Annotated in this window: 105 protein-coding genes, 3 tRNA genes, 1 pseudogene and 1 other annotated feature (2 of these 110 running past the window's edge); of the genes and pseudogenes, 67 read left to right on the top strand and 42 right to left on the bottom strand. The window is 52.6% G+C overall.

Annotated features, from left to right (window positions below; genetic code table 11):
- Nucleotides 1-1,357, top strand: partial view of a fructuronate reductase gene (locus IB196_RS19330; protein ID WP_188232419.1) — the 3' portion only. 119 nt of this gene lie to the left of the window's left edge; 1,357 of the gene's 1,476 nt are visible here — the last part of the coding sequence; its start codon lies off the left edge, out of view; its stop codon occupies nucleotides 1,355-1,357.
- Nucleotides 1,358-1,578: 221 nt separating this feature from the next.
- Nucleotides 1,579-2,352 (top strand): Uxu operon transcriptional regulator, encoded by a 774-nt coding sequence (gene uxuR / locus IB196_RS19325; RefSeq protein ID WP_003033268.1) that lies wholly within the window; start codon nucleotides 1,579-1,581, stop codon nucleotides 2,350-2,352.
- 645 nt (nucleotides 2,353-2,997) lie between these two features.
- Here uxuR and IB196_RS19320 read toward each other — a convergent pair.
- The 6 genes from IB196_RS19320 to IB196_RS19295 form a co-directional block, all read right to left on the bottom strand.
- Nucleotides 2,998-3,249: a DUF3343 domain-containing protein gene (locus IB196_RS19320; protein WP_040230245.1), complete on the bottom strand. Its 252-nt coding sequence runs from the start codon at nucleotides 3,247-3,249 to the stop codon at nucleotides 2,998-3,000.
- The gene (gene yjiL, locus IB196_RS19315; protein WP_040230242.1) at nucleotides 3,246-4,013 is read right to left on the bottom strand and encodes a putative 2-hydroxyacyl-CoA dehydratase activator YjiL; all 768 of its coding nucleotides are present in this window, start codon (nucleotides 4,011-4,013) and stop codon (nucleotides 3,246-3,248) included. The genes IB196_RS19320 and yjiL overlap by 4 nt, the downstream gene beginning before the upstream one ends.
- Nucleotides 4,014-4,022: 9 nt before the next feature.
- Nucleotides 4,023-5,174, bottom strand: coding sequence for a double-cubane-cluster-containing anaerobic reductase (locus tag IB196_RS19310; RefSeq protein WP_005134125.1), 1,152 nt, complete (start codon nucleotides 5,172-5,174; stop codon nucleotides 4,023-4,025).
- 95 nt (nucleotides 5,175-5,269) lie between these two features.
- Entirely contained in the window at nucleotides 5,270-5,734 is a 465-nt protein-coding gene (locus IB196_RS19305; protein WP_188232420.1) for a GNAT family N-acetyltransferase, read from the bottom strand.
- A 13-nt stretch (nucleotides 5,735-5,747) separates the two neighbouring features.
- Nucleotides 5,748-7,028, bottom strand: coding sequence for a DUF445 domain-containing protein (locus tag IB196_RS19300; protein WP_188232421.1), 1,281 nt, complete (start codon nucleotides 7,026-7,028; stop codon nucleotides 5,748-5,750).
- A gap of 75 nt (nucleotides 7,029-7,103) precedes the next feature.
- Complete coding sequence (locus IB196_RS19295; RefSeq protein WP_005134122.1) at nucleotides 7,104-8,030, bottom strand: LysR family transcriptional regulator; 927 nt, start codon at nucleotides 8,028-8,030, stop codon at nucleotides 7,104-7,106.
- A 219-nt stretch (nucleotides 8,031-8,249) separates the two neighbouring features.
- Here IB196_RS19295 and IB196_RS19290 point away from each other — a divergent pair, with 219 nt between their 5' ends.
- The 3 genes from IB196_RS19290 (at nucleotide 8,250) to IB196_RS19280 (ending at nucleotide 11,487) form a co-directional block, all read left to right on the top strand.
- A complete protein-coding gene (locus tag IB196_RS19290) occupies nucleotides 8,250-9,482 on the top strand; it encodes a dicarboxylate/amino acid:cation symporter (RefSeq protein WP_188232422.1) in 1,233 nt (410 codons plus the stop codon).
- A gap of 20 nt (nucleotides 9,483-9,502) precedes the next feature.
- Nucleotides 9,503-10,693 carry a cystathionine beta-lyase gene (gene metC, locus IB196_RS19285; protein ID WP_188232423.1) on the top strand — a complete coding sequence of 397 codons (1,191 nt, stop codon included), beginning with the start codon at nucleotides 9,503-9,505 and terminating at the stop codon, nucleotides 10,691-10,693.
- 233 nt (nucleotides 10,694-10,926) lie between these two features.
- Nucleotides 10,927-11,487 carry a DUF1440 domain-containing protein gene (locus IB196_RS19280; protein ID WP_005134119.1) on the top strand — a complete coding sequence of 187 codons (561 nt, stop codon included), beginning with the start codon at nucleotides 10,927-10,929 and terminating at the stop codon, nucleotides 11,485-11,487.
- A gap of 72 nt (nucleotides 11,488-11,559) precedes the next feature.
- Here the strand turns inward: IB196_RS19280 and mdtM are convergent, their stop codons facing one another.
- Nucleotides 11,560-12,801: a multidrug efflux MFS transporter MdtM gene (gene mdtM, locus IB196_RS19275; RefSeq protein ID WP_005134118.1), complete on the bottom strand. Its 1,242-nt coding sequence runs from the start codon at nucleotides 12,799-12,801 to the stop codon at nucleotides 11,560-11,562.
- A gap of 499 nt (nucleotides 12,802-13,300) precedes the next feature.
- Here mdtM and IB196_RS19270 point away from each other — a divergent pair, with 499 nt between their 5' ends.
- Nucleotides 13,301-14,275: an Rpn family recombination-promoting nuclease/putative transposase gene (locus tag IB196_RS19270; protein WP_188232424.1), complete on the top strand. Its 975-nt coding sequence runs from the start codon at nucleotides 13,301-13,303 to the stop codon at nucleotides 14,273-14,275.
- 14 nt (nucleotides 14,276-14,289) lie between these two features.
- Here IB196_RS19270 and IB196_RS19265 read toward each other — a convergent pair whose 3' ends face one another.
- On the bottom strand, nucleotides 14,290-15,702 hold the full coding sequence (locus IB196_RS19265; protein WP_040230236.1) for a PLP-dependent aminotransferase family protein: 1,413 nt from the start codon (nucleotides 15,700-15,702) through the stop codon (nucleotides 14,290-14,292).
- 177 nt (nucleotides 15,703-15,879) lie between these two features.
- Here IB196_RS19265 and IB196_RS19260 point away from each other — a divergent pair, with 177 nt between their 5' ends.
- From IB196_RS19260 to IB196_RS19245, 4 genes are all read left to right on the top strand, one after another.
- Nucleotides 15,880-16,044 (top strand): DUF1127 domain-containing protein, encoded by a 165-nt coding sequence (locus tag IB196_RS19260; protein ID WP_072041408.1) that lies wholly within the window; start codon nucleotides 15,880-15,882, stop codon nucleotides 16,042-16,044.
- Nucleotides 16,045-16,192: 148 nt separating this feature from the next.
- Nucleotides 16,193-16,657: a MarR family transcriptional regulator gene (locus tag IB196_RS19255; RefSeq protein ID WP_005134110.1), complete on the top strand. Its 465-nt coding sequence runs from the start codon at nucleotides 16,193-16,195 to the stop codon at nucleotides 16,655-16,657.
- 6 nt (nucleotides 16,658-16,663) lie between these two features.
- On the top strand, nucleotides 16,664-17,731 hold the full coding sequence (locus tag IB196_RS19250) for an HlyD family secretion protein (protein ID WP_155021498.1): 1,068 nt from the start codon (nucleotides 16,664-16,666) through the stop codon (nucleotides 17,729-17,731).
- On the top strand, nucleotides 17,721-18,785 hold the full coding sequence (locus tag IB196_RS19245) for a DUF2955 domain-containing protein (RefSeq protein ID WP_149691166.1): 1,065 nt from the start codon (nucleotides 17,721-17,723) through the stop codon (nucleotides 18,783-18,785). Before IB196_RS19250 ends, IB196_RS19245 begins: the two co-directional genes overlap by 11 nt.
- Before the next feature lie 296 nt (nucleotides 18,786-19,081).
- Here IB196_RS19245 and IB196_RS19240 read toward each other — a convergent pair whose 3' ends face one another.
- The 4 genes from IB196_RS19240 to btsT all read right to left on the bottom strand — a co-directional run bounded on the left by IB196_RS19240 (nucleotide 19,082) and on the right by btsT (nucleotide 24,540).
- Nucleotides 19,082-20,929 carry an NERD domain-containing protein/DEAD/DEAH box helicase gene (locus IB196_RS19240; RefSeq protein ID WP_005134107.1) on the bottom strand — a complete coding sequence of 616 codons (1,848 nt, stop codon included), beginning with the start codon at nucleotides 20,927-20,929 and terminating at the stop codon, nucleotides 19,082-19,084.
- A gap of 186 nt (nucleotides 20,930-21,115) precedes the next feature.
- Nucleotides 21,116-22,072 (bottom strand): GTPase, encoded by a 957-nt coding sequence (gene yjiA, locus IB196_RS19235; RefSeq protein WP_040230234.1) that lies wholly within the window; start codon nucleotides 22,070-22,072, stop codon nucleotides 21,116-21,118.
- Nucleotides 22,073-22,084: 12 nt separating this feature from the next.
- Nucleotides 22,085-22,279: a YbdD/YjiX family protein gene (locus tag IB196_RS19230; RefSeq protein WP_003830038.1), complete on the bottom strand. Its 195-nt coding sequence runs from the start codon at nucleotides 22,277-22,279 to the stop codon at nucleotides 22,085-22,087.
- A gap of 110 nt (nucleotides 22,280-22,389) precedes the next feature.
- Entirely contained in the window at nucleotides 22,390-24,540 is a 2,151-nt protein-coding gene (gene btsT, locus IB196_RS19225; RefSeq protein ID WP_188232425.1) for a pyruvate/proton symporter BtsT, read from the bottom strand.
- A gap of 355 nt (nucleotides 24,541-24,895) precedes the next feature.
- On the opposite strand from btsT, the gene tsr reads away from it, so the two are divergent.
- Nucleotides 24,896-26,560, top strand: a complete 1,665-nt coding sequence (tsr, locus tag IB196_RS19220; protein WP_005134628.1) for a methyl-accepting chemotaxis protein — start codon at nucleotides 24,896-24,898, stop codon at nucleotides 26,558-26,560.
- An 85-nt stretch (nucleotides 26,561-26,645) separates the two neighbouring features.
- Here tsr and IB196_RS19215 read toward each other — a convergent pair whose 3' ends face one another.
- The 3 genes from IB196_RS19215 to IB196_RS19205 all read right to left on the bottom strand — a co-directional run bounded on the left by IB196_RS19215 (nucleotide 26,646) and on the right by IB196_RS19205 (nucleotide 29,718).
- On the bottom strand, nucleotides 26,646-27,161 hold the full coding sequence (locus tag IB196_RS19215; RefSeq protein ID WP_188232472.1) for a GNAT family N-acetyltransferase: 516 nt from the start codon (nucleotides 27,159-27,161) through the stop codon (nucleotides 26,646-26,648).
- 65 nt (nucleotides 27,162-27,226) lie between these two features.
- Nucleotides 27,227-28,588, bottom strand: a complete 1,362-nt coding sequence (locus tag IB196_RS19210) for an MFS transporter (protein ID WP_040230231.1) — start codon at nucleotides 28,586-28,588, stop codon at nucleotides 27,227-27,229.
- Nucleotides 28,589-28,803: 215 nt separating this feature from the next.
- Nucleotides 28,804-29,718 (bottom strand): GntR family transcriptional regulator, encoded by a 915-nt coding sequence (locus IB196_RS19205; protein WP_005134644.1) that lies wholly within the window; start codon nucleotides 29,716-29,718, stop codon nucleotides 28,804-28,806.
- 137 nt (nucleotides 29,719-29,855) lie between these two features.
- Here IB196_RS19205 and IB196_RS19200 point away from each other — a divergent pair, with 137 nt between their 5' ends.
- Nucleotides 29,856-30,878: a zinc-binding alcohol dehydrogenase family protein gene (locus IB196_RS19200; protein WP_188232426.1), complete on the top strand. Its 1,023-nt coding sequence runs from the start codon at nucleotides 29,856-29,858 to the stop codon at nucleotides 30,876-30,878.
- Nucleotides 30,879-30,890: 12 nt separating this feature from the next.
- Nucleotides 30,891-32,336 carry a tagaturonate reductase gene (locus tag IB196_RS19195; protein WP_040230230.1) on the top strand — a complete coding sequence of 482 codons (1,446 nt, stop codon included), beginning with the start codon at nucleotides 30,891-30,893 and terminating at the stop codon, nucleotides 32,334-32,336.
- Nucleotides 32,337-32,379: 43 nt separating this feature from the next.
- Here the strand turns inward: IB196_RS19195 and opgB are convergent, their stop codons facing one another.
- From opgB to IB196_RS19165, 6 genes are all read right to left on the bottom strand, one after another.
- A complete protein-coding gene (gene opgB, locus IB196_RS19190) occupies nucleotides 32,380-34,671 on the bottom strand; it encodes a phosphatidylglycerol--membrane-oligosaccharide glycerophosphotransferase (RefSeq protein ID WP_188232427.1) in 2,292 nt (763 codons plus the stop codon).
- Nucleotides 34,672-34,912: 241 nt separating this feature from the next.
- Nucleotides 34,913-35,404: a DUF2501 domain-containing protein gene (locus IB196_RS19185; protein ID WP_040230228.1), complete on the bottom strand. Its 492-nt coding sequence runs from the start codon at nucleotides 35,402-35,404 to the stop codon at nucleotides 34,913-34,915.
- A 70-nt stretch (nucleotides 35,405-35,474) separates the two neighbouring features.
- Entirely contained in the window at nucleotides 35,475-36,212 is a 738-nt protein-coding gene (gene dnaC / locus IB196_RS19180) for a DNA replication protein DnaC (RefSeq protein WP_188232428.1), read from the bottom strand.
- Nucleotides 36,213-36,214: 2 nt separating this feature from the next.
- The gene (dnaT, locus tag IB196_RS19175; RefSeq protein WP_188232429.1) at nucleotides 36,215-36,754 is read right to left on the bottom strand and encodes a primosomal protein DnaT; all 540 of its coding nucleotides are present in this window, start codon (nucleotides 36,752-36,754) and stop codon (nucleotides 36,215-36,217) included.
- A 122-nt stretch (nucleotides 36,755-36,876) separates the two neighbouring features.
- Nucleotides 36,877-37,350: a threonine/serine exporter gene (locus tag IB196_RS19170; protein WP_040230225.1), complete on the bottom strand. Its 474-nt coding sequence runs from the start codon at nucleotides 37,348-37,350 to the stop codon at nucleotides 36,877-36,879.
- Nucleotides 37,341-38,117, bottom strand: a complete 777-nt coding sequence (locus IB196_RS19165; RefSeq protein WP_040230223.1) for a threonine/serine exporter ThrE family protein — start codon at nucleotides 38,115-38,117, stop codon at nucleotides 37,341-37,343. Before IB196_RS19165 ends, IB196_RS19170 begins: the two co-directional genes overlap by 10 nt.
- A 443-nt stretch (nucleotides 38,118-38,560) precedes the next feature.
- Here IB196_RS19165 and IB196_RS19160 point away from each other — a divergent pair, with 443 nt between their 5' ends.
- Nucleotides 38,561-39,286 carry a response regulator transcription factor gene (locus IB196_RS19160; RefSeq protein ID WP_149691171.1) on the top strand — a complete coding sequence of 242 codons (726 nt, stop codon included), beginning with the start codon at nucleotides 38,561-38,563 and terminating at the stop codon, nucleotides 39,284-39,286.
- Nucleotides 39,247-39,936 carry a DNA-binding transcriptional activator BglJ gene (gene bglJ / locus IB196_RS19155; RefSeq protein WP_149691172.1) on the top strand — a complete coding sequence of 230 codons (690 nt, stop codon included), beginning with the start codon at nucleotides 39,247-39,249 and terminating at the stop codon, nucleotides 39,934-39,936. The genes IB196_RS19160 and bglJ overlap by 40 nt, the downstream gene beginning before the upstream one ends.
- 45 nt (nucleotides 39,937-39,981) lie before the next feature.
- On the opposite strand, the gene IB196_RS19150 is transcribed toward bglJ, so the two are convergent.
- A complete protein-coding gene (locus IB196_RS19150) occupies nucleotides 39,982-40,440 on the bottom strand; it encodes a YbaK/EbsC family protein (RefSeq protein WP_005134662.1) in 459 nt (152 codons plus the stop codon).
- Nucleotides 40,441-40,805: 365 nt separating this feature from the next.
- Between IB196_RS19150 and IB196_RS19145 the strand changes: the two genes are divergently transcribed.
- Nucleotides 40,806-42,149: a PTS sugar transporter subunit IIC gene (locus IB196_RS19145; protein WP_040230220.1), complete on the top strand. Its 1,344-nt coding sequence runs from the start codon at nucleotides 40,806-40,808 to the stop codon at nucleotides 42,147-42,149.
- 29 nt (nucleotides 42,150-42,178) lie between these two features.
- On the opposite strand, the gene fhuF is transcribed toward IB196_RS19145, so the two are convergent.
- Together fhuF and IB196_RS19135 are read right to left on the bottom strand one after the other, a co-directional pair.
- On the bottom strand, nucleotides 42,179-42,967 hold the full coding sequence (fhuF, locus tag IB196_RS19140) for a siderophore-iron reductase FhuF (RefSeq protein ID WP_005134664.1): 789 nt from the start codon (nucleotides 42,965-42,967) through the stop codon (nucleotides 42,179-42,181).
- A gap of 108 nt (nucleotides 42,968-43,075) precedes the next feature.
- Nucleotides 43,076-44,152, bottom strand: a complete 1,077-nt coding sequence (locus IB196_RS19135; RefSeq protein ID WP_005134665.1) for a GGDEF domain-containing protein — start codon at nucleotides 44,150-44,152, stop codon at nucleotides 43,076-43,078.
- A gap of 252 nt (nucleotides 44,153-44,404) precedes the next feature.
- On the opposite strand from IB196_RS19135, the gene IB196_RS19130 reads away from it, so the two are divergent.
- Complete coding sequence (locus IB196_RS19130; RefSeq protein WP_082031706.1) at nucleotides 44,405-44,641, top strand: DUF1435 domain-containing protein; 237 nt, start codon at nucleotides 44,405-44,407, stop codon at nucleotides 44,639-44,641.
- 39 nt (nucleotides 44,642-44,680) lie between these two features.
- Here IB196_RS19130 and IB196_RS19125 read toward each other — a convergent pair.
- The 4 genes from IB196_RS19125 to rsmC form a co-directional block, all read right to left on the bottom strand.
- A tRNA-Leu gene (locus tag IB196_RS19125) sits at nucleotides 44,681-44,766 on the bottom strand.
- A 31-nt stretch (nucleotides 44,767-44,797) separates the two neighbouring features.
- A tRNA-Leu gene (locus tag IB196_RS19120) sits at nucleotides 44,798-44,883 on the bottom strand.
- Nucleotides 44,884-44,911: 28 nt separating this feature from the next.
- Nucleotides 44,912-44,998, bottom strand: a tRNA-Leu gene (locus tag IB196_RS19115).
- Between the two features lie 139 nt (nucleotides 44,999-45,137).
- Nucleotides 45,138-46,169 carry a 16S rRNA (guanine(1207)-N(2))-methyltransferase RsmC gene (rsmC, locus tag IB196_RS19110; protein ID WP_040230218.1) on the bottom strand — a complete coding sequence of 344 codons (1,032 nt, stop codon included), beginning with the start codon at nucleotides 46,167-46,169 and terminating at the stop codon, nucleotides 45,138-45,140.
- A gap of 102 nt (nucleotides 46,170-46,271) precedes the next feature.
- Between rsmC and holD the strand changes: the two genes are divergently transcribed.
- The 8 genes from holD to IB196_RS19070 all read left to right on the top strand — a co-directional run bounded on the left by holD (nucleotide 46,272) and on the right by IB196_RS19070 (nucleotide 52,661).
- The gene (gene holD, locus IB196_RS19105; protein ID WP_005123886.1) at nucleotides 46,272-46,685 is read left to right on the top strand and encodes a DNA polymerase III subunit psi; all 414 of its coding nucleotides are present in this window, start codon (nucleotides 46,272-46,274) and stop codon (nucleotides 46,683-46,685) included.
- Entirely contained in the window at nucleotides 46,654-47,100 is a 447-nt protein-coding gene (gene rimI / locus IB196_RS19100; protein WP_005123887.1) for a ribosomal protein S18-alanine N-acetyltransferase, read from the top strand. Before holD ends, rimI begins: the two co-directional genes overlap by 32 nt.
- 17 nt (nucleotides 47,101-47,117) lie before the next feature.
- A complete protein-coding gene (gene yjjG, locus IB196_RS19095; protein ID WP_005123888.1) occupies nucleotides 47,118-47,795 on the top strand; it encodes a pyrimidine 5'-nucleotidase in 678 nt (225 codons plus the stop codon).
- Nucleotides 47,796-47,887: 92 nt separating this feature from the next.
- Nucleotides 47,888-49,477 carry a peptide chain release factor 3 gene (prfC, locus tag IB196_RS19090; RefSeq protein WP_005123889.1) on the top strand — a complete coding sequence of 530 codons (1,590 nt, stop codon included), beginning with the start codon at nucleotides 47,888-47,890 and terminating at the stop codon, nucleotides 49,475-49,477.
- Between the two features lie 299 nt (nucleotides 49,478-49,776).
- Nucleotides 49,777-50,394, top strand: a complete 618-nt coding sequence (gene osmY / locus IB196_RS19085) for a molecular chaperone OsmY (RefSeq protein WP_188232430.1) — start codon at nucleotides 49,777-49,779, stop codon at nucleotides 50,392-50,394.
- 128 nt (nucleotides 50,395-50,522) lie between these two features.
- Nucleotides 50,523-50,684 (top strand): DUF1328 family protein, encoded by a 162-nt coding sequence (locus IB196_RS19080; RefSeq protein WP_003019081.1) that lies wholly within the window; start codon nucleotides 50,523-50,525, stop codon nucleotides 50,682-50,684.
- Between the two features lie 130 nt (nucleotides 50,685-50,814).
- Nucleotides 50,815-51,888: a patatin family protein gene (locus IB196_RS19075; RefSeq protein ID WP_005123893.1), complete on the top strand. Its 1,074-nt coding sequence runs from the start codon at nucleotides 50,815-50,817 to the stop codon at nucleotides 51,886-51,888.
- On the top strand, nucleotides 51,885-52,661 hold the full coding sequence (locus tag IB196_RS19070) for a metal-dependent hydrolase (protein ID WP_040230214.1): 777 nt from the start codon (nucleotides 51,885-51,887) through the stop codon (nucleotides 52,659-52,661). Before IB196_RS19075 ends, IB196_RS19070 begins: the two co-directional genes overlap by 4 nt.
- Before the next feature lie 95 nt (nucleotides 52,662-52,756).
- Here the strand turns inward: IB196_RS19070 and IB196_RS19065 are convergent, their stop codons facing one another.
- Both IB196_RS19065 and IB196_RS19060 read right to left on the bottom strand, forming a co-directional pair.
- Nucleotides 52,757-53,620, bottom strand: a complete 864-nt coding sequence (locus IB196_RS19065; RefSeq protein WP_155021503.1) for a YjjW family glycine radical enzyme activase — start codon at nucleotides 53,618-53,620, stop codon at nucleotides 52,757-52,759.
- Nucleotides 53,592-55,142, bottom strand: coding sequence for a YjjI family glycine radical enzyme (locus tag IB196_RS19060; RefSeq protein WP_188232431.1), 1,551 nt, complete (start codon nucleotides 55,140-55,142; stop codon nucleotides 53,592-53,594). Before IB196_RS19060 ends, IB196_RS19065 begins: the two co-directional genes overlap by 29 nt.
- A gap of 261 nt (nucleotides 55,143-55,403) precedes the next feature.
- On the opposite strand from IB196_RS19060, the gene deoC reads away from it, so the two are divergent.
- The 5 genes from deoC (at nucleotide 55,404) to IB196_RS19035 (ending at nucleotide 60,391) form a co-directional block, all read left to right on the top strand.
- Nucleotides 55,404-56,183, top strand: a complete 780-nt coding sequence (gene deoC / locus IB196_RS19055) for a deoxyribose-phosphate aldolase (RefSeq protein ID WP_223237018.1) — start codon at nucleotides 55,404-55,406, stop codon at nucleotides 56,181-56,183.
- 112 nt (nucleotides 56,184-56,295) lie between these two features.
- On the top strand, nucleotides 56,296-57,618 hold the full coding sequence (gene deoA, locus IB196_RS19050; protein ID WP_188232432.1) for a thymidine phosphorylase: 1,323 nt from the start codon (nucleotides 56,296-56,298) through the stop codon (nucleotides 57,616-57,618).
- 51 nt (nucleotides 57,619-57,669) lie between these two features.
- A complete protein-coding gene (gene deoB, locus IB196_RS19045; protein WP_003019037.1) occupies nucleotides 57,670-58,893 on the top strand; it encodes a phosphopentomutase in 1,224 nt (407 codons plus the stop codon).
- Between the two features lie 103 nt (nucleotides 58,894-58,996).
- Nucleotides 58,997-59,716: a purine-nucleoside phosphorylase gene (gene deoD, locus IB196_RS19040; RefSeq protein WP_188232433.1), complete on the top strand. Its 720-nt coding sequence runs from the start codon at nucleotides 58,997-58,999 to the stop codon at nucleotides 59,714-59,716.
- Between the two features lie 183 nt (nucleotides 59,717-59,899).
- Nucleotides 59,900-60,391, top strand: a complete 492-nt coding sequence (locus IB196_RS19035) for a transposase (RefSeq protein ID WP_040230203.1) — start codon at nucleotides 59,900-59,902, stop codon at nucleotides 60,389-60,391.
- 140 nt (nucleotides 60,392-60,531) lie between these two features.
- Here IB196_RS19035 and lplA read toward each other — a convergent pair whose 3' ends face one another.
- Both lplA and IB196_RS19025 read right to left on the bottom strand, forming a co-directional pair.
- Entirely contained in the window at nucleotides 60,532-61,548 is a 1,017-nt protein-coding gene (lplA, locus tag IB196_RS19030) for a lipoate--protein ligase LplA (protein WP_040230200.1), read from the bottom strand.
- Between the two features lie 21 nt (nucleotides 61,549-61,569).
- Nucleotides 61,570-62,211: a YtjB family periplasmic protein gene (locus IB196_RS19025; RefSeq protein ID WP_188232434.1), complete on the bottom strand. Its 642-nt coding sequence runs from the start codon at nucleotides 62,209-62,211 to the stop codon at nucleotides 61,570-61,572.
- 115 nt (nucleotides 62,212-62,326) lie between these two features.
- Between IB196_RS19025 and serB the strand changes: the two genes are divergently transcribed.
- The 3 genes from serB (at nucleotide 62,327) to nadR (ending at nucleotide 66,058) form a co-directional block, all read left to right on the top strand.
- Nucleotides 62,327-63,295, top strand: coding sequence for a phosphoserine phosphatase (serB, locus tag IB196_RS19020; RefSeq protein WP_005123935.1), 969 nt, complete (start codon nucleotides 62,327-62,329; stop codon nucleotides 63,293-63,295).
- Nucleotides 63,296-63,306: 11 nt separating this feature from the next.
- A complete protein-coding gene (radA, locus tag IB196_RS19015; protein WP_001728171.1) occupies nucleotides 63,307-64,689 on the top strand; it encodes a DNA repair protein RadA in 1,383 nt (460 codons plus the stop codon).
- Nucleotides 64,690-64,804: 115 nt separating this feature from the next.
- Complete coding sequence (gene nadR, locus IB196_RS19010) at nucleotides 64,805-66,058, top strand: multifunctional transcriptional regulator/nicotinamide-nucleotide adenylyltransferase/ribosylnicotinamide kinase NadR (RefSeq protein ID WP_040230198.1); 1,254 nt, start codon at nucleotides 64,805-64,807, stop codon at nucleotides 66,056-66,058.
- A 99-nt stretch (nucleotides 66,059-66,157) separates the two neighbouring features.
- Here the strand turns inward: nadR and ettA are convergent, their stop codons facing one another.
- On the bottom strand, nucleotides 66,158-67,825 hold the full coding sequence (gene ettA, locus IB196_RS19005) for an energy-dependent translational throttle protein EttA (RefSeq protein ID WP_188232435.1): 1,668 nt from the start codon (nucleotides 67,823-67,825) through the stop codon (nucleotides 66,158-66,160).
- Nucleotides 67,826-68,031: 206 nt separating this feature from the next.
- On the opposite strand from ettA, the gene sltY reads away from it, so the two are divergent.
- Nucleotides 68,032-69,969, top strand: coding sequence for a murein transglycosylase (gene sltY, locus IB196_RS19000; protein WP_188232474.1), 1,938 nt, complete (start codon nucleotides 68,032-68,034; stop codon nucleotides 69,967-69,969).
- Nucleotides 69,970-70,058: 89 nt separating this feature from the next.
- Complete coding sequence (gene trpR / locus IB196_RS18995; protein ID WP_005123945.1) at nucleotides 70,059-70,385, top strand: trp operon repressor; 327 nt, start codon at nucleotides 70,059-70,061, stop codon at nucleotides 70,383-70,385.
- A 55-nt stretch (nucleotides 70,386-70,440) separates the two neighbouring features.
- Here trpR and yjjX read toward each other — a convergent pair whose 3' ends face one another.
- Nucleotides 70,441-70,956 (bottom strand): inosine/xanthosine triphosphatase, encoded by a 516-nt coding sequence (yjjX, locus tag IB196_RS18990; protein ID WP_005123947.1) that lies wholly within the window; start codon nucleotides 70,954-70,956, stop codon nucleotides 70,441-70,443.
- 52 nt (nucleotides 70,957-71,008) lie between these two features.
- Here yjjX and gpmB point away from each other — a divergent pair, with 52 nt between their 5' ends.
- Entirely contained in the window at nucleotides 71,009-71,656 is a 648-nt protein-coding gene (gene gpmB / locus IB196_RS18985) for a 2,3-diphosphoglycerate-dependent phosphoglycerate mutase GpmB (protein ID WP_005123948.1), read from the top strand.
- Here the strand turns inward: gpmB and robA are convergent.
- On the bottom strand, nucleotides 71,653-72,522 hold the full coding sequence (gene robA / locus IB196_RS18980) for an MDR efflux pump AcrAB transcriptional activator RobA (RefSeq protein WP_188232436.1): 870 nt from the start codon (nucleotides 72,520-72,522) through the stop codon (nucleotides 71,653-71,655). The genes gpmB and robA overlap by 4 nt on opposite strands.
- 211 nt (nucleotides 72,523-72,733) lie before the next feature.
- Between robA and creA the strand changes: the two genes are divergently transcribed.
- The 4 genes from creA to creD are packed head-to-tail and all read left to right on the top strand — an operon-like array spanning nucleotide 72,734 to nucleotide 76,737.
- Nucleotides 72,734-73,207 carry a protein CreA gene (gene creA / locus IB196_RS18975; protein WP_005123953.1) on the top strand — a complete coding sequence of 158 codons (474 nt, stop codon included), beginning with the start codon at nucleotides 72,734-72,736 and terminating at the stop codon, nucleotides 73,205-73,207.
- Nucleotides 73,208-73,219: 12 nt separating this feature from the next.
- Nucleotides 73,220-73,909 (top strand): two-component system response regulator CreB, encoded by a 690-nt coding sequence (creB, locus tag IB196_RS18970; protein WP_005123955.1) that lies wholly within the window; start codon nucleotides 73,220-73,222, stop codon nucleotides 73,907-73,909.
- Complete coding sequence (creC, locus tag IB196_RS18965) at nucleotides 73,909-75,333, top strand: two-component system sensor histidine kinase CreC (protein ID WP_005123957.1); 1,425 nt, start codon at nucleotides 73,909-73,911, stop codon at nucleotides 75,331-75,333. The genes creB and creC overlap by 1 nt, the downstream gene beginning before the upstream one ends.
- 57 nt (nucleotides 75,334-75,390) lie before the next feature.
- A complete protein-coding gene (gene creD, locus IB196_RS18960) occupies nucleotides 75,391-76,737 on the top strand; it encodes a cell envelope integrity protein CreD (protein ID WP_005123959.1) in 1,347 nt (448 codons plus the stop codon).
- 60 nt (nucleotides 76,738-76,797) lie between these two features.
- Here the strand turns inward: creD and arcA are convergent, their stop codons facing one another.
- Complete coding sequence (arcA, locus tag IB196_RS18955) at nucleotides 76,798-77,514, bottom strand: two-component system response regulator ArcA (protein ID WP_001194359.1); 717 nt, start codon at nucleotides 77,512-77,514, stop codon at nucleotides 76,798-76,800.
- Between the two features lie 95 nt (nucleotides 77,515-77,609).
- On the opposite strand from arcA, the gene yjjY reads away from it, so the two are divergent.
- The 6 genes from yjjY to thrC all read left to right on the top strand — a co-directional run bounded on the left by yjjY (nucleotide 77,610) and on the right by thrC (nucleotide 83,876).
- Entirely contained in the window at nucleotides 77,610-77,750 is a 141-nt protein-coding gene (gene yjjY, locus IB196_RS18950; RefSeq protein ID WP_001541509.1) for a protein YjjY, read from the top strand.
- A gap of 399 nt (nucleotides 77,751-78,149) precedes the next feature.
- Nucleotides 78,150-78,836, top strand: a complete 687-nt coding sequence (locus IB196_RS18945) for a tRNA/rRNA methyltransferase (protein ID WP_188232437.1) — start codon at nucleotides 78,150-78,152, stop codon at nucleotides 78,834-78,836.
- A 206-nt stretch (nucleotides 78,837-79,042) separates the two neighbouring features.
- Nucleotides 79,043-79,169 (top strand) — a sequence feature (Thr leader region).
- A complete protein-coding gene (gene thrL, locus IB196_RS18940; RefSeq protein WP_032337689.1) occupies nucleotides 79,048-79,113 on the top strand; it encodes a thr operon leader peptide in 66 nt (21 codons plus the stop codon). It overlaps the preceding feature by 66 nt.
- Before the next feature lie 23 nt (nucleotides 79,170-79,192).
- Nucleotides 79,193-81,655 (top strand): bifunctional aspartate kinase/homoserine dehydrogenase I, encoded by a 2,463-nt coding sequence (thrA, locus tag IB196_RS18935; RefSeq protein ID WP_188232438.1) that lies wholly within the window; start codon nucleotides 79,193-79,195, stop codon nucleotides 81,653-81,655.
- Nucleotide 81,656: 1 nt separating this feature from the next.
- Nucleotides 81,657-82,586, top strand: a complete 930-nt coding sequence (gene thrB, locus IB196_RS18930) for a homoserine kinase (protein ID WP_005124056.1) — start codon at nucleotides 81,657-81,659, stop codon at nucleotides 82,584-82,586.
- Between the two features lie 3 nt (nucleotides 82,587-82,589).
- Nucleotides 82,590-83,876, top strand: coding sequence for a threonine synthase (gene thrC / locus IB196_RS18925; protein WP_188232439.1), 1,287 nt, complete (start codon nucleotides 82,590-82,592; stop codon nucleotides 83,874-83,876).
- An 84-nt stretch (nucleotides 83,877-83,960) separates the two neighbouring features.
- On the opposite strand, the gene yaaA is transcribed toward thrC, so the two are convergent.
- Together yaaA and IB196_RS18915 are read right to left on the bottom strand one after the other, a co-directional pair.
- Nucleotides 83,961-84,734, bottom strand: a complete 774-nt coding sequence (gene yaaA / locus IB196_RS18920) for a peroxide stress protein YaaA (RefSeq protein WP_005124060.1) — start codon at nucleotides 84,732-84,734, stop codon at nucleotides 83,961-83,963.
- A gap of 77 nt (nucleotides 84,735-84,811) precedes the next feature.
- Nucleotides 84,812-86,242, bottom strand: coding sequence for a sodium:alanine symporter family protein (locus IB196_RS18915; protein ID WP_005124062.1), 1,431 nt, complete (start codon nucleotides 86,240-86,242; stop codon nucleotides 84,812-84,814).
- A 274-nt stretch (nucleotides 86,243-86,516) separates the two neighbouring features.
- Here IB196_RS18915 and tal point away from each other — a divergent pair, with 274 nt between their 5' ends.
- The 3 genes from tal to IB196_RS18900 all read left to right on the top strand — a co-directional run bounded on the left by tal (nucleotide 86,517) and on the right by IB196_RS18900 (nucleotide 89,600).
- The gene (gene tal / locus IB196_RS18910) at nucleotides 86,517-87,470 is read left to right on the top strand and encodes a transaldolase (protein ID WP_005124064.1); all 954 of its coding nucleotides are present in this window, start codon (nucleotides 86,517-86,519) and stop codon (nucleotides 87,468-87,470) included.
- Between the two features lie 110 nt (nucleotides 87,471-87,580).
- On the top strand, nucleotides 87,581-88,168 hold the full coding sequence (mog, locus tag IB196_RS18905; protein WP_188232440.1) for a molybdopterin adenylyltransferase: 588 nt from the start codon (nucleotides 87,581-87,583) through the stop codon (nucleotides 88,166-88,168).
- Between the two features lie 124 nt (nucleotides 88,169-88,292).
- Complete coding sequence (locus tag IB196_RS18900) at nucleotides 88,293-89,600, top strand: MFS transporter (RefSeq protein ID WP_149691186.1); 1,308 nt, start codon at nucleotides 88,293-88,295, stop codon at nucleotides 89,598-89,600.
- Between the two features lie 34 nt (nucleotides 89,601-89,634).
- On the opposite strand, the gene satP is transcribed toward IB196_RS18900, so the two are convergent.
- The 3 genes from satP to IB196_RS18885 form a co-directional block, all read right to left on the bottom strand.
- Complete coding sequence (satP, locus tag IB196_RS18895) at nucleotides 89,635-90,201, bottom strand: acetate uptake transporter (protein WP_003018969.1); 567 nt, start codon at nucleotides 90,199-90,201, stop codon at nucleotides 89,635-89,637.
- Between the two features lie 148 nt (nucleotides 90,202-90,349).
- The gene (gene msyB / locus IB196_RS18890) at nucleotides 90,350-91,063 is read right to left on the bottom strand and encodes an acidic protein MsyB (RefSeq protein WP_149691187.1); all 714 of its coding nucleotides are present in this window, start codon (nucleotides 91,061-91,063) and stop codon (nucleotides 90,350-90,352) included.
- Nucleotides 91,064-91,096: 33 nt separating this feature from the next.
- Nucleotides 91,097-91,501, bottom strand: a complete 405-nt coding sequence (locus tag IB196_RS18885) for a DUF2541 family protein (RefSeq protein ID WP_188232441.1) — start codon at nucleotides 91,499-91,501, stop codon at nucleotides 91,097-91,099.
- 384 nt (nucleotides 91,502-91,885) lie between these two features.
- On the opposite strand from IB196_RS18885, the gene dnaK reads away from it, so the two are divergent.
- The 8 genes from dnaK to nhaR all read left to right on the top strand — a co-directional run bounded on the left by dnaK (nucleotide 91,886) and on the right by nhaR (nucleotide 102,583).
- Nucleotides 91,886-93,808, top strand: coding sequence for a molecular chaperone DnaK (gene dnaK, locus IB196_RS18880; protein WP_188232442.1), 1,923 nt, complete (start codon nucleotides 91,886-91,888; stop codon nucleotides 93,806-93,808).
- 87 nt (nucleotides 93,809-93,895) lie between these two features.
- Nucleotides 93,896-95,029, top strand: a complete 1,134-nt coding sequence (dnaJ, locus tag IB196_RS18875; protein ID WP_003837322.1) for a molecular chaperone DnaJ — start codon at nucleotides 93,896-93,898, stop codon at nucleotides 95,027-95,029.
- Between the two features lie 451 nt (nucleotides 95,030-95,480).
- The gene (locus tag IB196_RS18870; protein ID WP_040230187.1) at nucleotides 95,481-96,245 is read left to right on the top strand and encodes an outer membrane protein OmpK; all 765 of its coding nucleotides are present in this window, start codon (nucleotides 95,481-95,483) and stop codon (nucleotides 96,243-96,245) included.
- A 20-nt stretch (nucleotides 96,246-96,265) separates the two neighbouring features.
- Complete coding sequence (locus tag IB196_RS18865; protein WP_149691188.1) at nucleotides 96,266-97,759, top strand: sulfatase-like hydrolase/transferase; 1,494 nt, start codon at nucleotides 96,266-96,268, stop codon at nucleotides 97,757-97,759.
- A 103-nt stretch (nucleotides 97,760-97,862) separates the two neighbouring features.
- Nucleotides 97,863-99,059, top strand: coding sequence for an anaerobic sulfatase maturase (locus IB196_RS18860; RefSeq protein WP_188232443.1), 1,197 nt, complete (start codon nucleotides 97,863-97,865; stop codon nucleotides 99,057-99,059).
- Between the two features lie 26 nt (nucleotides 99,060-99,085).
- On the top strand, nucleotides 99,086-100,345 hold the full coding sequence (locus tag IB196_RS18855) for an IS1 family transposase (protein ID WP_149691189.1): 1,260 nt from the start codon (nucleotides 99,086-99,088) through the stop codon (nucleotides 100,343-100,345).
- A 133-nt stretch (nucleotides 100,346-100,478) separates the two neighbouring features.
- Nucleotides 100,479-101,645, top strand: a complete 1,167-nt coding sequence (nhaA, locus tag IB196_RS18850) for a Na+/H+ antiporter NhaA (protein WP_188232444.1) — start codon at nucleotides 100,479-100,481, stop codon at nucleotides 101,643-101,645.
- Nucleotides 101,646-101,683: 38 nt separating this feature from the next.
- The gene (gene nhaR, locus IB196_RS18845) at nucleotides 101,684-102,583 is read left to right on the top strand and encodes a transcriptional activator NhaR (protein WP_188232445.1); all 900 of its coding nucleotides are present in this window, start codon (nucleotides 101,684-101,686) and stop codon (nucleotides 102,581-102,583) included.
- 59 nt (nucleotides 102,584-102,642) lie between these two features.
- On the opposite strand, the gene rpsT is transcribed toward nhaR, so the two are convergent.
- Nucleotides 102,643-102,906: a 30S ribosomal protein S20 gene (gene rpsT, locus IB196_RS18840; protein WP_003018940.1), complete on the bottom strand. Its 264-nt coding sequence runs from the start codon at nucleotides 102,904-102,906 to the stop codon at nucleotides 102,643-102,645.
- Between the two features lie 117 nt (nucleotides 102,907-103,023).
- On the opposite strand from rpsT, the pseudogene IB196_RS18835 reads away from it, so the two are divergent.
- The 10 genes and pseudogenes from IB196_RS18835 to carB form a co-directional block, all read left to right on the top strand.
- A pseudogene (locus IB196_RS18835) lies at nucleotides 103,024-103,227 on the top strand (DUF2575 domain-containing protein).
- Between the two features lie 7 nt (nucleotides 103,228-103,234).
- On the top strand, nucleotides 103,235-104,173 hold the full coding sequence (ribF, locus tag IB196_RS18830; RefSeq protein WP_188232446.1) for a bifunctional riboflavin kinase/FAD synthetase: 939 nt from the start codon (nucleotides 103,235-103,237) through the stop codon (nucleotides 104,171-104,173).
- A gap of 37 nt (nucleotides 104,174-104,210) precedes the next feature.
- Nucleotides 104,211-107,027 carry an isoleucine--tRNA ligase gene (ileS, locus tag IB196_RS18825; RefSeq protein WP_005124083.1) on the top strand — a complete coding sequence of 939 codons (2,817 nt, stop codon included), beginning with the start codon at nucleotides 104,211-104,213 and terminating at the stop codon, nucleotides 107,025-107,027.
- Nucleotides 107,027-107,524 carry a signal peptidase II gene (gene lspA, locus IB196_RS18820; protein WP_003018932.1) on the top strand — a complete coding sequence of 166 codons (498 nt, stop codon included), beginning with the start codon at nucleotides 107,027-107,029 and terminating at the stop codon, nucleotides 107,522-107,524. The genes ileS and lspA overlap by 1 nt, the downstream gene beginning before the upstream one ends.
- Nucleotides 107,525-107,641: 117 nt before the next feature.
- Nucleotides 107,642-108,091: an FKBP-type peptidyl-prolyl cis-trans isomerase gene (fkpB, locus tag IB196_RS18815; RefSeq protein ID WP_003018929.1), complete on the top strand. Its 450-nt coding sequence runs from the start codon at nucleotides 107,642-107,644 to the stop codon at nucleotides 108,089-108,091.
- Between the two features lies 1 nt (nucleotide 108,092).
- Nucleotides 108,093-109,043 carry a 4-hydroxy-3-methylbut-2-enyl diphosphate reductase gene (gene ispH / locus IB196_RS18810; protein WP_005124087.1) on the top strand — a complete coding sequence of 317 codons (951 nt, stop codon included), beginning with the start codon at nucleotides 108,093-108,095 and terminating at the stop codon, nucleotides 109,041-109,043.
- A gap of 66 nt (nucleotides 109,044-109,109) precedes the next feature.
- Nucleotides 109,110-110,024 (top strand): ribonucleoside hydrolase RihC, encoded by a 915-nt coding sequence (rihC, locus tag IB196_RS18805; RefSeq protein ID WP_040230178.1) that lies wholly within the window; start codon nucleotides 109,110-109,112, stop codon nucleotides 110,022-110,024.
- A gap of 173 nt (nucleotides 110,025-110,197) precedes the next feature.
- Nucleotides 110,198-111,019 carry a 4-hydroxy-tetrahydrodipicolinate reductase gene (gene dapB, locus IB196_RS18800; RefSeq protein ID WP_005124090.1) on the top strand — a complete coding sequence of 274 codons (822 nt, stop codon included), beginning with the start codon at nucleotides 110,198-110,200 and terminating at the stop codon, nucleotides 111,017-111,019.
- Between the two features lie 454 nt (nucleotides 111,020-111,473).
- On the top strand, nucleotides 111,474-112,622 hold the full coding sequence (gene carA, locus IB196_RS18795) for a glutamine-hydrolyzing carbamoyl-phosphate synthase small subunit (RefSeq protein WP_040230177.1): 1,149 nt from the start codon (nucleotides 111,474-111,476) through the stop codon (nucleotides 112,620-112,622).
- Nucleotides 112,623-112,639: 17 nt separating this feature from the next.
- On the top strand, nucleotides 112,640-115,343 hold the 5' portion of the coding sequence (gene carB / locus IB196_RS18790; RefSeq protein ID WP_005124094.1) for a carbamoyl-phosphate synthase large subunit. It continues 524 nt past the right edge of the window; the window shows 2,704 of its 3,228 coding nt (coding positions 1-2,704); its start codon is at nucleotides 112,640-112,642; its stop codon lies beyond the right edge, outside the window.

Here is a 115,343-nt window from a genome sequence, read left to right as displayed (position 1 = left end):
GCTGTACACCCATCATTTGCTGGAAACCACCGACAGCGACTGGGGGATCTGTGAAGTTAACCTGATGCCGGGTAACGACTGCGTACTGATTGAAAATCTGCGCAAGCAGCAACTGCTGTATACCGTGGCGGAAAAAGGCGCGGACAACACCGTGCTGAAAGTGATCGGCTCAATGAAAGAAGCGCTGCACCCGGATCTTGACGGCTGTGACGGTATTTTACAGGCGATGGCGCGCCCGCAGACGGCAATTGTTTCGCTGACGGTCACCGAAAAAGGCTACTGCACCGATGCGGCCAGCGGTCAGTTAGATCTCAATAACCCGCTGATTAAACACGATCTGGCGAACCCGACCGCGCCGAAATCGGCGATTGGTTACATCGTACAAGCGCTGTACCTGCGCCGTGAGCAGGGGCTGGCGGCCTTTACCGTGATGTCCTGCGATAACGTGCGTGAAAATGGGCATGTGGCGAAAGTCGCAGTTCTGGGGCTGGCGCAGGCGCGCGACCCGCAGCTGGCGCAGTGGATTGAAGCTAATGCGACTTTCCCGTGCACTATGGTCGACCGCATTGTTCCGGCGGCGACGCCGGAAACGTTGCAGGAGATTGCCGACCAGTTGGGTGTTTACGATCCGTGTGCTATCGCCTGTGAACCGTTCCGTCAGTGGGTAATTGAAGACAATTTTGTCAACGGTCGTCCTGACTGGGACAAGGTTGGCGCCCAGTTCGTGGCCGACGTGGTGCCGTTTGAAATGATGAAACTGCGCATGCTCAACGGCAGCCACTCTTTCCTTGCGTATCTGGGCTATCTCGGCGGCTATGAAACCATCGCCGATACCATGACCAATCCGGCGTACCGCAAAGCAGCGTTTGCGCTGATGATGCAGGAGCAGGCGCCGACGCTCTCGATGCCGGAAGGCACCGATCTCAACGCCTACGCGACGCTGCTAATCGAGCGTTTCAGCAACCCGTCTCTGCGCCACCGTACCTGGCAGATTGCGATGGACGGCAGCCAGAAACTGCCGCAGCGCCTGCTGGATCCGGTGCGTCTGCACCTGCAAAATGCCAGCAGTTGGCGTCACCTGGCGCTGGGCGTGGCGGGCTGGATGCGCTACACCCACGGTGTGGATGAGCAGGGGCAGGCCATTGATGTTGTCGACCCAATGCTGGCTGAATTCCAGTGCATTAACCAACAGTACCAGGGAGCCGAGCGTGTGACGGCGCTGCTGGGGCTGTCTGGCATTTTTGGTCATGATCTGGCGGAAAACACCGACTTTGTGGAGACCATTATTGCGGCGTATCAACAGCTATGTGAACACGGCGCACGTGAGTGCGTTGCGGCATTAAGCGCTGACGCATAACCTCCGAACTATGACGGGTCAATCAAAATAGTGGTTTGGTTGACCCGTTTTCTGTTTTTGGCTTCCCGCAAATGCTATAGTTCAGGCGAAAAAACGTTATTTGTAGGCCTGATAAGCCGCGTCAGCGTCGCCATCAGGCAATGGCGCAGATGCCGGATGGCAGTGCTCGCGCCTTATCCGGCCTACGGATCTGAATTGACGCATCTGACGGACGTAACACGATGAAATCGAACACTTCTCAGCAAAGACCCTACCAGGAAGTGGGTGCCATGATCCGCGATCTGATTGTTCAGACGCCGTACCAGCCCGGTGAACGCTTGCCGCCAGAGCGTGAAATTGCCGAGATGCTCAATGTCACTCGCACGGTGGTTCGCGAAGCGTTAATCATGCTGGAAATTAAAGGCCTGGTGGACGTGCGCCGCGGCGCCGGGATCTACGTGCTCGACAATGCGGATGCGCAGACTATCGACAGTACGGATGCAAATCATTGCAATGATGCAGGTCCGTTTGAGCTGCTGCAGGCGCGACAACTGCTGGAAAGCAATATTGCCGAATTTGCCGCGCTGCAGGCTACCCGCGAAGATATCGTCAAAATGCGCCAGGCGTTGCAACTGGAAGAGCGGGAGCTGGCTTCCAGCGAGCCGAACGGTTCTGAAAGCGGCGACATGCAGTTCCATCTCGCCATCGCCGAAGCCACGCATAACAGCATGCTGGTGGAGCTGTTTCGCCAGTCATGGCAGTGGCGTGAGAACAACCCGATGTGGATCCAGCTCCATAGCCACCTCGACGATACCCATTACCGCAAAGAGTGGATGGGCGACCATAAACAGATCCTCGCGGCATTAATCAAAAAAGATGCTCGCGCGGCCAAGTTGGCCATGTGGCAGCATCTGGAAAACGTCAAACAGCGCTTGCTGGAGTTTTCAAATGTTGATGATATTGATTTTGATGGTTATCTGTTTGATTCCTGGCCGCTGGATAAAGTTAACGCCTGATTTTCCTTCCTTTTATACGCGGGCTATTGCGGCCCGCACCGCACTTTTCCGCATCCTTATTCATTGTCCAACCCGGCCGCTAGTCACGTTTTCAACGACACGTAAAAAATTGTTTCCATCGCCTCGGATGCCATGTTGATAACAAAAACAGAAGCAATAGTACTGGCCAGTAAAATAATAATGATCTGTATTTGGGCTACCTCCGGGAACTTTTCGGAAGCCCACTGCCACAAGAAAACGGTTGTTAGCATAAATAAAATAAACAATCCTGCTGCACCAGGTAGACCAAAGTTTTTATAATCGCCCACCGTACTAATTAAACCAACCAGAATAATCAACCCAGGTATGAATTTTTAACCTCGACATGTACTCTTCCCGGAAGTGTTGTTGCAATGTAATTAATATGTCCATTTTTACGCATGTGCTATCAGCAAAAATATATACGTAAAAGTGAATTTCAAAATTTTTAGAGAAGTGTTCGACCGTTATTTACAGGTTATTAAATGCTGACATTTAATTGCAGAACAAGCTGATGAAGATATACTTATGGCGTTAGCAAAGTGATGGTCTTTACAGACTATAAGCTGTTGTTTAAACCCTGGATAATTCGAGTATATATCAGCGTTTCGCGCTAATCAGGCGTGTTCAGGAGGCGGGGAACGCGGCTATACAGCGCCAGTCTCCGTTTTCCTGGCGGTAGATAGATTCGGTATGACCTGGGATCACCCATTCTTCTTCCATGCCAGTAGCACAGTCGATGTAGATACAGAGTCCACAGCCACCGCGTAGCTCGCGGGGAATATCCGCCACCCGAAAGCAGACCCCTGCGGCCTGCAGCGTCTTGCGCATTTTGATGACACCGACGGTGGAATGAAACAAGAACAGCGTTTCCTTCACTGACGTTTCCCCTGACGCTGGCCTATCAACGCCGCTCCGATTGCACCGGCAAACTGTGCGTCGGGATGCGTGTGTACGGGAATGCCTACATGGTCTTCAAGCATACGGGCAAAGGCGTGGCAGTGGCTGACTCCGCCGGTAAATAGCAGCGGCGCCTGGGCTGAAAGCCGCCCGATGAAGTTCGCGCTGCGTCTGGCCATCGCGTTGATCACGCCAGCCAGAATCGCCTCTGGCGCGATGCCCGCAGAGCGCAGGCTAATGACTTCTGACTCGGCAAATACTGTACACATGCTGGTGATAGCATGTGGTTCGACGCCAGCAGTAATCGTATCCAACTGCTCTACGCTGGCTCCGAGGGTGCGTGAGATGACGTCCAGAAACCGCCCGGTTCCGGCAGCGCACTTGTCATTCATTAAGAAATCGCTGAGATTGCCATCGTCATCCAACTGGATGACTTTACTGTCCTGGCCACCGATATCAATGACTGTGCGGGTGCCGGGAGCCAGCAATCGCGCACCAAGTCCGTGGCAGGAAATTTCAGTGACCTGTTTGTCGGCATAATCGACGAGCTGCCGCCCGTATCCGGTGAGAGTTAAAAATGGTCTGTTCTCCAGCCCGTCCTGCAACGTTTCCCATGCCTGCGCGATTGCGTCTGCGGGGCGAAAAGGCGTTGGGCAAAGGAAGCGGCGTCTGATGACGTTACCTTCCAGCAAAACGCCTTTTGTCGCCGTGGATCCAGAATCAATCCCTATTGAGTATGTCATCCGCGTTCCTCACAACATTTCAATGAATGCGGCGACGCGGGTACTGAGCTGGCCGATATCTGCGCTGGAATAGTCGGTTTCAATCGCGATATAAGGAATGTTGTGCTGTTGGCGTACGTGACGCTTAATAGCGAGCGATTCAACGGCGTAGGTGTGGCAAGCCTGCAAAATGACATCGACGACGCCGTCAGCCTGGTACTCTTCAACCATTTGACTGAGCATTTTCAGTCGTTGATCGTTAGGAGAAATACAGGAGCAGCCGATGGCGAGGTATTTATCAGTCAGCGCGTCGTAGACATCGCCGGTTTCCGCCACGCATTGTTCGGTGGCCTTTGCGCCGGTGCAGTTTTCATAACCCACGACCCAACCACCGTTTTCTTCAATGGCACGAACGACTTTCTCTGCCGCGCCGCCAATGGGGCAGCCGGTTATCAGGATGCGCGGACGTGACGCCAGACGTTTTCCTGCCTGCCATTCCAGATGTACGCGCTCGGCCATGCTATTAAGCTCGTCGATCAACGCTTCTTTATCAAAGCGGAAGGTGGCGCCGTAGACGACTTTCAGAATGTCACTGCCGCTAAGTGCGGGTGGGTTAAGTTGACCAACGCGGTAGAAATTCGCCAGCGCCCGACGTTCCTGGTTTTTGAGAATAACGGCTTCACGCAGCGCAGCTTCGGTAATGGCTGTGCCAAAACGGGCTTCGATGGCCTGCTGTAGACGCCGGATCTCGGCTTTCCATAGTGCACGGGAAGCTGCATCGCTGGCGCTGTTGGGCAGTTGCATTACATGTACCGCTTTAAATTCGGCCATGTACTCGTACATTTTCTTTTTACCATCGCAGGTGGTTTCGCCCACCACCAGGTCTGAGAAATAGAAGTAGGGGCATTTGTCGGTTTTGCCAAACCCGTAGCTGCTTTTTATTAGCGGACACAGGTTCCGCGGCAGATCTTTTTCGGCCTCTTCAATGGTTTCATCAGAGGTTGAGCATAGGGAAACGACGACCGCGCCCGCCGCCATCGCAATCTCCTGCGGCATAAAGGTGCAATAGGTCCCAACGAGCGGAATACCTTGCTCTTTAAGATCCATTACGGTGAGAAAACCTTTCTGACGGGCGTCGGAGAATTGATTGAAAATAGCGGGTAAATCGGTGATTAGCGACATGATTTTCCTACTCCGTAACACGGGAGACAGTAAAAAGACGCCGCATTATAACCCTGTAATATGTCAGGTTATATTGATGTGCAACAATTGCGCGTTTACAGGTTACGGCTGTAGACCCGCGAGGCTTCTCCCCACGGATGATAGCCCTGCCCGTTGAAGTAAAACCCTGCTTTCTCGTATAAACCTTCCAGGTCAGTACACAGATGGAGCTGCGTAAAACCCAGCTGTCTGGCCTGCTGTGCAATATGTTCGATCAGGCGAAACGCCAAACCGTGACCACGATAGCTAGGGTCGATATAGAGCGCGCATAGCCACGGCCACAGTTCACCACGACTGATAAAATCATTGGTGATCAATCCGGCGCAGCCAACAATGCTGTCGCCATCCTGCAACCAATACCACTGCGGTAGCGGGTTCTTTGCGCCAATGCAACGATGCAGCGCATCCTCGTAAACCTTCATTGAATCTTCTGAGGCCCATTGTTGTTGAAAGTAAGCGGTGACTTCGTGCTGCTTTTCCGGCGTCTCGCGCAGGGAAAAAATGCGGATGTTCATCGTCATTGAATTTTTCTCCTTAAAAATTCGCCAGCGTCAGCAGGGACGGAATTTGCGACAACAGATATAACACCAGCCCGATTGAACCGCCAACCAACGTGCCGTTGACGCGAATAAACTGCAAATCTTTACCGATGTTTAACTCAATTTGCTGCGACATATCGCGTGCATCCCAACTTTTCACCGTGTCGCTAATATGGCGCGTCAGGAAGCTGGCGAACTCTGGCGCTACCTTATGCGCGGCCTGCTCCAGATGCCCATTCAGTGAGGCACGCAGGGCGCTGTCGGCTACCAGCGTTTCGCCGAACCACTGCCCGGCGCTGGCGATGCGCTGCTTCACGCGGGAATCGTCGGCGTTAATGTCAGTTTTTACCCACTGGCGTAGATCCGACCACAGTTCGCCGAGATAACAGTTAAAGGCTTCGTCTCCCTTCAGATAGCTTTTGAGGCTCTCTGCCCGCACGGCCATTTCCGGATCATGTTTGAGCCTCTCGATAAGCTTAAACGTGGCGCGATCGAACGCGTGGCGGATCTGATGCGCCCGATCGCGGCTGATGTCATCCAGTAAGGCGTTAACGGCATCAGACACCAGCTCGGCGCTGTGCTCGCCCAGCCATTCGGTTGGCAGGATCTTCGCTTTCAGCGGATGTTCGGTTTCCAGCCAGTGCACTACTTGTCTGGCGATAAACGCTCGTGAGCTGTCGCGCTGTAGCAGGGCGATCAGTTGGGCGATCAGCGTATCGAGCAGCACCTGATGGCGATTGTTTTTGGTCATGCTTTCCAGCATCAGCGCGCTGGTTCCGGAGAGATCGACCTTGTCTATAGCCTTGTGCACAGCGCGTTTGATCAGCCGCTGAATACGGGCGTCGTCGGTCAGCTCGAGAAAACCACTCATGATCTGCAGCAGATGCTGGCCGATGCGCTGGGCGTTTTCCGGCTGGCTGAACCAGTTACCGATCAACAGCGCCGGTTCATGGCGACGGATCAGGGCTATCAGCGACTGGGTATCGAGAAACTTTTCCTGCACAAACTGACCAAGATTTTCGCCGATTCGGTCTTTATTACGTGGGATAATCGCTGTATGGCGCGAGATAAACGGGATCGGCACCCGGCGAAAAAGCGCCACCACGGCAAACCAGTCCGCCAACGCGCCGACCATCGCCGCTTCGGCAATCGCTTTGATCCCGAGTACCCAGAAGTTGGGCGGCAAAAACAGCGTGATGACGAACGTCGCGGCAGCGATCAGCAGCAGAGAGAGCGCCAGCCGCTTGGCGCGTTTGAGTTCAGCAATTTTATTCATAGGCTTAAGGATAGAGCCAGACGGGGGGATCGCGCAAAAAATGTGGTGCGCCTCCCATTTTCAGGTGGGCTGGGTTTACTCCGGGATCCAGTTATCCCACGCCGGTAAGGGACCAAGTTCTGCGACCAGAAAATCGATAAACGATCGCACCTTCGGATTGCTGTACTTGCTGGGAAAGTACAGCGCATACAGGGCATGAGTTTCACAGGTGATGGTGCCGTCGAGCATCAGCGGCGTGATCTCCTCTTTTTGAATATGATCGCCAATCAAATAAGTGGGCAAATATGCCACCCCCTGATCTTCTAACACCGACTTCAACAGTACCAGACTGCTGTTGGCCTGGATCGGCATATGTAGTTTCAACTGATGCAGTCGATCCTGTTCATCTGCCACCTTCAGTACCGGCGTGAGGCCCGGGTAAACCAGGCAATCATGATCTACCAGATCGCTGCGACGCTGGGGCATGCCTTTTTTGGCGAGGTAGCCGGGTGAGGCACAGTACGCCCAGCGAACGGGCACCAGCTTGCGCATCGCATAGTTTTGCGGCGGCGCGGTGGAAATCCGCAGGGCAATGTCGAAATCCGTTTCGTTCAGATTAACGAAGTTATCGTTGAGATCGATATACAGATTCACATCCGGGAACTGGGAGCGATATTTATCCACCAGGTTCACCAGCCGGGAATAACCAAACGCAATGGAGCAGGTTATACGTAATTCACCCTGCGGGTTATGGTAATAACCGGAGGTAGTGTTCAGCGTTTCATCGAATTCTTTCAACAGCTTGTTGGCGCGATTAAAGAGATATTGCCCGGCATCGGTCAGGGTAATACTGCGGGTGGTGCGTTTAATTAATGTTGTGCCTAACGTATCTTCCATCGCCGCCAGGCTTTTACTGACCGCAGACGGCGAGACGTTGAGCTGCGCCGCGGCTTCTGACAATCCCCCGCAGTCGACAATTTTAGTAAAAAACTCCAGATGCTTGAGTGAAATCGGCGTACTCATAATTTCCTTAAATTCACAAGTGATTTGCAAAAACGGTACGAATAAGCCGTTACATTCGACTTTTAAACATGCAACTATTGAATCACAGGAAACAACTTGCTGGCAAAATGAAAAAATAACAACTTAGGTGAGTTACGTCACAAAATAAAAGGAGGCGAAACGGAAACTCATCACATTGTGAATTTAATCTCATTAATTATTATTCTAAAGGTACCGATTATGTGGCCACGACTCGAACCCTACAGATCGTCGATTATTTTATTAGTTGCTCTGGTGATTGGCGGCTTATTAGGTATTTATGCCCCATCGTTTGCAGGTAAACTTCAGCCAATAGGTCAGATTTTTCTAAACCTGTTATTCATGATTATTGTGCCGCTGGTGGGGATCAGCGTCATGTCTTCCATCGCCAGTATGACCGACCTGAAAAGGCTGGGCCGCATTATGGCGATTATCTTCATTGTTTCGATCGCGATGGCCTTTATTCCAGCTGCCGGGATTGTGGCACTGGCGCTATGGTATAACCCGGCGCAGGGCGTCACTATCGATCTCTCGCAGTCGGTGCAGGCGGGCAGCGGCAAGATGGATTTTGTCAGCATGATCACTACCAGCGATTTTATCGGGCTGTTCTCTAAGTCCAATATTCTGGCCCTGATCGTGATGGCTATTATTGCCGGTGTGGCGATTGGGCAATCGGATCAGGCGGGTAAACGCATTGCGTCGCTGCTGGAAGATGCCAATACCGTAATCATGAAGATCGTCTCGATCATTATGAAGGTGGCGCCGGTTGGTTTGGGCTGCTATTTCGCGGCCACCATGGCCAGCCAGGACTCTGCACTACTGTTAACCTTTGCCCGCGCCATCGGCCTGTTTATGGTCGCCACGCTGGTCTACTTCGTTTTTGGCTCGATTCTCTATTCGTATATTGGCGGTGGCATTCCGGCGGTCAGAGCCTTCTGGCGTAATGCGATTGAACCTTCAGCCACCGCGCTGGGGACCTGCTCTTCACTGGGGACGCTCCCGGTGACGCTGCGTGCCGGTAAGGCGATGGGGATTAACCCGGAAATCGTTGATGTGTCCATTCCGCTGTTGGTTAACCTGAACAAAGGCGGCGTGGCGATGATTGCCGCGCTGAAAATTGTCTTTATCTATTCCGTGCTCGGCATGGAGTTCACCACCGAAACCTTCTTCCTGACGATGCTGATTGCGGTGCTCTCCGCCATTATCGTCGGCGGCGTGCCGGGCGGGGCGTTCCTTGGCGAGATCTTTATCGTGACTACGCTCGGTCTGCCGATGGAAGCGATCCCGATGTTGGTGGTGCTGGGCACGATTACCGATGCGCCAGCCACGTTGATTAACGTAATCCATGATTTGAATGCGGCACAGATTGTCGAACGGTTTGCAGGAAAAAAGCAGACCAACGCTGAGCTGAACTCTACTGCCGCCGTTGTATAGATTAAGAAACAGGAGATGTTATGAAAGACGCAATGAAGCTTGAGACACAATTAGTGGTTGCGGGTCGCGACAAACGTTACACCCAGGGCGCGGTGAATCCGGTTATCCAACGCGCCTCTTCGCTGGTGTTTGATACCGTGAAGGACAAGAAATTTGCCACCGCCAATCGTGCGAACGGCGAACTGTTTTACGGTCGTCGCGGGACTTACACCCACTTTGCTTTCCAGAAGGCCATGAGTGAGCTGGAAGGCGGCGCGGGCTGCGCGCTGTACCCGTGCGGCGCGGCGGCGGTCACTAATGCGATTCTGGCGTTCGTCCAAAGCGGCGATCATATTCTGATGACGGGTGCGGCCTACGAGCCAACCCAGGATTTTTGCAATAAGATCCTGAGTAAATTTAATGTGGAAACAACGTATTACGATCCGCTGATTGGCGCGGGTATCGTCGATCTTCTGCGTCCGGAAACGAAGGTTGTATTCCTTGAGTCACCAAGTTCTATCACCATGGAAGTGCAGGACGTGCCGGGAATGGTGAAGGCTATCCGCGCGGTGAACCCGGAGATTGTCATTATGATCGATAACACCTGGGCGGCGGGCGTGCTGTTCAAAGCGCTGGATTATGGCGTGGATATTTCCGTTCAGGCGGGAACGAAGTACACCATCGGTCATTCGGACGGCATGCTGGGCACGGCGGTGTCTAACGCCCGTTGTTGGGATCGTCTGCGTGAGAACTCTTATCTGATGGGGCAAACGCTGGATGCCGATACGGCCTACAACGGTAGCCGCGGGCTGCGTACGCTGGCGGTACGTCTGAAGCAGCATCAGGAGAGCAGTATCCATATTGCTCGCTGGCTGTCGGCCAGACCGGAGGTGGCGCGGGTAAATCACCCGGCATTAGCGGAATGCCCGGGGCACGAGTATTTTCAGCGTGACTTTTCCGGAAGCTCGGGTCTGTTCTCGTTTGTGCTGAAAAAGAGACTCACCGACGAGCAGATGGCGAATTTCCTCGATAATTTCTCGCTGTTCCATATGGCCTATTCGTGGGGCGGATTTGAGTCGCTCATTCTGGCGAATCAGCCGGAGGAACTGAACAGCATTCGCCCGGCCGGGAATGTCGATTTCAGCGGCACGCTGGTCAGGGTGCATATTGGCCTTGAGGATATTGGCGACCTGATTGCCGATCTCGAAGCGGGATTTGCACGCATCGCATAACGTAATGTGATTAATGCCGGATGACGTTGATGAACGTTTATCCGGCAAGTTTTAACGCAGATCCTCATCAATATCAGTTTTCACCTCATACAAATAGTCAAAATACATCACAAAAAATCAAATTAGATCATTTTTTGTCAAAGGTAATCTTTATCACAATTTTTATCCTCTCTCACGGGTAGCATAAACGCGGATTTTCAGTGTTACTTTCATATGTAAGGGATGATGAATTTATGAAGTTGAATGAGCTGTTCACAAGAACCCCACCGGATCGTCGTCACTATGGTGTCGCCGTCTTAATTGGCATCGTTTCAGGCGTACTTTCTGCATTTGTTAAGTGGGGAGCCGAAGTTCCCCTTCCGCCCAGAACGTTTTCTTTGGGGCGAAATGAGTTTAATCCGCCGTATCTTTTTCTCAGAGACTATTTAGGTATCGACCCCACGCAAACGGTCTATACCTTTTCTGAACATGTGATTAATCCTGTTATGGTCACACACATCATATTTTCATTAGTGTTTGCAGTGGGATATTGCGTCATCGCTGAAATTTTTCCGAAAGTTAAACTTTGGCAGGGGATCATGGCTGGTTTGATTGTGACGGTGGCGGTTCATGGTGTATTCATTCCTGCATTGCATCTCTCTCCGCCATTAACTCAGCTCCCCTTCGATGAATACGTTTCTGAAATTGTGGGACATATTTTTTGGTTTTGGGTGATTGAAATGATTCGTCGCGACCTGCGTAATCGGATAACACATGAACCTGATGCTGAAATCCCGTTACATTCCGCCAGGTGACTAAAAGCAGATGTGCTGTTTTGGATTGCCCCCGAACGTTAAACACGCATTTGGGGGGCTGTTCATAAAGATTTAGCTCTCAGTGGCTAACGTCGTTGCCTCATGCTGGCGCACCCGTTTGAGCAAGGCTGCCAGCGTGAACACGACAGCGATCCCCGCCGCAACCGCCAGCAGATGAAAAGAAATCCGGCCGCCGTTAAACCACAGCCAGCGCCCTACTTCGACAGAAACGGCCATCACCGTCAGGATCACCATGTTCAGTGATGCGGAGACCGTACCTTTCGGCAAATTGTTGGAAAACAGCGTAAAACGAAACAACGTTGGGAAGATCATTCCAATGCCAAACGCATACAGGCTGGTTCCCAGCACCGACCACAGCCAGATGTGCGGCCACAGCAAATTACCAGCGATCAGCACCGCTAACCCACTCAGTTGAACAGGTGCAGCCCGCCAGATAAAGCGCGGTCGGGTCGGATCTTTCACAAAACGTACGACGACCATGTTGGCGACGATCACGGCGCCAAACACCGGCGCCTGCGCCCAGGCAAACTGCGATGTAGTCATGCCGCCCGCATCAATCAGGATCACCGGTGAGACCGCCACCCAGCTCATCATCGGGATATAGCTTAGCGATAGCGTGGCTGCGCCAAACAGGAATACCCGGTTGCGGAAAACGTCGCGGAAATCGCGCAGTACGCTGCACGCGCTGAACGGCACTGCGCCGCGCTGGACGGTTTCCGGCATGGCTAACGCTAATCCAATCAGGGCGATAAGCCCCATGGCGGCAATGATGGCAAACAGGATCTTCCAGTGGACAAAGTGCATCAGCGCGGCCCCGGAGAGCGGGCCGATAACCGGCGCAACCAGCACAATGGAGGTGATTATCGCCATCAGCTTAATGGCCTTCGTTTGCCCAAACGCCTCCTGTACCGTGACATAACCCACAGTGGCGATAAAGCAGATGCTGGTGCCCTGCACGAAACGCGCAACCAGAAATTGCGTCATCGAAGTGGTGAACAGCGTGGCCGCGCAGGCGAGCGTAAAGATTAACGCCCCCGCGATCAGCACCGGTCGGCGGCCAATCCGGTCGGAAAGCGGGCCTAACAGCCACTGCAGCGCCATGCCGCCTGCCAGATACAGACTGACTGCAGCGGGAGCCAGGCTGACATCGGCGTTGAAATCGCGCACGACATTAATGATGCCGGGCTGGATCAGATCCGTCGACAGATAGGCGGCGAAGTCGTACAGAATCAGCGCGATGGGGAAAAATAGCGTCGTGGCGCGTTGGGAGAAAAACGCGAAAATCCGTTGCATAAAACAGCTCCTTGTCGGGAGAAAACCCTCAACGGGAATAGCGAAATTCAATACCGTCTTTGAGACGTCAGGCCGATGGCAGAAAACAGCAGACTGCAAATGTACTGAATTTCATGTAATCAAAAACGCTGCCCGCGCGAGGCGCAAACAGGAGAAACGTTTTCAGACTCGGGTCAGAAAACGTAACGATTACAGGTAACAATCAGCACATCGCACCTCGGGAAGAATTGGTTGAATGGATAATAGCCACCCAAAGTGTAATGCGGATTGGATATTAATTAAACGAGTTTAGCGGGTTAGTGTGTAGAAATTAAAGGGAGTTAACGCGGGAATGTACATTGAAGCCGCGTTTCTGCGTGATGTCTTCCAGACAAATGCAGACGTTGCAACGGGACGTTTTTATCTCTGATAACGCTTCGCAAAGAGAGGATATCGCAGGTGAGAGTGTGATTTTCTGACGCTAAAGTTATGGCATCTTATTTCCAGGTGACGGGCCGCCATGAATACAGCAGCGACTTCCACACCGCATGATGCGGTCTTTAAAACATTTTTACGTCATCCTGAGACTGCCCGGGATTTTCTACAAATACATCTTCCCGCTTCGCTGCGCGAACTTTGCAATTTTCAAACCCTGAAACTTGAGCCTGACAGTTTTATTGAAGAGGATTTACATGCGTATTACTCCGATGTGCTGTGGTCGGTGAAAACGACTGAAGGGGATGGATATATTTATGTGGTGATTGAACACCAAAGTACACCGGATGCGCATATGGCATTCAGATTGATGCGCTATGCGATAGCGGCTATGCAGAAACATTTAGATGCCGGGCATCAGCAATTGCCACTGGTGGTGCCGATGCTTTTTTATCATGGTGCTAAAAGCCCGTATCCCTGGTCATTGTGCTGGCTGGACGAGTTTGCTAACCCGAAGCTGGCTCGTCAGTTGTATGCTGCCGCGTTTCCGCTGGTAGATATTACCGTTATTCCGGATGACGAAATTGTGCAGCATCGACGCATGGCGCTGCTGGAGTTAATCCAAAAACATATCCGTCAGCGCGACCTTATGGGACTGGTAGAGCAAATTGTTTCCCTGTTGGTTACTGGACTGACTAATGACAGCCAGCTAAAGACGCTGTTTAATTATATTTTGCGAACCGGCGATGCGCCCCGCTTCAATGCGTTTATCAGGGAGATTGCCGAACGTTCACCGCAGCATAAGGAGCATTTGATGACGATCGCAGACAGATTACATGAGGCAGGTTTTCAAAAAGGATGGCTCAAAGGTCAGCAGAAAGGCAAACAGGAAGGCAAACAGGAAGGCAAACAGGAAGGGCTGATAGAGGGGCAACGAACTGAGGCGCTCCGTATTGCCTGCACCATGCTGGCAGACGGTATTGATATCAGCACGGTACAAAAAATTACCCGACTTTCCGCTGAGGATATCCTGGGGTTAAGCCACCAGGCAGAGGTTTAGCCGGGTGTAGCGATTTACTCCATCGCCACCTTCACTGCTTCACCGAGTTTTTGCATCACTTCCTGATGCTTCTCGTTTGGCGGTAACGCACAGTTAATACGCACGCAGTTGCGATACTTTCCGGATGCGGAGAACAGCGAGCCAGGCGCGACCTGGATTTTCAGGCGACAGAGCTGTTTAGCCACGCAGACCATATCGACCTGCTGCGGCAATTCCACCCACAGCATAAAGCCGCCTTTTGGTCGGGTGACGCAGATCCCGCAGGGGAAGTACTCCCGTACCCAGCAGGTGTAGATCTCCATATTGCGCTGATAAATCTGGCGCATGCGTCGGATATGACGATGGTAATGCCCCTCGCGCACGAAGGTGGCGGCCGCCAGTTGCGTGGCAGGAACGTTGGTGCCAATGACGGCGTATTTCATATGCAGCAGTTTGTCATAATAGCGACCGGGAATGACCCAACCGACGCGCAAACCTGGTGCTACGGATTTGGTAAACGAACTGCACAGCATAACCCGACCGTCACTGTCCCAGGAGTGAATGGTGCGTGGGCGCGGGTACTCCGTTGCCAGTTCGCCATACACATCATCTTCAAAAATCACGATATCGTGGCGTTGGGCGAGGGCGAGTACCGCCCGCTTCCGCGCATCCGGCATAATAAATCCGAGCGGGTTGTTGCAGTTGGGAACCAGCAGCACGCCTTTGATCGGCCATTGATCCAGTGCCAGTTCCAGTGCTTCAATGCTGATCCCGGTATCCGGATCGGTCGGGATCTCAATGACTTTGATCCCTAAGCCGCGCAGCAGCTGCATTGTGCCGTAGTAGGCGGGGGATTCAACGGCAACAATGTCTCCAGGCTGGCAGACCGTCAGCAGCGCCAGCGACATTCCGCTCTGGCTGCCGCTGGTGATGACAATATCATCCGCATTGACGACAGAGCCGCTGTCCAGCATCAGGCGCGCAATCTGGTGACGCAGCTCACGGCACCCGGAGATTTCATCGTAGCCCAAAATTGCCTTGAGATTATGCTGCGCCACGCGGCTTAACTCGCGCCACAGTGGCTTCAGGCTGGGTTGATTAATATCGGGCACGCCGCTGCTGAAAGGTGTGATGGATTTGTCCGCGTTGCCTTTCAGCATATCCAGCACCTGATCCCACTGGGTTATCTCCACTGGACGCTGTACCGGGCGCGACATCAGCGGCACGGGCGGCTTTGCTTTTTGCGGCGCGACAAAATAACCGGAACGTGGCTGGGGGGTGATCAGCTGTCGCTGTTCCAGCGTCTGATAGGCCTGCTGTACGGTGCTGATGCTGACCCCGTGCTCCTGACTCAGGCTGCGTACCGAAGGCAGTTTTTCGCCATGGCGATACAGCCCTTGCTCAATGCGTTCGGCCAGCAGATTGGCCAGATGTTGGTAACGCGTCATGCTGTATCCCTCATGGGTACCATACAGATTAAAAAACCAGTACAGATTGGCGTGAAAAAAGCGATGCAGAGCTCTTTTTAACCAATCTGTATGTTAAAGAAAAGTACTTTGTGAGTCTGTATTGTACCTGGCCAAATCCGTGAAGATAAAGTCTCTGGCAAGACGGGGAGGCAAGGTATGGAATTTCACGAGAACCACGCAAAACAGCCGTTTGTTGGGTTTGTGCAGATCTGGCAGGTGATAAAACGGTGGCAACTTCGGGCGCAAACGCGACGTGTATTGCAACAGATGAGCGATGAACGGCTGCGGGACGTCGGGTTGCGACGTGATCAGGTGGAGTGATTTTTTTTTCACCAACAAAGGCCGGGGACTACTGCCCCGGCCTCTTTTATATTCGCGGTATTTATCAATTTATGCTTCTGGTTAGTCCGTTTCTTGATACTTACCCTGATAAGTATTATTTTCTTCTCAGCGATGAGGGGAAGGAAACATGACTGAAGATGAACGGTTTGCCCGCCGCCCGATGGGGATGCGCATGGCAATGGTGGTGCGCCAGTGGCGGGCCATTATTGACGCAGCCATTACTGATACTGGCCTGACGCAGTCAAGCTGGACGGTACTGATGCAACTGTATCAACTGGGAGACAACGTCTCGGTCAGTGAACTGGCGGAGGTGCAGGGTATTGAACTGCCGCCGCTGATGCGTACCCTCTCACAGCTGGAAAAGCACGGCTATCTGCTGCGTTCCACATCGCCTTATGACAAACGCATTCGCCTGCTCACGCTGACCGCGCAAGGCCGCTTAAGGCTGGAAGAACTCAACCGGGTGATAGAGACATACCAACATCGCGTCACGTGTACTATCCCAGAAGCGGAGCTTGCCGCCTTCAGCGCAACCTTAAATCAACTCGCCTGCAATTTGCGGACAATCCGCGAAGAAGACAATCAACACTAAAAAACTATGATGACCCCAGAACAAAAATTTGCCCGTTGGGTAAGGGTGAGTATTGCCGCTTTCCTGGTCATATTCGCCTGGTTTATCGTTGCCGATATCTGGATCCCGCTGACGCCGGACTCCACGGTGATGCGCGTGGTAACGCCGGTTTCCTCACGCGTATCCGGCTACGTCTCGCAGGTGCATGTACACAATAACAGTCCGGTGAAGAAGGGCGATTTGCTGTACGAACTGGATCCGACGCCGTTTATCAATAAGGTCGAGGCCGCGCAAATCGCCCTTGAGCAGGCGAAGCTGAGCAACCAACAGCTGGATGCGCAGATCGCTTCTGCGCGCGCCAACCTGCGCACCGCGCAATTCAACGCCCGGAACGACAAGACCACCTTTGACCGCTATCAGCGCCTGAGCGCCATGCAGAACGTGTCGCAAGCCGATCTCGACAAGGTGCGCACCACCTGGCAAACCAGCGAGCAGTCGGTGTCGGCGCTTAATGCCAGTATTCAGAACCTGCTGCTCCAACGCGGCGAGCGCGATGAAAACCGCAACGTGACGTTGCAAAAATACCGTAATGCGCTGGAAGAGGCGCAACTGAACCTCGGCTGGAGCAAAGTCTATGCACAGACCGACGGCACGGTGAGCAACCTCCAGCTTAGCCCCGGACTTTACGCCACTGCCGCCACGCCATTGCTGGCGTTGGTCAGCCACCAGACCGACATTGTGGCTGACTTTCGCGAGAAAAGCCTGCGCCACACCCGGGTGGATACCGATGCCGCCGTGGTGTTCGACGCCATGCCGGGCAAAGTTTTCTCTGCCCGCGTCACCAGCTGCGATGCTGGCATTTTGGCAGGACAGGAGCTGGTTAATGGCCAGCTGTCGCAACCGGAACAGTCCACCCGCTGGGTGCGCGATGCCCAGCGTATGCGTATTCACGTCGCGCTGAACGAACCGCTCGACACGCCGTTGCCGACCGGGGCGCGCGCCACGGTACAGCTGTACAACAGCGAGGGGATGTTCGCCCGCACTTTTGCCGGGGCGCAGATCCACCTTGTCAGCTGGCTGCACTATGTCTATTAACACCCTGGCCCACGTTTTTACGCCGCACGGGAATATTGTCTACACCGCCAATGATTTTCGCCAGACCCTGCGTATTGCCGTTGCCGGAACGATAGCGCTGAGTATCTCGACCTTCTACAACGTGCAATACGGCGTGTTCTTTGTGGTTTATCCGCTGATGCTGCTGTCGCTGGTGCCGGTATTCAACCGTCATGTGGCAAAACAGTTTGTGTTCAGCGCGGCGGTGAACTGCGTCGAAATGGTGCTGATTGTCGGCTATCTCTCACAGTGGCCGCTGATTATAACGCTGGTGGTATTTGGCCTGTACGTGATGCGTTTTCGTTTGATGAGCAAAGGACCGCTGTTTCTGTTCGGCTCAATGGGCGTGGTGTGCCAGAGCACGATGCTCAATTTTATGAGCTATCCCACCACCAACTGGCATACGCTGATGTTCTCCAATATGGAAGCCTGCGTCATGGCGGTGGCGCTGAGCGCGCTGCTGCATTATCTGATCCCAGATGCGGATCCCCGCCATCCGCCGCCGCGTATTGAGAAAGATGCCGCCCGGGTTCGCCACGAGTCGCTGCTTTCCGGTTCGGTGGCGACAATGATTTTTGTGGTCTTTCAGGTTTGTGACCTGAGCGATTCGCTGTCGGCGCTGATGGCGGGCATTTTGATCCTGTTTCCGATGCATTATCGCGGCGCGGTGTTGAGTTCTGTCTGGCGCGTGGTCGGCGTGGTACTGGCTTGTCTGTACATTCTGCTGGTGCAGCTGCTTATTTATGATTTCAGCAACCATATGCTGCTGATGATGCCGCTGATTGGCCTCGGGCTGGCGTTCAGCGCCCGCCTGCACGTAATGGAAAAAGTCGGCGCGGGCGTGGGTTTTGCCAGTATCACCACCATCGGCATTATGTTTGGCCAGAACCTGCACCCGGATCAGGATCTGGTGTTCAGCGATCTCTACCGCATCACCTCCGTTACCGTCGCGCTGGTAGCTACGCTCACCATGGTATTTCTGGTGCACCGGATATTGAACTGCTTTGCGGCGACACGATTTGTGATCACCGAGTGAGTGGAAGGTGAGTGCCGGATGGCGGCTGCGCCTTATCCGGCCTACGGGAAGCAGAATTTCCAGGCCCGGTAAGTGTAGCGCCACCGGACATCTGCGAGGTTATTTCTGCTGCGGTTCTCCGCTAAAATAACCGCGGCTGTCAAATTAGTGGAACACCTGCGGCATCAGGCCGGGATGCCAAACCGGTTACCACCAGTGAACGGTGGGTTGTAACGCAGCAGGGAGTGTTGAAATAGGATTCACCCCTCTCCGTTGTAGGGAGAGGGGAATGTTTACGGATTCCTGGCGTGGCTCCGTTAGAAAGCCTTCGCGCTATTTTCGTAGGTGTTGAGAAGATGGTCGCGCAAGCTCCCTGTTCCGTGCATTGTCACCAAAAGATTCTGGCGCGCGCGGGTAAATCCGACATACAGACGCTTGATGTCGTCACTCAGATCTTCCTCATCCCTTTCCTTTGCGGCATCCATAATAGCCACTGAGTGAAATTCAAGCCCCTTACTGCTTGGTAAAGGCATTACACAAAGGAAATCATTTTGCGGCGACCAGTGCTTTTTGTCATCGCTGGTCACAATCATTTGGTAGGGGATGCTACGCGCCGCGAGACGTGGCCCCAGCATCCCCGAAATGCTGTATGTTGAAGGGCACAGTATGGCGATCTCTGACCATGCAATACCTTGTTGTCGCTGCTTTGTCACCCAATCGAGCACGTGAGTAATCTCCTCGTCCTGATTATCAAAGCTGGCCAGTGCCGGATAAGTGCCGGACAAGCCTCCGGCATCGGGTTGCTGGTACTTGAGCGCCTCTTCAATGTGATTATTGAGATAATTAAAGGCAATGTTGCTGGCAAAATGGAGTATTTGCCGGGTATTACGATAGTTGGTATTCAGGATCGTAGTACGGCCGAGGGCCTTAATATTGACACTAGAGAGTGTGAAGTCGAGGGCTTTCTTTTTCTGGTAGATAGACTGGGCGTCATCGTAGAGGAAAAGAAGGGAGTTATCTTTGTTGTCTGGCATACGTGCGAGTATTCTCAGCCACTCCGGTTTGAAATCGTGTCCCTCGTCTATTAGGACTGCGCTGTATTGCTCCGGTTTTATAATCCCCTCTTCAAATGCCACCGTCAGCGCATTTTCCATCAGCTCAATAAAGTTTTTGCTTTTCGGCGGAAGACAATGATGTGCATTTAGCTGTTGATAACACCAGGCATGAAAATGGATGACTTCGACGGGAAGTCTTAAAGTGTGCTGCTCAAGCTGTGATTTGAGTTTTTTGGCCAGCGTGATGTTGTAGCAAATCACCAGGATCGGCTTGGTGTTTTCAATATTGTTGGCAAGCTCAATACAACGGTGGTGCAAAATGAGCGTTTTACCGGATCCTGCCACGCCATGAATAACGCGGTGCCCTGCACCCATGCTTCTGGCGAGTTGTTCCTGGTTCCTGTCCATCATGCAAACCACATCGGGGGTGTGGAACGTAAAATTGTCCAGATCAACATGCGTAACGGATGCGTTAATGCGTACATCGGGATATAGATGCCATCGGATACGGTCGAGTTGCTGTGGTGTTGTATGATGAGTGAAGTTATGTCTGAGAAGGGATTCGAGCCGGGCAGAGATTTGTTCCCTGGTCATAAACTCGCTGAGCTCGTCTTTGCAAATAACCTGACTGGCTGGGAATAGTTCATTTATCGCTTCGGGTGGAAAACTCTTTTCTAGCTGTGCTCGGGTGATATTGCTTAAATAAACACCAAATCCATACGGCATAATAAAGCTGCCTTCATAATCTCCTTGTTGCTGACGGAGCAGCGGATCTTTTTTTAGGCTATCGATAGTGTGAAAGGTATATTGACGAACCTGTTCGAGTGGATTCTTGAACGGTTGAATGCCGTCTTTAGTTTCATAATGAATATGTAATTTGTTGGCGGATTTAATTTTTGTAATAAACCAGTCTTTCACTTCTATAAATAACAAACCTTTTTCGGGGGTTAGAATTACAAAATCCGGATGCTCTTGCTTGTCTCCCATTCGGGTGTCATACCAGCAGGTACACTGTTCGCTGAGTCCCCCCTCAAGAAGTCTTGCCAGTCTTTTTTCGCCGGCAGTAATTTTCTCGCTACAACTGCTTATTGTGGGAATAATGATTGCCATGTTACACCTACCAATTCATGAAAATTATATAAATATGTTAAATTAATATTCTGAGGGATATTAATAAAAACATGAATTCATCATGGTTAATGACATTAACAGACAATATTACAAACAGAAAGCGTGATGCGAGATATTTGCTTCAGAGATATTTGCTCCCTTTCACAAATAAAAGGGAGCGGCTGTTTACTTCTTCAACCCCGCAAACGCTGCTCGGATCTCGTCTTCCGGCAGGTTAATGCCGATAAACACCAGCAGGCTGTGCGGTTGTTCGTCGCCCCACGGGCGGTCCCAGTCGGCGCTGTACAGGCGCTGGACGCCCTGGAACAGCAGGCGGTTCGGTTCGCCTTCAATCCACAGCATGCCTTTATAGCGCAGCAGCTTCTCGGCGGATTCCAGCAGCAGGTTTTCCATCACCCTGGACACGTCGCTGATATTGACCGGGTAATCCAGCTCGACGACGATCGAGGAGATATCGTTTTGCTTGTCGGCGATAAAGTGGAAGCGCGGTTTGGCGCTGACCACGTTTTCTTCCAGCATAAAACCGTTGGTGTCGAACAGCAGCGAGAGATCGATATCGCCATGCGTGACGGTATACACCGGGGCGCGGGCGTTGATGCGCGCCAGGCGCTCACGCAGTTTTTCGCTTTCACCGGCTACGTCGGTTTTGGTCAGCAGAATACGGTCGGCATAGCCTACCTGCGACTGGGCGATGGTGAACTGGTTCATCTGTTCGTCGGCATGCACCGCGTCAACCAGCGCAATTACGCCGTCCAGCAGGTAGCGTTCGCAAATTACTTCATGGGAGAAAAAGGTCTGAATAATCGGGCCAGGATCGGCCATGCCGGTGCATTCGATCACCAGACGATCAAAATTGATGGCGCCTTTGTCGAGGTTGTCGAGCAGATCGAGCAGCGCGTCTTCCAGCTCACTGGAGCGGGTACAGCAGATGCAGCCGTTGGTCAGGGTTTTGATCTGCGTGGCACGGTCGCCAATCAGCTGATCGTCTACCGAGACTTCGCCGAATTCGTTTTCGATAACGGCAATCTTGAAACCGTGCTGCTCGTTGAGAATATGGCGCAGCAGGGTGGTTTTTCCCGCGCCAAGAAAACCGGTGAGTAGGGTAACTGCAATCGGGGTCATTCACTTCTCCTTCTAACAGCAACTGCTTCCGCCGCTACCGTAGCGGGCTTCCTGGCGCTCGCGGAAGAATTCTTCGTAGGTCATGTACGGCTTATCGGGATGGTTGGTCTTCATGTGCTCGACGTAGTTGTCGTAGTCCGGAATGCCAATCAGCATCTTCGCCGCCTGACCGAGATATTTTTTTGCCTGACCTAAAGTACCAAACATTCTGCCGTCCTGTTAATGAATAAAGCCGGATGGCGGCTTGCGCCTTATCCGGCCTACATACTGCACATTTTGTAGGCCGGATAAGCGCAGCGTCATCCGGCAATTACGGCTTAATGATGTGAAGAGGTTTTCACGCCACCTTCTGGCACCGGTACATACGGTGTCTCTTTATCAGAGCGACCGTTGATGGTGCGGGCTTTCTGCCAGGTACGGAACCCGTAGAAAATGATGCTGTACACCACCACCAGGAACAGAATACTTAAGCCTGCGTTGGTGTAGTTGTTGATGACAATATGGTTCATATTGGCAATCTGCTGTGCGGTCAGTTCGCCGCCGTTAGCAATCTTCTCTTTGTACTGATTCGCCATGAAGAAGAAGCCTTCCATCTGCTGGTTGGTGCTGAACAGTTTCAGACCCAGCGCCCAGGTGGTACAGATCAGCAGCCATACTGCCGGAATCACGGTCACCCAGATGTATTTGGTACGCTGCATTTTAACCAGTACCACGGTGCCCAGAACCAGCGCCACAGCCGCCAGCATCTGGTTAGAGATACCGAACAGCGGCCACAGGCTCTTCACGCCGCCCAGCGGGTCAACCACGCCTTGATACAGCAGGTAGCCCCACAGGCCTACGCAGCCCGCAGTACCGACGACACCGGCAACCAGGGAGTCGGTTTTCTTCAGGAACGGGACGAAGTTACCCAGTAAATCCTGCAGCATAAAGCGGCCAGAACGGGTACCCGCATCCAGTGCGGTCAGGATGAACAGTGCTTCGAACAGAATACCGAAGTGGTACCAGAAGCCCATGTCCGCCATCGGCAGGACTTTGTGGAACACGTGGGCGATACCGACAGCCAGCGTTGGTGCGCCACCTGCGCGGTTCAGAACGGACGGTTCACCGATGTCTTTCGCGGTTTGCAGGATCTGCTCAGGCGAAATCACGAAGCCCCAGGAACTGACGGTTGCCGCCGCGTGTGCGGTGACGTCTTTCAGTTGCGCCATAATCAGCGGCGCGTTCTCTCCACCCATTTCATGCAGGTTCGGCATGGTGATGCCAAGGCCCGCAGGCGGGGTGTTCATTGCGAAGTACAGACCCGGTTCGATGATGGACGCAGCAACCAGCGCCATAATCGCCACGAAGGATTCCATCAGCATCGCGCCATAACCAATGAAACGCGCGTCGGTTTCACAGGCCAGCAGCTTCGGTGTAGTACCGGAGGCGATCAGCGCGTGGAAGCCAGATACCGCACCACAGGCGATGGTAATGAACAGGAACGGGAACAGAGCGCCTTTCCACAGCGGGCCAGTACCATCAACGTACTGGGTCATCGCCGGCATTTTCAGTTCCGGGTTGAGGATAACAATCCCCACCGCCAGACCAACGATAACGCCGATTTTCAGGAAGGTCGCCAGATAGTCGCGCGGGGCGAGGATCAGCCATACCGGCAGCAGCGCAGAGATAAACGCGTAACCGATCAGGGTGAAGGTAATGGTGGTGTCTTTAAAGGTCAGCGCCGGGCCCCAGTACGGGTCGTGCGCAATCACGCCACCGAAGTAGATAGAAGCAACCAGCAGCACAATACCAATCACCGACACTTCGCCCACGCGTCCTGGGCGCAGGAATCGCATGTAGATCCCCATGAACAGCGCGATAGGTACGGTTGAGCAGACGGTGAACACACCCCATGGGCTTTCAGCCAGTGCTTTCACCACGATCAGTGCCAGCACCGCGAGGATAATGATCATGATTAAGAAGCAGCCGAACAGCGCAATGGTTCCCGGCACCGGGCCCATCTCTTCTTTGATCATCTCACCCAGAGATGCGCCGTTACGGCGAGAAGAGATAAACAGCACCATGAAGTCCTGCACCGCACCGGCCAGCACCACGCCGGCCAGCAGCCACAGCGTGCCGGGCAGGTAGCCCATCTGCGCAGCCAGTACTGGCCCAACCAGCGGACCTGCACCGGCGATAGCAGCAAAGTGGTGACCAAACAATACGTTACGGTTGGTTGGGACGTAGTTCAGACCATCATTGTTGATGACCGCTGGCGTGGCACGCGTTGGGTCAAGTTTCATCACCTTTTGAGCGATGTAGAGACTGTAGTAACGATAGGCCACCAGATAAACGGAGACAGAGGCGACCACGATCCACAGGGCGCTGATGTGTTCACCCCGACGTAATGCCACTACCGAGAGGCAGAATGCACCGATGATTCCGAGAATGACCCAGGGTATGTGCTTGAATATCTTTTTCGTATCCATAGTAAAACCTAATAATTGGCCGAGGCCGCTGGGGGGTTGATTGTGTGTTTGAGGAGATAAGTTGACTGCTATGTTGGGAGGATCTTGCCAGAGAGTTACGCGCGTAAAGTAAGGTAAATAAGTGAGTGGTTGTATGTCAGCTTAAGCGGTTCCAAGTGTCAGTGAGCGGTTCCAGGTGCCGGTGAGTGGGGATAATTATGTGATTGAGATCACTGATAAACGCCTTTAGATCCTTGGTTGATTGCGGGGATCGACGAATCGTCGATGCTGAGATCGATTCAGTTAGCACGAATTCCATAAAGTTTTCCCTTTCCAGGCCGAAAATTCTGACATCTGTCTAGCGGAAAGAGAAAACATGTTAAAACGAATGAAGATTGTTACCAGCTTACTGCTGGTATTGGCGCTATTTGGCGTTTTACAACTGGCCTCGGGCGGGTTGTTCTTTAACTCACTGAAGAATGACAAAGAGAACTTTACCGTTCTGCAAACCATTCGCCAGCAACAGTCTGCGCTGAATGGAACCTGGGTTGAACTGCTGCAAACGCGTAATACCCTTAACCGGGCGGGTATTCGTTACATGATGGATCAGAGCAATATCGGCAGCGGCGCGACCGTTGCTGAGCTGATGCAGGTAGCGAGCAATGCGCTGAAACTGACGGAAAAAAACTGGGCGATTTACGAGTCGCTGCCACGCGATCCGCGTCAAAGCGAAGCCGCATTCCAGGAGATCAACCGCACCTATGACATCTACCACGGCGCGCTGGCGGAACTGATCCAGTTGCTGGGTGACGGGAAGATCAACGCGTTCTTTGATCAACCGACTCAAAGCTATCAGGATGGTTTTGAGAAAGCCTATGTCAACTACATGCAGCAAAACGATCGCCTGTATGACATCGCGGTGGCCGATAACAACAGTTCTTACAGCCAGGCGATGTGGGTGCTGGTGATTGTGCTGATTACCGTACTGGCAGCGATTATTGCGGTCTGGTTTGGTATCAAACTGACCCTTATCTCTCCAATGAACCGTCTGATTGACAGCATTCGTCATATCGCCAGCGGCGATCTGGTGAAGCGTATTGAGGTGGAAGGTTCCAACGAGATTGGGCAACTGGCAGAAAGCCTGCGTCACATGCAGGGTGAACTGATGAACACCGTGGGTGATGTGCGTAATGGTGCTAACGCTATCTATAGCGGTGCCAGCGAGATTGCGATGGGCAATAACGATCTCTCCTCGCGTACCGAACAGCAAGCGGCCTCTCTGGAAGAAACCGCGGCCAGCATGGAACAGCTGACGGCGACCGTGAAGCAGAACGCCGAAAACGCCCGTCAGGCCAGCCATCTGGCGCTGAGTGCCTCAGAAACGGCGCAGAAAGGCGGAAAAGTGGTGGATAATGTGGTGCAAACCATGCGTGATATCGCTTCCAGTTCGCAGAAAATTGCCGATATTATCAGCGTGATCGACGGCATTGCCTTCCAGACTAACATTCTGGCGCTCAACGCCGCGGTAGAAGCCGCGCGTGCGGGTGAACAGGGTCGTGGTTTTGCGGTGGTGGCGGGTGAAGTTCGTAACCTGGCCCAGCGTAGTGCGCAGGCCGCGCGCGAGATCAAGAGCCTGATTGAAGACTCGGTCAGCCGCGTGGACGTCGGTTCAACGCTGGTTGAAAGCGCCGGTGAAACCATGGATGAGATCGTCAATGCGGTGACCCGCGTGACCGATATTATGGGTGAAATCGCCTCCGCTTCTGACGAGCAGAGCCGCGGGATCGACCAGGTGGGTCTGGCAGTCGCCGAGATGGATCGCGTGACGCAGCAGAACGCCTCGCTGGTGGAAGAATCCGCTGCTGCCGCTGCGGCGTTGGAAGAACAGGCCAGCCGTCTGACTCAGGCTGTTGCGGTGTTCCGTATTCAGCATGAGCAACAACGTGCTCGTGATGTTGCGACCGCAAAACCCGCTTCAGCAACCGTACAACCACGTAAAGCCGCGGCAACGGATGCCGGTGATAACTGGGAAACGTTCTAAGCCTGTGCTGCCGGATGGCGCTGTCGCTTATCTGGCCTACGGGAATGTTACGTAGGTCAGATAAGGCATCACCGACATCGGGCAATCAACGTAACATCAGGCGCATGGCGCAGCGTGACTCATACGCCAGCCCGTGCGCCGCTTCTTCTTCTCTTTTCTGGCGCAGTGGTGTAGAAAGCGCCTCATCAGTCAGCATCTCAAACCCCAGACCGGCATAGAAGGGCGCGTTCCATGGCACATCGCGAAAGGTGGTCAGCGTGAGTGATGCATACCCTTTTTCCCGCGCCTGTTCAGCGACGTAGCGAATCAACCCCCGACCAATCCCTTTCCCCTGCCAGTCCAGATGCAGAGAAACTTCAGCAATAAACAGCGATGATGCAATCGGTTCTGCCAGCAAAAAGCCAACGGGCGAGTTATCTGCCAGTGCCAGCCAGCTCATCTCGCTGTCAACATAGTGCTGATGTTGGGAGAGCGTAACGGTGTGACCATCGGCGAGCCATGCCAGCGAAGGAATGTGCAGGAAGCGCTGACCTGCGGAGCGTTCGATGCCCGGCAGGATAGGGGTATTGACCTGGGTTGTGGAGCGGAAAGTGATTTTCATGGAGGCAGTATAGCGGGGTTTCACGCAGGTCCGGTAATGTACGATTACCGGACCCTTACAGAGCATCACTCCTGACGTGGGTCGCTGATTGGCTGACGAACCAGGAAGATATAGGCGAGTGCGCCTACCATGGTGACGCAACCGCAGATGATCAGCGCCAGGCGGAAAGAGTTGGTGGTATCAACAATAAATCCGGTGACGATCGGCGCGAATGATGCGCAGATAAAACTGGCAAAGTTCTGAATACTGCCCACAGAGGCGGTCATACGTGAAGCCACTGCAACGTGGATCAGACCCCAGCAGGACGTTCCGGCGAAGTGGATGCAGAACAGCGCCATACCGATCAGGAGTACCGCAGCCATTGATGTTGTTGCCTGTGGCACGACAAACGTGAAGGCTGCAGAGCAGAACATCCCGGCGATAATACAAATTTTACGGCTCTTAATCGGCGCCATACCGCGTTTCACCAACCCGTCGGTGACAAAACCGTTGATCAGCATGCCTGCTGCGCCAAACAGGAACGGGATGGCGGCCATTAATCCGGTGCTTTTTAAATCCAGGTTGTAGGAGGTTTGCAGGTAGCCCGGCAGCCAGGCCAGATATAACCATGCGGTGTAGTTGATGCCGCTAAAGCCCAGCATCATGCCCCACATGGTACGGTTGCGGAACAGGCTGCGCCATTCGGCAAAGCTCAAAGGATCGCGACGCGCATTGACACTGCCGGCGTTCAGATACGCCTGTTCGGTAGCGCTCAGCGCAATCTGTTCGCGGTTGCGGTACAGCATATACCAGCCGATAGCGAGGAAAATACCCAGCACGCCGATAGTAATAAACATCCAGCGCCAGCCCATGACCAGCATCATGGCAGCCAGGATCGGCGGGCTAATGGCCACACCGATGGTGGACGCTGCGTTGAATAACCCCATCGGGCGGCCGCGCTCTTTGATGTTAAACCAGTCGTTGATGACCTTTACGCCACAAGGGTTCATTGGCGCTTCGCCGATCCCCATCCCGATACGTACCAGTACAAACTGGGTGAAGCTGTGCACCATGCCAGACATCGCCTGGAACAGCGACCAGAAGAACATCCCCAGTCCCAGCATGATGCGCGGACCTTTACGATCCAGCAGCGGGCCGCAGGGAAGTTGTGCAATACCGTAAGCGAGAGAAAAAACCGACAGCAGTACGCCGATTTGTGTGGCGCTGAGTCCCAGTTCTTCGCGAATGGTTAAGTTAGCGACCGACAGTGAACTGCGGTCGAGGTAATTAATCACCGCAGCCAAAAATAATAAAATCATTGCTGTGGTCTGAATGCGCTTTATTCGACTACTGCGTTGCACCATGCCTTCTGGCGGAACATTAATATCCGCAGATGACGAGGTGCCAAACGAAGAACTCGGGTCGAGGGTAATATTATTTTTTTCCACGCCGGACTCCTGAACCTCAATAATTTATTTTTACACAGCGGCAGGCTGTGCTGTATTGAAAAAGTACCGGTGATAAATCAACTTTTTTCATCACCGCTCACGAAAGTTTTTAATGCAGTCGACTTAGCGTGAGCATAGGCAAGAGGTATTTTTCCGGCGTTTTTATTTTTATAAAATCGTGCTCCCGGTAATGGTTTGCTGTTTTTAATCTGTTCTTAATAAACATTATGGCGACGTTGGGTGATGGAGCGAATCATCGATTGTTTGGCTGAATTCAAATGGTTACACAGCGCCAGGGTGGCATCCAGGTCACTGCGGCAAATCAGCGCGCTGAGGATGGTCATATGTTCATCAATAGCAATGATGTTGCGCTGCTTAAGGTCGCTTTCATCCCATTGATAGTGGAAGTGGAAAATTACAGAAATAATCTCAAGTGATTGATTAAAAAATATATTATCGGCTGCGGAAAGCAGTAAAGCATGAAATTCACGGTCCAGCTGCGAAAACATGCGAAAGCTACTGCCGATGCTGTCACGCAGTATCCGGTGGCGCTCCAGCAGCGTTTTGGCCTGCAGCCAGCGAGGATCATCGTCAGGCAGGTTGAGGAAATGCTGCAGAGAGTGAGTCTCCAGCATTTCTCGTAGTTCGAACAACTGCTCGGCGTAGGCCTGATCGAACTGCTTCATGCTCCACTGACCGCGCTTTTCATTTTTAATCAGATTGTAACGCTCGAATTTTAAAAGATATTCCCGTACCACGACCGGGCTGACGCCCGCAGCTCTGGCCAGTTGCAGTTCAGAGAAGCTTTCACCCGCACGCAGCTGGCGCTGGTTAATCATGGTGAAAAAGGCTTGCTCAAAAATTCGATTTTGCTCAGCCATGGACGCCGTGGTACACGAAAAACCATCATCATGGTTTGGTTTGCGTACGATAACGTAGTGACTACCGACCTGCGTCAGTACGCCGCATTCACCTAAGTGGCTCAGCATATGGCGCACGGTGGTGCGGCTGATGTTGTACATTTCTGCCAGCGCGCTTTGCGAAGGCAGCGGGGAAGGGATATGACCCCGCGCCATATCATCAATTATCTGGTTAATCACATTGTGGCGTAAGTTCTGCGAACGGCTCATGGCTTCTCCTTTTTGCCTATTAAAACCCGATTTAAAACATTTTTATGCGTTGAGATTCACAGATTATGTTTCCGCTTTCTCCAGCGTTTTTATTTTCGTTGATATCTGAGGCAACAAAAAAACAGGAGAGCAGAATCATGTCTACGATGAATACGTTGATTTGCCAGGAACCTAAAAAATTAGTCTGGAAAGAACGCGAAATACCTATTCCGGGTGAGGGAGAAGCATTAATTAAAATTAAATCCGTAGGGATTTGTGGAACTGATATCCATGCCTGGGGCGGCAATCAACCTTTTTTCAGCTATCCACGTGTGCTAGGCCATGAAATATGTGGTGAAATTGTCGGGCTGGGGAAAAATATACAAGACCTGAAAAATGGTCAGCAGGTAGCCGTTATTCCTTACGTGGCCTGCCTACAGTGTCCGGCGTGCCAGAGCGGACGTACTAACTGCTGCGAGAAGATTTCGGTGATTGGTGTGCACCAGGATGGTGGCTTTAGCGAGTACTTATCCGTTCCGGTGACGAATCTACTGGATGCACAGGGGATTGACCCGCATGCCGCGGCATTGATCGAACCTTATGCCATCAGCGCCCATGCGGTGCGTCGGGCGGCGGTGGTACCTGGCGAGCATGTTCTTGTTGTCGGTGCCGGCCCGATTGGGCTCGGTGCCGCGGCGATAGCCAAAGCGGACGGTGCACAGGTGGTTGTCGCGGATACCAGCCTGGCACGCAGAGAGCATGTGGTTTCCCGATTAGGGCTCCCGGTTATCGATCCGTCCGCTGAAGATTTTGACGCGCAACTGCGTGACCAGTTTGGCGGTTCGCTGGCGCAAAAAGTCATTGATGCTACGGGGAATCAGCACGCGATGAACAACACGGTGAATTTGATTCGCCACGGCGGCAGCATCGTTTTTGTCGGGCTGTTCAAAGGTGATTTACAGTTCTCCGATCCGGAGTTCCACAAGAAAGAAACCACCATGATGGGCAGTCGCAACGCCACGCCGGAAGATTTTGCCAAAGTCGGGCGTCTGATGTCGGAAGGCAAACTGACGGCTGACATGATGCTCACGCACCGCTATGCGTTTGACACTCTGGCAGAAATATACGAGCGGGATGTGATTAACAACCGTGAACTGATTAAAGGCGTGATCACGTTCTGAGAGGGTAATGCGATGAACACATTGAATCGACTTGATTTTCCGGGGGCCAGCTACCCAACGCGCGTGATCCAGTTTGGAGAAGGTAACTTTCTGCGGGCGTTTGTCGACTGGCAACTGGATATCCTCAACGAGCATACCGATCTGAACGCGGGCGTGACCATCGTTCGGCCAATTAATACCGATTTTCCGCCGTCGCTGAATACCCAGGACGGGCTGTATACCACGCTGATTCGTGGCCTGAACGAACAAGGTGATGCCGTGAGCGAAGCGCGGCTGATCCGCTCGGTCAATAACGAGATCAATCCGTATCAGGACTTCGCCGCGTATCTGGCGCTGGCGCACAATGCGGATATCCGTTTTGTATTTTCGAATACCACCGAAGCCGGAATAAGCTATCACCCGGCAGACTGCGTGGATGATACGCCACCGGTGAGCTTTCCGGCCAAACTGACGCGCCTGCTGCTCGAACGCTTTAATCACTTTGAGGGCGCGGCAGATAAGGGCTGGGTGATTATCCCGTGCGAGCTTATCGACTATAACGGTGAGGCGCTTAAAGCTCTGGTGTTGCAATATGCGCAGGCCTGGCAGCTTCCTCCGGCGTTTGCCGATTGGGTGGAAACAGCCAATACCTTCTGTTCCACGCTGGTCGACCGCATTGTGACCGGCTACCCACGTGAGGAAGCCGCTACGCTGGAGGAAACGCTGGGCTATCACGATGCGTTTCTCGATACTGCGGAGCATTTTTATCTGTTTGTGATTCAGGGGCCGCAGTGGCTGGCAGAGGAACTGAAGTTAACGCAGTGCCCGCTGAACATCCGCGTGGTGAGCGATATCAAGCCATACAAAGAGCGCAAGGTGGCCATTCTTAACGGCGCACATACGGCGCTGGTGCCGGTGGCCTGGCTGTGCGGGCTGGAAACCGTCGGCGAGGCGATGCAGGATGCCGATGTCCGCCACTTTGTCGAGCGGGCGATTGGCGAGGAAATTATCCCGGTGCTGGATCTTCCGGCTGATGAGCTACGTGAATTTGCTGGCGCCGTGAGCGGGCGTTTTCAGAATCCCTACATTCGTCACCAGTTGCTTTCCATTGCGCTTAACGGGATGACCAAATTCCGCACCCGAATTTTGCCGCAACTGCTGGCGGGTGAGCAAAATGGGCGCTGGCCCGTACGGTTAACGTTTGCCCTTGCTGCATTGTTGGCATTTTATCGCGGGGAACGCGCGGGCGAACGCTACCCACTACAGGATGATGAGCAGTGGATAAGCCTGTATGCCAGTCTGTGGCCGCGAGTCGGCAGCGATCTGACGCTGCGTGAACTGGTGGACACTGCGCTCGGCGATGCGGCGCACTGGGGAGACGATTTGACGTTGCTGCCCGGGCTTGCCGGGCAGGTAACGGCCAACCTGGAGATGATTCTGGTGCAGGGTATGCGTCAGGCGGTGAAAAGTCTGGAATAAGGTTGCCATGCAGCGCCCGGTGTGGTGTTGGGCGCTGTTTTTTTTATCCCTGAGCAGCCACTACTTTGATTTCAACCATCCCGATCCCCAGCTTACGCGGCGAGTGGCCGAGAATATTGCCCTCGTTGGTGGCAACCGGATCGGGTGGGACAATCACCAGCGTATCGGCGTCCGTCGGATTATCAAAATGCAAGGTGGTGGTGGTGACATCATGGCCTAACACCAGCATCTGTTCCTCGTTGCCAACGCGCACGGGAATAGGGCGATTTGCGTTGTCGCCGAAGGCTTTCGCGGTGATGACCAGATCGAATTTCTTCGGCAGCGGGGCCTTGTATTCGATGGTTACCTCTTTGCTGAGCTGCGCATTGGACCAGCGTCCCCAGGATTCAGGGCGTGAAATTCCGCTAAACTGTTTCACCTCTTCCGGTGCGCCCGCCACGTTGAAGACGAAGCTGTCGGCTTTGTAGCGAATGTTGTTATCGACAATTTTCAGCGAATCGATGTTTCCTTTGTAGCGCTCCATGTCGATCACCGTGTCTTTAAATACGGTTTTACTTTTCCAGTTGGCTTTATCGACAAGCTGCACGATCTGCTGCCCGCCCAGTTGCCCCTGTGAAACGCACCAGTCGGTAGAAAGCGCCAACTCCGGCGCCCACAGCTGCGCCATTTTGTAACAGCGGTCTATCCAGACAAAGTTGTCACGCGGGGCAAAATCAGCCAGCTGGAAGCGCAGCGGGGCTGAATATTCACTTTCCGGCAGCGGTTCGACGCGTTGATCCGACACTCGGAGCAGCAGCGGCAGACGGAAATGGCTGCCGGAGAAAGCGATCATCTCTTTGTCCCGATCGATGGTGAATGCTTTCATCTCTTTCGGGAAATTCCATAAACGGATGATGTTGGGCTTCCACGCCAGCATTTTCTCTTTTATGTTCAGGAACACTTCCGATACGGATTCGCTGGACAAGCTGCTGCGTCCAAGGCCGATAAAGTTATCGCCGCCCAGAATATCCAGTACAGTAGCACCGTTATCCATGGTATTACGTTTCACCGCCAGCGTCTCCTGCTGGGGCTGATCGCCGCGTAGTACGAAGAACAGGTTGTTACGATCTTGCTTGTTGAGATACTTCCATGCGGTGTTGTTCATTGCCAGATGATCGGAAGAGACGACGATCACGGTATCTTTAAACCACGGTGAGGCTTTAATTTTATGAATAAACTCGGCGATATTTTCCTGGCTGCAGCTGACCGCGCTGAACGACTGGTTGGTTTTACCGTCAATATCATAACGCTTACGGTTACAACTGCGTGAGATGAAACCGTCCGGGTGGTGAGTATCCACGGTCAGGGTAAACAGTGAAAAACGCTGCCCTGAACGTGACAGTTCTTCGAATTTTTTCCATGCTTCATCCAGTACGGTGTCATCATAAAAGCCCCAGTCGTTGCGATAAGCAGGGTCTGCAACGACGCCCTTTAACTCTTCAGCGCCGTACAGATAATCAAATCCGTGAGATTTCAGGAATACATCTTTCCCGGCAAAGCGCAGGTTGGCACCCTGCACAAAATAGTTCTGATAACCGGAGTTCTTCAGGATATCGCCCAGACAGATGTTGTTGGGGAAGAAGCTGGAAACCGATGCTGAGGCGTTGCCTTCAAATGGCGCAAACAGCGGAATGCCACACTGTGAGGCGACCATGCCGGCGATGGTGTAATCTGTACCCGGCAGCTGCATGGTGTTGCTGAAATCCAGACCTTCGTTTTGCAACGCGCCGAGTTCCGGGGTCAGATCCGGGAAGGCGTCGTTGTTAAAATAAGTACGCTCCAGACTTTCACCGTAGATATAAACCAGATTCAGCTTCGGATTGGGGATCGTTTTTGATGGCTCTTTGTAATAGGCCGCAAAATCGGGATCGCCATCGCGTGACTGGGATTTGACCAGCTCAGTTATCTGGTGGAACGCCGGGCTGGCATCAACGGAAGCCAGCGCCAGCAGCAGGGCCAGTAGACTGTAACCGACATGATGCGGATGATGGCGACGGCGACGCAGTATCCAACCCAGCGTGACAAAAACGGTCGTCAGCGCCAGAGCTATCCCGACGCCTGGCAGAACATATTTGCCAAGACCCGCGCCGGTCAGGCTGTTGGTCAGCGTGTAGAGCACCGCGTCGTTGATGCCATCGCCGGTGAAATAGTCGCTGGCATACAGCGTGATGTTTAAGACAATAAAGATCCCCAGCACCGTTAACGTGGCGGCGAACCACCAGGTGTTGCGACCCGCTTTCCAGGCATAAATCAGTACCGAAGCGAGAAACAGAGTAATGGAGAGCAATTCTGACAACGGTCTATCCTCAGTAACACCGGGCAATTGCCTGGCAGGCTAATCATTTCTGGACAGTACAATGTAATAGCGTTGTTATATTGCTGCAATTGTAGTGACATTTAATTACGTTGTTATTCAGAATTGGTTTAGATATACGGGGTTTTGCGGGCAATTACTCCGCATTTGGTAGGTAAATATCTTCGTGGGATTGATTGCTGCCGCGCCGATGGTGAAATGGTCGGGCGCGGCATTTGTTGCATCAGGAAATGAAGTTTATTCCCTGTTTTAATACCAGATCGCAGGCCTTGGTTTTGACCTTCTCGGCCAGCGGGGTGCTGCCAATGTTGCTCAGGTTAAGCTGCTGACCATCTTTGGTATTGAGCATTCCCTGAATACCATCCAGATAGTTGGTATCTTTTTTCTGTTCAGCCGTGCTCAGACCCAGTTTATCCAGCACCTGGTTTTTGACGTTTTGCGCGTCAGTGACCGAAGCCAGTTTCTGTTTTGCACAGTATTCCAGAATCCCTGCTGCGTTATTCATGCTGCTGGACGTCAGAGACTGATTGCTGCCGTTCAGCAGGCTGGTCAGGGAAGAAATTGAGGCGCTGCCCTGCGAGGTGGAACTTTGTTTGCTCAGTTCGCTGGCCGCGCTGGAGAGCGAATCTTGCCAGGACGCGGCAAATACGCTGGTGGAGATGAGCGTGCTGGCGACAACCGCGCAGCACAGCAGACGTTTGGTAGTTTTCATCATTATGTGTAACTCGTGTTATGCATTTTCAGCGCAGTATAGCGCTGGCTGCCTTAGGAGTGTTCCCAATACGCTAATACTCTTTGCCGGTGATCCGACTCCGGTAGCTTTCCCAGTTAAAGATCACCCACAGACTGTTGCCCAGACGCATACGGTCCATCACCCGCTCGCCGAGCAGTTTGTTCATTTCATCCATATTGCTGTTCGTTAACATGCCGGTTGGACGTTTAGACGACGATCGACGATCGACGATCTGGTTGATGATCACTTTCTCGTAGCGGGATTCTGTTTGCATGCCGATCTCGTCGATCACCAGAAGATCCACATTGCTGAGATCGTTGAGCAGTTGCTCTTCACTGGTCTCACGATTGCTGAATGTCTCTTTCATCGCCGACATGATATCGGCCACGGTAATAATCAATACCGACTTGCCGCGCAGTAGCAGTTCGTTGCAGATGGCGGCGGCAAGATGGTTTTTACCTGTGCCGGGTTTGCCAGAGAAGATAAAACTGGCGATGTTGCCGTCAAACTCTTCAACATACTGGCGGGCTTTGCTCAGGGCGTTCATCTGACCTTCGCACTCGACGCGATAGTTCTCGAACGAGCAGTTCTGGTGTAGTGGACGGATACCGGAACGGTTGAAGGTTCTTTGCATTTTCATGGCCCGATTTTCACGCGCCAATGCAGCGGCACGAATTTCACCTTGCTCCTTTTGCCACGCCAGCAGCTCCTCGCTTGTTTTGAAGGCTGGCTCAACATTGGGCGGCATCATTTTTTGCAAACGTTTCATCAGGTCGCCAACGTTTTTCATCGTTATCCCCTAAAACCTGGTGGAATATGGCTGTCAGGTTCGCTGACACTGTTAACATCGCGCTTGGGCATCCCGCCATTGCTGGCCCGGCCTATTTGTATGCTGCGTGCCAGTTTTTGCTGCCACTGGATATGGTGAAAGACTTTGCCTTCGGCTTGCCAGTAGGCAACAAATGAAGCCAGTTCTTCAGCGGTGACGGGCTCTCTTAGCGCCACTCCCCATAACGCCGCCTGACGCTGGAAGTCAGCATCTGGCTGCCAGTCAGCGTACATCGCAAATTTACCCATTGGCACGGCAACCGGTGCCGCTTGCGGCTCTTCATAGAATTGGGCATCTAAGGTTACATCGCTTCCCGGGCGTGACAGCTTCTCTTCAAGCGCCAGCAACTCTGCCAGCCGTGCTGGGGTTACTGCGTAAAAAGCAGGCGCATTATTGGCAAAAACAGCCACTGCGCCAGCCGTCGACTTCGCCAGCACCGCGTTGTGATCGTGTAATAAGGCGTCAATACTGATGACGTCCGGAGTCAAAATTTTGCAGGACATAATGTTTCTCAATACTGAACAACAACCGAGAAGGGACTGCTTTTATAGTAACACAGAGAAAGAGGAGAGCAGCAGATGAGGGAAGGTTCCCCCATCTGCGAAGGGGTAAACAGGTTCACTCGTTACACGCGCGGACGTTTGCGATACAGCCATAATCCTGGCACGGAAAGCCCAATTGAGAGTGCGCCCACAATCGATGATGCTTTCAGGAAGTTGGTCAGCAGGGTGATCATCAGCGCTTCGCTATAGCCGAAATGACCGATCTTTACGGCGGATATCATGGCAGTGTAGGCGGAGATCCCAGGAAACATAGGGATCACTGCCGCAACGGTGAAGACTTTCGGGTGTGCCAGATACCAGCGCGACCACTGGATCCCAATGCAGCCGACCAGCAGCGAGGCCATAAAGGTGGACCATTCGATGTTGAGTCCAGCGGTCATCATAACCATTCGGGAACCGTGTCCCAGGGCACCCAACAACGCACACCAGGGAAGCGCCCGATGTGGCACATTAAAAACCATGGCAAATCCTACTGCCGGAATGGCAGAAAGGAGCATGTCCTGTATGAGTGCAAAAATAAAATCGATTACGCCCATCCGCGAAGCCCCCATAAGGTCATAGACATCACCACGCCAATGCAGGTTGCCAGCGTAAGCAGACTGGCAATCGCCCAGCGAGCGAGGCCGGTGTTAATGTGCCCTTTAAACATATCCGCAACCGAATTGATTAACGGAAAACCGGGGACCAATAACAGCACGCTGGCGGCCATGGCTACGGTAGGCGTGTGATTAAACGTCGGTAGCGTAAGCAGCAGGCCGGATATGGTGGTCGCGACAAAAGCGGTAATACAAAAGTTGATTTGTGGATGCAAATGCCGGGACGCCAGAATCTGGCGGATATACATGGCGATCATGCTGGCGAAAAAGGTGATCATCGCGCCATCCCAGCCGCCGTTATTGAGTTTACAAAAGCAGGCGCAGGACAATCCTACCATGAAAGCAACCAGCCATCTGGGATAGCGCAGCGGTTTGATTTGGTTAAACCGTTTCTCTACCCCTTTTTCATCCAGCAGATTATGCTCTGCCAAAATAACGATGTGTTGCACTTCCGTCACAACATGCATGTTGATGCCACGATCCTGATTTTTTCGGGTCGATGTCAGGCATTGTCCGTCTTTGATCGTCGTCAGGACGATGGCATTGGATGATATGGCACTTTCTACACTGTCCATCCCAAGCGCCAGACCCAGGCGGGTGGCGAGTTCATCGACCAACGCGCTTTCTGCGCCATGTTGCAGTAAAAAAAGTCCGCATTGTATACATAACCGTGTAACCGTTCTTTGTGACGACTGCTCTGTTTGCATAGCTCGCTCTGACTAAAAGATGCTCTCTTAATGAATAATATCTTCTTTTTATCATGAAGCGTGAGTCCGTTGGCTCTGGCTAAGATCAATCTTTGTGTTGAAAAAAGAAACAGGTCACTTGGTGGTTGTAGGAAATCGTATCGTGGGAGCCCCTCTTGAATCAGGGCTAAATTTTTCGAGATGAACAGTAATTACGTAAGGAATGCTAATAATTTAATGTAGTTATTTTAATTGTACAATGAATGTACATGTGCGTGATTATGACATGATAGATTTATAGTGTGATGCTATTGGGAACGTAGCATCGCCATTTTCTATTTAGAATAAGGATAAATAATTCATCCTGTCTATTGTTTAACGCATGCCTATTTATTAATTATTTTATTTGATTGTAGGTGATACTTGCGCGCACAAGATTTAAGACATGTGAATATGGAGGAGTTATGTTGCCAGGACGCTGCAAGAACGCAATTATTATTAGTAAATTACCTATCATACAAATTGGGCTTAAAGGGGTAATGCAAGCGCATTTCTCCGATTACAAACTGACCTACTGCCGCGCCGTAGAAGAACTGACATTGATGCAACTGCGACGTTCAGATCTGGTTATCGCTGATTTAACCGGAGACTGCAGCCATCCGCGTGCGATCTGCGAACAATATTATTCTTTGTTACCTCAATACCGTGATATTCACTGGGTCTTTCTCGTTTCTCGAAATTATTATCCTGTGGCCGTTGAGCTGCTGATGTGCCCAATCAGTACGCTGCTATCTGATGCCGAACCGATCGATAGTTTAGTAAATGTTATTGATGCAGGGAATGTTTATGCCGACAGAATTAGCCCGGTATTGCTCTCTCCGGTAATAGCACCAGAAAGACAGAATCATAGCGTACACTCAATTATTCTGACGCTATCTGAACGGAAAGTGCTACGGCTTCTGGGAAAGGGCTGGGGGATTAATCAGATTGCCACATTACTTAAAAAAAGTAATAAGACAATCAGCGCTCAAAAAAATAGTGCGATGCGTCGTCTGTCAATACACAGCAATGCGGAGATGTATGCCTGGATAAATAGTTCTCAAGGAGCACGAGAATTGAATCTACCTTCAGTTTATGGAGCGACCACGGAATGGAAGACAGAAGTATCAAAAGAAATGTCGCACTGGTAGAAAAGTGTGTAATGAGCAGTGTGGGTATTTATAATTTATTTAATGCCAGACCGAACAACCAATACCAACTTCATCTCTTTTCAGGACTGCCAGCCTTAAGCCAGGCTATGTCACAGACGTCATTTTCCGCGGTTATTTTTTCACTTTCCGCGAAAAGAACCGATCGCCGCACCGGATTGGCTTACATGACGGAGCTGGCGGTGAAACACCCTCGCATCAAGCGGGTGGTCATTGCCGATGATGATGGCGAGGCGCGGCTAATTGGCTCGCTGTCACCGTCACCACTGGATGCCGTGATTAGCAAAGCATCCACGCTGAGTGTGTTACAGGAAGAATTATTTGCAGTGCTGGATTGCGCCAGAGGGGAAACAGAAGACACGAAGAAACTCTGGTATATCAATCAATGCCGTATGCTTAGCCCAACCGAGCGCGAAATTCTGCGCTATATGTCGAATGGTTATTCGATGCTGCAGATCGCGATTGAGCTTGAGCGAAACATTAAAACGATTCGCGCGCATAAATTTAATGTGATGTCCAAACTGGGCGTTAGTTCCGATGCCGGATTACTGGATGCTGCCGATATCCTGCTACATGTACGCTCTGCAGAACCGTCATCTTTTCGTCGTACTGCCCCGTTATGGCGTGCTTGAAAAGATGCGTATCGGCGTAGTCATTGGTATGGAAAGGTAAATCGATCACTGGCACACATCAACCCAGGTTGCCGCAGTCAGTTCTGCAATTCTCTCTGGCGCAATGCGAACTGCGCTGTGAGTGGCTCCAGCCGCAGGGAGCACTTCAGTATAGTGTTTCAACGAGACATCACAGTACACCGATATAGGTGTCTCCAACCCGAAAGGACATACGCCTCCTACGGGATGACCTGTTGCGTTGATCACTTCATCGCTACTCAGCATGCGTGCTTTGGCGCCAAACGTATTTTTCAGTTTTTTATTATCGAGGCGAGCATCGCCTCTGGCGACGACCAGGATAATGTCGTTTTTCACCTTTAGTGACAGCGTTTTTGCTATCTGCCCTGGTTCGACGTTATGGGCCCTGGCTGCCAGATCGACGGTGGCGGTGCTTTGATCTAATTCGATGATTTCAATATCTGGCGCATGTTGTGCTAAAAACTGCCGTACTGATTGTAAACTCATTCTTCTCTCCCTCTCGCTTATCCGCAGTCCTGCATAGCAGAAAACCGCCTGGCGTAATTTGTCATAGGGGCAGCGTTACTGTAAATATTTTATTGTAACAACACAGCAACATTGGCAGTTTTTCGATCACCTTCACAATCAAAGAAACCGGTTACAGTAACCGGTTGCAGAATGCTGAAATGGCGATTAATACTGATGTTGTCACTTCCTCTGTATCACATAATAAGAGCCATCTATGAAACTTAACTCAAAAAGCGGTAAGGCTGGTTTTTCTCCCGGCACGGTTGTGAATAGTTGGAATGGGTTTTACGTGGTGGTGTTGATACCAGCACGGTTGCAGGGTTTCGCACAACGGGAGAACAGCTATGTCTACTAACCATGCTGTATTTAATGCGATTTTCCGCTTTGTTGAAAATTACGTCAGCCCCGTGGCCGGGCGTATTTCTTCACAGCGTCATGTCATGGCAATTCGTGATGGTTTTATCTCGGCGATGCCTTTTATGATTGTAGGCTCGTTTCTGCTGGTTTTTGCCTACCCGCCTTTTTCTCCGGATACCACCTGGGGATTCGCCCGTACGTGGCTGGATCTGGCAAAACAGTTCGAAGGCCAGATACTCACACCGTTTGATATGACGATGGGGATCATGTCGGTCTACATCTGTGCCGCCATTGCTTATAACCTGGGTAAACACTATGTGAAGTCGCATCAGGTGGATCCATTTATGTGCGCGATGCTTTCCATCATGGCGTTTTTGCTGATTGCCGCACCGAAAACCAAAGGTACGATGCCGGTTGATAGCCTGGGAGGGACGGGGATCTTCACCGCCATCCTCGTGGCGATTTATTGCGTTGAAATGATGCGTTTCCTGAAGGCGCACAACATCGGGATCCGCTTACCTGATCAAGTGCCGCCAATGATCAAAAACTCCTTCGATCTGCTGATCCCGGTGCTGGTGGTGGTGCTGACGCTGTACCCGCTGAGCCTGGTCATACAGTCCCAGTTTGACATGCTAATCCCGCAGGCCATCATGGCCATCTTTAAACCACTGGTGTCCGCTGCGGATTCTCTGCCGGCGATACTGTTGGCAGTACTGATCGGCCATCTGCTGTGGTTTGCCGGTATTCACGGTGCGGCGATTGTGTCGGGAATGCTGCAAATGTTCTGGCTGACCAACCTCGGCATGAACCAGTCGGCGCTGGCGCAGGGCGCGCCTTTGCCGCATATCTTTATGGAAGCATTCTGGACGTTCTTCATCGTCGTGGGGGGATCGGGGGCGACGATGGGGCTGGTGATTTGCTACCTGCGTAGCCGCTCGGCCCATCTACGATCGATTGGGCGTTTGAGCGTGGTCCCCAGCATTTTCAACATTAACGAGCCGGTGATTTTCGGTACGCCGATTGTCATGAATCCGGTGTTCTTTATTCCCTTCCTGCTGGCCCCAATGGTGAACGCGGTGCTGGCCTGGGCTGCGATGAAACTGGATCTAATTGGGCGGGTGATTTCAGTGGTTCCCTGGACCGCACCGGCACCCGTTGGCGCCGCATGGGCGTTAGGTTGGGATTATCGCGCGGCGATCCTGGTGGTTCTGCTGGCGCTGGTGTCGGCTGTTATCTACTTCCCGTTCTTTAAGGTTTACGAAAAGCAGCTATTAGCGCAGGAAAACGAAGAAGCACAGCGTATAGAAGAGGAAAATCAGCAGGTTGCATAAAGTGTTGGCGGGGGGTTACGACTCCTCGCTTACTTCAGCGTGCAGTCGCCGCATTGCTGAACATCGGGCAGACGATAGCGCTGGCAGCAGGTTCTGCGTACTAACAGTCCCTCGCGTGGAACAACGGTACGCCACAGAGGGTTATCCTGGCCGCAGGAGAGTTGTTTTTCAAAAAAGCAGGTCTGGCGCAGCGTGTTCAGCAATTCTTCACCTAACAGCGGCTTCATTTCCGTTAAGTACCAGTGAATTAAGTACCCCGTGTTGCTCCAGATAAGCTTCGCGTTGATCTCGCCTGTCGCTTCCAGCGCCTGCACAACCGGCGTCAGAGCTGAGAGAATCAGTGTTTCCATACGTTGTTGAGGAGACAGGGCTGTGGCCTGCTGATCCTGATGCACGTCGATCCAGAAGCAGGCTGCGCGACCCGTTTCGTGGAATTCTACGTGCATGTGTTCAGGAGAGACGTCGATGGCCTCTTTTTGCGTCAGTAGGGCCACCATCAGCGGAGGCATCATCAGACCGATATACCACTGCGCCCAGAGAGAAATCAGCGGCTTATTTTCGCGTGGCAGCGTGGGCTGATTGCGATAAATATGGTCTGAATAAACAGCCAGCAATGAACTTAGTGTCGTCGGTTGCGTCCATTCATGCAACGTCATTGCACCAGGCACAGGCGTTTCGTCCAGACGAATGAAGTCCAGCAGGTGTTCACGGGTTTTGGCTATCGTTGCACGCACGGAAGCCGCCAGCGAGGGCATCTTTGCAGGGAGATGACTACGCCAGATGACATCTTCAACGATCGGTGCGGAACGATAGGCCATGTTGATATAAGGATGTTAATCTAAATGATAATGATTGCTAATCCTATAAGCGAGGGCAAACGATGGCAAGATCTTTGTTGCAATACCGGGCAGTTCTGCACGGAAAACTCAGGAAGAGGTGTAGTTTATCCGCAGCTCATCGCTGACCAGGGTGTTGTTTCGACCCATATTCTTGGCCTCATAAAGCGCTTTGTCTGCCCTGGTAATAGCGGAGTCAATATCCTGTTCCACTAAAGGCGCAATACCGATGCTGACCGTCACATTGGTTGCTACGCTCTCATTAAACATATGAGGAATCTTAAGGTCGTATACTTTCTGGCGGATGCGCTCGGCTGCGGCCTGCGCCTGTTGTGGATCGACGGCGGTCAGTAACACCATAAATTCTTCGCCACCAAAACGTGCGACCACATCCCGGGAGCGTACGGAATCACGAATCGCGGCAGAAACGCGAATCAGCGCCTGATCGCCCATCATGTGTCCGTAATGGTCGTTATAGGCTTTGAAATGATCGATATCCAGCAATAAGACGTAATGCTTCGCGTTGCTCAGTGCCAGTAACGTATCGAGCCGGTGTTGCAGCCCTCGACGGTTATACAGCCCCGTCAGCGGATCGAGCATACTGAGGCCGTTCAGGGTTTCCCGTTCTTCCAGCAGTTTGTACATCAGCTGTTGGGCGAAGCCGTCGTAGCGCTTTTGGATCACGTGTTGAATGGCAATACCGGCCATGGGCAGCGCCATAAAATAGAAAATTCGCAGACCATGCTCGCTACCGTTAAGCCATAAACAGACGACGACTGAGGGTAACGAATGTAGCGTAAAGGCGATGATATTGTTGGCAAAAGCGATAGAGCCAATAAACAGCACGCTGAGAAGTGCAATTAACAGAAAATAATAATCATTATTACCCAGTGTTGTGAATTTCAACACAATATGAGCTGCCCACAACAAGCCGAAAATGATTGAAATAAAAGGAAGATTAATTCTTTTATTCGCATATTTTCCATGCCATACAAACAGCAATGTACTGGCGGCCAGGATGAGTAACGCCGGGACAGATACGGATTTGACGGCAAAAAGTGGGAAAACAAGCGTAAACAGCGCGGAGACTGCATTGAGAAGCAGAAACAGACGTAAAGAGAGTTGATATTTCTTAGTGCGCAGAGTTCGCCAGGATTGTACTGTCATAGGTAAATATTATTATTTATCTGCAATATACGAAGGTGTGTTTGTAAGGAAAAATGATGAGCGAAAAATCATTCGTTCTGGTCATTATTGTTTTTTGATGAAAAGCTAACCGGCGAGCAATTTATCACCTTAAACTATTTATGTCATCAATCGTTAAGTAAAACTCATATAATTGATAGTGCCTCACGGCTGACAAATGAGAAAATTTATCATATGATATTGGTTATCATTATCAATGTCATAGGTGGTACCATGTTGCAACGTACGCTGGGCAGTGGATGGGGAGTTCTGCTGCCGGGAATACTTATTGCCGGGCTGGCATTTACTGACCTGTCACTCGACGCATGGAAGGCGATGATTGTATTAGGATTACTACTGACTTCACTCATGTTATACCACAAGCGTTTACGGCACTTTGTTTTATTACCTTCATGCGCGGCGCTGATCGGCGGCATTGTTCTGGTGATGATGAACTGGAATCAGGGATGAGCAAAACAGGGAAGAAAATCGAGAGGGAAATAAGATAATTGGTGCGAGGGGGGGGACTCGAACCCCCACATCCTAAGGACACTAACACCTGAAGCTAGCGCGTCTACCAATTCCGCCACCTTCGCACAGTCATCTTATTTTTTGATATCGCCTCGTTGGTGCGAGGGGGGGGACTCGAACCCCCACATCCTAAGGACACTAACACCTGAAGCTAGCGCGTCTACCAATTCCGCCACCTTCGCCCAGTGCGAGCAATATCAACGTGGATTATGGTGCGAGGGGGGGGACTTGAACCCCCACGTCCGAAAGGACACTAACACCTGAAGCTAGCGCGTCTACCAATTCCGCCACCTTCGCATACCATCGACACTCAAAAAGTATCGTTACCACGGAGGCGCATTCTAGTTGTTTTCAACTTTTCGTCAATAGTTAATTGTACAGGCCGGGCCGATTGATGCAAAAACGGCCATGTGAATGGCCGTTCACTGCGAGACAATTACGCTTTTTTCGCCTGACGCGTCATGACGGTGCGATAGACCTTGAAGCGCCCGGTCTGCGCGATAACTTCGTGGAAGCCAAACACTTCATCCAGTACTTTCGGATAAGGCAGGAAGGCGTTGGCTACAATACGCAGTTCGCCACCGCTGTTAAGGTGACGCACTGCGCCGCGAATCAGCGTTTGCGCGGCATCCAGGCTAGTCTGCATGCCATCGTGGAACGGCGGGTTGGAGATGATCATATCAAAGCGACCCGTCACGTCAGAAAAGACGTTACTGGCGATGACGTCACCTTCAATACCGTTGGCGGCAAGCGTTGCGCGGCTGGCTTCAACAGCGGCTGCGCTAACATCGCACAGGGTTAAGCGCACTTTTGGCGAGTGGCTGGCAAGCGCGACGGAGAGAACCCCTGCGCCACAACCGACATCCAGAACTTTGCCTTTGGTGTGCGGCGTCAGCGTAGAGAGCAGCAGTTGGCTACCAACATCCAGGCCGTCACGGCTGAATACGCCCGGCAGCGTTTTGATGGTCAGATTGTCGGTCTGGTATTCGTCCCAGTATTTTTCAGCATCAAAAACCGGCTGCTTTTCCAGACGACCGTGGTACAGGCCACAGCGGCGTGCGCTGTCGACTTTGTTCAGCGGTGCGTATTCGGCCAGCATCTGCTCTGCGCTACGTACGCCGCTGCGGTTCTCACCAACAACAAAAATATCGGTACCCACCGGCAACAGCGAAAGAAGGTTCATCAACTGGAACTGGGCTTCAGGTTTATTCTTCGGCCAGTAGTAAATCAGCGTATCGCTATCGCCGACGTCATCGGCTTGAGCGACGAGGCTGAAGCGGACGTTGTCGCCCATCTGGCGGTTAAGCACCTGCCAGTGGTGAAGTTGCTGAGTGTGCGCACGGCTGGCGGCGCTTTCAAAATGGGCAGGCAGGTCATCCTGCAAATCACCGGCAAACAGAATACGGCTTTGTTCGAAATCATCACTGTGGCGCAGCAAGACTTCACTTGCCGGGGTAAAAGCAGACATGGAGTGCTCCTTAAATTGTACAGCGGGGGATTATAGTTGTTTGATGGCACGGATTCGACAAATTTGCTATATTTGCGCCCCTGATTACAGGAGCGTTTCGCTATGACATCCCGACGAGACTGGCAGTTACAGCAACTGGGCATTACGCAGTGGTCGTTGCGTCGTCCTGGCGCACTGCAGGGCGAAATCGCGATTTCCATTCCTGCGCATGTCCGTTTGGTGATGGTTGCTGCACAGTTACCCGCGCTAACCGAACCATTGATGAGCGATATTTTACGCGCATTAACCGTCAGCCCGGATCAGGTTTTACAACTGACGCCTGACCGTGTCGCCATGCTGCCGCAGGGCAGCCGCTGTAATAGCTGGCGGCTGGGAACCGAAGAGCCGCTGCTGCTGGAGGGCGCTCAGGTCGCGAGTCCTGCGTTTAATGAATTACGGGAAAACCCCGCGGCCCGCGCCGCGTTATGGCAACAAATCTGCGCATATGAACACGATTTCTTCCCTCGAACCGACTGATTTACCTGCAGCATTTCAGATTGAAAAACGCGCCCACGCTTTCCCGTGGAGTGAAAAAACCTTTGCCAGCAACCAGGGCGATCGTTACCTCAATTTTCAGTTGAGGGTTGATGACGTGATGGCGGCCTTTGCGATTACGCAGGTCGTGCTGGATGAAGCTACGCTGTTCAATATTGCCGTCGATCCTGACTTTCAGCGCCGGGGCCTGGGGCGTGAGCTGTTGGAGTATTTGATCGATGAGCTGGAAAAACGTGGAATTTTGACGCTGTGGCTTGAGGTTCGCGCCTCGAATGCTGCGGCAATCGCATTGTATGAAAGCCTTGGCTTTAACGAGGCGACGATTCGGCGCAATTACTATCCGACAGCCGATGGTCACGAAGATGCCATCATAATGGCATTGCCAATCAGTATGTAAGACAAGGTGTAATGATGATGAAGTGGGACTGGATTTTCTTTGATGCCGACGAAACGCTGTTTACGTTTGACTCGTTTACTGGCTTACAGCGGATGTTTCTCGACTATAGCATTACCTTTACCGCTGAAGATTTTCAGGACTACCAGGCCGTGAATAAACCGCTGTGGGTGGATTATCAAAACGGTGCGATTACCTCATTACAGCTGCAGCACGCCCGTTTCCAGAGCTGGGCTGAGCGCCTGAAGGTCGAGCCAGGTCAGCTAAACGATGCATTTATTAATGCAATGGCGGAGATCTGCTCGCCGTTGCCAGGGGCGGTTTCGCTGCTCAATGCGATTCGTGATAAAGCGAAAATCGGCATTATTACTAACGGCTTCACGGCGTTGCAGCAAATCCGCCTTGAACGGACGGGACTGCGCGATTATTTCGATCTGCTGGTGATTTCTGAGCAGGTTGGCGTGGCAAAACCTGACTCCCGCATTTTTGACCATGCGCTGGAGCAGGCGGGCAATCCTGACCGTTCCCGCGTGCTGATGGTGGGCGACACCGCAGAGTCCGATATCCTTGGCGGCATTAACGCCGGGCTCTCCACCTGCTGGCTCAATACGCATCATCGCGAGCAGCCTGCGGGCATTCAGCCGACCTGGACGGTCACGTCATTAAGCGAACTGGAGCAGCTCCTGTGTAAACACTGATTGCCTCCCCCCCGTTGATGGGTAAAATAGCCGCAATTTTTCGTATTCAACTTGCACGGCCCGTTGCCGTGTTTACCTAAGAAGATTTGACTATGACGTTGTCTCCTTATTTGCAAGAGGTGGCCAAACGCCGCACTTTTGCCATTATTTCTCACCCGGATGCCGGTAAAACGACAATTACTGAAAAGGTTTTGTTATTCGGACAGGCGATTCAGACCGCCGGCACGGTAAAAGGCCGTGGCTCCAGCCAGCATGCGAAGTCTGACTGGATGGAAATGGAAAAGCAGCGTGGGATCTCCATTACCACCTCCGTGATGCAGTTCCCGTATCATGACTGCCTGGTGAACCTGCTGGACACCCCGGGGCACGAAGACTTCTCCGAAGATACCTATCGTACCCTGACGGCGGTGGACTGCTGTCTGATGGTCATTGATGCCGCGAAAGGCGTTGAGGACAGAACCCGTAAGCTGATGGAAGTTACCCGTCTGCGCGATACGCCGATCCTGACCTTTATGAACAAACTCGACCGTGACATCCGCGACCCGATGGAGCTGCTGGATGAAGTCGAGAACGAACTGAAAATCGGCTGTGCGCCGATCACCTGGCCGATTGGCTGCGGGAAGTTGTTCAAGGGCGTCTATCACCTTTATAAAGACGAAACTTACCTGTATCAGACAGGTAAAGGCCACACCATTCAGGAAGTCCGCATTGTTAAAGGTTTGAACAACCCGGAACTTGATACTGCCGTGGGTGAAGACCTGGCGCAGCAGCTGCGCGACGAGCTGGAACTGGTGCAGGGCGCGTCCAATGAGTTCGACCATGAGCTGTTCCTCGCGGGCGAAATCACTCCGGTCTTCTTTGGTACTGCGCTGGGTAACTTCGGCGTTGATCATATGCTGGATGGCTTAGTGGAGTGGGCGCCTGCGCCGATGCCGCGTAAAACCGACACCCGCGTTGTGGAAGCCTCTGAAGAGAAGTTCACCGGATTCGTGTTTAAAATTCAGGCCAACATGGACCCGAAACACCGTGACCGCGTGGCGTTCATGCGTGTGGTGTCCGGCAAGTATGAGAAAGGCATGAAAATGCGCCAGGTGCGCATTGGTAAAGACGTGGTGATCTCCGATGCGCTGACCTTTATGGCCGGTGACCGTTCTCATGTGGAAGAAGCGTATCCTGGCGATATTCTTGGTTTGCATAACCACGGCACGATCCAGATCGGCGATACCTTTACTCAGGGTGAAATGATGAAGTTCACCGGTATTCCGAACTTTGCACCGGAACTGTTCCGCCGTATCCGTCTGAAAGATCCGTTGAAGCAGAAGCAGTTGCTGAAAGGGCTGGTTCAGCTGTCAGAAGAGGGCGCAGTGCAGGTCTTCCGTCCGATTGCCAACAACGATCTGATTGTAGGTGCCGTCGGTGTGCTGCAGTTCGACGTGGTGGTTTCTCGTCTGAAGAGCGAATACAACGTCGAAGCGATCTACGAGTCGGTCAACGTGGCGACTGCGCGCTGGGTAGAGTGTTCTGACGTGAAAAAATTCGAAGAATTTAAGCGTAAAAACGAAATTCAGCTGGCGCTGGATGGCGGCGATAACCTTACCTACATCGCGCCGACCATGGTTAACCTGAATCTCACCCAGGAACGTTACCCTGACGTTCAGTTCCGCAAAACGCGCGAGCACTAATCGACCTCTCAGGGCACGGTACTCACCGCGCCCTGCAACTTTTCCTGTCTTTTAAATTCCTTGCGGAATGTTCTTAAATCCCCTGGGTTTTGTTTGTTTTTTAATCAACCCAGGCAACAGCCGCGAAATCGTGAACTATATTTAACAATGTGATGACATAAATATCGGCTTTTAATGCTCTTCATTAAGCATTTTGCAGACCCTTTAGCTGATATTTATTTCAGTCACGAAATTAGTTGCTGGTTCTGACCGCTAAGCGGCAGAACATCGCTATAAGCACAACAAACAGGAATACATCGATGACAATGACAGGACTCAAGATTTCTAAAACGCTACTGGCCGTGATGCTGACTTCCGCTGTCGCAACGGGTTCTGCTTATGCAGAAAACGCCACAATGGATAAAGCGCAATCCGGGCTCGAAAGTGCGGGGCAGAAAGTCGATAGCTCTATGAACAAAGTCGGTAATTTCATGGATGACAGCACCATCACCGCGAAAGTGAAAGCCGCGCTGGTGGACCACGATAGCATTAAGAGCACCGATATTTCCGTCAAAACCGATCAGAAGGTGGTGACGCTAAGCGGGTTTGTTGAAAGCCAGGCACAAGCCGAAGAGGCGGTGAAAGTGGCGAAAGGCGTTGAAGGTGTGACCTCCGTTAGCGACAAACTGCACGTGCGTGACAGCAAAAACACCTCCGTAAAAGGCTATGCGGGCGATACGGCAATCACCAGTGAGGTAAAAGCCAAACTGCTGGCCGATGATATTGTCCCTTCCCGCAAAGTGAAGGTTGAAACCACCGATGGCGTGGTACAGCTTTCAGGAACTGTTGAATCACAGGCTCAAAGCGATCGCGCTGAGAGCATCGCCAAAGCAATTGATGGCGTGAAAAGCGTCAAAAACGACCTCAAAACTCAGTAATTCGACTTAATTCGTCCTCCTGACGTTTGTCGGGAGGCGTATTGTGCACCACACTAAAAATATCGCCGATGAGCTGCCTGAGCGCTCATATCAAGCGGTCGACATTAACTATGGTAAAGGAGAAGCATATGTTTCGATGGGGCATCATATTTCTGGTTATCGCGTTAATTGCCGCCGCTCTGGGATTTGGTGGACTGGCGGGTACCGCAGCAGGTGCTGCAAAAATTGTTTTTGTGGTAGGGATCATTCTGTTTCTGGTCAGCCTGTTTACCGGTCGTAAACGACCCTAGCATGCAACTGCAAAGAAAACCGTAAAGATAACTTGCTACTAAGCCAGTCCACCGGACTGGCTTTTACGGTTTTAGCGCCAGGCAATTTGCGTTACCTTGTTGCTCTATTACAAAAAACAGGAAGGCAGAGGTGGGGCAGAGAATACCCGTCACGCTCGGTAATATAGCGCCGTTATCGTTACGTCCATTTCAACCAGGCAGTATGGCGCTGGTATGCGAAGGTGGAGGGCAGCGGGGGATCTTTACTGCCGGCGTACTGGATGAGTTCATGCGCGCTCAGTTCAATCCTTTCGATCTCTTCTACGGGACATCTGCTGGCGCGCAAAATCTGTCGGCCTATCTCTGTAACCAACCCGGCTACGGGCGCAAAGTGATCATGCGCTACACCACCCGACGTGAGTTTTTTGACCCGGTACGCTTTGTGCGCGGGGGGAACTTAATCGACCTCGACTGGCTGGTGGATTCGACCTCGTCCCAAATGCCGCTGGCAATGGATAACGCCGAACGCCTGTTTGCCGCAGGGAAAACGTTTTATATGTGCGCCTGTCGGGGTGATGACTACACGCCAGGCTATTTTTCGCCGAACCGGCACAATTGGCTGGATCTCATTCGCGCATCCAGTGCGATTCCCGGGTTCTATCGCGCTGGGGTTGCGCTGGATGGGGTGAATTACCTGGATGGGGGAGTCAGTGACGCCATACCCGTTCAGGAGGCGGCGAAGCAAGGGGCGAAAACGCTGGTGGTGATCCGCACCGTGCCTTCGCAAATGTACTACACCCCACAATGGTTCAAACGTATGGAGCGTTGGCTGGGGGAGAGCAGTCTGCAGCCGCTGGTGAATCTGGTTCAACATCATGAAGCCAGCTACCGCGCTATTCAGCGCTTTATCGAAAAACCGCCGGGCAAGCTGCGTATTTTTGAGATCTACCCACCAAAGCCACTCCATAGTATGGCACTGGGGAGTCGCATTCCGGCATTGCGTGAAGACTACAAAACCGGACGCCTGTGTGGGCGCTATTTTTTGGCAACGATTGGTAAACTGCTGGCGAAAAACGCGCCACTGCCTCGTCAGGCGCCGAAGATTGTGGTGCCCAGCCCGGTGGTGGTTCCACCTGCCCCCGTTGCCAACGATGCCCATGCGTCCGTTGCGAGCAGCGCGCCCCAGGCCAACGATACGACGTTTAATAATGAGGATCTGGCGTGAGTCTCCGGTTTATCGATACGCATTGTCATTTTGATTTTCCCCCCTTTACCGGCGATGAGCCAGCCAGTCTTCAGCGTGCGGCTGACGTCGGTGTGCACCATATTATTGTTCCGGCAACGCAGGCGATGAACTTTTCACGCGTATTGGCGTTAGCGGAAAGTTATCCTTCGTTGTATGCCGCGCTGGGCCTGCATCCCATTGTTATTGAAGATCACGATGATGACGGTCTGGACAGGTTGCAACAGGAATTGGAGCAACGACCGCAGAAGCTGGTGGCGGTCGGTGAGATCGGGCTGGATCTCTGGCGTGACGATCCGCAGTTTGATAAGCAGGAAAGGGTGCTGGAAGCACAGCTTAAGCTGGCGAAGCGGTACGATCTTCCGGTGATCCTGCATTCGCGACGCACGCATGACAAGCTGGCGATGTACCTTAAACGCCATGCTTTGCCACGAACAGGCGTGGTGCATGGATTTTCCGGGAGTTTTCAGCAGGCTGAGCGCTTTGTGCAACTGGGCTACAAAATTGGCGTGGGTGGCACCATTACCTATCCCCGCGCCAGTAAAACCCGCGAAGTGATGGCGCGATTGCCGCTGGAGTCGCTGTTGCTGGAAACCGACGCGCCGGATATGCCGCTCAACGGCTTTCAGGGACAGCCCAACCGTCCTGAACAGGTCGTCAGAGTATTTGACGCCTTATGCGAGCTGCGCCCTGAACCTGCGGAGGTGATAGCCGAGGCGCTATACCGCAATACAAGGGCGTTGTTTAATGTGTGATTGTTGAGTGCCGGATGCGATGCAAAAGCGTCTTATCCGGTCTACGGGTCGAAGGCATGGGTAGGCCAGATAAGGCATAGCCGCCATCCGGCATTTCACAGATACAAAGCCGGGAAAATCAAATTATCCACCCCGCGCTCGCGCAATCTTTGTGCCAGGTGCTCCACATCCTCCGGCGTGGCGCTCGGCCAGTCTTTTGCTTCGCCGTAAACCCCGTGCGCATGAAAGGCATTTAGCCGCACCGGCACGTCACCTGAACGCTTGATAAACGCCGCCAGCGCATCGATGTGCTGGAGATAATCCACCTGACCAGGAATTATCAGCAGGCGCAGTTCCGCCAGTTTCCCTTGTGCGGATAAAAAGGTAATGCTTTGTTTAATCAGCGTGTTATCGCGGCCTGTCAACTGACGATGGCATGCGCTATCCCAGGCTTTTAAGTCGAGCATCACGCCGTCGCACACCGGTAGCAGCTTCTGCCAGCCGGTTTCGCTCAGCATGCCATTGCTGTCGACCATACAGGTCAGGTGTTGCAACTGCGGATCGGTTTTGATCGCACTAAACAGCGCCACAATAAATGGTAACTGGGTCGTCGCTTCGCCGCCGCTGACCGTAATTCCCTCAATAAACAGTGCTGCTTTGCGAATAGGCTGCAGTACTTCATCAATGCTCATGGTCTGCGCCATCGGCGTAGCCTGCTGTGGGCACATGTGCAGGCAGGTGTCACATTGCTGGCACTCCTCGGACTGCCACCACACTTTTCCCGCACTCAGGCTGAGCGCCTCATGCGGGCAATGCAGGACACACTCCCCGCAATCGTTGCAGCGTCCCATCGTCCACGGGTTGTGGCAATTTTTACAGCGCAGATTGCACCCCTGCAGAAACAGAGCCAGGCGACTGCCCGGCCCGTCGACGCAGGAGAAAGGGATAATCTTACTTACCGAAGCGCATCTGCTGTTCATGGCTAATCACACGAGGTTGTCGTTCCAGAATGCGCGTATTGCGCGCGGCTTCTTCGCCCAGCCAGGTGGTGTTGGTGCGAGAACCTGCGGCACGATATTTTTCCAGATCCGACAGACGCACCATATAACCGGTGACGCGAACCAGATCGTTGCCGCTGACGTTGGCGGTAAATTCACGCATCCCGGCTTTAAACGCCCCCAGGCACAATTGCACCAGCGCCTGAGGATTACGTTTGATGGTTTCGTCCAGCGTGAGAATGTCGCTGATACCGGCGTGATAATACGCGTGATGCGGCGCAACGGTCTGCAGGTGGGTGATCGGGTCCGGTTCATCACCATAAGGCAGGCGAGCGCCCGGCGTGGTGCCGATGTCAGAACTGATCCCCGACTGTGCATGCAGCATCGCGCGCTGCTTCCAGCCATATTTCACCGGCGTGCTTTCTACAAATTCCGCCAGTTGGGCGCTAATGCGATAGCCGAGCTGATTGGCAAACTCATCTTTGCCGTAGCGTGCGTTGCGTCCTGCTTGCTCACACAGCAGGTTTACGGCTTCTGCCAGGCCGTACATGCCAAACATAGGCACAAAACGTTCGGGATCGATCAACCCTTCCTGCACCAGGAAGCTATTCTCAAAGAAATGTGATTTCTCGTAGAGGAATTCACATCGTGAATCAATGATGGCGATTTGCTGTTGGCAGTAATGCGGTAGGGTGCGCGTAAAGAAGTCATCGACAGAGGTGCTGCGCTCTGCGATGGCTTTCAGATTGAGCCTGACCAGCGTACTTCCACCGCCCGCAAGTGGCAGTGAGTTGTAACAACTGACGACGCCGTAGTGGCCTTTTGTGAAAATTTTATCATTTTCAGGGCCGTTAGAAATGTGCGGTTTACTGCATTCGCAAATATTTTGCGCGACGTTGAGCAGCAGATCGTCAGGTGTGATTTGCGGGTCATAAATGAATGTCAGATTGGGCGAAACCTGCTTTAACTCTGCATCTGCACGTAAAATTGCACGGGTAACTGGAGTATCGGCGGGGCCGATATTGGCATGCATAAACGCGTCTGGCAGCGTTCTGTCGAGATAACGCCAGAAACGTTTTATTCGAATATCGATCTCATTTTGTGTTAGAATTCTAACATACGGTTGCAGTAGAGCATCGAGCTGACCGAGATAGACCGGCATCGACGTCACTGACGGAACGTGATGGTACAGGATGGTGAGTAAGGATAATGCGTCATCGAGATCCTTTGCGCCTTCCAGTTCCAGCCATGATGAACCGTTGGCCAGAAAACGCGCGTAATCGGGTAATACGTAGCGCGGTTTGAACGGAGCATGACCTTCGTACATATCGCAGATCACCGCGTCATCCAGCGCCTGGCGTGCCTCAGCAGGAAGTTGCGGGTAAGGCAGCGCGTTTTCAGCCTCCAGCGCCAGAAAGTGGCGTTTCTGCTCAGGGCTGAGCACCGGGCTGGTCACGATTTGTTGGCAACGCTGTTGCAGCGCGAGTTCGCTTGAAGTGGGCATCGTTGATTCCTTTTTGTCCCGAAGGTGTAACGCCATTGTAGAAAGCAACGCAGTGCCAACCTTTGATCCGGATGCGCCTGATGCCACCGGATGCCACCAGTAAAGGTCATTTATTTGAAGTAGATCTCATTAGAGTAATGCAAATCTGTATGTGGTTTTCATTAACTGTGATGTATATCGAAGTGTAATAGCGAGCGGATGTTAGAATACTAACAAACTCGCGAGGTGAAATTTTATACGGCGATGCCGTTGGAGAATGTTATGACCGATTTAACAGCAAGCAGCCTGCGTGCACTGAAACTGATGGACCTGACCACCCTGAATGACGACGACACCAATGAAAAAGTGATCGCGCTGTGTCATCAGGCGAAGACTCCGGTTGGCAACACTGCCGCAATCTGTATCTATCCGCGTTTCATCCCTATTGCGCGTAAGACTCTGAAAGAGCAGGGTACGCCGGACATCCGCATTGCAACCGTCACCAACTTCCCGCATGGTAATGACGACATCGAGATTGCGCTGGCGGAAACCCGCGCGGCGATTGCCTACGGTGCCGACGAAGTTGACGTGGTGTTCCCGTACCGTGCGCTGATCGCCGGTAATGAACAGGTTGGTTTCGATCTGGTTAAAGCGTGTAAAGACGCGTGTGCGGCGGCAAATGTGCTGCTTAAAGTGATCATCGAAACCGGTGAGCTGAAAGAAGAGCAGCTTATTCGTAAAGCGTCTGAAATCTCCATCAAAGCCGGTGCTGATTTCATCAAAACGTCTACCGGTAAAGTGCCGGTCAATGCGACGCCGGAAAGCGCACGCATCATGATGGAAGTGATCCGCGACATGGGTGTTTCTAAAACTGTAGGTTTCAAACCGGCTGGCGGCGTGCGTACTGCAGAAGATGCACAGCAGTTCCTGGCGATTGCCGATGAACTGTTTGGCGCTGACTGGGCTGATTCTCGTCACTACCGTTTTGGCGCATCCAGCCTGCTGGCTAGCTTGCTGAAAGCGCTGGGTCACGGCGACGGTAAGAGCGCAAGCAGCTACTAAGCCCGTAGGCCGGATAAGGCGCAGCCGCCATCCGGCATCAATACGACTGCCGGGTGGCGCGTTGCTTACCCGGCTTACAACGGCCTTCTACTCTTTTCCCCTGGGGGTTACCGTGTTTCTCGCACAAGAAATTATTCGTAAAAAACGTGATGGTCATGCGCTGAGCGATGAAGAGATTCGTTTCTTTATCAATGGGATCCGTGACAACACCATCTCTGAAGGGCAAATCGCCGCCCTGGCGATGACCATTTTCTTCCACGATATGACAATGCCTGAGCGTGTTTCACTGACCATGGCAATGCGTGATTCAGGAACCGTGCTGGACTGGAAAAAACTGCAGTTGAACGGTCCGATTGTGGATAAACACTCTACCGGTGGCGTGGGTGACGTGACGTCACTGATGTTAGGCCCGATGGTTGCAGCCTGCGGTGGCTTTATTCCGATGATTTCCGGGCGTGGCCTGGGACATACCGGCGGCACGCTGGATAAACTGGAAGCGATCCCGGGATTTGACATCTTCCCGGACGACGCCCGTTTCCGTGAAATTATTAAAGACGTGGGTGTGGCGATTATTGGGCAAACCAGCTCGCTCGCACCGGCGGATAAACGTTTTTATGCCACCCGCGATATTACCGCGACGGTGGATTCCATCCCGCTGATTACGGGTTCCATTCTGGCGAAAAAGCTGGCGGAAGGGCTGGATGCGCTGGTGATGGATGTGAAAGTCGGCAGCGGCGCCTTTATGCCGACCTACGAGCTCTCTGAAGCCCTTGCCGAAGCGATAGTTGGCGTGGCGAACGGCGCGGGTGTACGTACCACCGCGCTGTTAACCGATATGAACCAGGTGCTGGCTTCCAGCGCGGGTAACGCGGTCGAAGTCCGCGAAGCTGTGCAGTTCCTGACCGGTGAATACCGCAACCCACGTCTGTTAGACGTCACCATGGCGCTGTGCGTGGAAATGCTGATCTCCGGCAAGCTGGCGAAAGATGACGCCGAAGCCCGTGCGAAATTGCAGGCGGTGCTGGATAACGGCAAAGCGGCAGAGATTTTTGGTCGCATGGTTGCGGCGCAGAAAGGCCCGACCGATTTCGTCGAGAATTATGCGAAGTACCTGCCGACGGCAATGCTCAGCAAAGCGGTATATGCTGATACCGAAGGCTTTGTCAGCGCGATGGATACCCGTGCGCTGGGAATGGCGGTTGTTTCCATGGGCGGCGGTCGTCGTCAGGCATCGGACACCATTGATTACAGCGTTGGCTTTAGCGATATGGCGCGTCTGGGCGACAGCGTAGACGGACAGCGCCCACTGGCGGTGATCCACGCCAAAGACGAAGCCAGCTGGCAGGACGCGGCGAAAGCGGTCAAAGCGGCAATTAGCCTTGACGATAAAGCGCCAGAAATTACACCGACAGTCTATCGTCGTATTACCGAATAACTGTATACTGATCTGATCGCTTTTTTGCGGCGCAGATGTATGGAGAACAAGATGAAACGTGCATTTATTATGGTGCTGGACTCCTTTGGTATTGGTGCGACTGAAGATGCGGATCGCTTTGGCGACGTAGGTTCAGACACTATGGGACACATTGCAGAAGCCTGTGCGAAAGGTGAAGCTGACAATGGTCGCAAAGGTCCACTGAATCTGCCTAACCTGACCCGTCTGGGCCTGGTGAAAGCTCACGAAGGTTCTACTGGTAAAATTGCTGCTGGCATGGACGGCAACGCGGAAGTGATTGGTGCCTACGCATGGGCGCATGAACTTTCTTCCGGGAAAGACACGCCGTCTGGCCACTGGGAAATCGCGGGTGTTCCGGTTCTGTTTGACTGGGGATATTTCTCCGATCACGAAAACAGCTTCCCGCAAGAACTGCTGGATAAACTGGTAAAACGTGCCAACCTGCCGGGCTACCTCGGCAACTGCCACTCTTCCGGTACCGTGATCCTGGATCAGTTGGGTGAAGAGCATATGAAAACCGGCAAGCCGATTTTCTATACCTCCGCTGACTCCGTGTTCCAGATTGCCTGCCACGAAGAGACTTTTGGCCTGGATAAACTCTACGAGCTGTGCGAAATCGCCCGTGAAGAGCTGACCGAAGGTGGTTATAACATCGGTCGTGTTATCGCCCGTCCGTTTATCGGTGATAAAGCCGGTAACTTCCAGCGTACCGGTAACCGTCACGACCTGGCCGTTGAGCCGCCAGCACCGACCGTGCTGCAGAAACTGGTCGACGAGAAAGATGGCCACGTAGTTTCCGTTGGTAAAATCGCGGATATCTATGCGAACTGCGGCATCACCAAAAAAGTGAAAGCCACCGGTCTGGACGCGCTGTTTGACGCCACCATCAAAGAGATGAAAGAAGCGGGTGATAAGACCATCGTCTTTACTAACTTCGTTGATTTCGACTCTTCCTGGGGCCACCGTCGCGATATCGCTGGTTATGCCGCCGGTCTGGAGCTGTTCGACCGCCGTCTGCCTGAGCTGATGGAGCTGGTGGGTGAAGATGACATTCTGATCCTGACCGCTGACCACGGCTGCGACCCAAGCTGGACCGGCACTGACCACACCCGTGAACACATTCCGGTACTGGTTTACGGCCCGAAAGTGAAACCAGGTTCTTTAGGCCACCGTGAAACCTTCGCGGATATCGGCCAGACGCTGGCGAGCTACTTTGGTACGTCGCCGATGGACTACGGTAAAAACATGCTCTGATGCAATTGCCCGGTGGCGCTTCGCTTACCGGGCCTACGGTTTTGTAGGCCGGGTAAGGCGCAGCCGCCACCCGGCAAAAACAACAATATAAAAGGAACTGAAGATGGCAACTCCACATATTAATGCAGAAATGGGTGATTTCGCTGACGTCGTATTGATGCCGGGCGACCCGCTGCGTGCGAAGCATATTGCTGAAACTTTCCTCGAAGATGTCCGTGAAGTGAACAACGTTCGCGGCATGTTAGGTTTCACCGGTACCTACAAAGGCCGTAAGATCTCCGTGATGGGCCACGGTATGGGTATCCCGTCTTGCTCCATCTACACCAAAGAGTTGATCACCGATTTCGGCGTGAAGAAAATCATTCGCGTAGGCTCCTGTGGCGCCGTGCGTATGGACGTCAAACTGCGTGACGTGGTTATCGGCATGGGTGCCTGCACCGATTCCAAAGTTAACCGTATCCGCTTTAAAGATCATGATTTCGCGGCTATCGCTGACTTCGACATGGTGCGTAACGCCGTTGATGCGGCAAAAGCACTGGGCGTAGACGCGCGCGTGGGTAACCTGTTCTCCGCTGACCTGTTCTACTCTCCGGACGGCGAAATGTTCGACGTCATGGAAAAATACGGCGTGCTGGGCGTGGAAATGGAAGCGGCGGGCATCTATGGCGTTGCGGCTGAATTTGGTGCGAAAGCGCTGGCCATCTGCACCGTGTCCGACCATATCCGTACTCACGAACAGACCACTGCCGCTGAACGTCAGACGACCTTCAACGACATGATCAAAATCGCACTGGAATCCGTTCTGCTGGGCGATAAAGAGTAAGTGTTGTGTTGCCCGGTGGCGCTGCGCTTACCGGGCCTACAGCAGTATGTAGGCCGGATAAGGCGCAGCTGCCATCCGGCAATTTTTCGCACTAACTGCGAGCCTCCTTCCTGAATTATCCTCTTCGTATTGCCATTGACTATTAACCCGTTATGTTCGAGCTTTGTTTAAGGAATAAACAAAATGTCGAACTATCGTCGTTATTACATCAACGGTGGAACCTGGTTTTTCACCGTGAATCTGAAAAACCGGAAAAGCGATTTGCTTGTCCGCCAGATTACGGAATTACGCTCTGCTATTCGCCGAGTGCAAGAGACAAAGCCTTTTCAGATAGATGCGTTTGTCGTGTTACCTGAGCATTTGCATTGCATATGGACGCTTCCTGAGCACGATTGTGACTTCTCGTCCCGTTGGCGAGAGCTTAAAAAATTTTTTACCAAATCGATAATGTGCCATGAGATGTGGCAACCTCGCTTCTGGGAACACGCAATTCGTGATGACGAAGATTATCGTCGCCATAAAGATTACATCTACATCAATCCAGTGAAACATGGCTGGGTGACACGTGTGCAGGATTGGCCGCTTTCGACGTTTCATCGCGATGTTCGGGAAGGGATTTACCCCATTGATTGGGCGGGGGAAATGAGCGATTTTGAGGCCGGGGAGCGTCGGTAATGCCCGGTGGCGCTGCGCTTACCGGGTCTACGGGAATGCCGCTATTAATGCCTGATGGCGCTTCGCTTATCAGGCCTACGGGAGCGGTCTTGTAGGCCGGATAAGGCGCAGCCGCCATCCGGCAATTCGCCACCAATCGCTTAACGCACGGCCTTCGTTACCCACGCTGCCAGCTCACGCAACTCGCTTTCCTGATCCGGATATTCCGCAACCAACGCTTCACAAGTCTGCTGTAAAACATCGGCACGATACTGGCAACCCTGTAGCCGCTCTGCCAGTACTTCCAGCGGCGCGGGATTGAGGCTATCGGTGTAGACCTGGGTGCGGGTAATCACGCCTTTTTCAACGTCGAAATGCAGCTCAACGCCGCCCCAGGTGAAACGCTCGTCCAACAGGTGCGAGAAGGCCGGCGCCTGACCAAAATTCCACTCCCAACTGCTCTGGCGGGCAAAGGTTTCGGCAAAGTTCGGCAGATCCGGCGCTTTGTCCGGGGAGATAATCTCGGCTTCTACGCGTTCGCCGTAGTGGGCGAAAAAGGCTTCCGTAATGGCCTGACAGACCTGTTGATGAGTGATGCCCGGTAACAGCTCGGTCAAATTCGCCACGCGCGAGCGAACCGAGGTGATGCCTTTAGCGGCAAGTTTCTTTTTATCGGGATTGAGATAGTTTGCCAGGCGGCTGAGATCGGCATTCAGCAATAGCGTACCGTGGTGGAATCCGCGATCTTTCGTTTCGCGATAGGCAGAACCAGAGACTTTACGATCGCCGTCCGGCGTTTTCACCACCAGATCGTTACGCCCGGAGGCATCAGCCTCTACGCCCAGCGTATTCAGCGCATTGAGGACTATTGCCGTGGAGATGGTTTTGTCGTATTCCGGTTTACCGGCCATAAAGGTAAAGCAGGTATTACCTAAGTCATGGAACACCGCGCCGCCGCCGCTGCTGCGACGGGCGAGCCGCACGTTGTCCTCTTCCATTCGGCGGGTATTACACTCTTTCCACGGGTTTTGCGCCCGGCCAATCACCACCGTATCGGCGTTACGCCACAAGAACAGGACGCGCTGCGTGGCGGGCATCTGGCGGAAAATGCACTCTTCAACGGCCAGGTTAAACCAGGGATCGTGAGAGTCAGAGATAAGCAGGCGTAGTGTGGTCATGGTCGATTTCCTTTCTTTGAATTACTCTTTTTTCTCGTTGTCTTCTTCCTGCACCGGTTTGTTGGCGGTCAGCAGGAAAGGGGATTGCTGCCAGCGGGTACGCTTGCCTTGCAATAATGTACGTGTGAGGACTACACCAATAGCCAGTGACAGAAGCAGCATCAGGCGTAAGATGTTGGTGGTGTTATCCACCTGCTTGGCTTCAGTGGCAAGCGTGTGGGTATCGAGTGTCAGTCGCAGATAGCCGAGCGGGCCGTTTTTGCCGTTGATTGGCTCGACAATTTGCTGGTTAAAATAGCCCCCGGCTTTTTTGCCGTCGAGTGCCAGCCGGTCACGGACATCGACACTCTCACCAGTGCGGGTAATCAGATCGCCCTGCTCATCGTACACGCCCGCATCCAGAATACGGCTACTCTCCGTCAACTGTGTGAGCACCGTTTTAATGCGCTTTTCATCCGGCGTTTCGGTACGCATCAGCGGGGCGACGTTTAACGCAACCTGGCGAGCCAGCGTGCGGGCCAGCTCTTCGAGCTGCGGATTACGCTGCTGCTGGTGGCTTTGACTGAACCAGGATGCGCCCTGCATCAGCGCGACGAGCAGCGCAAGGCAGGACAATACAATCACTGCACGATGAAGTCGGAATTTCAGTTTTGTGCGAGCCATATTCCACCTGCTGAAAATTTGAGACTTAATGTTGCCAGAAGCGCTGGTTACAGGGTAGCCTCATGCGTTATTTTCCCCTGATGATTCCGACCCGAACGATTTTACAGGAGCTTTAATGCCTAACATTACCTGGTGCGATCTACCTGAAGATGTCTCTCTGTGGCCAGGTCTGCCCCTCTCTTTAAGCGGTGATGAAGTCATGCCGCTGGATTACCACGCGGGCCGCAGTGGCTGGCTGCTGTACGGTCGTGGGCTGGATAAACAACGTTTAACGCAATACCAGAGCAAACTGGGCGCGGCGATGGTGATCGTGGCGGCGTGGTGCGTTGAGGATTATCAGGTGATTCGTCTGGCGGGCTCGTTAACGCCGCGTGCGGCAAAACTGGCGCATGATGCCAGACTGGATGTTGCCCCGTTGGGTAAAATTCCGCATTTGCGCACGCCGGGTTTGCTGGTGATGGACATGGATTCAACGGCTATCCAGATCGAATGCATTGATGAAATTGCCAAACTGGCCGGGACCGGTGAAATGGTTGCCGAAGTCACCGAACGTGCGATGCGCGGCGAGCTGGATTTTACCGCCAGCCTGCGCAGCCGCGTAGCGACGCTGAAGGGGGCTGATGCCAACATTCTGCACCAGGTGCGCGAAACATTGCCGCTGATGCCAGGCCTGACTCAGCTGGTGTTAAAACTGGAAACGCTCGGCTGGAAAGTGGCTATCGCTTCTGGCGGGTTTACTTTCTTTGCCGATTATCTGCGTAACAAGCTGCGCCTGACGGCAGCTGTAGCGAATGAGCTGGAGATCATGGACGGTAAATTCACCGGCAACGTGATCGGCGATATCGTCGATGCGCAGTACAAAGCCAGTACTCTGACCCGCCTGGCGCAAGAGTATGAAATCCCGATGGCGCAGACGGTAGCGATCGGCGATGGCGCCAACGATCTGCCGATGATCAAAACGGCCGGGCTGGGCATTGCGTATCATGCGAAACCGAAAGTGAATGAAAAGACGGAGATTACTATCCGTCACGCTGACCTGATGGGCGTGTTCTGCATTCTCTCCGGCAGCATGAACCAGAAATAATGAGGTAAAACGTGGCAAAAGCTCCTAAACGCGCCTTTGTTTGTAATGAATGTGGGGCCGATTACCCGCGCTGGCAGGGGCAATGCAGCGCCTGTCAGGCCTGGAACACCATAACCGAGGTGCGCCTTGCCGCGTCGCCAACGGTGGCGCGCAACGAGCGACTCAGCGGTTATGCCGGAAATGCGGGCGTCGCAAAAGTGCAGAAGCTCTCTGACATCAGCCTTGAGGAACTGCCGCGTTTTTCCACCGGATTTAAAGAGTTCGACCGCGTGCTGGGCGGTGGTGTGGTACCCGGCAGCGCCATACTGATTGGCGGTAACCCCGGCGCGGGTAAATCAACGCTGCTGTTGCAAACGCTGTGCAGGCTCGCCGAGCAGATGAAAACCCTGTACGTCACCGGCGAAGAGTCGCTGCAACAGGTGGCGATGCGCGCGCATCGACTTGGCCTGCCGACGGCGAACCTGAACATGCTGTCTGAAACCAGTATCGAACAAATTTGCCTGATTGCGGAAGAAGAACAGCCGAAGCTGATGGTGATCGACTCCATTCAGGTGATGCATATGGCGGACATTCAGTCTTCGCCGGGCAGCGTGGCGCAGGTGCGTGAAACCGCGGCTTACCTGACGCGCTTTGCCAAAACGCGCGGCGTAGCGATTGTGATGGTCGGCCACGTTACCAAAGACGGCTCGTTGGCCGGGCCGAAGGTGCTGGAGCACTGTATTGACTGCTCGGTGTTGCTCGACGGTGACGCCGATTCCCGATTTCGCACTCTGCGTAGCCATAAAAACCGCTTTGGCGCGGTGAATGAGCTGGGCGTCTTCGCTATGACCGAACAGGGGCTACGCGAAGTCAGCAACCCGTCTGCAATCTTCTTAAGCCGTGGTGATGAAGTCACTTCCGGTAGTTCGGTGATGGTGGTCTGGGAAGGTACGCGCCCGCTGCTGGTAGAGATTCAGGCGCTGGTCGACCACTCAATGATGGCGAACCCACGTCGCGTGGCGGTCGGTCTGGAACAAAACCGTCTGGCGATTCTGCTGGCAGTGTTACATCGCCATGGCGGTTTGCAGATGGCGGATCAGGACGTGTTCGTCAATGTGGTGGGTGGCGTAAAAGTCACTGAAACCAGCGCCGACCTGGCGTTGCTGCTGGCGATGGTTTCCAGCTTACGCGACAGACCGCTACCGCAGGATCTGGTGGTCTTTGGTGAAGTGGGGCTGGCGGGAGAAATCCGCCCAGTGCCCAGCGGTCAGGAGCGTATTTCGGAAGCGGCGAAGCACGGCTTTCGCCGGGCGATTGTTCCTGCCGCCAACGTACCGAAAAAAGTGCCGGAAGGGATGCAGGTCTTTGGCGTTAAGAAGCTTGCTGATGCGTTAAGCGTGTTTGATGACTTATAATTCTCTGTATGCACTGATGTTGTATAATTTCCCGGATGGCGACGCAATGCGTCTTATCCGGCCTACGGATTGATGTTGTAGGCCTGATAAGCGCAGCGCCATCAGGCATTGTTACATGTTTTTTCAGCAGGAGGCTCTTGTGTCATTTGATTATCTGAAAACCGCCATTAAGCAAAAGGGCTGTACCCTGCAACAGGTGGCGGATGCCAGTGGCATGACCAAGGGATATCTAAGCCAACTGCTGAATGCCAAAATTAAAAGCCCCAGCGCGCAAAAGCTGGAGGCGTTGCACCGTTTTCTCGGACTGGAGTTTCCGCGCCAGCAGAAAAATATCGGTGTGGTATTCGGTAAGTTTTATCCGCTGCATACCGGCCATATCTATCTTATCCAGCGCGCTTGTAGCCAGGTAGATGAACTGCATATCATTATGGGCTATGACGACACGCGCGATAGAAGCCTGTTTGAAGACAGCGCTATGTCACAACAACCCACGGTTCCCGATCGTCTGCGTTGGCTGTTGCAGACCTTCAAATATCAGAAAAACATCCGTATCCATGCCTTCAATGAGGAAGGCATGGAGCCTTATCCGCACGGTTGGGATGTGTGGAGCAACGGCATCAAAACGTTTATGCAGGAGAAAGGGATCCAGCCAAACTGGATCTACACCTCTGAAGAATCTGATGCTCCGCAATATCTTGAACATCTGGGCATTGAAACGGTACTGGTTGATCCCAAACGGACGTTTATGAGCATCAGCGGCGGGCAAATCCGTGAGAACCCGTTTCGCTACTGGGAATATATCCCGACTGAAGTGAAGCCGTTTTTCGTGCGCACCGTGGCGATCCTCGGCGGGGAGTCGAGCGGTAAATCGACGCTGGTGAATAAGCTCGCCAATATCTTCAACACCACCAGTGCGTGGGAATATGGGCGTGATTACGTCTTTTCCCATTTGGGTGGTGATGAGATGGCGTTACAATATTCCGACTACGATAAAATCGCTCTGGGACAAGCGCAATACATTGATTTTGCAGTTAAGTATGCAAATAAAGTGGCGTTCATCGACACCGATTTCGTGACCACTCAGGCTTTCTGCAAAAAATATGAAGGGCGTGAACACCCGTTTGTGCAGGCGTTGATTGATGAGTATCGCTTTGACCTGGTGATCCTGCTGGAAAACAACACCCCGTGGGTGGCAGATGGCTTGCGCAGCCTTGGCAGCTCAGTTGACAGAAAAGCGTTTCAGACGCTGCTGGTCGAGATGCTGCAGGAGAACAATATCAATTTTGTGCACGTTCAGGACCCGGACTACGATGGTCGCTTCCTGCGCTGCGTGGAGTTGGTGAAAGAGTTGATGGGCGAACAGAGATAGTTTAAATGCCGGATGGCGCTGCGATTATCCGGCCTACAAGTCGCACTAACCTCGTAGGCCAGATAAAGCATCACGCCACCATCCGGCGCTTAGCGCTAATTACTTAGAAATACGCTTGTACTTGATACGCTTCGGCTCCAGCGCATCCGCACCCAGCGTGCGTTTCTTGTACTCTTCGTATTCGGTAAAGTTACCTTCGAAGAATTCCACCTTACCTTCATCCTGATAATCCAGGATGTGGGTCGCGATACGGTCAAGGAACCAACGGTCGTGCGAGATAACCATCGCGCAGCCCGGGAACTCCAGCAGGGCGTTTTCCAGCGCGCGCAGGGTTTCGATATCCAGGTCGTTGGTCGGTTCATCGAGCAGCAGCATGTTGCCGCCAACCTGCAGCAGCTTCGCCAGGTGCAGACGACCACGCTCACCGCCGGACAGTTCGCCGACGCGTTTGCCCTGATCCACACCTTTGAAGTTAAAGCGGCCTACGTAGGCGCGGCTTGGCATTTCGGTGTTGCCGATACGCATGATATCCAGCCCGCCGGACACTTCTTCCCACACGGTTTTGCTGTTGTCCATGGCATCACGGAACTGGTCAACAGACGCCAGCTTCACGGTTTCACCCAGCTCAATGGTGCCGCTATCAGGCTGTTCCTGACCGGACATCATGCGGAACAGGGTGGATTTACCTGCACCGTTCGGGCCGATGATACCGACAATTGCCCCTTTTGGTACTGAGAAGCTCAAATCGTCAATCAGTACGCGATCGCCGTAGGATTTACGTAGATTGGTCACTTCAACGACTTTATCACCCAGACGAGGTCCTGGCGGAATAAACAGTTCGTTGGTTTCGTTACGTTTCTGGTATTCAGTATTGTTGAGTTCTTCAAAGCGTGCCAGACGGGCTTTGCCCTTAGACTGACGGCCTTTCGCGCCCTGACGAACCCACTCCAGCTCTTTCTCAATGGATTTACGACGAGCGGCTTCCTGAGAGGCTTCCTGAGCCAGACGCTGATCTTTCTGCTCCAGCCAGGAGGAGTAATTGCCTTCCCACGGAATGCCTTCGCCGCGGTCAAGTTCCAGGATCCAGCCGGCAACGTTGTCGAGGAAGTAACGGTCGTGGGTAATCGCCACCACGGTGCCTTCAAAGTCATGCAGGAAGCGTTCCAGCCACGCGACGGATTCGGCATCCAGGTGGTTAGTCGGTTCGTCGAGCAGCAGCATGTCTGGTTTTTCCAGCAGCAGGCGGCACAGCGCGACGCGGCGGCGTTCACCACCGGAAAGATTTTCAATTTTGGCATCCCAGTCCGGCAGACGCAGAGCGTCAGCGGCACGCTCAAGCTGCACGTTCAGGTTATGACCGTCGTGCGCCTGAATGATCTCTTCAAACTTGCCCTGTTGCGCGGCCAGCTTATCGAAGTCAGCGTCCGGTTCGGCGTACTTGGCGTACACTTCATCCAGGCCTTTCAGCGCGTTAACCACTTCGGCAACCGCTTCTTCAACGGATTCGCGAACGGTATGTTCCGGGTTCAGTTTCGGTTCCTGCGGCAGGTAACCGATTTTAATGCCAGGCTGTGGGCGAGCTTCCCCTTCGATATCGGTATCAATACCAGCCATGATGCGCAGCAGGGTAGATTTACCCGCACCGTTCAGACCGAGTACACCGATTTTGGCGCCAGGGAAGAAGCTCAGTGAGATGTTTTTAAGAATATGACGTTTCGGCGGAACGACTTTGCCGACACGATGCATGGTATAAACGAATTGAGCCACGTGGACTTCGCCTCTTTTATAGTGATGAGTAGAGTTTTCAAAGGCGAAGTGTAGCCTTTTTCATTGCTCAATCCCAGCCAGCAGATCTCACTCGCAACAAAAGTAAAAAAGTGTCCGTGACGTGGCGCATTCTGCAATGTCTGGTTAGCATGAATGAATTAAGCGGCACGATGCTGCACAGACGTAAACGACAAGAGGAAGAGCTTGTGGACAAAGCCAAACAATTTACCTGGCGCCTGCTGGCTGCCAGCGTATGTCTGCTGACGGTCAGTCAAGTAGCGCGAGCGGATTCCCTGGATGAGCAGCGCAATCGCTATGCGCAAATTAAGCAGGCCTGGGATAACCGGCAGATGGATGTCGTCGAGCAGATGATGCCTGGCCTGAAGAACTACCCTCTGTATCCGTATCTGGAATATCGCCAGATTACTGACGATCTGATGAATCAGCCCACCATTACCGTCACCAATTTTGTGCGCGCCAACCCGACGCTGCCGCCCGCGCGTACTTTGCAATCGCGTTTCGTGAATGAACTGGCGCGCCGCGAAGACTGGCGTGGGCTGCTGGCGTTCAGTCCGGAAAAACCGGGCACCACCGAAGCGCAATGTAACTATTACTTCGCGAAATGGAGTACCGGACAAACTGAAGAAGCCTGGCAGGGGGCGAAAGAACTGTGGCTGAGCGGAAAAAGTCAGCCGAACGCCTGTGACAAATTATTCGGCGTATGGCGGGCTTCAGGCACCCAGGATCCGCTGGCGTATCTGGAGCGTATTCGTCTGGCGATGAAAGCCGGGAATACCGGGCTGGTCACGGCGTTGGCCGGACAGATGCCCGCAGAATATCAAACCATCGCTTCAGCGATCATCGCGCTGGCCAACGATCCGAATTCGGTAATGACCTTTGCGCGGACAACCGGAGCAACAGATTTTACGCGCCAGATGGCGGCGGTGGCTTTTGCCAGCGTGGCGCGTCAGGATGCGGAAAACGCCCGCCTGATGATCCCCTCGCTGGTGCAGGCGCAGCAGCTGAATGACGAGCAAACCCAGGAGCTGCGCGATATTGTTGCCTGGCGCCTGATGGGTAATGATGTGACCGACGAGCAGGCCAAATGGCGCGATGATGCCATTATGCGCTCGAATTCCACAACGCTTGTGGAGCGGCGTGTGCGCATGGCGCTGGGAACCGGCGATCGCCGTGGCCTGAATACCTGGCTGGCGCGTCTGCCAATGGAAGCCAAAGAAAAAGATGAGTGGCGCTACTGGCAAGCGGATCTGCTGCTGGAGCGCGGACGCGATGCGGAAGCCAAAGAGATCCTGCACCAACTCATGCAGCAGCGCGGTTTCTATCCGATGGTGGCGGCACAGCGTCTGGGCGAAGAGTACGCGCTGAAAGTGGATAAAGCGCCGGACAACGTTGACTCTGCGCTAACTCAGGGACCGGAAATGGCACGCGTACGCGAGCTGATGTACTGGAACCTGGACAATACCGCGCGCAGTGAATGGGCGAATCTGGTTACCAGCCGCACGAAGTCCGAGCAGGCTCAACTGGCGCGTTACGCGTTCAACAATCACTGGTGGGATCTGAGCGTACAGGCCACGATCGCCGGTAAGTTGTGGGATCATCTGGAAGAGCGTTTCCCGCTGGCCTACAAGGATCTGTTTACCCGCTACACCCGCGGCAAGGATATTCCCCCAAGCTATGCGATGGCGATCGCACGTCAGGAAAGCGCCTGGAACCCGAAGGTGAAATCACCGGTCGGTGCCAGCGGGTTGATGCAGATTATGCCGGGCACGGCGACGCATACGGTGAAAATGTTCTCCATCCCGGGTTACAGCAGCCCGAGCCAGCTACTGGATCCTGATACCAACATCAACATTGGTACCAGCTATTTACAGTATGTGTATCAGCAATTTGGCAATAACCGCATTTTTGCCTCGGCAGCCTATAACGCCGGACCGGGGCGCGTTCGCACCTGGCTTGGCAATAGCGCGGGCCGTATTGATGCCGTCGCGTTTGTCGAGAGCATTCCGTTCTCAGAAACGCGGGGCTACGTGAAGAACGTACTGGCTTACGATGCGTACTATCGCTATTTCCTCGGTGATAAACCGGAATTGATGAGCGACGCAGAATGGCAACGTCGTTACTGATCGTGTCGGTTGTGTTATGCTATTGTACTCGTTAAAGAGTACAAAGGGGGAAGCAAGCACGCTTCCCCCCGCAACGATGGCGATAACTTATGACTCAGCAATCACCCTATTCAGCAGAGATGGCAGAACAGCGTCACCAGGAGTGGTTACGTTTTGTCGATCTGCTTAAACACGCCTATGAACAAGACTTACACCTGCCGCTGCTCAACTTGATGTTAACGCCGGATGAGCGCGAAGCGTTGGGCACGCGCGTGCGGATCATAGAAGAGCTGCTGCGCGGCGAGATGAGCCAGCGCGAGCTGAAAAATGAGCTTGGGGCGGGGATTGCCACCATTACGCGGGGTTCAAACAGCCTCAAATCCGCACCGGTGGATCTGCGTCATTGGCTGGAGCAGGTGTTGCTCGGGAAAAATTGATCCGCCGGATGTGGCTTTGCCTTATCCGGCCTACGATTGAACATCCGGCACAATGCTATAAATACACCGCGTTATGAAACGGACTGAGCGCCAGAATCACCGCCTGGTGGTAGACGCTTGAGCGCGTCAGCTTGCCCGCGGTAAAGACACCGATTGCGCCCTCTTTACGGCCGATCTCGTCAATGCCCGTGTACTGCGACATTACCGGGCCGAGCGCTTCACCCAGGCGTACTCTGTCGAGAATGACAGCAGGCAATGGCAACGTGGCTGAACGGGCTTCACCGCGCTGGACGCCGTTATCAATCACCACCCAACTGAAGGTGGCGTCATCGTCGATTCCCGCTTCAATCGCGACCCAGAAATCAGCCTGCGGGTGCAGACGACGCGCGTTATCAACGCGATTTCGTGCGCCAGTGCGCGTTTCCTGGCTTCCGAAAGGCTGTTCCGGCACGCCACTCTCGACGGCGACGGGTTCAATATGGCAGGATCCTTCCCCGAAAATCTCTTCAAATGCCCGCAGAATTGCCTGAATTTTGGCAGGATTGGTGGTCGCAGAGATAACCTTGTGCATAATTAAGCTCAGTTTGAAAATTCATCGCATCGCAGTATAACGGAAAAAAAGCATGTTACAGGTATACCTTGTTCGCCATGGCGAAACGCAGTGGAACGCCGAGCGACGTATTCAAGGCCAGTCAGACAGCCCACTGACCGCTAAAGGTGAGCAGCAAGCCATGCAGGTGGGTGAACGCGCCCGCTCATTTGGTATTACGCATGTCATCAGTAGCGATTTAGGTCGTACACGACGCACCGCAGAAATCATCGCCCAGGCCTGCGGCTGTGATATCACCTATGACTCTCGTTTGCGCGAACTGAATATGGGCGTGCTGGAGCAACGCCATATCGATACGTTGACGCCGGAGGAAGAGGGCTGGCGTCGCCAGTTGGTGAACGGTACGGTGGATGGTCGTATTCCTGAAGGGGAATCGATGCAGGAACTGAGCGATCGCGTTAACGCGGCGCTGGCATCCTGTCTGGAACTGCCGCCGGGGAGTCGTCCGCTGCTGGTCAGTCATGGTATCGCGCTGGGTTGCCTGGTGAGTACGATTCTGGGATTACCGGCATGGGCTGAACGTCGCCTGCGTCTGCGCAACTGTTCTATTTCTCGCGTCGATTATCAGGAAAGTTTGTGGCTGGCGCCGGGATGGGTAGTTGAAACGGCAGGGGACATCTCTCATCTGGACGCCCCTGCGTTGGATGAACTGCAGCGTTAGCGGCGAATCGGAATCAGGAATTCGCAGCGCAGGTTGATCGGGCGATCTCCCGCTTTGGCATCTTCTGCCGGGTAGTATCGCTCGATATCCTGCCCTTTACGGCGCGTCAGGTTCAGCATTGGCATGCATGTGCCGTAAACCGTCAGGATAAACTCCTGCACGCCCGTCCCCAGACCCTCATAGGTAAACATCACATATTCGCCGCCCTGTAACAGGATGGGTTGCGCCGACTGCACGTATCCGTTGGCCTGCTCTGGTGTGAGCGCGGTGGTATAAAACACTTCCTGTTCGTCATCTTTCTCAATGCTGGGGCGCGTTTCATTGAGTCCGTACAGAACCTGCGGGATCGCAGGAGCATGAGCAAGGAAGTCGCGCCAGAACTGGATCCGCATTTCATGACGGAAATCTGAAATCTGCTCAAGCGAGCAGGAATAACTCTGCGTGGTACCCAGCAGTGGTGTATCTTCCAGCGTTACGAATTCATGCGCTGGCATGGCAAATTCCCCGAGGCGCATCGGCGGGCGAATACCGAAAGCGCTCCAGTCCGGTGAACGACGATACAGCGCAGGCGTCTGAGAAAACTGTTTCTTGAACGCGCGGGTAAAGGTTTGTTGAGAGTCAAAGCGATACTGCAGGGCGATGTCCAGTATTGGACGCGCAGTCAGGCGTAGCGCCACTGCGGACTTCGATAAACGACGGGCGCGGATATAGGCGCCAATAGCATGGCCCGTCACGTCCTTGAACATTCTCTGCAGATGCCACTTGGAATAGCCTGCTTTTGCCGCCACATTGTCAAGCGACAAAGGCTGATCCAGATGGCCTTCCAGCCAGATTAAGAGGTCGCGAATAATGCCAGCCTGATCCATAAAATATCCTCATCCTTTCAACAACGAGTACCTGACGTCAGGTATGAGGATAATAGCATTTTTTGCTGTTTTAGCATTCAGTGTTTTTTTTGCTCATAAATGCTTTTTTCGAACATACGAAAGCGTGATTATTGTAATCCTGTGATCTGTATACGTTTTATCTTAGAATGTCGAATAATTGCACAGAGTAACTTTTAAAAATGGTAACAATATGAAATATAAGAGCTTAATCATTTCCTCAATTCTGCTGATGATGGCGCAGGTTGCCCATGCGGAGCAGATTGGATCTGTCGATACCGTGTTCAAAATGTTTGGACCGGATCATAAAATTGTGGTCGAGGCATTTGATGATCCTGATGTCACCAATGTGACCTGCTACGTGAGTCGGGCGAAGACCGGCGGCATCAAAGGTGGGCTGGGGCTGGCGGAAGATACCTCCGATGCCGCCATTTCCTGTCAGCAGGTGGGGCCAGTAGAACTGAGCGACAGAATCAAGAACGGCAAAGCGCAGGGCGAAGTGGTCTTTAAGAAACGGACATCGCTGGTGTTTAAATCTTTACAGGTCGTGCGTTTTTACGATGCGAAACGCAACACGCTGGCCTATCTGGCCTATTCCGATAAGGTGGTTGATGGATCGCCCAAAAATGCTATCAGCGCGGTACCCATCATGCCGTGGCAGCGATAACAGGTAGGCAAAATGCAACAGGCGCTGATTTGGTTGGTTGAGGACGAGCAGGGGATTGCGGATACGCTTATCTACATGCTGCAGCAGGAAGGTTTTAGCGTCGAAGCGTTTGAGCGCGGGTTACCCGTGTTGGAAAAATCTCGCCAGCGATGCCCTGATGCGATCGTTCTGGATGTCGGGCTGCCGGATATCAGTGGTTTTGAACTGTGTCGACGCTTGCTGGAACGCCACCCGGCATTACCGATCCTCTTTCTGACCGCACGCAGCGATGAGGTGGATCGCCTGCTGGGACTGGAAATTGGCGCGGATGACTATGTTGCCAAGCCTTTCTCGCCGCGCGAGGTGTGCGCCCGCGTGCGTACGCTGCTGCGGCGGGTGCAAAAATTCTCCGCGCCTTCATCAACGACGCGCTGTGGGGATTTCGAACTTAATGAGCTGGCCGCGCAGATTACCTGGTTCGGTACGTCGTTAAACCTGACGCGCTATGAATTTCTGTTGCTGAAAACGCTGCTGATGTCGCCGGGGCGCATTTACTCTCGCCAGCAGTTGATGGATTCGGTCTGGGCCGATGCGCAGGACACCTTTGACAGAACGGTTGATACCCACATCAAAACGCTGCGCGCCAAGCTGCGGGCGATCAATCCTGAGCTTTCCCCCATCAATACGCATCGCGGTATGGGATATAGCCTGAGGAGCGTCTGATGCGCATTGGCATGCGTTTGCTGCTCGGCTATTTTCTGATTGTTGCCGTCGCTGCCTGGTTCGTTCTGTCGATCTTTGTGCAGGAAATTAAGCCAGGCGTCCGTCGAGCGACTGAAGGCACATTGATTGATACCGCCACGCTGCTGGCTGCGCTGGCGCGTGATGACTTACTCTCTGACACCCCCGCCAACGGCAAGCTGGCGCAGGCCTTTTCGCAACTGAATAACCGCCCATTCCGCGCCAATATCAGCGGCATTAACAAAGTCCGTAATGAATACCATGTCTACATGACGGACGCGCAGGGCAAGGTGGTGTTTGATTCCGCTAATAAAGCCGTTGGCGAAGATTATTCCCGTTGGAACGACGTATGGTTAACGTTACGCGGGCAATACGGCGCTCGTAGCACGCCGCAAACCCCGGACGATCCGGAAAGTTCGGTGATGTACGTTGCCGCGCCGATCGTGGACGGCGGGCGTATTATCGGGGTGCTGAGCGTCGGTAAGCCGAATGCAGCGATGGCGCCGGTAATTAAACGCAGTGAACGGCGGATGCTGTGGGCCAGCGCCGTATTGCTGGGCATCGCCTTAGTGATTGGCGTCGGGATGGTATGGTGGATAAATCGCTCGATTGCCCGGCTGGCACGTTATGCCGACTCCGTTACCGAGAATCGCCCCGTCCCATTGCCCGATTTAGGCAGCAGCGAGCTGCGTAAACTGGCGCAGGCGCTGGAAAGTATGCGTCTGAAGCTGGAGGGCAAGAATTATATTGAGCAATATGTGTATGCGTTAACGCATGAACTGAAAAGCCCGTTGGCGGCCATTCGCGGTGCAGCTGAAATTTTGCGCGAAGGGCCTCCGCCTGACGTAGTGGCACGTTTCACCGAGAATATTTTGACGCAGAATGCCCGCATGCAGGCGCTGGTCGAAACTCTGCTACGCCAGGCGCGACTGGAGAATCGACAGGACATTACGTTGACGCCCGTGGCGGTAGATGCACTTTTTACCCAGCTTAACGAGGCGCGTAGCGTGCAACTGGTCGCAAAAAACATCACGCTTACCATTGTACCTTCATCGCTGACGGTTGCCGCCGATGCCGCACTGTTGGAGCAAGCGTTGGGTAATCTACTGGATAACGCCATCGATTTTACGCCGGAGAACGGGGCAATTGTATTGAGCGCGCATCCGCAGGAGGACCGCGTCACAATTCAGGTCAGTGATAACGGCAGTGGCATACCTGACTTTGCGTTGCCGCGCATTTTTGATCGCTTCTATTCGCTGCCCCGCGAGAATGGGCATAAGAGTAGTGGGCTGGGGCTGGCGTTTGTCAGTGAGGTTGCGCGATTGCATCGAGGTGACGTGACGTTATGTAACCGACCAGAAGGCGGGGCGCAGGCCTCGTTTACACTTCACCGTTACTTCACATAACTTCAAATTCCCCGCACATAGCTGTTTTACCTTGCTGATATTGCAAAGGAGAACGCTATGTTTAAATCCCCCCTGTTTTGGAAAATCGTCACCTTAGGTGGCGCTATGCTGCTGCTGTTAATTCCACTGACGATGGTCAGGCAGATTATTGTTGAGAGGTCGGACTATCGTAGTGAGGTAGAAGATGCTATCCGACAGAGCACCAGCGGACCGCAAAAGGTGGTAGGCCCGCTGATTGCCGTCCCGGTGACGGAACTGTATACCGAGCTGGAAGGTGACAAACAGATCCCGCGAAAGCGGAGCTACATCCACTTCTGGTTGCCGGAATCGCTGGTTGTTGAGGGTAACCAGAACGTTGAAGCGCGTAAGATAGGTATTTATGAAGGACAGGTCTGGCACAACGATTTATCGGTGAAGGCCGAGTTTAATGCTGAACGGTTGAGCGATTTAAACCATCCCAATGTCAGCGTCGGCAAACCGTTTATTGTGGTTGGCGTGGGCGATGCGCGCGGGATTGGCGTGGTAAATACGCCACAGGTCAATGGAACGTCGTTGGCGGTTGAGCCGGGGACGGGGCTGGATGGACGTGCTCAGGGGATCCACATTCCGCTACCGGATGCCGGCTGGGCGGAAAAAAATCTCAGCGTCGTGTTGTCGCTTAATCTGAGTGGAACCGGTGATTTTTCTGTCGTCCCGGTTGGTCGTAATAGCGAAATGACTGTAACCAGCAACTGGCCACATCCTAATTTCCTCGGTGATTTTCTTCCGGCTAAGCGTGAAGTCAGTGAATCTGGGTTTAAGGCGCAATGGCAAAGTAGCTGGTTCGCGAATAATCTGGGAGAACGCTTCGGCGATGAGAAGATTGGATGGCTGGGGATGCCCGCATTTAGCGTCGCTGTGGCTACGCCTGCGGATCAGTATCAACTGACAGATCGGGCGACAAAGTATGCCATTTTATTGATTACACTGACTTTCATGTCTTTCTTTGTGCTCGAGAGTATGACCAGCCTGCGTCTGCACCCGATGCAATATCTGTTGGTGGGATTATCACTGGTGATGTTCTATTTGTTGTTATTGGCGCTGTCGGAGCATGTGGGTTTTACTGCCGCGTGGATTGTCGCCAGCCTGGTTGGCGCGCTGATGAACGGCGTGTATTTACAGGCGATACTACAGGGATGGCGTAACAGTCTGTTTTTTACCGCAGCATTGCTGGGATTGGATGGCGTGATGTGGGTGCTGCTGCGTTCACAGGACAGCGCGTTACTGCTGGGAACGGGTGTGCTGTTACTGGCGCTTTGTGGGGTCATGTTCCTAACGCGTCATCTTGACTGGCACGCGCTTGCACAGCCAAAGCCCAAAAAGGAGAACGCAACTGAGGATGATGAATTACGGTTGTGGAAATAGGGGCGTAGTGAAATGAAAAACGGCGCATAAGGCGCCGTTTTTATACCAGTCAGGATGACATTAATCCTGCAGGTCGCCGCAGAAACGGTAACCTTCACCGTGAATGGTAGCGATGATTTCTGGTGTATCCGGCGTGGATTCGAAGTGCTTACGAATACGGCGGATTGTTACGTCAACGGTACGGTCATGCGGCTTCAGTTCGCGACCGGTCATTTTTTTCAGCAGTTCTGCGCGAGACTGGATCTTGCCCGGATTCTCGCAGAAGTGAAGCATGGCACGGAATTCGCTACGTGGCAGTTTATACTGCTCGCCGTCAGGGCCAATCAGAGAGCGGCTATTGATGTCCAGCTCCCAGCCATTGAACTTGTAGCTTTCGACGCTACGACGCTCTTCGCTCACTGTGCCCAGATTCATTGTACGGGACAGCAGGTTACGAGCACGGATAGTCAGTTCGCGTGGGTTAAACGGCTTGGTGATGTAATCGTCAGCGCCGATTTCGAGGCCGAGAATTTTATCGACTTCGTTATCACGGCCCGTCAGGAACATCAGTGCAACGTTAGCTTGTTCGCGAAGTTCGCGCGCTAACAGCAGGCCATTTTTACCTGGCAGATTGATATCCATAATCACAAGGTTGATGTCATATTCAGAGAGGATCTGATGCATTTCCGCGCCATCTGTCGCCTCGAATACATCATAGCCTTCCGCTTCGAAAATGCTTTTCAACGTGTTACGTGTTACTAACTCGTCTTCAACGATAAGAATGTGCGGGGTCTGCATGTTTGCTACCTAAATTGCCAACTAAATCGAAACAGGAAGTACAAAAGTCCCTGACCTGCCTGATGCATGTCGTAAATTAACATGATCGGCGTAACATGACTAAAGTACGTAATTGCGTTCTTGATGCACTTTCCATCAACGTCAACAACATCATTAGCTTGGTCGTGGGCACTTTCCCTCTGGACCCGACAGTGTCAAAAACGGCTGTCATCCTAACCATTTTAACAGCAACATAACAGGCTAAGACGTACCGGACACCCAATAAAACTACGCTTCGTTGACATATATCAAGTTCAATTGTAGCACGTTAACAGTTTGATGAAATCAACGTATCTAAATGGTAGCTTTCATCACAAAATTGCAATATTACAACTAGTTGCACGCGCTAATTAATAAATGTAATGAATCCAATCTATGAGAACCATTCTAAATCAAATTATCATGGATAAACAGAAGGATATGCAACTTCTGTTAACATAAAAAGCAATAGTACATGCAGGAAATAGTTTAGCATTTTTTACTGAATGTGAAATGCTTTTTCAGTGATTTCTGTTAAAAATATGTAAATTCGCGCTGCGTAATATGTTGATGCACATCACATAATTATCTACAGGCCGGTTAAAAAGAGTATCAAAATGCGTTTAACAATTATTCTGGTTGCTCCAGCCAGAGCCGAAAATATTGGCGCGGCAGCTCGTGCTATGAAAACCATGGGATTCACGCAATTGCGGATCGTTGATAGCGAGGCTCATCTGGCGCCTGCGACGCGATGGGTGGCACATGGTTCAGGTGATATTATTGATAATATTAACGTTTTTCCAACGTTAGCCGATGCGTTGCACGACGTTGATTTTACCATTGCCACCACGGCGCGTAGTCGCGCGAAGTTCCATTATTACGCCACTCCGGTCGAGCTGGTTCCCCTGTTGCAGGAAAAATCAACGTGGATGGATCACGCCGCGTTGGTGTTCGGTCGTGAAGATTCAGGCCTGACAAACGAAGAGTTGGCGCTAGCGGATGTGCTAACCGGCGTGCCGATGGTGGCTGACTATCCTTCACTCAATTTGGGTCAGGCGGTGATGGTGTATTGCTATCAATTAGCAGGTTTAATACAACAACCGGCAAAAAACATTGAGGTGACGGATGAGCTTCAGCTGCAGGCGTTACGTGCCCGGGTTTTGCAATTATTAGCCACGTTGAACGTTTCTGACGACATTAAGTTGACGGACTGGCTGCAACAGCGAATGGGTCTGTTAGGACAGCGAGACACGGCAATGTTGCACCGTTTTTTACATGATATAGAAAAAAACATAACAAAATAAAGTGTTGGTCTGTTTTTGTTGTGTGGTGTTTTATTCTGGTTTCAAGTGGGCGGGACACGCTGTATTGGTTGAAAGTAAAAGGGCAAGCAGTCGCTCGTGAACAAGTTTCGGAATGTGATCAATTTAAAAATTTATTGACTTAGGTCAGCAGATACTTTAACCCTAAAAGAATACAAGACAGGTCATAAATAATTACAGAGCACACAACATCATGAAACGCATCAGCATCACTATTACCACAACCATCACCATTACCACAGGTAACGGTGCGGGCTGACGCGTACAGGAAACACAAGAAAAAGCCCGCACCTAAACAGTGCGGGCTTTTTTTTCGACCAAAGGCAATGAGGTAAACCATGCGAGTGTTGAAGTTCGGCGGTACATCAGTGGCAAATGCAGAACGCTTTCTGCGGGTAGCCGATATTCTGGAAAGCAATGCCAGGCAGGGGCAGGTCGCGACGGTTCTTTCTGCCCCCGCAAAAATTACCAACCATCTGGTGGCGATGATTGAGAAGACCATCGGTGGTCAGGATGCTTTAGCCAATATCAGCGACGCCGAACGTATTTTCTCTGAGCTGTTGGCGGGTTTGTCCGCCGCGCAGCCGGGTTTTCCGCTGGCTCCGCTCAAAGCCTTTGTTGAACAAGAATTCGCCCAGATTAAACATGTCCTGCATGGCATCAGCCTGCTGGGACAGTGCCCGGACAGCATTAACGCTGCGCTTATTTGCCGTGGCGAAAAAATGTCGATCGCTATCATGGCAGGCCTGTTGGAAGCACGCGGTCATCACGTTACCGTTATTGATCCGGTCGAGAAATTGCTGGCGGTAGGCCATTACCTCGAATCTACCGTTGATATCGCCGAATCTACGCGCCGCATTGCCGCCAGTCGTATTCCAGCAGATCATATGATTTTGATGGCAGGCTTTACTGCCGGGAATGAAAAAGGTGAGTTGGTGGTGTTGGGGCGCAATGGCTCTGACTACTCTGCCGCTGTGCTGGCTGCCTGTTTACGCGCGGACTGTTGTGAGATCTGGACCGATGTCGACGGCGTATATACCTGCGATCCGCGCCAGGTACCCGATGCCCGACTGCTGAAGTCGATGTCTTATCAGGAAGCGATGGAGCTTTCTTACTTCGGCGCCAAAGTTCTGCATCCGCGCACCATTACCCCAATTGCCCAGTTCCAGATCCCGTGTCTGATTAAAAATACCGGCAATCCACAAGCGCCTGGCACGTTGATTGGCGCCAGCAGTGATGAAGACGATTTGCCGGTAAAAGGTATTTCTAACCTCAATAACATGGCGATGTTTAGCGTCTCCGGCCCTGGAATGAAAGGCATGGTAGGCATGGCGGCGCGCGTTTTTGCCGCGATGTCGCGTGCGGGCATCTCGGTGGTGCTGATCACGCAGTCTTCTTCTGAATACAGCATCAGCTTCTGCGTTCCGCAGGGCGACTGCGCGCGTGCGCAACGCGCGATGCAGGATGAATTCTATCTCGAACTGAAAGAAGGCCTGCTGGAGCCGCTGGCGGTGACTGAGCGTCTGGCGATCATCTCGGTTGTGGGTGATGGCATGCGCACGCTGCGCGGCATCTCGGCGAAATTCTTTGCCGCGCTGGCCCGCGCCAACATCAATATCGTGGCCATCGCGCAAGGCTCGTCTGAGCGTTCTATTTCGGTGGTGGTGAATAACGACGATGCCACCACTGGCGTACGCGTAACCCATCAGATGCTGTTCAACACCGACCAGGTGATTGAAGTGTTTGTCATTGGCGTAGGCGGGGTGGGTTCAGCACTGCTTGAGCAGCTCAAGCGCCAGCAAAGCTGGTTGAAGGGCAAACATATCGATCTGCGCGTGTGCGGTGTGGCGAACTCGAAGGCCTTGCTGACCAACGTCCATGGTTTGAATCTGGAAAACTGGCAGGCGGAACTGGAAAGCGCGAAAGAGCCATTCAACCTTGGGCGCTTAATTCGCCTGGTGAAAGAATATCATCTGCTTAATCCGGTGATCGTCGACTGTACGTCAAGCCAGGCGGTGGCGGATCAATATGCTGATTTTCTGCGCGAAGGCTTCCATGTGGTTACGCCGAACAAAAAGGCCAACACCTCGTCGATGGATTACTACCATCAGTTGCGTTTTGCCGCCGCGAAGTCCCGGCGTAAATTCCTCTACGACACCAACGTGGGCGCGGGCTTGCCGGTAATTGAAAACCTGCAAAACCTGCTTAGTGCGGGTGATGAACTACAGCGTTTCTCCGGTATTCTTTCCGGCTCGCTGTCGTTTATTTTCGGCAAGCTGGATGAAGGCATGAGCTTCTCGCAAGCCACCACCCTGGCGCGTGAGATGGGCTATACCGAACCCGATCCGCGTGACGATCTTTCCGGCATGGATGTGGCACGTAAGCTGCTGATCCTCGCCCGTGAGACCGGTCGTGAGCTGGAGCTTTCAGACGTGGTCATTGAGCCAGTTCTGCCAAAAGAGTTTGATGATTCCGGTGATGTATCCGCGTTTATGGCGAAATTGCCGCAGCTGGATGACGTCTTTGCCGCGCGCGTGGCGAAAGCTCGTGATGAGGGAAAAGTATTGCGCTATGTTGGCAATATTGAAGAAGACGGCGTCTGTCGCGTGAAAATAGAGGCAGTAGACGGCAACGATCCGCTGTTCAAAGTGAAAAACGGTGAAAATGCGCTGGCGTTCTACAGCCATTACTATCAGCCATTACCGCTGGTGCTGCGCGGATACGGTGCGGGTAATGATGTCACCGCGGCAGGTGTATTTGCCGATCTTCTTCGCACCCTTTCATGGAAGTTAGGAGTCTGACATGGTGAGAGTTTATGCCCCGGCTTCCAGTGCCAATATGAGCGTCGGGTTTGATGTGCTCGGGGCGGCGGTAACCCCGGTAGACGGTTCGCTGTTGGGAGATGTGGTGTCCGTCGAGGCGGCAGACCAGTTCAGCCTGAACAACCTTGGGCGCTTTGCGAATAAGCTTCCGTCAGCGCCGCGGGAAAATATCGTCTACCAGTGCTGGGAGCGTTTTTGTCAGGAGCTGGGTAAAAGCGTTCCGGTGGCAATGACGCTGGAAAAAAATATGCCGATTGGTTCCGGGTTAGGCTCCAGCGCCTGTTCCGTTGTGGCCGCACTGGTGGCGATGAACGAATATTGCGGTAAACCGCTCAACGATACGCGACTGTTGGCGATTATGGGTGAACTGGAAGGGCGTATCTCCGGCAGTATTCACTACGATAATGTCGCCCCGTGCTTTTTGGGCGGCATGCAGTTAATGATCGAAGAAAACGGCATTATCAGCCAGCAGGTGCCAGGCTTTGATGAGTGGCTGTGGGTACTGGCGTATCCGGGGATTAAAGTGTCGACGGCAGAAGCGCGGGCGATTTTACCTGCGCAATATCGTCGTCAGGACTGTATTGCCCACGGGCGGCATCTGGCTGGGTTTATCCACGCCTGCTATTCCCGTCAGCCGGGGCTTGCCGCGAAGCTGATGAAAGATGTTATTGCTGAGCCGTACCGTACCCGCTTGCTGCCTGGCTTTAGTCAGGCGCGTCAGGCGGTAGCGGAAATCGGCGCGCTGGCCAGCGGCATTTCCGGATCAGGGCCGACGCTGTTCGCCTTATGCGATAAGCCGGATACGGCACAGCGCGTAGCAGACTGGCTGGGTAAAAATTACCTACAAAATCAGGAAGGCTTTGTTCATATTTGCCGGCTGGACACGGCGGGCGCACGGGTACTGGGATAATCAATGAAACTCTATAATCTGAAAGATCACAACGAACAGGTCAGCTTTGCGCAGGCCGTCACGCAAGGGCTTGGCAAGAATCAGGGATTGTTTTTTCCGCACGATCTGCCGGAATTTAGTCTGACAGAAGTGGATGAGATGCTGAACCAGGACTTCGTTAGCCGCAGCGCTAAGATCCTTTCCGCATTTATTGGCACGGAGATCCCACAAGAGATCCTGGAAGAGCGTGTGCGTGCGGCGTTTACCTTCCCGGCACCTGTCGCTCAGGTCGAAGGTGATGTCGGCTGTCTGGAGCTGTTCCATGGTCCGACACTGGCGTTTAAAGATTTTGGCGGGCGCTTTATGGCGCAAATGCTGACGCATATCAGCGGCGACAAACCGGTGACTATCCTGACTGCGACATCCGGAGACACCGGGGCAGCAGTTGCACATGCTTTTTATGGCCTGAAAAATGTGCGTGTGGTGATCCTCTACCCAAATGGCAAGATCAGTCCATTACAAGAAAAACTGTTTTGTACGCTGGGTGGCAATATTCAAACCGTTGCGATTGATGGTGACTTTGATGCCTGCCAGGCTCTGGTGAAACAGGCGTTTGATGATGAAGAGCTGAAGATGGCTCTGGGGCTGAATTCGGCTAACTCAATCAACATCAGCCGTCTGCTGGCGCAAATCTGTTACTACTTCGAGGCCGTGGCTCAACTGCCGCAGGAAGCGCGTAACCAACTGGTTATTTCTGTTCCCAGCGGTAACTTTGGCGACCTGACAGCCGGTCTGCTGGCGAAATCACTGGGCTTGCCGGTGAAGCGCTTTATTGCGGCAACTAACGTTAACGATACGGTTCCGCGCTTTCTTGCCGAAGGCGAGTGGGCGCCGAAAGCGACCCAGGCAACGTTGTCGAATGCGATGGATGTCAGCCAGCCAAACAACTGGCCGCGAGTGGAGGAACTGTTCCGCCGTAAAATATGGCGTCTGAATGAGCTGGGTTACGCCGCCGTTGACGATGCCACGACGCAGGACACGATACGTGAGCTGCATGAGTTAGGCTACACCTCTGAACCGCATGCTGCGGTGGCATATCGTGTACTGCGTGACCAGTTGAACCCGGGCGAATATGGCCTGTTCCTTGGCACCGCACATCCGGCGAAATTTAAAGAAAGCGTTGAACAGATTCTGAATGTCACGCTGGATCTACCAAAAGAGCTGGCGGAACGTGCAGACTTACCGCTGCTCTCTCATCATTTGCCTGCTGATTTTGCGCAACTGCGTAAGCTGATGATGACCCGCAGTTAACGGTGGTGCCCGCTGGCGCTTTGCTTAGCGGGCCTACAAAACCTGTAGGCCGGATAAGGCGTTAGCCGCCATCCGGCATGTACACTACTGCTCGTGACGCTTGAACACCAGTTCACCTTTCCGTGATGCCTCTTCATCAAAGAAATAGCCTTCGCTGTTAAAAGCGGTCAACTGTTCTGGCTGTGTTAAGCGGTTTTCAATGATGTAGCGACTCATCAGGCCGCGCGCTTTCTTGGCATAGAAGCTGATGACTTTGAACTTGCCGTTCTTCTCGTCAAGGAAGACAGGCTTAATCAGCTCGGCATTGAGCTTTTTCGGCTTCACGGATTTAAAATACTCATCCGAAGCGAGATTAATCACCACGCTGTCGCCTTGCGCTTCCAGCGCTTCGTTAAGTTTATCGGTGATGGTATCTCCCCAGAACTGGTAGAGATCTTTACCCTTCGCATTGGCCAGACGAATGCCCATCTCCAGACGGTAGGGTTGCATCAAATCCAGCGGGCGCAGAACACCATACAGCCCGGACAGCATGCGTAAGTGCTGCTGAGCAAAATCGAAATCCGCCTCGCTGAAGGTTTCAGCCTGCAGTCCGGTATACACGTCGCCCTTGAATGCCAGAATAGCCTGGCGCGCATTTTCCGGGGTGAAGTCAGGCTGCCAGTCATGGAAACGGGTCGCGTTGAGATCCGCCAGCTTATCGCTAATTCCCATCAGCTTGCCGATCTGCGGCGCAGAGAGCTGACGCGCCACGTGGATTAACTGCTGGGAGTGGTCCAGCAGTTCAGGCTGCGTATGGCGTGTGGTAGCCAGCGGACTTTGGTAGTCGAGCGTTTTTGCAGGTGAAATCAGAATCAGCATATCCAGTCCTTGCAGGAAATTTACTGCGACTTTAGCAAAAAAAACGACAGAATTGATCGATGGTTGCGATTGCCGCGCTATCCGCGCGGCGTTTCATCCCAGCTTTCGGGCGCAAGCTGTTGTCTGATATCAGGATAACGACGCGGATCAAATTCCGGTCTTACGCCAAGTTTACGCTGGCGCAGATAGTCGCTGGCGATGGTATGGACAACCGGAGAAAGCAGCAGAATCGCTGTCAGGTTAGTGATGGCCATACAAGCCATAATGATATCGGCCAACTGCCAGACCAGCGGGAAGCTGACTAACGTTCCGCCGATAACGGTGCTAACGGTGGCGATGCGCAACAGCCAGATGACGCGCATATTGTCCAGTTTCAGGAAGACGAGATTGTTTTCCGCATAGATGTAGTTGGCGACGATCGAGCTAAAGGCAAACAGAATCACAATAAAAGCCACAAATCCGGCTCCCCATTCTCCCGTCAGCGTTACCATTGCTTTCTGGAGTAACTGGATGCCTTCCATGGGCACATAGCTGGCGCCACTGCCTGCCAGCAGAATAATCATCGCGCTGGCCGTACAGACAACGAGAGTGTCGCCTAATACCCCAATCATTTGCACAATGCCTTGTGCCGCCGGATGCGGTGGCCAGGAGGCGGCTGCAGCTGCTGCGTTAGGGGTTGAGCCCATCCCCGCTTCATTAGAGAACATACCGCGTTGAAAACCGCTGGCAATGGCCTGACTCAGCGTATACCCGGCCGCACCCGCTGCGGCTTCTTGCCAGCCAAAGGCGCTTTTTATAATGATGACGATAATGTCGGGAAGCTGCCCGATATGCCACAGACTGATGATGATGCTACATCCAACCCACAGCAGTGCCATCATCGGCACAAACCATTGCATCAGACGGGCAACACCTTTAATACCGCCAATGATCACCAGGAATGACAGTATCGCCAAAGTGATGCCGGAAGTGAGGGGAGGGATGTCGAACGCAAATGCCAATGCGCGGGAGACAGAGTTTGCCTGTACGCTGTTAAAAATCAGGCCGTATGCGATAAGCAAAAAGAGGGCAAAAAGGACGCCCATCCAGCGCATGCCCAACCCACGTGCCATATACCACGCAGGGCCACCGCGGAACTGTCCTTTGCTATCGCGTTCTTTATACAGTTGCGCGAGTGAGCACTCGGCGAATGACGTTGCCATACCAATGACCGCTGAAACCCACATCCAGAAAACGGCTCCAGGGCCGCCAGCGGCGATCGCCAGGGCAACACCGGCGAGGTTTCCGCTACCGATACGCGCGGCAAGACTGGTACACAATGCCTGAAACGAGGTTAAGCCACCCGGCTGCGGACTAATGCTGTTTTTAAGACTTTTGCCAAAATGGCGAATGTAGCGGAACTGCACGAACCCGGTACGCCAGGTGAACCAACATCCTGCGCCAAGCAGGAGGTAGATCATCACCGATCCCCAGAGTATTTCATTAATAAATGAGAAAAAATCAGGCATTAACATCCCTCTTGTTGATGCCGGTACGCGCTAATATTCCCATGTAAGCGCTACCAATTATCGAACAGTATATACCTTGTCAGGAGATTGATTGCGGGAGTTTACCATAACAATGGGGATAACCCTTAATTGCGCATCAGGGGCTTTAAGATGCGTAATCGGGAATGAGCAGTGAGTTGGACAATCCCGGCGGTTGCGCTGAGAGTGCGTCGTGCTATCATCAGGGAAGATCGGTTACATCCCCCTAACAAGCTGTTTAAAGAGAATCGCTATCATGACGGACAAATTGACCTCCCTTCGTCAGTTCACCACAGTAGTGGCCGACACCGGAGACATCGCGGCAATGAAGCTGTATCAGCCTCAGGATGCCACAACTAACCCTTCTCTCATTCTTAACGCAGCGCAGATCCCGGAATACCGCAAGCTGATCGATGATGCTGTGGCATGGGCTAAGCAGCAGAGCAACGACCGCGCACAACAGGTCGTCGACGCGACTGACAAACTGGCAGTCAATATCGGTCTGGAGATCCTGAAACTGGTCCCGGGTCGTATCTCTACTGAAGTTGATGCTCGCCTGTCCTACGACACCGACGCGTCTATCGCGAAAGCAAAACGCCTGATCAAACTGTACAACGATGCTGGCATCAGCAACGATCGCATTCTGATTAAACTGGCTTCAACCTGGCAGGGTATCCGTGCCGCTGAGCAGCTGGAAAAAGAAGGCATCAACTGTAACCTGACTCTGCTGTTCTCCTTCGCGCAGGCGCGTGCATGTGCTGAAGCTGGCGTATACCTGATTTCTCCGTTCGTTGGCCGTATTCTTGACTGGTACAAAGCCAATACTGACAAGAAAGAGTACGCACCGGCAGAAGATCCGGGTGTGGTTTCCGTAACGGAAATTTACGAGTACTACAAACAGCACGGTTACGAAACCGTAGTCATGGGCGCGAGCTTCCGTAACATCGGCGAAATTATTGAGCTGGCAGGGTGCGATCGTCTGACGATTGCTCCGGCACTGCTGAAAGAGCTGGCGGAAAGCGAAGGCGCTATCGAACGTAAACTGTCCTTCTCCGGTGAAGTGAAAGCGCGTCCTGCACGCATCACCGAAGCTGAGTTCCTGTGGCAGCACAACCAGGATCCGATGGCTGTAGACAAACTGGCGGACGGTATCCGTAAGTTTGCTGTAGACCAGGGTAAACTGGAAAAAATGATCGGTGATCTGCTGTAATCATTAGAGCGTGGCCCTGATAGGGGTCACGCTACCTCTTCTGAAACCTGTCTGTCCTTCCTTTCGCAGTGTATCATTCTGTTTAACGAGACTGTTTAAACGGAATAATCATGAATACTTTACGCATTGGCCTGGTGTCCATTTCTGACCGTGCTTCCAGCGGCGTTTACCAGGATAAAGGTATCCCGGCCCTGGAAGAGTGGCTGGCGTCTGCCCTTACCACCCCCTTTGAACTGCAAACGCGGTTGATCCCGGATGAACAGGCGATCATCGAACAGACCTTATGCGAACTGGTGGATGAAATGAGCTGCCATCTGGTGCTGACAACCGGCGGAACGGGTCCGGCACGTCGCGACGTGACACCCGATGCTACGCTTGCCGTCGCTGACCGTCAGATGCCGGGCTTTGGCGAACAGATGCGCCAGATAAGTCTGCACTTTGTGCCAACAGCGCTCCTCTCTCGTCAGGTCGGCGTGATTCGTAAACAGGCGCTGATCCTGAACCTGCCAGGGCAGCCGAAATCGATCAAAGAAACGCTGGAAGGCGTAAAAGATGCTGACGGTAAGGTTATCGTGCCGGGCATTTTTGCAAGTGTACCGTATTGTATACAGCTATTGGATGGGCCGTATGTCGAAACCGCACCGGCTGTCGTAGCATCTTTTCGTCCGAAAAGCGCAATACGCGATACAAACGCCTGAAAGTAGCCCGATCGTGGCATAAGTGCCAATGACAGTGGAGTATTGAATTGTTTACGATATAGTAATTTTTGCTTTACATATATCGACAGACAGATTCAATAACTCCACTGACTGATGGTTTGCTATGTCACAACACACTCGACCGCTGAATCGCCAGGATTATAAAACCCTTACGCTTGCTGCCCTCGGTGGGGCGCTTGAGTTTTATGATTTCATTATCTTTGTCTTCTTTGCCGCTGTTGTTGGCGAGCTCTTCTTCCCCGCTGACATACCGGAATGGCTACGTCAGGTGCAAACCTTCGGTATTTTTGCCGCGGGCTATCTGGCGCGTCCGCTGGGCGGCATTATCATGGCGCACTTTGGCGATCTGGTCGGGCGCAAGAAAATGTTCACCCTGAGCATTTTACTGATGGCGATACCGACACTGGCAATTGGTTTGCTACCCACTTACGCCTCAATGGGGATCGTCGCGCCGTTGCTATTACTGCTGATGCGTATTTTGCAAGGCGCAGCCATTGGGGGCGAAGTGCCGGGCGCGTGGGTGTTCGTGGCGGAACATGTACCGGAGCGTCGCATCGGCATCGCCTGCGGAACGCTGACCGCCGGGCTAACGGTGGGAATTCTGCTGGGGTCGGTAGTCGCGACGTTGGTGAACACCAGCTTTACGCAGCAGGCGGTGCATGACTATGGTTGGCGTATCCCTTTCCTGTTGGGGGGCGCGTTTGGGCTGGTGGCAATGTATCTGCGCCGCTGGCTGCAGGAGACGCCCATTTTTCTTGAAATGCAGCAGCGTAAAGCCCTGGCGCAAGAGCTGCCGGTGAAGTCGGTGGTGAGCAAACATAAAAAAGCGGTGGTGGTGTCAATGCTACTGACCTGGCTGCTCTCAGCCGGGATTGTGGTGGTGATCCTGATGTCCCCCGTTTGGCTGCAAAAACAGTATGGTTTTGCCCCAGCGCTGACGTTACAGGCGAACAGCGTCGCCACCATTATGCTGTGCGTCGGTTGCTTGCTGGCTGGGTTTATTGTCGACCGGGTCGGTGCCAGCAAAACCTTTATTGTCGGCAGCCTGTTGCTGGCCTGTTCGAGCTGGTTTTTCTATCACCTGACCGGCAGCCATCCTCAGCACTTGTTCCTGTTATACGGGCTGGTGGGGTTATGCGTTGGCGTGGTCGGCGCAGTGCCTTACGTGATGGTGCGGGCGTTTCCGGCGGAAGTCCGTTTTACCGGTATCTCCTTTTCCTATAACGTCTCGTATGCCATTTTCGGTGGTTTGACACCAATCGCAGTAACGGTGTTGATGAGTGTGTCGCCAATGGCTCCGGCCTGGTACGTACTGGCGCTTTCGCTGGTAGGATTAGGGCTGGGGATTTGGCTGCGTCAGGATATTTATCATCGCGATTCGAACGTACAGGCAGCGTTACAGCGTCTGTAAGGATTATCCCCCCTTGCGGGGGGATAAAGGCAGATTAGTGCGCTTCACCAATCGGCAGGATGGTGCGGCCAAACTGTTCGTTCAGCACTTCACCCATCGCCAGGTAAATGGCGCTTGCGCCACACACTAAGCCAACCCAACCCGCTACGTGAATGATTGCTTCGTTACCTGCAATGTTGCCAACGGCCAGCAGGGCGAACAGCACGGTCAGGCTCAGGAATACGAACTGCAGCATGCGCGCGGCTTTCAGCGTACCGAAGAACATGAACAGAGTGAACACGCCCCACAGACCCAGGTAAGCGCCCAGGAACTGACCATTTGTTGCATCTGCCAGGCCCATTTTCGGCATCAGCAGGATCGCAACCAGCGTCAGCCAGAACGAACCGTAGGAGGTAAAGGCGGTTAAACCGAAGGTGTTGCCTTTTTTATATTCCAGCAGACCGGCAAAAATTTGCGCGATACCGCCGTAGAAAATGCCCATCGCCAGAATAATAACATCTAAAGCGAAGAAACCCGCGTTGTGCAGGTTAAGCAGAATGGTGGTCATGCCAAAGCCCATCAGGCCCAGCGGTGCCGGATTAGCCAACTTAGTGTTGCCCATAATTCCTCAAAATCATCATTGATTGAATGGTGAAATAGTTTCCCCGAATAACGATCGCTGTCTTCGGGGCGCGGCATAATAATCAGGGGAGAGGGCACTGTCTATGATCTAACGAAGGGAAAATGAATTATTTTCCCTGTGATGGTCATCACGCTTGTGTGTGGTTGAGCATTCTGCGCAGGCAGGCAATGTGGAGTACAGCCGGGATCGTCACCCGATAGGCGCTGCCGCTTACCGCTTTAACCCCGTTTAAGGCCGCACCTACCGGGCCGCCAAGTCCGGCCCCGCGCAGTAACCCGTGCCCGATTACGCTGACGGCGGCGTGGGTTCGCAGAATTTTGGTTAACTGGCCGGAGAGCAGGTGAGAAACACCTTTTGCCAGGTGACGATCCTTCAATAATAACGGTAGCAGTTCTTCCAGTTCATAAACTTTTGCATCGACCGCCTGCAGAAATTCTTGCTTGTGCTCTGCATCCATTTTCTGCCAGGCGTTGCGTAGAAAGTGCTCCAGCAGAGACTGTTCAATTTCGAACGTGGACATCTCTTTATCAGCTTTAAGCTTCAGACGCTTCGAAACGTCCAGCAAAATTGCTCGATATAATTTTCCATGTCCACGGAGTTTATTGGCAATGCTGTCGCCCCCATAATGCTGCAGTTCGCCAGCGATCAGTTGCCAGTTGCGGCGGTGCTGTTCCGGATGTCCTTCCATCGATTTAAATAAATCGTTGTGGTTGAGAACGCTCGACAGACGGGCTTTCCCCTTTTCATTATGTGTAAGCAGGCGGGTAATATTGGCGAGCTGTTCCTCACTGCAATGCTGAAGAAAGTCGAGATCGTCGTCATTCAAATAGGTGACATTCATGTTTCTATGGCTTCTGAATAAAAGTATACGGAATTAGTCGTCGCCGATGATTTTCAGCGTCGCCATATCAGAAGAGTTCACCGTATGGCCGGAGAAGGTAATTTTTTTCACGCAGCGCTTATTGTCGTTGTCGCTATTGATGTTGATCCAACTGGTCGTTTGCCCTTCTTTGATGGACGAAGGCACGTTCAGACTCTGGTTGGACATGCGGGCAGCCTTGAAATAAACCGATGCACCACTGAGCTGTAAATCACCATGATCGGCCGTAAGTTGAATGCGTTTCACCACGCGGCAAACGGGAAGTTTCAGCGTCAGATCGTTGGTTTCATTACGGGGCATGGCGATCACGCCGAGGAGTTTATGATCGTTCGCTTGTGCGGCGCCGCTTAGCAGCAGGCCCATAAGCAGGCTGGCGGAAAGGGTTAATACGGATTTCATGGAATTTCTCTTTGACGGCTGTAAAAGTGTGTCGTTTCAGACCATCTTACCGCTGTCAGAATCACGATTCATGCTTGTAATCTTTTCTTTTTATTACAATTTTATCGTGAATGATTTTGTCAATTTAATTGGTTTTATGAATTAATTTTAATTGGCGACTATTCATTTTTTTCGGCTTTTTGCCTTTTTTCTACGATTTTATCGCCACGACGCTAAAAAAAATTTTCATGCCCCCCTTGATGACGTGGGTTACGACCCCATCTTGTAAGCAACCGCAGTGGTGAGTCTGAAAAAAAACGATTCAGGGTAGTTGAAACCGCACGTTTCGCCCTTATTACAGATTCACAACCACATGATGACCGAATTTTTAGTGGAGACGTTTAGATGGGTAAAATTATTGGTATCGACCTGGGTACTACCAACTCTTGTGTAGCGATTATGGATGGCACTACTGCACGTGTGCTGGAGAACGCCGAGGGCGATCGCACCACGCCTTCTATCATTGCTTATACCCAGGATGGTGAAACTCTGGTTGGTCAGCCGGCTAAACGTCAGGCAGTGACAAACCCGCAAAACACCCTGTTTGCGATTAAACGCCTGATTGGCCGCCGCTTCCAGGACGAAGAAGTACAGCGTGATGAAGCCATCATGCCGTACAAAATCATCGGTGCTGACAACGGTGATGCATGGATTGACGTAAAAGGTCAGAAACTGGCACCGCCGCAGATTTCTGCTGAAGTGCTGAAAAAAATGAAGAAAACGGCTGAAGATTACCTGGGTGAGCCGGTAACTGAAGCAGTTATCACCGTACCTGCATACTTTAACGATGCTCAGCGTCAGGCAACCAAAGACGCCGGTCGTATCGCAGGTCTGGAAGTAAAACGTATCATTAACGAACCAACCGCAGCTGCGCTGGCTTACGGTCTGGATAAAGAAGTTGGCAACCGTACTATCGCGGTGTATGACCTCGGTGGTGGTACTTTCGATATCTCTATTATCGAAATCGACGAAGTTGACGGCGAAAAAACCTTCGAAGTTCTGGCAACCAACGGTGATACCCACCTGGGTGGTGAAGACTTCGATAGCCGTATGATCAACTACCTGGTTGACGAGTTTAAGAAAGATCAGGGTATCGACCTGCGTAATGACCCGCTGGCGATGCAGCGCCTGAAAGAAGCCGCTGAGAAAGCGAAGATCGAACTGTCTTCCGCTCAGCAGACCGACGTGAACCTGCCGTACATCACTGCAGACGCGACTGGTCCGAAACATATGAACATCAAAGTGACCCGTGCAAAACTGGAAAGCCTGGTTGAAGACCTGGTTAACCGTTCTATCGAGCCGCTGAAAGTTGCTCTGCAGGATGCTGGCCTGTCCGTATCTGATATCAACGACGTTATCCTCGTTGGTGGTCAGACGCGTATGCCGATGGTGCAGAAGAAAGTCGCTGAGTTCTTCGGTAAAGAACCGCGTAAAGACGTTAACCCGGACGAAGCCGTAGCAATCGGTGCTGCTGTTCAGGGTGGTGTATTGACCGGTGATGTTAAAGACGTGCTGCTGCTGGACGTTACCCCGCTGTCTCTGGGTATCGAAACCATGGGTGGCGTAATGACTCCGCTGATCGCGAAGAACACCACCATCCCGACCAAGCACAGCCAGGTGTTCTCTACCGCTGAAGACAACCAGTCTGCGGTAACCATCCATGTGCTGCAGGGTGAACGTAAACGTGCTGCTGATAACAAAGATCTGGGTCAGTTCAACCTGGATGGTATCAGCCCGGCTCCGCGCGGTATGCCGCAGATCGAAGTTACTTTTGACATCGATGCCGACGGTATTCTGCACGTTTCCGCGAAAGACAAAAACAGCGGTAAAGAGCAGAAGATCACCATCAAGGCTTCTTCTGGTCTGAACGAGGAAGAAATTCAGAAAATGGTTCGCGAAGCAGAAGCGAACGCAGAATCGGACCGTAAGTTTGAAGAGCTGGTTCAGACCCGCAACCAGGGTGACCATCTGCTGCACAGCACTCGTAAGCAGGTTGAAGAAGCAGGCGACAAACTGCCGGCTGACGACAAAGCTGCCATCGAGTCTGCACTGACCGCGCTGGAAACGTCTCTGAAAGGCGAAGACAAAGCGGATATCGAAGCGAAAATGCAGGCACTGGCACAGGTTTCCCAGAAACTGATGGAAATCGCTCAGCAGCAGCACGCACAGCAGCAGGCTGGTGCAGCAGGCGCTGATGCTTCTGCAAATAACGCGAAAGATGACGACGTTGTCGACGCTGAGTTTGAAGAAGTGAAAGACAAAAAATAATCGCCCTGATGCAGGGTAGTTAATCGGCACGGGCGTAGAGGTTTCCTCTTCGCCCGTGCTCGTATGTTAAGGGGCTTAAAAAAACCAATGGCAAAGCAAGACTATTACGAGATTTTAGGCGTTTCCAAATCAGCGGAAGAGCGTGAAATCAAGAAGGCCTACAAGCGCCTGGCCATGAAATATCACCCGGACCGCAATCAGGGTGATAAAGAGGCCGAAGCCAAGTTTAAAGAGATCAAAGAAGCGTACGAGATCCTGACCGATGCACAAAAACGTGCGGCTTACGATCAGTACGGCCATGCAGCCTTTGAGCAAGGCGGTATGGGCGGCGGCGGCGGTTTTGGCGGCGGGGCTGACTTCAGCGATATCTTTGGTGACGTGTTTGGTGATATCTTTGGCGGCGGTCGTGGTCGTCAGCGCGCCTCACGTGGAGCTGATTTACGTTACAACATGGATCTCACTCTGGAAGAAGCCGTGCGTGGCGTCACCAAAGAGATCCGTATTCCTACGCTGGAAGAGTGTGACGTCTGCCACGGTAGCGGCGCGAAGGCGGGCACTCAGCCGCAGACTTGTCCAACCTGTCACGGTTCCGGTCAGGTGCAGATGCGCCAGGGCTTCTTTGCCGTACAGCAGACCTGTCCACACTGTCAGGGCCGCGGTACGCTGATCAAAGACCCATGCAACAAATGCCACGGGCATGGCCGCGTTGAGAAGAGCAAAACGCTGTCCGTTAAAATCCCGGCAGGGGTTGATACCGGCGACCGTATCCGTTTGTCTGGTGAAGGCGAAGCCGGTGAACATGGCGCGCCAGCAGGTGATTTGTATGTGCAGGTGCAGGTTAAACAGCACCCAATCTTCGAGCGTGAAGGCAATAACCTGTACTGTGAAGTGCCGATTAACTTTGCAATGGCAGCCCTGGGTGGCGAGATTGAAGTCCCGACGCTGGATGGCCGTGTGAAGTTAAAAATTCCGGGTGAAACGCAAACGGGCAAACTATTCCGCATGCGTGGCAAGGGCGTTAAATCTGTTCGCGGCGGCGCACAGGGCGACCTGCTGTGCCGTGTGGTTGTTGAAACCCCGGTGGGCCTCAACGACAAGCAGAAACAGTTGCTGAAAGATCTGCAGGATAGCTTTGGTGGCCCGACGGGTGAACAAAACAGCCCACGTTCCAAAAGCTTCTTCGATGGCGTGAAGAAATTCTTTGACGATTTGACGCGCTAAAATAAAAGTAGAGAAAAGGCCATTTCAGCGATGAGATGGCCTTTTTGTTACCAGGCAGACGGATATCCAGACCCTTATTGGCATCGGAAATATTATCTTACCTTATTGGGATAGTATGATGTGTGGAGTAGTGCTACGGTTTTAGAACTAACATCTTTTTTAGTTATTCACCGCCGCATACCTGGGCATACCTGGTTGATGTGATTGTTTTAACATCAATAAATAATCACGATCCACCTAATTTAAAAGGCAACTACAGTTATATTTCTGGCGAAATAATTACTTATCTCCTCTCAAACAACATATTCTGACACTCTTCCAGTAATAACGATCTACCTTCCTTGATGTGAGATTTACATCACTATCCTGTCATTATATTCCATTATTATTTTTCACCGCAGCAATACAATATTTATTGATGGATTAATTATAATTGTGGGGAATACATTCAATGCCTCGGATAAAAAATGGACTATTAACTTGTCTTATACTTACAGTGCCCTCTCTTTTTAGCCATGCAGCACAAGCTCTGGAGTATAAAAATTCTTTTGGATCGATTAATGCCGGTTATGCCGACTGGAATAGCGGATTTGTCAATGTACATCGTGGCGAGGTTTGGAAAGCAACAGCTGATTTTGGTGTCAATTTCCGAGAAGCCGAGTTTTACTCATTTATTGAAAGTAATGTTTTAAATCATGCTGTTGCCGGTCGAAATCATACAGTGTCGGCGATAACCCATGTGCGTCTTTTTGATTCTGATTATACCTTCTTTGGCAAGATTTATGGCCAGTGGGATAACGCATGGGGCGACGATCTGGATATGTTTTATGGGCTGGGTTATCTCGGCTGGAGCGGAGATTGGGGGTTTTTAAAACCTTATATAGGTTTGCATAATCAATCTGGCGATTATGTCTCGCAACGATACGGACAAACCAGCGGCTGGAATGGCTACGTTATTGGCTGGACTGCGGCTTACAACTTTACCTTATTTGGCGAGAAATTTGTTTTATCTGACTGGAATGAAATTGAGCTTGATAGGAATGATGCTTATGCGGAGCAGCAATTTGGCCGGAGTGGATTAAATGGCGGTTTAACACTGGCGTGGAAATTTTATCCACGATGGAAAGCTACGATGACGTATCGTTATTTTGAAAACAAATTGGGTTATGACGGTTACGGGGATCAGATGATTTATATGATTGGGTATTCATTTTAAATAAAACCAAAGGATCGGAAATGAAAAAAACAGTCGTGGCGAGTTTGGTTGGACTGGCATTATGTGCCGGGAGCACATTACAAACAACATATGCAGCTTCAGCAAAACAGCCTAATTTAGTGATTATTATGGCTGATGATTTGGGTTATGGCGATCTCGCGACTTATGGCCATCAAATCGTCAAAACGCCTAATATCGACAAGCTGGCGCAGGAAGGGGTGAAATTTACCGACTACTATGCTCCCGCGCCGCTGTGCTCTCCTTCTCGTGCTGGTTTATTAACGGGACGTATGCCATTCCGTACAGGGATCCGTTCCTGGATCCCTGAAGGCAAAGATGTCGCGTTGGGACGGAATGAACTGACGATTGCCAACCTGTTAAAGCAACAGGGGTATGACACGGCGATGATGGGGAAATTGCACCTGAATGCCGGGGGCGATCGCACCGATCAACCGCAGGCGAAGGACATGGGGTTTGACTACACCCTGGTAAACCCGGCGGGATTCGTCACGGATGCTACGCTTGGTAACGCAAAAGAACGTCCCCGCTATGGCATGGTGCATCCTACTGGCTGGATTCGTAATGGACAGCATATTGGTCGTGCGGACACCATGAGCGGCGAGCTTGTCAGTTCTGAAGTCGTCAACTGGCTGGATAACAAGAAAGACGACAAACCGTTCTTCTTATATGTCGCGTTCACGGAAGTTCACAGCCCGCTGGCCTCGCCGAAAAAGTACCTCGATATGTATTCGCAATATATGAGCGCTTACCAGAAACAGCATCCGGATCTGTTTTATGGCGACTGGGCGGATAAGCCGTGGCGAGGAACGGGTGAATACTACGCGAACATCAGCTATATGGATGCTCAGGTCGGTAAAGTAATGGATAAGATCAGGGCAATGGGGGAAGAAGATAACACCATTGTCATTTTCACCAGTGATAACGGCCCAGTGACACGCGAGGCTCGCAAAGTGTATGAACTGAACATGGCGGGTGAAACGGATGGGCTTCGCGGTCGTAAAGATAACCTTTGGGAAGGCGGTATCCGTGTTCCGGCAATCATCAAGTACGGTAAACATATTCCGCAGGGGATGGTAACGGATACGCCAGTTTATGGTCTTGACTGGGTGCCGACGTTAGCAAACATGATGAATTTTAAACTGCCAACAGATCGTACCTACGATGGGCAGTCTCTGGTTCCATTACTGGAACAGAAAACGTTAGCACGTCAGAAGCCACTCATCTTTGGCATTGATATGCCGTTCCAGGATGATCCTACTGACGAATGGGCGATCCGTGATGGTGACTGGAAGATGATTATCGATCGTGAAAATAAACCCAAATACCTCTACAACCTGAAAAAAGATCGCTTTGAAACTCTTAATCAGATTGGGAAACAACCTGAAATCGAGAAACAACTGTATGGCAAGTTCCTGAAATACAAACAGGATATTGACAACGATTCGCTGATGAAAGCTCGCGGTGACAAGCCAACGCCAGTCACCTGGGGCTAATTGAATAATTACAAGAAACATAAGGTATGCCACTTAGGGCTATGCCCGCCTGGTTCAGCGCTTTTGTGTTGAGCCAGGTTCTTTTGTTTATGGAACTATCGCGATGCAAACAAAAAGTTGTCAGGTCATGATTAAACCGACAGGCTCGGTATGTAATCTGGACTGTAAATACTGTTTTTATCTGGAAAAGGAGATGCTTTATCCGGATAGAAAAGCGAATTACAGAATGTCAGATGACATGCTCGAGTTATTCATCAAACAGCATATTGCCGCGCAGGATGTGAATGACGTGATTTTTGCGTGGCAGGGGGGAGAACCTACGCTGATGGGGCTGGTATTTTATCGGCGAGCGCTAGCATTGCAGCAGCGTTATTCTGGCGGTAAAACGATTATAAATACCTTCCAGACTAACGGCATATTGATTGACGACGAATGGGCTATTTTTTTTAAGCAGCATGCCTTCCTGGTGGGCGTTTCTATTGATGGTGATGCCGCGTTACATGATGAATGGCGGGTTACTCGTTCGGGTAAACCGACGCATGGGAAAGTTGAACAGGCCGTTAAATGCCTGGTACGCCACGGTGTAGAATTTAATACGCTGACGGTGGTGAATCGCACGAATATGCTTCACCCGGTGCGGGTCTATAACTATCTGAAAAGCATTGGCAGCCGCTATATGCAATTTATTCCGCTCATCGAAAGAAGCGCTGAAGAGGGCTATGTTGGTCTGGCACATCCTGAAGGCGGACAAACAAGAATGATGCCGTGGTCGGTTGCTTCATTGCAATTTGGCCATTTTCTCAACGCTATTTTTGATGTCTGGGTCCGTAACGATATTGGTGATATCGGCATACAAATGTTTGAGCAGACGCTCGCGGCGTGGTGTGGGTTACCGCCACAGGTATGCGTGTTTGCGCCAACCTGCGGTAGCGTATTCGCAATGGAAATGAACGGTGATGTGTATAACTGCGATCACTTTGTGTATCCACAATATAAGTTGGGGAACATTCAAGATTCGACGCTGCGCGCGATGAACAATAGCGAAAAAAACCGGCAGTTTGGCGAGGATAAGCGACGCACAATGGCACAAGAGTGTGACGCCTGCTCATGGCAGTTCGCCTGTTATGGCGGTTGTCCTAAGCACCGTTTTTTGCCGTCAATATCAGGTAAAAGAAATCACAACTATTTGTGCGCGGGATATAAGGCGTTTTTCTCTCATACCGCAATGACCATGAGTGCCATGAAAACACTCTACGAAAATGGTTTTTCACCTGTAGAGATAAAATCAGTATTTGCTTGAACTTATCGTATTCGCAGGGAGTGAATATGTTTTCTTGGATTAATGTCGATAGTTGTAAAACGCTCGGTTGCAAAAATATGGGTATGTTGAACAGCCCGGATTACCAAAACCAAGGGAAAAATATACTATGCCGGGCCTGCGGTTTTCTCTTCCCCATTATTTCGGAACGGTCGCTCAACCGTTTTTGTCAGTCGGTCAATCAGGCATGGAAAGGGCTGATAAAATCCTGCCCTCATTGCGGGGGGATTTCACTCAAAAAGTACGGTTTTTCTGCGCAAGGAGAACCGCGTATTTACTGTCAGCGTTGTCATAAAACATTTATTTCTCCTGTCAGGCAGAAAACAGATGCACGTCAGGATTATCTCGCTACGCTGATTCAGGAAGGTGCGACGCTTTCGGATATTCGCAGCGCGCTCGTGCTGGATAGCACCGGGTTGAATCGGGAGTTACAGAAACTCTCTCGCAGCGCAAATCTGGCAGAACGCGAATTTACTTTTCCTACATTTGATATCGCCATGAGCACGCGCGCTTTTCGGATCAAATTTAACGGTGGTGATAGTTTTCTGTATGTGTTGGTCACTGCAGAAGAGAATACTGGTCGAATTGTTGCCGTGACCACAAATTACTCAGCTCATCCCGTAGAAGCTGAGTATCAGTATTATTCTAACTATGAAGAACGCCTTCCCCCCGGTACGTTGGTGCATATTGTGCAACGTAAAGAAGTGATAACGATGCGGCGGGAGACGCTTTTTGATGTGGATTACGGCCCCGCAATATTGCACAAAAATGATCCGGGGATGTTAGTTAAACCCGTTTTACCAGCTTATCGCCATTTCGAGTTGGTTAAAATGCTCACGGATGAACGCTCTCTCAATATTCAGCATTACCTCGATCAGGAATGCTTTATCCTGGGAGGATGCATGATGGCGAATATACAGCATGTTCAGCAAGGGCGTTGCCATATTGCTTTTGTGAGAGAACGCGGAGAATCAGCACCGCAAAAAGATATTCCGCCAAGGTTGTTTCTGGGGGGCGGCATCCGTAATAACGTTTGGCGAACATTCTCCACGCGTGACTACGCGCTGGCAGTATGCAACTTAACGGAGAACCGAAAAACGAGTATGCAGCGCAGCGCCACGCTTGTGAGTGCGACCCGCTTTATCCATTTTATCGATACACATCCTTTTCTGGCACACCTCAACCGTATGTCTCCGGCAAATGTGACGGCAACACTGAACCATCTAAGATACGCGTTTAATGCGAGGCATCACTCAGATGCAGACTAACTAATACTGTGTTCTCTCATTAGATAATGCTCGGAAAAACCGATTCATACATCATAAATAATCTAATTTTAACGAGCTTTTTGGGGGTGTAAGATAGTAATTACGAAGTATTCACCCAATAGAGAGAATAAAAGTGAAACATCTGCATCGTTTTTTTAGTAGCGACGCCTCGGGAGGCATCATTCTGATCATCGCTGCCGTGGTCGCTATGCTGATGGCAAATATCGGGGTTACCAGTGGATGGTACCACGACTTTCTGGAAACACCTGTCCAACTGCGGGTTGGCGCGCTTGAGATCAACAAAAATATGCTGCTGTGGATCAACGACGCGTTGATGGCGGTGTTTTTCCTGTTGATTGGTCTGGAAGTGAAGCGTGAGTTAATGCAGGGGTCGCTTGCCAGCCTACGTCAGGCGGCGTTTCCGATCATTGCCGCTATCGGGGGCATGATTGTCCCGGCGTTGCTGTATCTGGCATTCAACTATGCCGACCCTATCACTCGTGAAGGATGGGCAATTCCGGCAGCAACGGATATCGCTTTTGCGCTCGGTGTGCTGGCACTGTTGGGTAGTCGCGTTCCGCTGGCACTGAAAATCTTCCTGATGGCGCTGGCGATTATCGACGATCTCGGCGCGATTGTGATCATCGCACTGTTCTATACCAGCGATCTTTCCCTGCTTTCATTGGGGGTTGCCGCGTTCGCAATTCTCATTCTGGCGGTGTTGAATCTGTGCGGTGTCAGACGTACCGGTATTTATATTCTGGTTGGCGTCGTGCTATGGACGGCAGTGCTGAAGTCCGGCGTACATGCCACACTGGCGGGCGTGATCGTTGGTTTCTTCATCCCGCTGAAGGAAAAGCATGGTCGCTCTTCGGCGAAACGTCTGGAGCACGTCCTGCATCCGTGGGTGGCTTATCTGATTCTGCCACTGTTTGCCTTTGCTAACGCAGGTGTTTCGCTGCAGGGCGTTACGCTGGATGGATTGACCTCGATTCTGCCGCTGGGAATTATCGCTGGCCTGCTCATCGGTAAGCCGCTGGGGATTAGCCTGTTCTGCTGGCTGGCGCTCCGCCTGAAGCTGGCACAGTTGCCAGAAGGCACGAATTTCCAACAGATCATGGCGGTGGGTATTCTGTGCGGTATTGGCTTTACGATGTCGATTTTCATCGCCAGCCTGGCGTTTGGCAGCGTTGATCCAGAGCTGATTAACTGGGCAAAACTGGGGATCCTGATCGGTTCTTTACTGTCGGCAGTGATCGGTTATTGCTGGTTACGCACTCGATTGAACGTGTCAGCCTGATCGGCTGACGCTTTGGTGACAATTTTCAGGGAGAGAGTATGTCTCATATCAATTACAACCACCTGTATTACTTCTGGCATGTGTATAAGGAAGGTTCGGTGGTGGGGGCTGCCGAAGCGCTTTATCTGACGCCGCAGACCATTACCGGGCAGATCAAAGCGCTTGAGGAACGCTTACAAGGGAAGTTGTTTAAGCGTAAGGGGCGAGGGCTGGAACCCAGTGAGTTAGGCGAATTAGTTTTCCGTTATGCGGATAAAATGTTCACCTTAAGCCAGGAGATGCTGGATATCGTGAACTATCGCAAAGAGTCTAATTTGCTGTTTGATGTCGGCGTGGCGGATGCATTATCGAAGCAACTGGTTAGCAGCGTGCTGGATGCTGCGGTGGTTGAGAACGAGCAAATCCACCTGCGCTGTTTTGAGTCAACGCACGAGATGCTGCTGGAGCAGCTCAGCCAGCATAAGCTGGATATGATTATCTCCGATTGCCCGATCGACTCAACGCAGCAGGAAGGGCTATTCTCGGTGAAAATTGGCGAGTGTTGTGTGAGTTTCTGGTGCACCAATCCGCTGCCTGAGAAGCCGTTTCCGGCCTGTCTGGAAGAACGTCGATTGCTGATCCCCGGTCGTCGTTCGATGCTTGGACGTAAGCTGTTGAACTGGATTAACTCACAAGGACTGAACGTTGAAATCCTTGGCGAGTTTGATGACGCCGCGCTGATGAAAGCGTTTGGCGCAACGCATAACGCTATATTCGTTGCCCCTACACTGTATTCACACAATTTCTATGCTGATGATTCTATTGTTGAAATTGGACGCGTTGAGAATGTGATGGAGGAGTATCACGCCATATTCGCGGAGAGGATGATCCAGCATCCGGCGGTGCAGCGTATTTGCAATGCGGACTATTCCGCACTCTTTACGCCAGTGAGCAAATAAGCAGACATAAAAAAACCCGCTTACGCGGGTTTTTTCACAAAGCGACAACAAGCAGGCGATTAAGCCAGTTTGTTGATCTGTGCAGTCAGGTTTGCTTTATGACGTGCAGCTTTGTTTTTGTGGATCAGACCTTTAGCAGCCTGACGGTCCACGATTGGTTGCATTTCGTTAAATGCTTTCAGTGCAGTAGCTTTGTCGCCAGCTTCGATAGCTGCGTATACTTTCTTGATGAAAGTACGCATCATAGAGCGACGGCTAGCGTTGTGCTTGCGGGCCTTTTCAGACTGAACGGCGCGCTTCTTAGCTGATTTGATATTAGCCAAGGTCCAACTCCCAAATGTGTTCTATATGGACAATTCAAAGGCCGAGGAATATGCCCTTTTAGCCTTCTTTTGTCAATGGATTTGTGCAAATAAGCGCCGTTTAAATTCCAGCACTCGTTGCGTAGTGATGGCGCAGGATTCTACCAGCTTGCGTGGCGTGAATACAGCTTTTCCACGAGAAAAATTGCATTGGTGTGCCCGTGAAGGGCGTCAATTTGTTTCATAACAATGAAAACCATCCTCTTTCTGTTTCGTAGAAACAATCGCCGGTTAACGTTGACCGCGGTACAGGGTATACTTTCACGATTTTCACTGTTTTGAGCCAGACATGAAGCTGATACGAGGCATACATAATCTCAGTCAGGCCCCGCATGGGTGTGTGCTGACTATTGGTAATTTCGACGGCGTGCACCGTGGCCACCGTGCGTTGCTGCAGGGGTTGCGGGAAGAAGGGCGCAAACGCAATTTACCGGTAATGGTGATGATTTTTGAGCCGCAGCCGCTGGAGCTGTTTGCGACGGACAAGTCGCCTGCGCGCCTTACACGCCTGCGGGAAAAACTGCGTTATCTGGCGGAATGCGGCGTGGATTACGTACTGTGCGTGCGTTTTGACCGACGTTTTGCCGCATTAACGGCGCAGACTTTTATCAGCGAGCTGCTGGTTAAGCGCCTTGGTGTACAATTTCTTGCCGTTGGCGATGATTTCCGCTTTGGCGCTAGCCGTGCGGGTGATTTCTTGTTATTACAGGAAGCGGGCGCAGAGTATGGTTTTGATATCACCAGCACCCAAACCTTCTGTGAGGGCGGAGTGCGTATCAGCAGCACTGCGGTACGTCAGGCGCTGGCAGACGATAACCTGCAACTGGCCGAAAGCCTGCTTGGGCATCCTTTTACTATCTCAGGACGCGTAGTTCATGGTGACGAGTTAGGGCGCACTATCGGTTTTCCGACGGCAAACTTACCGCTGCGTCGCCAGGTGTCTCCAGTGAAAGGGGTTTATGCGGTTGAAGTGATGGGACTGGGTGATAAACCTTTCCCCGGCGTCGCCAACATCGGCACCCGTCCGACGGTAGCAGGCGTACGCCAACAGTTGGAAGTCCATCTGTTGGACGTTGTAATGGACCTGTATGGTCGCCATATAGATGTAGTGCTGCGTAAAAAAATACGCAGCGAACAGCGATTTGCCTCGCTGGATGAACTAAAAGCGCAGATTGCGCGTGATGAGTTGACTGCCCGCGAATTTTTTGGGCTAACAAAACCGGCTTAATGCCTATACGAGTTTTAAATACGGAACCGAGAATCTGATGAGTGACTATAAATCAACCCTGAATTTGCCGGAAACAGGGTTCCCGATGCGCGGCGATCTCGCCAAGCGTGAACCGGGAATGCTGGCGCGTTGGACTGATGATGACCTGTACGGCATCATTCGTGCGGCCAAAAAAGGCAAAAAAACCTTCATTCTGCATGATGGCCCTCCTTATGCGAATGGCAGCATTCATATTGGTCACTCGGTTAACAAGATTCTGAAAGACATTATCGTGAAGTCCAAAGGACTCACGGGCTATGACTCGCCGTACGTTCCGGGCTGGGACTGCCACGGTCTGCCGATCGAGCTGAAAGTAGAGCAGGAATACGGCAAGCCGGGCGAGAAGTTCACCGCTGCTGAGTTCCGCGCCAAGTGCCGTGAATACGCTGCTACGCAGGTTGACGGTCAGCGTAAAGACTTTATCCGTCTTGGCGTACTGGGCGACTGGTCGCATCCGTACCTGACCATGGACTTCAAAACCGAAGCCAATATCATTCGCGCGCTGGGTAAAATCATTGGCAACGGCCATCTGCATAAAGGCGCGAAGCCGGTGCACTGGTGCGTTGACTGCCGTTCCGCGCTGGCGGAAGCGGAAGTTGAGTATTATGACAAAACCTCCCCGTCCATCGACGTGGCGTTCCACGCTGCCGATCAGGATGCGGTGAAAGCGAAGTTTGGCGTTTCTGACGTCAACGGCCCGATCTCTCTGGTTATCTGGACCACTACCCCGTGGACGTTACCGGCGAACCGCGCAATCTCTCTGGCACCTGATTTTGACTATGCGCTGGTGCAGATTGACGGCCAGGCTGTGATTCTGGCGAAAGATCTGGTTGAAAGCGTCATGCAGCGTATTGGCGCGGCTGAATACACCATTCTCGGCACAGTGAAAGGCGCTGAGCTGGAACTGCTGCGCTTTACCCATCCGTTTATGGGCTTTGACGTGCCGGCTATCCTTGGCGATCACGTTACGCTGGACGCGGGTACCGGTGCGGTCCATACCGCTGGCGGTCACGGTCCGGATGACTACGTCATCAGCCAGAAATACGGTCTGGAAATCGCTAACCCGGTTGGCCCGGACGGCGCATACCTGGCGGGTACCTATCCGGATCTGGACGGTGTGAACGTCTTTAAAGCCAACGACAAAATCGTTGCGCTGCTGAGCGAAAAAGGCGCGCTGCTGCACGTTGAGAAGATGCAGCACAGCTACCCATGCTGCTGGCGTCACAAGTCACCGATCATCTTCCGTGCGACCCCGCAGTGGTTCGTCAGCATGGATCAGAAAGGCCTGCGCGCGCAGTCGCTGAAAGAGATCAAAGGCGTACAGTGGATCCCGGACTGGGGTCAGGCGCGTATTGAGTCGATGGTTGCCAATCGTCCTGACTGGTGTATCTCCCGTCAGCGTACGTGGGGTGTGCCGATGTCTCTGTTTGTCCATAAAGACACCGAAGAGCTGCATCCGCGCGCTATCGAACTGATGGAAGAAGTTGCCAAACGGGTTGAAGTTGACGGCATCCAGGCGTGGTGGGATCTCGATCCGAAAGATATTCTCGGCGACGAAGCTGACCAGTATGTCAAAGTCCCGGATACGCTGGACGTGTGGTTCGACTCTGGTTCAACTCACTCATCCGTCGTAGACGTGCGCCCAGAGTTTGCAGGGCATGCGGCAGATATGTATCTGGAAGGTTCCGACCAGCACCGTGGCTGGTTCATGTCTTCTCTGATGATCTCCACCGCCATGAAAGGCAAAGCGCCATACCGTCAGGTACTGACTCACGGTTTCACCGTGGATGGTCAGGGCCGTAAGATGTCCAAGTCTATCGGTAACACCGTTTCTCCGCAGGACGTGATGAACAAACTGGGCGCGGATATTTTGCGTCTGTGGGTTGCTTCTACCGACTATACTGGCGAAATGGCCGTTTCTGACGAAATCCTGAAACGTGCTGCCGACAGCTATCGTCGTATCCGTAACACCGCGCGCTTCCTGCTGGCGAACCTGAACGGGTTCGATCCGGTTAAAGACATGGTGAAACCGGAAGAGATGGTGGTGCTGGACAGGTGGGCGGTAGGTTGTGCGCAAGCGGCGCAGGACGAAATCCTGAAAGCCTATGAAGCCTATGACTTCCACGAAGTGGTACAGCGCCTGATGCGCTTCTGCTCCGTAGAAATGGGTTCGTTCTACCTCGACATCATCAAAGACCGTCAGTACACCGCGAAAGCGGAAAGCCGGGCGCGTCGTAGCTGCCAGACTGCGCTGTTCCATATTGCAGAAGCGCTGGTTCGTTGGATGGCGCCGATCATGTCCTTCACCGCCGATGAAATCTGGGGCTACCTGCCGGGCGATCGTGAGAAGTACGTCTTTACCGGTGAATGGTACGAAGGTCTGTTTGGCTTAGGTGAAACCGAAGCGATGAACGATGCCTACTGGGACGAGCTGCTGAAAGTGCGCGGCGAAGTGAACAAGGTTATCGAGCAGGCGCGTGCGGATAAGAAAGTCGGCGGTTCTCTGGAAGCGGCAGTGACCCTGTACGCTGAACCTGAGCTGGCGGCGAAACTGACCGCGCTGGGTGAAGAGTTGCGTTTTGTACTGCTGACCTCTGGTGCGACGGTTGCGGATTATGCGGCTGCTCCTGCTGATGCTCAGCAGAGCGAACTGCTCAAAGGTCTGAAAATCGTACTGAGCAAAGCCGAAGGTGAGAAATGCCCGCGCTGCTGGCATTACACTACCGACGTCGGCCAGGTGGCGGAACATGCAGATATCTGCGGACGCTGTGTCAGCAACATCGCCGGTGATGGCGAACAACGTAAGTTTGCCTGATGAGTAAGCCTCTTTGTTCAACAGGACTACGCTGGCTGTGGCTGGTGGTAGTCGTGCTGATTATCGATTTAGGCAGCAAATACCTGATCCTCCAGAACTTTGCTCTGGGGGATACGGTGTCGCTGTTTCCGTCGCTTAATCTGCACTACGCGCGTAACTATGGTGCGGCGTTTAGCTTCTTAGCTGACAGCGGCGGCTGGCAACGTTGGTTCTTTGCCGGTATCGCCATCGGTATTTGCGTCATCCTGATGGTGATGATGTATCGCTCGAAGGCGACGCAGAAGCTGAACAACATCGCATATGCGTTAATCATTGGCGGTGCGCTGGGTAACCTGTTCGATCGCCTGTGGCACGGCTTCGTGGTTGATATGATTGACTTTTACGTCGGCGACTGGCATTTCGCGACCTTCAATCTGGCCGATACAGCTATCTGTATCGGGGCGGCATTGATTGTGCTGGAAGGCTTCCTGCCGTCGAAAGAGAAAAAAGCCGCATAAAAAAATGCCGGATGGCGCTATGCTAATCCGGCCTACAATTTACTGCGATCCTTGTAGGCCCGGTAAGCGTAACGCCACCGGGCACACAGGTGGCAGCAATTTTAAAGAGCAACCTGCATGTCTAAATCAGTACAGAGTAACAGTGCGGTGCTGGTGCACTTCACCCTTAAGCTCGACGATGGCTCCACCGCAGAGTCAACCCGCAATAACGGCAAGCCTGCGCTGTTTCGCCTGGGCGACGGTTCTCTGTCTGAAGGACTGGAGCAACACCTGCTGGGGCTAAAAGAAGGCGATAAAACCACCTTTGCTCTGGAGCCGGATGCCGCCTTTGGCGTATCAAGTCCAGACTTAATTCAGTATTTCTCGCGTCGGGAATTTATGGACGCGGGCGAGCCAGAAATTGGCGCAATCATGCTCTTTACCGCAATGGACGGCAGTGAGATGCCAGGTGTTATCCGCGAAATCAACGGTGACTCGATCACGGTTGATTTCAATCATCCACTGGCTGGGCATACCGTTCATTTTGATATTGAAGTGCTGGAAGTCGAACCGGCACTGGAGGCGTAAAATGCAGATCCTGTTGGCCAACCCGCGCGGTTTTTGCGCTGGCGTAGACCGCGCTATCAGCATTGTCGAAAACGCGCTGGCTATTTACGGCGCGCCGATTTATGTCCGTCATGAAGTGGTGCATAACCGCTATGTGGTGGATAGCCTGCGTGAGCGCGGGGCTATTTTTATTGAGCAAATCAGCGAAGTGCCGGATGGCGCGATCCTGATCTTCTCTGCCCACGGCGTGTCTCAGGCGGTGCGTAACGAAGCCAAAGGCCGCGACCTCACGGTTTTTGATGCAACCTGTCCGCTGGTGACCAAAGTACATATGGAAGTCGCCCGCGCCAGCCGTCGTGGCGAAGAGTCGATTTTGATTGGTCACGCCGGTCACCCGGAAGTCGAAGGCACGATGGGCCAGTACAGCAACCCGCAAGGGGGAATGTACCTGGTTGAATCACCGGAAGATGTGCTGAAACTGAATGTGAAAAATGAAGGCAAATTATCCTTCATGACGCAGACCACGCTCTCCGTTGATGACACCTCTGACGTCATTGACGCGCTGCGCCAACGCTTCCCGAAAATCGTCGGGCCGCGCAAAGACGATATCTGTTATGCCACCACCAACCGTCAGGAAGCGGTTCGCGCGCTGGCGGAACAGGCCGATGTGGTGCTGGTGGTCGGCTCGAAAAACTCCTCTAACTCCAACCGTCTGGCTGAACTGGCCCAGCGAATGGGGAAAGCCGCGTATCTGATTGATGATGCGACTGATATCCAGGAAGCGTGGGTGAAAGCCGCGAAATGCGTGGGCGTGACTGCCGGAGCCTCGGCGCCGGATATCCTGGTGCAAAACGTGATTGCTCGCCTGCAGGAGTTGGGCGGTGGAGAGGCTATCCCGCTGGAAGGCCGCGAAGAAAACATTGTTTTTGAAGTGCCGAAAGAGCTGCGTGTGGATGTTCGTGAAGTAGAGTAAGTCTTTCAGGTTACGATTATGCGAAGATGCCAGACCTAACGTCTGGCATTTTTTTATGGAGAAACCATGCGCTTACCGATCATTCTTGATACCGATCCCGGCATTGATGATGCTGCCGCTATTGCCGCCGCGCTGTTTGCCCCTGAGCTGGATCTGCAACTGATGACCACTGTCGCAGGCAATGTGTCGGTGGAAAAAACCACCCGTAATGCGTTGCAACTGCTGCACTTCTGGAATGTGGATATCCCGCTGGCGCAGGGGGCATCAATGCCGTTGGTGCGGCCGCTGCGCGATGCTGCTTCCGTACACGGTGAGTCCGGTATGGAAGGATATGATTTTGTCGAGCACGACCGCCAGGCGATGGCAAAACCCGCATTCCAGGCCATTCGCGATGCGCTGATGCATGCCTCACAGCCCGTGACGCTGGTGGCAATTGGCCCGCTGACAAATATTGCGTTGCTGCTGACCCATTATCCTGAATGCGTATTTAACATTAAGCGCCTGGTAATTATGGGCGGTTCTGCCGGGCGCGGGAACTTCACGCCAAACGCCGAGTTTAATATTGCTATCGACCCGGAAGCGGCAGCGAAAGTCTTCCAGAGTGGGCTGGAGATCGTAATGTGCGGCCTGGACGTGACCAACCAGGCTATGCTCGCCCCGGACTACCTGGCGACGTTGCCTCAGCTTAACCAGACGGGAAAAATGCTGCACGCGCTGTTTAGCCATTACCGTAGCGGCAGTATGAATACGGGGCTGCGCATGCACGACCTGTGCGCTATTGCCTGGCTGGTGCGCCCGGATCTCTTTACGCTCAAGCCCTGTTTTGTCGCCGTTGAAACGCAGGGGGAATATACCTCTGGCACAACGGTAGTAGATATCGAAGGGCGGCTGGGGCAACCTGCTAATGTCCAGGTGGCACTGGGGCTGGATGTCGAGGGTTTCCAGCAGTGGGTGGCGCACGTTCTGGCGCTGGCCCCCTGATTTCCACGCTATATAACAATATGACGCTGCTTATTCCGTGGCGTCATGCCTTTTACTGATATCTTTCCCTGTTTATCATTAAATTCTAATTATCGATGTTTTCGGCTGGCGGCGCAGTGATACGCTGGTTAATCTGAAAACGATTTACGTAAAATTAACAAAAGAGAATAGCTATGCATGATGCACAAATCCGCGTTGCCATCGCGGGAGCCGGAGGACGCATGGGGCGTCAGTTGATTCAGGCCACGCTGGGTATGGAAGGCGTACAGCTTGGCGCGGCGCTGGAGCGCGAAGGCTCTTCCTTACTGGGCAGCGATGCCGGAGAGTTAGCCGGAGCCGGGAAAACGGGCGTTACGGTACAAAGTAGCCTTGAAGCGGTGAAAGATGATTTCGATGTTTTCATCGATTTTACCCGCCCGGAAGGCACGCTGGCGCATCTGGCGTTTTGCCGCCAGCACGGCAAAGGCATGGTGATTGGTACTACCGGCTTTGATGACGCGGGTAAACAGGCTATTCACGATGCCGCACAGGATATTGGCATCGTCTTCGCCGCGAACTTTAGCGTGGGCGTCAACGTCATGCTTAAGCTGCTGGAGAAAGCCGCGAAAGTGATGGGTGACTATACCGACATTGAAATTATTGAAGCGCACCACCGCCATAAAGTGGATGCGCCGTCAGGCACTGCGCTGGCGATGGGCGAAGCGATCGCCGGGGCGCTGGATAAAGATCTGAAAGACTGCGCGGTCTATTCCCGTGAGGGTTACACCGGCGAGCGCGTACCGGGCACGATCGGTTTTGCTACGGTGCGTGCGGGAGATATTGTTGGGGAACATACCGCGATGTTTGCTGATATTGGTGAGCGCATCGAGATTACGCATAAAGCCTCCAGCCGTATGACATTCGCTAACGGTGCAGTAAGATCGGCAGTTTGGCTTAAATCTAAGTCAAATGGCCTTTTTGATATGCGAGATGTGCTTGATTTACGCAATTTATAATGTTTACTACCCTTCGTGATGTGGTTATTGTAGTCGTAATTATTTGATTACATAGGGCAATATTTTATTGCCCTTTATTTTATCAATTTCAAGTCGATTTTTTATTGGGTTTTCTATTTTTATATGATTTCATATCATTTTGTGTTGGTGAAATGTGAATTTTGACCATTTGGTCTACTTTTTATCTCTTTCTCATGAGATTTAATACTCTTCCTGCTCCGCAAGCGTTTTCCACTCTAAGTTAGTTGATCTTTTTGATGCCTGGTGGCGGGTTAATTCGTCAGTGGCGCAAAATAATAATAAAAATTGTCCTTTTGGGTAGACTTTTACGTGGGCTATCTCTAGAATGCCGCCGTTTGCCAGAAATCCATAGGTAAGCAAATTTGCATTGATTCATGATGTGTTAATGAATTAATATGCAAATAAAGTGAGTGAATATTCTCTGGAGGGTGTTTTGATTAAGTCAGCGCTATTGGTTCTGGAAGACGGAACCCAGTTTCACGGTCGGGCCATAGGGGCAACAGGTTCGGCGGTTGGGGAAGTCGTTTTCAATACTTCAATGACCGGTTATCAAGAAATCCTCACTGATCCTTCCTATTCCCGCCAAATCGTCACTCTTACTTATCCTCATATCGGTAATGTCGGCACCAATGAAGCCGATGCAGAATCTTCTCAGGTACATGCGCAAGGTCTGGTCATCCGCGACCTGCCGCTGATTGCCAGTAACTTCCGCGATACCGAAGACCTCTCTTCTTACCTCAAGCGCCATAACATTGTGGCGATTGCCGATATTGATACCCGTAAGCTGACGCGTTTGCTGCGTGAAAAGGGCGCACAAAACGGCTGCATCATCGCGGGCGATAACCCGGATGCCGCGCTGGCGCTGGAAAAAGCGAAAGCTTTCCCTGGCCTGAATGGTATGGATCTGGCGAAAGAAGTCACCACCGCGGAGCCGTATAGCTGGACGCAAGGTAGCTGGACGTTGGCCGGTGACCTGCCGGAAGCCAAATCTGCCGATGAACTGCCGTTCCACGTTGTGGCCTACGATTTCGGCGCTAAACGTAACATTCTGCGTATGTTAGCGGACCGCGGCTGCCGCCTGACGGTGGTTCCAGCGAAAACCGCAGCAGAAGACGTTCTGAAGATGAATCCGGACGGTATCTTCCTGTCCAACGGCCCTGGCGACCCGGCGCCGTGCGACTACGCGATTACCGCGATTCAGAAATTCCTCGAAACCGATATTCCGATATTTGGTATCTGCCTTGGCCATCAGCTGCTGGCGCTGGCGAGCGGTGCGAAGACCATTAAGATGAAGTTTGGCCATCACGGCGGTAACCATCCGGTAAAAGATATCGACAACAACACGGTGATGATTACCGCGCAGAACCACGGTTTTGCGGTAGATGAAGCCTCCATGCCGGCCAATCTGCGCGTGACCCACAAGTCGCTGTTCGACGGCACCCTGCAGGGGATTCATCGTACTGACAAACCGGCGTTCAGCTTCCAGGGTCACCCTGAAGCGAGTCCGGGTCCGCACGACGCTGCACCGCTGTTCGACCACTTTATCGAGTTAATTGAGCAATACCGTCAGTCCGCGAAATAATCAGGAGTAAAAGAGCCATGCCAAAACGTACAGACATAAAAAGTATCCTGATTCTGGGCGCGGGTCCGATTGTTATCGGCCAGGCGTGTGAGTTTGACTATTCCGGTGCGCAGGCGTGTAAAGCCCTGCGTGAAGAGGGTTACCGCGTTATTCTGGTGAACTCTAACCCGGCAACCATCATGACCGACCCGGAAATGGCCGATGCCACCTACATCGAGCCGATTCACTGGGAAGTGGTACGCAAAATCATTGAGAAAGAGCGCCCGGATGCGGTGCTGCCAACCATGGGCGGCCAGACGGCGCTGAACTGTGCGCTGGAGCTGGAACGCCAGGGCGTACTGGCTGAGTTCGGCGTGACCATGATTGGCGCGACGGCGGATGCCATTGATAAAGCGGAAGACCGTCGTCGCTTCGACATCGCGATGAAGAAGATTGGTCTCGACACCGCGCGTTCAGGCATCGCTCACACCATGGAAGAAGCGCTGGCGGTTGCCGCTGACGTTGGCTTCCCGTGCATTATCCGCCCTAGCTTCACCATGGGCGGCACCGGCGGCGGTATCGCTTACAACCGTGAAGAGTTCGAAGAAATCTGCGAACGCGGTCTGGATCTTTCCCCAACCAACGAACTGCTGATTGATGAATCGCTGATTGGCTGGAAAGAGTACGAGATGGAAGTGGTGCGTGATAAAAACGACAACTGCATCATCGTCTGCTCCATCGAAAACTTCGACGCGATGGGCATCCATACCGGTGACTCCATCACCGTAGCACCTGCCCAGACGCTGACCGACAAAGAATATCAAATCATGCGTAACGCCTCGATGGCGGTACTGCGTGAAATCGGCGTGGAAACCGGCGGTTCTAACGTCCAGTTTGCGGTAAACCCGAAAAACGGTCGCCTGATTGTTATCGAGATGAACCCGCGTGTCTCCCGCTCCTCTGCGCTGGCGTCCAAAGCTACCGGCTTCCCGATTGCTAAAGTTGCCGCCAAGCTGGCGGTAGGTTATACCCTCGACGAGCTGATGAACGATATCACCGGTGGCCGCACTCCGGCTTCGTTTGAGCCGTCCATCGACTACGTTGTGACCAAAATTCCACGCTTCAACTTCGAGAAGTTCGCCGGTGCTAACGACCGTCTGACCACGCAGATGAAATCTGTCGGTGAAGTGATGGCGATTGGCCGCACCCAGCAGGAATCTCTGCAGAAAGCGCTGCGCGGTCTGGAAGTCGGCGCGACTGGCTTTGACCCGAAAGTAAGCCTGGACGACCCTGAAGCGCTGACCAAAATTCGCCGGGAGCTGAAAGATGCGGGCGCTGAGCGTATCTGGTATATCGCCGATGCCTTCCGCGCGGGTCTGTCCGTCGACGGCGTGTTCAACCTGACCAACATCGACCGCTGGTTCCTGGTGCAAATTGAAGAGCTGGTGCGCCTGGAAGAAAAAGTAGCCGACCTTGGCATCAACGGCCTCGACGCTGACTTCCTGCGCATGCTGAAGCGTAAAGGTTTCGCCGATGCGCGTCTGGCGAAACTGGCCGGCGTTCGCGAAGCGGAAATCCGCAAGCTGCGTGACCAGTACAACCTGCACCCGGTCTACAAGCGCGTGGATACCTGCGCGGCAGAATTTGCCACCGACACCGCTTACATGTACTCCACTTATGAAGAGGAGTGTGAAGCGAATCCGTCCGTCGACCGCGATAAAATCATGGTGCTGGGCGGCGGTCCAAACCGTATCGGCCAGGGTATAGAGTTTGACTACTGCTGCGTACACGCCTCGCTGGCGCTGCGCGAAGACGGTTATGAAACCATCATGGTCAACTGTAACCCGGAAACCGTTTCTACCGACTACGACACCTCCGACCGTCTGTACTTCGAGCCGGTAACGCTGGAAGACGTGCTGGAAATCGTGCGCATCGAGAAGCCGAAAGGCGTTATCGTGCAGTACGGCGGCCAGACTCCGCTGAAGCTGGCGCGTGCGCTGGAAGCAGCAGGCGTGCCGGTAATCGGTACCAGCCCGGATGCAATCGACCGTGCGGAAGACCGTGAGCGCTTCCAGCACGCGGTTGACCGTCTGAAGCTGAAACAACCGGCGAACGCCACCGTAACGGCCATTGAACAGGCTGTTGAAAAGGCAAAAGAGATTGGTTACCCGCTGGTGGTACGTCCGTCCTACGTTCTCGGCGGTCGCGCGATGGAAATCGTCTATGATGAAGCCGACCTGCGTCGCTACTTCCAGACGGCTGTCAGCGTTTCTAACGATGCGCCAGTGCTGCTGGATCGTTTCCTTGATGATGCGGTTGAAGTGGACGTCGATGCTATCTGCGACGGCGAAATGGTGCTGATTGGCGGCATCATGGAGCACATCGAACAGGCGGGCGTACACTCAGGTGACTCCGCATGTTCTCTGCCTGCGTACACGCTGAGCCAGGAAATTCAGGATGTAATGCGCCAGCAGGTGCAGAAACTGGCCTTCGAACTGCAGGTTCGCGGTCTGATGAACGTCCAGTTTGCCGTGAAGAATAACGAAGTTTACCTGATTGAAGTGAACCCGCGTGCGGCACGTACCGTTCCATTCGTCTCCAAAGCAACGGGTGTACCATTGGCGAAAGTCGCGGCGCGCGTAATGGTCGGAAAAACGCTGGCACAGCAGGGCGTCACCAAAGAAGTTATCCCGCCGTACTACTCGGTAAAAGAAGTGGTGCTGCCGTTCAATAAGTTCCCGG

The sequence above is a fragment of the Citrobacter sp. C6_1 genome (assembly GCF_014596835.2).
Taxonomy (GTDB): domain Bacteria; phylum Pseudomonadota; class Gammaproteobacteria; order Enterobacterales; family Enterobacteriaceae; genus Citrobacter; species Citrobacter pasteurii.
This window is presented reverse-complemented; position numbering and strand designations above follow the sequence as displayed.

Bases quoted from the DNA above. Each gene is read 5' to 3' on its own strand.
- uxuR (WP_003033268.1), top strand. From the start codon at position 1,579: ATGAAATCGAACACTTCTCAGCAAAGACCCTACCAGGAAGTGGGTGCC.
- yjiL (WP_040230242.1), bottom strand. From the start codon at position 4,013: ATGACATACTCAATAGGGATTGATTCTGGATCCACGGCGACAAAAGGC.
- IB196_RS19310 (WP_005134125.1), bottom strand. From the start codon at position 5,174: ATGTCGCTAATCACCGATTTACCCGCTATTTTCAATCAATTCTCCGAC.
- IB196_RS19305 (WP_188232420.1), bottom strand. From the start codon at position 5,734: ATGACGATGAACATCCGCATTTTTTCCCTGCGCGAGACGCCGGAAAAG.
- IB196_RS19300 (WP_188232421.1), bottom strand. From the start codon at position 7,028: ATGAATAAAATTGCTGAACTCAAACGCGCCAAGCGGCTGGCGCTCTCT.
- IB196_RS19295 (WP_005134122.1), bottom strand. From the start codon at position 8,030: ATGAGTACGCCGATTTCACTCAAGCATCTGGAGTTTTTTACTAAAATT.
- IB196_RS19290 (WP_188232422.1), top strand. From the start codon at position 8,250: ATGTGGCCACGACTCGAACCCTACAGATCGTCGATTATTTTATTAGTT.
- metC (WP_188232423.1), top strand. From the start codon at position 9,503: ATGAAAGACGCAATGAAGCTTGAGACACAATTAGTGGTTGCGGGTCGC.
- IB196_RS19280 (WP_005134119.1), top strand. From the start codon at position 10,927: ATGAAGTTGAATGAGCTGTTCACAAGAACCCCACCGGATCGTCGTCAC.
- mdtM (WP_005134118.1), bottom strand. From the start codon at position 12,801: ATGCAACGGATTTTCGCGTTTTTCTCCCAACGCGCCACGACGCTATTT.
- IB196_RS19270 (WP_188232424.1), top strand. From the start codon at position 13,301: ATGAATACAGCAGCGACTTCCACACCGCATGATGCGGTCTTTAAAACA.
- IB196_RS19265 (WP_040230236.1), bottom strand. From the start codon at position 15,702: ATGACGCGTTACCAACATCTGGCCAATCTGCTGGCCGAACGCATTGAG.
- IB196_RS19260 (WP_072041408.1), top strand. From the start codon at position 15,880: ATGGAATTTCACGAGAACCACGCAAAACAGCCGTTTGTTGGGTTTGTG.
- IB196_RS19255 (WP_005134110.1), top strand. From the start codon at position 16,193: ATGACTGAAGATGAACGGTTTGCCCGCCGCCCGATGGGGATGCGCATG.
- IB196_RS19250 (WP_155021498.1), top strand. From the start codon at position 16,664: ATGATGACCCCAGAACAAAAATTTGCCCGTTGGGTAAGGGTGAGTATT.
- IB196_RS19245 (WP_149691166.1), top strand. From the start codon at position 17,721: ATGTCTATTAACACCCTGGCCCACGTTTTTACGCCGCACGGGAATATT.
- IB196_RS19240 (WP_005134107.1), bottom strand. From the start codon at position 20,929: ATGGCAATCATTATTCCCACAATAAGCAGTTGTAGCGAGAAAATTACT.
- yjiA (WP_040230234.1), bottom strand. From the start codon at position 22,072: ATGACCCCGATTGCAGTTACCCTACTCACCGGTTTTCTTGGCGCGGGA.
- IB196_RS19230 (WP_003830038.1), bottom strand. From the start codon at position 22,279: ATGTTTGGTACTTTAGGTCAGGCAAAAAAATATCTCGGTCAGGCGGCG.
- btsT (WP_188232425.1), bottom strand. From the start codon at position 24,540: ATGGATACGAAAAAGATATTCAAGCACATACCCTGGGTCATTCTCGGA.
- tsr (WP_005134628.1), top strand. From the start codon at position 24,896: ATGTTAAAACGAATGAAGATTGTTACCAGCTTACTGCTGGTATTGGCG.
- IB196_RS19215 (WP_188232472.1), bottom strand. From the start codon at position 27,161: ATGAAAATCACTTTCCGCTCCACAACCCAGGTCAATACCCCTATCCTG.
- IB196_RS19205 (WP_005134644.1), bottom strand. From the start codon at position 29,718: ATGAGCCGTTCGCAGAACTTACGCCACAATGTGATTAACCAGATAATT.
- IB196_RS19200 (WP_188232426.1), top strand. From the start codon at position 29,856: ATGTCTACGATGAATACGTTGATTTGCCAGGAACCTAAAAAATTAGTC.
- IB196_RS19195 (WP_040230230.1), top strand. From the start codon at position 30,891: ATGAACACATTGAATCGACTTGATTTTCCGGGGGCCAGCTACCCAACG.
- IB196_RS19185 (WP_040230228.1), bottom strand. From the start codon at position 35,404: ATGATGAAAACTACCAAACGTCTGCTGTGCTGCGCGGTTGTCGCCAGC.
- dnaC (WP_188232428.1), bottom strand. From the start codon at position 36,212: ATGAAAAACGTTGGCGACCTGATGAAACGTTTGCAAAAAATGATGCCG.
- dnaT (WP_188232429.1), bottom strand. From the start codon at position 36,754: ATGTCCTGCAAAATTTTGACTCCGGACGTCATCAGTATTGACGCCTTA.
- IB196_RS19170 (WP_040230225.1), bottom strand. From the start codon at position 37,350: ATGGGCGTAATCGATTTTATTTTTGCACTCATACAGGACATGCTCCTT.
- IB196_RS19165 (WP_040230223.1), bottom strand. From the start codon at position 38,117: ATGCAAACAGAGCAGTCGTCACAAAGAACGGTTACACGGTTATGTATA.
- IB196_RS19160 (WP_149691171.1), top strand. From the start codon at position 38,561: ATGTTGCCAGGACGCTGCAAGAACGCAATTATTATTAGTAAATTACCT.
- bglJ (WP_149691172.1), top strand. From the start codon at position 39,247: ATGGAAGACAGAAGTATCAAAAGAAATGTCGCACTGGTAGAAAAGTGT.
- IB196_RS19150 (WP_005134662.1), bottom strand. From the start codon at position 40,440: ATGAGTTTACAATCAGTACGGCAGTTTTTAGCACAACATGCGCCAGAT.
- IB196_RS19145 (WP_040230220.1), top strand. From the start codon at position 40,806: ATGTCTACTAACCATGCTGTATTTAATGCGATTTTCCGCTTTGTTGAA.
- fhuF (WP_005134664.1), bottom strand. From the start codon at position 42,967: ATGGCCTATCGTTCCGCACCGATCGTTGAAGATGTCATCTGGCGTAGT.
- IB196_RS19135 (WP_005134665.1), bottom strand. From the start codon at position 44,152: ATGACAGTACAATCCTGGCGAACTCTGCGCACTAAGAAATATCAACTC.
- IB196_RS19130 (WP_082031706.1), top strand. From the start codon at position 44,405: ATGTTGCAACGTACGCTGGGCAGTGGATGGGGAGTTCTGCTGCCGGGA.
- rsmC (WP_040230218.1), bottom strand. From the start codon at position 46,169: ATGTCTGCTTTTACCCCGGCAAGTGAAGTCTTGCTGCGCCACAGTGAT.
- holD (WP_005123886.1), top strand. From the start codon at position 46,272: ATGACATCCCGACGAGACTGGCAGTTACAGCAACTGGGCATTACGCAG.
- rimI (WP_005123887.1), top strand. From the start codon at position 46,654: ATGAACACGATTTCTTCCCTCGAACCGACTGATTTACCTGCAGCATTT.
- yjjG (WP_005123888.1), top strand. From the start codon at position 47,118: ATGAAGTGGGACTGGATTTTCTTTGATGCCGACGAAACGCTGTTTACG.
- prfC (WP_005123889.1), top strand. From the start codon at position 47,888: ATGACGTTGTCTCCTTATTTGCAAGAGGTGGCCAAACGCCGCACTTTT.
- osmY (WP_188232430.1), top strand. From the start codon at position 49,777: ATGACAATGACAGGACTCAAGATTTCTAAAACGCTACTGGCCGTGATG.
- IB196_RS19080 (WP_003019081.1), top strand. From the start codon at position 50,523: ATGTTTCGATGGGGCATCATATTTCTGGTTATCGCGTTAATTGCCGCC.
- IB196_RS19065 (WP_155021503.1), bottom strand. From the start codon at position 53,620: ATGAACAGCAGATGCGCTTCGGTAAGTAAGATTATCCCTTTCTCCTGC.
- IB196_RS19060 (WP_188232431.1), bottom strand. From the start codon at position 55,142: ATGCCCACTTCAAGCGAACTCGCGCTGCAACAGCGTTGCCAACAAATC.
- deoC (WP_223237018.1), top strand. From the start codon at position 55,404: ATGACCGATTTAACAGCAAGCAGCCTGCGTGCACTGAAACTGATGGAC.
- deoB (WP_003019037.1), top strand. From the start codon at position 57,670: ATGAAACGTGCATTTATTATGGTGCTGGACTCCTTTGGTATTGGTGCG.
- deoD (WP_188232433.1), top strand. From the start codon at position 58,997: ATGGCAACTCCACATATTAATGCAGAAATGGGTGATTTCGCTGACGTC.
- IB196_RS19035 (WP_040230203.1), top strand. From the start codon at position 59,900: ATGTCGAACTATCGTCGTTATTACATCAACGGTGGAACCTGGTTTTTC.
- lplA (WP_040230200.1), bottom strand. From the start codon at position 61,548: ATGACCACACTACGCCTGCTTATCTCTGACTCTCACGATCCCTGGTTT.
- IB196_RS19025 (WP_188232434.1), bottom strand. From the start codon at position 62,211: ATGGCTCGCACAAAACTGAAATTCCGACTTCATCGTGCAGTGATTGTA.
- serB (WP_005123935.1), top strand. From the start codon at position 62,327: ATGCCTAACATTACCTGGTGCGATCTACCTGAAGATGTCTCTCTGTGG.
- nadR (WP_040230198.1), top strand. From the start codon at position 64,805: ATGTTTTTTCAGCAGGAGGCTCTTGTGTCATTTGATTATCTGAAAACC.
- trpR (WP_005123945.1), top strand. From the start codon at position 70,059: ATGACTCAGCAATCACCCTATTCAGCAGAGATGGCAGAACAGCGTCAC.
- yjjX (WP_005123947.1), bottom strand. From the start codon at position 70,956: ATGCACAAGGTTATCTCTGCGACCACCAATCCTGCCAAAATTCAGGCA.
- gpmB (WP_005123948.1), top strand. From the start codon at position 71,009: ATGTTACAGGTATACCTTGTTCGCCATGGCGAAACGCAGTGGAACGCC.
- robA (WP_188232436.1), bottom strand. From the start codon at position 72,522: ATGGATCAGGCTGGCATTATTCGCGACCTCTTAATCTGGCTGGAAGGC.
- creA (WP_005123953.1), top strand. From the start codon at position 72,734: ATGAAATATAAGAGCTTAATCATTTCCTCAATTCTGCTGATGATGGCG.
- creB (WP_005123955.1), top strand. From the start codon at position 73,220: ATGCAACAGGCGCTGATTTGGTTGGTTGAGGACGAGCAGGGGATTGCG.
- creC (WP_005123957.1), top strand. From the start codon at position 73,909: ATGCGCATTGGCATGCGTTTGCTGCTCGGCTATTTTCTGATTGTTGCC.
- creD (WP_005123959.1), top strand. From the start codon at position 75,391: ATGTTTAAATCCCCCCTGTTTTGGAAAATCGTCACCTTAGGTGGCGCT.
- arcA (WP_001194359.1), bottom strand. From the start codon at position 77,514: ATGCAGACCCCGCACATTCTTATCGTTGAAGACGAGTTAGTAACACGT.
- yjjY (WP_001541509.1), top strand. From the start codon at position 77,610: ATGACTAAAGTACGTAATTGCGTTCTTGATGCACTTTCCATCAACGTC.
- IB196_RS18945 (WP_188232437.1), top strand. From the start codon at position 78,150: ATGCGTTTAACAATTATTCTGGTTGCTCCAGCCAGAGCCGAAAATATT.
- thrA (WP_188232438.1), top strand. From the start codon at position 79,193: ATGCGAGTGTTGAAGTTCGGCGGTACATCAGTGGCAAATGCAGAACGC.
- thrB (WP_005124056.1), top strand. From the start codon at position 81,657: ATGGTGAGAGTTTATGCCCCGGCTTCCAGTGCCAATATGAGCGTCGGG.
- thrC (WP_188232439.1), top strand. From the start codon at position 82,590: ATGAAACTCTATAATCTGAAAGATCACAACGAACAGGTCAGCTTTGCG.
- yaaA (WP_005124060.1), bottom strand. From the start codon at position 84,734: ATGCTGATTCTGATTTCACCTGCAAAAACGCTCGACTACCAAAGTCCG.
- IB196_RS18915 (WP_005124062.1), bottom strand. From the start codon at position 86,242: ATGCCTGATTTTTTCTCATTTATTAATGAAATACTCTGGGGATCGGTG.
- tal (WP_005124064.1), top strand. From the start codon at position 86,517: ATGACGGACAAATTGACCTCCCTTCGTCAGTTCACCACAGTAGTGGCC.
- mog (WP_188232440.1), top strand. From the start codon at position 87,581: ATGAATACTTTACGCATTGGCCTGGTGTCCATTTCTGACCGTGCTTCC.
- IB196_RS18900 (WP_149691186.1), top strand. From the start codon at position 88,293: ATGTCACAACACACTCGACCGCTGAATCGCCAGGATTATAAAACCCTT.
- satP (WP_003018969.1), bottom strand. From the start codon at position 90,201: ATGGGCAACACTAAGTTGGCTAATCCGGCACCGCTGGGCCTGATGGGC.
- msyB (WP_149691187.1), bottom strand. From the start codon at position 91,063: ATGAATGTCACCTATTTGAATGACGACGATCTCGACTTTCTTCAGCAT.
- IB196_RS18885 (WP_188232441.1), bottom strand. From the start codon at position 91,501: ATGAAATCCGTATTAACCCTTTCCGCCAGCCTGCTTATGGGCCTGCTG.
- dnaK (WP_188232442.1), top strand. From the start codon at position 91,886: ATGGGTAAAATTATTGGTATCGACCTGGGTACTACCAACTCTTGTGTA.
- dnaJ (WP_003837322.1), top strand. From the start codon at position 93,896: ATGGCAAAGCAAGACTATTACGAGATTTTAGGCGTTTCCAAATCAGCG.
- IB196_RS18870 (WP_040230187.1), top strand. From the start codon at position 95,481: ATGCCTCGGATAAAAAATGGACTATTAACTTGTCTTATACTTACAGTG.
- IB196_RS18865 (WP_149691188.1), top strand. From the start codon at position 96,266: ATGAAAAAAACAGTCGTGGCGAGTTTGGTTGGACTGGCATTATGTGCC.
- IB196_RS18860 (WP_188232443.1), top strand. From the start codon at position 97,863: ATGCAAACAAAAAGTTGTCAGGTCATGATTAAACCGACAGGCTCGGTA.
- IB196_RS18855 (WP_149691189.1), top strand. From the start codon at position 99,086: ATGTTTTCTTGGATTAATGTCGATAGTTGTAAAACGCTCGGTTGCAAA.
- nhaR (WP_188232445.1), top strand. From the start codon at position 101,684: ATGTCTCATATCAATTACAACCACCTGTATTACTTCTGGCATGTGTAT.
- ribF (WP_188232446.1), top strand. From the start codon at position 103,235: ATGAAGCTGATACGAGGCATACATAATCTCAGTCAGGCCCCGCATGGG.
- ileS (WP_005124083.1), top strand. From the start codon at position 104,211: ATGAGTGACTATAAATCAACCCTGAATTTGCCGGAAACAGGGTTCCCG.
- lspA (WP_003018932.1), top strand. From the start codon at position 107,027: ATGAGTAAGCCTCTTTGTTCAACAGGACTACGCTGGCTGTGGCTGGTG.
- fkpB (WP_003018929.1), top strand. From the start codon at position 107,642: ATGTCTAAATCAGTACAGAGTAACAGTGCGGTGCTGGTGCACTTCACC.
- ispH (WP_005124087.1), top strand. From the start codon at position 108,093: ATGCAGATCCTGTTGGCCAACCCGCGCGGTTTTTGCGCTGGCGTAGAC.
- rihC (WP_040230178.1), top strand. From the start codon at position 109,110: ATGCGCTTACCGATCATTCTTGATACCGATCCCGGCATTGATGATGCT.
- dapB (WP_005124090.1), top strand. From the start codon at position 110,198: ATGCATGATGCACAAATCCGCGTTGCCATCGCGGGAGCCGGAGGACGC.